Raw genomic sequence first — 112,982 nt, 5'->3', positions numbered from 1 at the left:
TCCAGCATCGTTTCCCTCCCCGATGCCCCGGCGATTCTTCCCGATCGCCTGGAGCATCCCGCCTTCGCGCCCTTGTGTCGCAAGCGCTGAAAGCCGTATGTCCCTTGCCGGGATTGAGCCAAAAGGCCCGGTTCCTGTCAACAAACCGCTGGCCGTATTGGCATCATTACATTTGCGGAGAAATGCCGCAGTACGGACTATTACGGGTATCGCACGCGATTTGCCTGCCACGATTCACCGCGCCGAAACGGTTTTTCTCCAAGGTGCGCAACCGATGAGCGAAGTCCGGGATCGCCGCCAATCATGACATCAGAACTGTCCGCACTCGCCGTGCGAGGGTTAACGAAGCGTTTTGACCGCCCTGCGGTCGATGCGCTCGATCTCACCGTGCGTGTCGGCGAGTTTTACGCGCTGCTCGGGCCGAACGGCGCCGGCAAAACCACGACGCTGCGCATGGTGGCGGGGCTGTTGCGGCCCGATGCCGGCACGGTGTCGATCCTCGGCATCGATGCGCTGTCCGATCCGGTCGCCGCCAAGCAGATCATGGCCTGGGTGTCGGACGAGCCGATGATCTATGACAAGCTGACGCCGCTGGAATATCTCGAATTCGTCGCCGGCCTGTGGGGCATCGATCCCAGGCAATCGGAAACCTCGGCGCGCGACCTCTTGGTTTCGCTCGGGCTCGAGGCGCACCTCAACGAACGCTGCGAAGGCTTTTCCAAGGGCATGCGCCAGAAGGTGGCGTTGGCCGGCGCGCTGGTGCACGATCCCCGCCTGATCATTCTCGACGAGCCGCTGACCGGCCTCGACGCGCTGTCGGCCCGCCACGTCAAGGGACTGCTGCAGCAACGCGTGCGCGCCGGCTGCACCGTGATCATGACCACCCATATTCTCGAGGTCGCCGAGCGCATGGCCGACCGGATCGGCGTGATCGCGGCCGGACGTCTCATCGCAGAGGGCACGCTGGCCGAATTGCGCCAGCAGAACGGCCGCAACGACACCAGCCTGGAAGACATGTTCATCGCGCTGGTTGATACCGAAGCGGCGGCTGCGTGAGCTCGGCCGCCCACATCGGCTGGTTCGCCCGCCACGAATTCCGCCTCGCCTGGCGCGAATGTCTGGCGATGATGACCGGCGGCCGGCGCCGCCGCAACCGCGCGGTCATCGGCTTGATCGTCTTCGCCGCGATCCTGCACTTGCCGGCCTATGCCGTGGTCGGCCGCTTCGCCGAGCTGCAATTTCCGCTCGATCCGTCGGCGCTGATCGTGCTGAGCGGAACCATCTTCCTGTCGTGGGCCCTGATGCTGTCGCAGGCGATCGAATCGGTGACGCGCGTGTTCTATGCCCGCGCCGATCTCGACCTGATCATGTCGTCGCCCGCCAAGCTCACCAACATTTTCTCGGTGCGCATCGCCGCGATCGCGCTGACGGTGAGCAGCATGGCGCTGCTGCTGTCGGTGCCCTTCATCGACGTGCTGGCATATCTCGGCGGCGCGCACTGGCTCGCCGGCTTCGGCGTCGTCATCGCGATCGGGCTGTCGGCGACCGCCACCGCGATCGCCGTCACCGTGTGGCTGTTCCGCCTGATCGGGCCGAGCCGGACGCGGCTGGTGGCGCAGATCGTCTCCGCCATCATCGGCGCCGGCTTCGTCATCGGGCTGCAGGTCGTCGCCGTGTTGTCCTACGGCACGCTATCGCGCTTTGCGTTCCTCAGCTCCGACACCGCGGCGCGCATTGCTCCCGGCCCCGACAATATCGTGTGGTGGCCGGCCCGCGCCGCACTGGGCGATGTCGGCATGACGATGCTGCTGATCGCCGGCGGGCTCGTGATGCTCGGCGTCGTCATGGCGGTGTTCGCGCCGCGCTTCGCCGACACGGTCGCAAGCGTGGCGGCCAATCCGGCCGTCACCACGCGCGGGCGCTCCCGCAGCTTCCGCGTCGGGTCACGCCAGCACGCGCTGCGCCGGAAGGAATTTCTGCTGCTGCGCCGCGATCCCTGGCTGCTGTCGCAGAGCCTGATGCAGATGCTCTATCTGGTGCCGCCGGCCTTGATGCTGTGGCGCAGCTTCTCCGACTCTTCGACTGCGATCATCCTGATCACGCCGGTCGTGGTGATGGCCGCAGGCCAGCTCGCCGGCGGGCTCGCCTGGCTGACGATTTCGGGCGAGGACGCCCACGATCTGGTGGCGACTGCGCCGCTGCCGCCGTCGCGGGTGATCCGTGCCAAGATCGAGGTGGTCTTGATTGCGATCACCGCCGTGTTCGCGCCGATGATCATCGCGCTAGCGTTTGCCTCGCTCGCGCAGGCCGCGGTCACCACAACGGCAGTCATCATCGCGACCGCGTCAGCCGCCGCGATTCAGCTCTGGTTTCGCGCACAGGCAAAACGCAGCCAATTCCGCCGGCGCCAGACCTCGTCGCGGGTCGCCACCTTCGCCGAGGCGTTCTGCTCGATCGGCTGGGCCGCCACCGCGGCGCTGGTCCTGACGATCCCCCTTGCCGCGATCGTCAGCGGCATTCTGACGCTGGTGACGCTCGGCGCCGCCTGGAAGCTCAGCCCGCGGCGGGGATGAGCCGGCTCAACGTCAGAGATATTCTCTATCCCGTTGAACCAGAAACGGATTTCCCGCGACTTGGATAACAGGGACAGCCCCTGCGCTGTCATCGAATCGTTCGAGTGCGATCGTTATCTTGCTGGGGTCTTGACCCGATACCATGTCTTGCCCGAGGGCAAAAAGCACAGGAGAGGAAGCGGATGAGCGAAACCATCAATGTCCCGGCGGTGGTGGTCGATGCGTCCGCAGTCGCGCGTATCAGGTCGGAGATCGACATCGCCGACCGCTCGCGCATCGTCACCTTCGGCGATCGCGCCCAGCGCTCCGTGGTCGAGTTCGCCGACCGCATCCTCGCCCAGACCCAGAACCGCGAGCTCGGCACCACCGGCAAGCTGCTGTCGGACATCCTCGCCAAGGCGCGCAACCTCGATCCGGCCGCGCTCAAGGATGGCAACTTCCTCACCCGCCTGTTCTCCTCGATGGAGGCGCGGCTGCGCCGCTTCACCGAGCAGTTCGGCACCGTCTCCTCGCAGATCGACCGGGTCTGCGTCGAGCTCGACCGCAACAAGGAAACCCTGCGCCGCGACATCGCGGTGCTGGACGAGCTGCATGAGCAGACCAAGGACTCGCTGGTCGACCTCGATTCCCATATCGCGGCCGGCAAGGCCTTCGTCGAGGATTTCCGCCGCGGCAAGCTGGTCGAGCTGGAGCAGGCCGCGAAGGCGGCCGGCCAAGGCAGCGACGCGTTGCTGGCGGCCCAGACCTTCCAGGACGCCGCGCAGGCGCTCGACCGGCTCGAGAAGCGCATCTTCTATTTGCAGCAGGCGCGCCAGATCGGCATCCAGCAATTGCCGCAGATCCGCATCGTGCAGTCCGGCGACGAGACCTTGATCGAGAACCTGCAGGCTACGACCGAGCTCACCATCCCGGTGTGGAAGCAGAAGATGATCCTGCTGCTCGGCCTGTCCAGGCAGAAATCGGCGCTCGACCTGCAGAAGACGGTCACCGACGCGACCAACGAGATGATGCGGCAGGCGTCGGAAATGATGAAGACGCAGGCGATCGACATCGAGAAGCAGTCGCAACGCGGCATTGTCGATATCGAAACCTTGGAAAAGACCAATCGCGATCTGCTCGACACGATCTCGGGCGTGCTCAACGTCCAGGAAGAGGGCCGCAAGAAGCGCGCCGAGATCGAGCAGCGGATGGCGCAACTGACCGACCAGCTCAAAACCGCGCTGTCCAAGTCGCCCACATGAGCTTCGCCGCCCCAAGGTCCGCTGCGAAGTTCGTGGCCGGCCTGTTGCTCGCGCTCGGTCTCGCCGCCTGTTCGGCGCCGGGTCCGCAATTCACCATCCTGTCCGGCTCCGAGAACGACGTGCTGGCGCCGATGGTGCAGGAGTTCTGCGCGTCGCGCCAAGCGACCTGCACGGTGCGCTACCAGGGCTCGCTGGATATCGCACTGGCGCTCAAGCCCGGCGGCGATCCCGACGCCGACGCGGTCTGGCCGGCGGCGTCGATCTGGATCGACATGTACGACACCGCACGGCGGGTCAAGTCGGTGAAGTCGATCGCGCAGATGCCGGTGATCCTCGGCGTGCGGCGCTCGGAAGCGCAGGCGCTGGGCTGGATCGGCGCCAAGGTGAAGACCAAGGACATCCTCGGCGCGGTGGAAAGCGGCAAGCTGCGCTTCCTGATGACGTCGGCGACGCAGTCGAACTCCGGCGCCGCCGCCTATCTTGCGATGCTCGCGGCGGGCATCGGCAAGCCCGATCTGATCGAATCCGGCGACCTCGACAAGCCCGAGGTGCTCGCGACGGTGCGCGGACTCTTGCGCGGCGTGCAGCGTTCGTCGGGCTCCAGCGGCTGGCTCGCCGATCTCTATCGCGAAGGCGAGCGGACCGGCGCCAAGTACGACGCGATGTGGAACTACGAGGCGGTGATCAAGGAGACCAACGACAAGCTGATCGCCAATCACCAGGAGCCGCTTTACGCGATCTATCCCGAGGACGGCGTCTCGGTCGGCGATTCTCCGCTCGGCTTTGTCGATCGCGGCCGCGGCAAGGAGGTCGAGGCCTTCTTCAACGACCTGCAGGCCTTCCTGCTCAAGAACGAAACCCAGGCGCGGATCGCAGCGACCGGGCGTCGCGTCGAGCTCGGACGCGCGGCCCCGCTCAAGGCCGACCCGGCCACCAATCTCGATCCCGGCCGTCCGCTCACGGTGGTGCGGCCGCCGGAACCCGCCGTGATCCAGAAAGCGCTGGCGCTTTATCAGGAAGCCTTGCGGCGGCCGTCGCTGACCGCGCTGTGCCTCGACGTCTCCGGCAGCATGCAGGGCAACGGCGAATCCCAATTGCTCGATGCAATGCGGTTCCTGTTCACGCCGGCGCGGACCCGCGAGGTGCTGGTGCAGTGGTCGCGGGAGGATCAGATCATCGTGCTGCCGTTCAGCGACCACGTGCTGTGGACGGCGACCGCCGGCGGCGACGATGCCGCGCAGGCCGATCTGCTGGGCAAGACGCTGAAGCTGCGCGCCGATGGCGGAACCGACTTCTACACTTGCGCCGCGCGGGCGCTGGCCGCCATGAAACCGTTTCTTGACCGTGAGCAACACCTGCCTGCTATTGTCATCATGACCGACGGCAAGAGCCAGGGCGCCATGTCGACCTTCGAGATGCCATGGCGGTCGGACGGGCACCGGGTGCCGGTGTTCGGCGTGACCTTCGGCGACAGCGCCGACCGCAGCCAGCTCGACAATCTGGCGACCCTTACCGGCGGCCGGGTGTTTGACGGCACCAAGAGCCTGACCCAGGCGTTTCGTGCCGTGCGGGGATACAACTGAATGCCATCGGCGTGGTCAGGCATGAACTGGATCGCGGGCGGCGCCGGCGCCGCCGTGCTGTTGCCGCTGCTCGCGGTCGGCGTCGGTATGCCGTTCTGGGCCGCCGGTCTGATCAGCGTCGTCGCCGGCGGCGGCGTGGTGGCACTGCTCGCGCCGCGCAAAATGTTCGAGGGGCTCGACAACAGCGGCGCGGCGCGCGGCAAGATCGAGTTCGCGCGCGAGCTCCTGACTGGCGCCGAGCCGCTGGCGATCCGGCTCGAGGTCGCGGTCAGCACGATCCAGACCAAGAAGGTCGCCGAGCGCGTCCGCCATCTGGCGCGGACCTCGCGCGAGATCTTCGCCGGCATCGAGGAAGACCCGCTGCGCGTCGACCGGGTGCGCCGCTTCCTGACCTATTACTTGCCGCGCGCGGCCGATCTCGCCGAGGCCTATGCCGTGCTCGAGAAGAGCGGCAACCGCGACACCACGCGGCTGGTCTCGACCAGCGATCTGATCGACCGCCTCGACACCGCCTTCACGCATTATGCAACCAACCTGCAGGAGGCCGACCTCGACAATCTCGACATCGAGCTGAAACTGTTGAAGAGCTCGCTCGATGAGGATCTCGGGACCTCGGCCCTTCCTGCACCGTCGGATCCGAGCAAGAGGAGAGCCTGATGGCCATTTCCCGTCGGGCTTTTGGCATTGGACTTTTGGCCGCGAGCGCCGCCGGCACCGGCGGCTATGTCTATCTGCGGCAGCATCCGGAGATCGCGGGCCGGTTCGGCGAGCCGAAGCGGCTGTTTGGATTTGCCGGCGGCGAGAAGGAAGGCTTTCTCGCCAATGCGCGCGTGCGCAGCGTGCTGGAGCGCCGGTTCGGACTGATCCTCGACGCGCGCCGCGCCGGCTCGGTGGAAATGGTGCGCGAGCGCACGCTGCTCGACCAGAAGCCGCAATTTCTGTGGCCGTCCTCCTCCGTGCTGGTCGATGTCGCGCGCAGCTCCGGCGTGAAGATCTCGCGCGACCAGGTGATCTTCAATTCGCCGATCGTGCTGTATTCCTGGGACCGCATCGCCGACGGCCTGGTCAAGGCCGGCTTCGCCGAGCCCGCCGGCGGCCCGCGCTACACGGTCGACCTGCTCAAGGTGCTGAAGGCGATCATCGCCGGCGAGAGCTGGGAAGCGATCGGCGTGAGCGGCCTGTTCGGCCGCGCCCGCGTGGTCTCGACCGATCCCAACAAGTCGAATTCCGGCTTCATGTTCGCGGGCCTGACCGCAAGCCTGTTGAGCGGCGACGTGATCGCGCTCGACTCGCTCGGCAAGATCGACGGCGACGTTGCGACCGTGTTCCGCCGCATGGGCTACAAGCCGCCGTCGTCGGGAAAACTGTTCGACGATTACATCGCCGGCGGCGCCGGCGCCCAGCCGCTGATCGTCGGCTACGAGAACCAGTTGATCGAGTGGGTGCTGCAGGATGCCGATCGCTGGAAGCGGGTCGAGGCCAATGCACCCTCAAAACCGGTGATCCTCTACCCCAAGCCGACCGCCTTCTCCGCCCACCCCTTAATCAGCGTCGATCGCAGCGCCGACGAGTTGATCGATGCGCTGATCAGCGAAAGCCTGCTGGAGCTCGCCTGGGAGGAGCACGGTTTTCGCGGTCCGCTCGGCACCATCGGCAAGGCGCGCAACAGCCTGTTGCAGTCGCGCCTGATCGAACGGATCGATGCCGTGCTGCCGATCCCCGACGCGCCCGTCATGCTTGCGCTGCTCGACCGGCTCTCGACCGCCTGAGCGGCGGCGCGGGATCAGTCGGCTCCCGGAAGCGTGAGCCCGCCGAGCAAGGCAACCAGATCGGCCTGGCGATTGAGCCCGGTCTTGGCAAAGACAGCCTTGAGCTGGTTGCGCACGGTATCGCGCGCGACACCGACGTCCTTGCCGATGACATCCAGCGTCAGCCCGGCGGCGATGCCGCGCGCGACGCGGGCCTCGGCCGGGGTCAGATCGAACAGGCCGGTGAGCAGCTCTGCGTTCGGCACCACCGTGCGATCGACCGGCGTGATCACCACCAATGCGGACGCCAGCGAGAAGAAGTCCTGCGCGGTCCGCCGCACCGGCAGCAGGTGAACGATCATCGGCACCTTGTCGTTCTGGGCCGGGATCGGAATCGAACAGACGCTGCGCGCATCGGGCTGGAGCCGCGCCTGCGCAAGCATCTCCAGCCCGTCGGCGAACAGGCGATCGACCGCCGGGTCGGTAAACGCCAGCCGTTCGAGCCGGTCGCGGCAGACCTCCGGCACCAGCGCCTCGAACAGCGGATTGGCGGCGTACAACCGGCCCGGTCCGCGCAGAACCGCCGCGGGCAAGCCGACTTCGGCGAGCACGTGAGCCATCGCGCGCGCCTTCTCCAGCCCACGGCGTGCGCCGAGCAGCGCGGCGCGCGCAAGATGCGGCCGAAGCGAATCGAATAACCCGATCATGCTGCGGTCGACCGGGCCGATCTCATGACGTCGCTCGAACGAGAAGATGATGGTATCGCCGCTCGGCACGTCGAACATGGTTCCGACCGCCCAGCCGAGGCCGCGCCTGCGATAGAACTCGTAGACCGGATCGCTGGCGAGCTCTTCCGGCGAGAAGTGATCATGGTCACACGCGAAGCCGAGCAGTGCGCTCTCCCGCATCCGCGTCGGGCGCGGGTTCTTCTCGGCCCAGCCGTCGCGGAGAAATTCCACCATCGTGTCGTGAATGTCGGGCGAGGCTTCCCAACGCATCCGGTCGAGATTGGTGGTGAACAGCACGCCGCCGGCACCGTCGATGAGGCCCGACAGCCGGCCCAACACGGTCGGCCACAACTCGGGCACGACCGCAGCCTCGTAAATCGAATCTGTCAGATGCTGAAATTCGTCGCTTGAAATCATATGAGCATCATCAATAGGGCCGAAGCGGTCGTGCGGCAAGGCACGGCGCAAGCGGCCAAGCGACGCTGACGCCGATCCGTTCGGACCTGCCTAGTCCTTGATCAGTTCGATCACGGCCGCAGCGAATGCCTCGGGCGCTTCCTGCGGCAGGTTGTGGCCGGCGCGCGGGATCACGCGATGCTGCCGGCGGCCGGTGAACCTGGCCGCGCTGGCGCTGCCGTCGGTCGCGGGCGCGACGCCGTCACCGGCGCCATCAAGCGTGATGGTGGGCACGGTGATGTCAGGCAGTGCGGCGAGGCGGCGCTGCAGTTCGGCATAGCGTGGATCGCCCTCGGCGAGCCCGTAGCGATGGCGATAGCTGTGGACCACCACGTCGACATAATCAGGGTTGTCGAACGCCGCAGCGGTGCGCTCGAAGCAGGCGTCGTCGAATTGCCAGTTCGGCGACCACTGCGACCACAACAGCTTCGCAATCCCGCGGCGGTTGGCGGCCAGCCCGGCGCGGCCGCGCTCGATCTGGAAATAGTACTGATACCAGTAAGCCGCCTCGCGCTCCGGCCGCATCGGCGCCATCGCGTTGGCGATGTCCTGGATCAGGTAGCTGTTGACGCTGACGAGCCCGATGCAGCGGTCCGGCCACAGCGCGGCGCCGACGCACGCGGCGCGGCCGCCCCAGTCATAGCCGGCGAACACCGCGCGGCTGATGCGAAGCGCATCCATCAGCGCCATCATATCGGCACCGACCGCCGCCTGCTCGCCGGAGCGCGGCGTCGCCTTGTCGCGGAATGTCGTCGGTCCGTAGCCGCGCAGATAGGGGACGATCACGCGACAACCCTGTGCCGCCAGCAGCGGCGCGACGTCGACATAGGAATGGATGTCGTAGGGAAAACCGTGCATCAGCATCACGGCCGGGCCATCGGCGGGGCCGGCCTCGTAATAACCGATGTTGAGCACGCCGGCATCGACATGACGCAGCGGCTCCAGCCGTTTTGTCGAAGGCGCGCGCGGTATCGAAACATCGTCGGTCACGGCGAACTCCCTGATCGTGGTCGTTGGCTGGGATGATAGCTCGTCCGGCGCGCCCAATCACTAAAGTCGCCTTGCAGCGCGCGCCATGGAGCGATGCGCCTGTCTCATCATGACGGCTGGCCAATTGCGCGATAGGCTAGCGGCCGCCGATGTCTCCGAAGACGGACCGTGTCATGCCGCGATTGCTTGCCGTGCTCGCCTTGTTGGGATCGCTCGTCACCCAGGCCTGGGCGCAGGACGCCCAGCGCAGCGAATGCCTGGCGATGGCGAATGCGCCGCCGCGGGCGGTCCTGGTGGGCTACCGGCGCGTCGCGGCAAAGGCCGACGAGGTCGCGATCACCTATGGCGGCCACTCGACCTATTACATCGAAACGCCGGGCGGCATCCGCATCGCGACCGACTACAACGGCGCCTATCGCACCGGACGGCTGCCCGACGTCGTCACCATGAACCGCGCGCACGAGACCCACTACACGCTGTTTCCGGATCCGAAGATTCCGCACGTGATGCACGGCTGGGGCGAGAAGGGGCAGGCCGCGCACTACGCGGAGCGGATCGGCGATGTCTACATACGCAACGTCACCACCGACATCCGCCGCTACTGGGGCGAAGGCTCCGGCGGCGAGATGATCAAGGACGGCAATTCGATCTTCATCTTCGAGGTCGCCGGGCTCTGCATCGGCCATCTTGGCCATCTGCATCACAAGCTTGACGACAGCCATTTCGCGGCGATCGGCCGGCTCGACATCGTGATGGTGCCGATCGACGGCACCTATACGATGTCGCTCGACGGCGTCTCGGAAATCACTAAACGGCTGCGCGCTTCGGTGGTGCTGCCGATGCACCGCTTCTCGACGCCGCTCGACGAATTCATGCGCCTGATCGGCCAGCAATTCGAGATCGACCGGCGCGGCGGCGAGCGCACCTTGAGGATATCGCGCGACTCGCTGCCGGCGACGCCGACGGTGATCATCCTCGACGGTGTCTGACGCTTAATCTTCCGCCTGCGCACGCAGATAATGCCGGCGCGATTTGGCCAGATTGCCGCAATCGCCCATCGAGCACCAACGCCGGTTCTGCGCGCGGCTCTCGTCGACGAACAGGGATCCGCAGCCGCGCTCGTCCTGGCACTGCTTGATCTTCTGCGCGCGCGGACCGGTCAGAAGGCTGACCGCCGACCATGCGATCGGCTTCAGCAGCATCTCGGGCGCGACCTTCTCCGTGGTCGGCTGCCATCGCAGCGCGCTCCCGACGGGACCGAGCGCAAGCCCGCCGAACGAGGTTCCGAGCCACCGGTTGAGCGCAGCCAGCGCCGCCGCATCGACCTTGCCGCCGCCGATCTGGGCCGCGAAAATCTGGTAGATCGCCTCGCGGAGCGCATGCATCGTCGCCAGAAAGGCTTCCGCCTCCCGCGGCGCGGACTTCCATCGCGCCTTGAGTTGCGTGACCAACTGGCGATCCGCCAGTTCCACATCGACAAGCCATTTCAGCGCCGCGTCCGGCGTGGCGATCCGCTCCTCGACCAGGTCGCGCCGCCGCCACGCGACGGTATTGACGAATCGGATGCTGAGCTCTTCCCGGGCCGATGCTTCGGCCGAGGTCATATGCGACATGATCCGCCGGCTCTCTTCGGAACTTGCAACCCCTTAAGGGGTTAGGCTAGATATAACCTCATAAGGGGTTGCGTGCAATCTAGCGCGGGAGCTTGCCATGTCCAAGCGCGTTCTGATCCTCGGCGCATTCGCGGCGATCTATCTGCTCTGGGGTTCCACCTATTTCGCGATCGCACTCGGCCTGAAGTCGATCCCGCCGTTCCTTTTGATGGCGCTGCGCTCGCTCGGCGGCGGCCTGATCCTGGTGGCGCTGAACGGCCGCGGCGTGATGCACACGTCGCTGTCGAGCTGGGTCAATGCGGCGACCTGTGGCGTGTTATTCTTCGTCGGCTGTCACGGCGTTCTCGCCTATGCCCAGCAATCGGTTCCCTCGGGCATCGCGGCCATCCTGCTGGCCACGATCCCGTTCTGGATCCTGCTGATCGATTTCCTGTTTCCGCAAACCCGCCGCCCCAGGGCGATGACGCTGGCCGCCTTGCTGCCCGGCCTGGCCGGGGTCGCGATCGTGGCCTGGCAATCTGCCGGACACAGCCACGCCAGCGTCCTGCCGATCATCCTGCTGCTCGGCGCGTCGCTGTCCTGGGCAGCCGGCACCGTGCTGTCGCGCCGAACGTCGAGCCATGAATCCTCGACGCTATCTTCGGGGATGCAATTATCGATCGGCGGCGCCGTGCTGTTTGCGGTCAGCCTTGTATCCGGCGAGTGGGACGAATTCTCGTTGCACAATGTTTCGCCGACATCGCTCGCAGCCGTCGTTTACCTCGCCATCGCCGGCAGCGTGATCGGCTTCGCGGCATTTCGCTGGCTGCTCGGCAACGTCTCGACATCGATGGTTTCGACCTACATCTTCGTCAATCCGATCATCGCGGTGCTGCTCGGAACGCTGGTGCTGGGTGAACCGTTCTCGGTCGCGATGCTGTTCGGCGGGCTGCTGGTGATCGCCTCGGTCATCGCCACCTGGCGGGCCGAGCAGGCGACGCCTTCGTCGACCGAGCCCGATCGATCATTGCCGGTACCGCGACCGCTCCTGCGGCCGGCTGACGGTCGGCGCGGGCGCGTTGCCGACACGCACGATTGCGTTAGCCGCCGATTTTCACGCTTGACCTAGAGCATGCTCTAGCATGTTGACTTGGAACGGTCCGCAGACCACCGCAACAAGGATCCGTCCCATGGCAGCAACCAGCACTCTCCCGCACCGCAAGCTCGGCAATGACGGCCCCCAGGTTTCTGCGATCGGGCTCGGCTGCATGTCGCTATCGGGCGTCTATGGCGCCAATGACGATGCCGCGACGCCCGACTTCATCCGCGCGGCGATCGACAAGGGGATCGACTTCCTCGATAGCGCCGACCTCTATGGCTTCGGTCACAATGAGGAGCTGCTGGGCCGCTCGCTAAAGGGCCTGCGCGACAAGGTCGTGATCGCGACCAAGTTCGGCCAGGTGAAGACCGCGACCGGAATGGGCGTCGACGGCCGGCCGGCCTATGTCCAGCAGGCCTGCGAGGCGAGCCTGAAGCGGCTCGGCATCGAGACCATCGACCTGTATTACCAGCACCGCGTCGATCCGAATGTGCCGATCGAGGAGACCGTCGGCGCGATGGCGCGTCTGGTCGAGCAGGGCAAGGTCCGTCACCTCGGCCTGTGCGAGGCGCGTCCCGAAACCATCCGCCGCGCCCACAAGGTCCACGGACTGGCCGCGGTGCAGACCGAATATTCCCTGCTCTACCGCAGCGAGGCCGAGGAGACGCTGGACGCGACGCGCGCGCTCGGCATTGCCTTCGTCGCCTATTCGCCGCTCGGCCGCGGCTTCCTGACCGGACAGATTCAGTCGCAGGCCGACATTGCCGGCGATCGCCGCGGCGACCATCCGCGTTTTGCCGGCGACAATTTTGCCCGCAACCGCGATCTGGTCGGCCAGATCGTCGCGATCGCGCGCACCAAGACCTGCACGCCGGCGCAGCTGGTGCTGGCCTGGCTGCTGGCGCAGGGACAGGACATCGTGCCGATCCCCGGCACCAAGCAGCTGACGCGGCTGGACGAGAACATCGGCGCGCTCGCCGTGACGCTGTCGCCGACCGAGCTGGCGCAGATTTCCGCGGCGATCCCGCCCGGCGCTGCGGCCGGCGAGCGCTATCCGGCCGGCGCGATGAAGGCGGTCTATCTCTGATGGACGCCCGGACGCCGCATCCGCAAGCCGTGCCGGGCGCGCTCTATATCGGCGACATCGCGCGCCGCACCGGCCGCAGCGTGCACACCATCCGCTGGTACGAGGCGCAGGGCCTGATGCCCGGCGTGATCCGCGACCGCGGCCGCCGCCGCGTCTACAGCGACTATCACATCGGCCGGCTCGAGCTGATGGAGCGGCTGCGCCTGACCGGCATGTCGATCCGGCAGCTGCGCGAATACACCGCGCTGGTGAAGCAGGGCAGCACGACCTTGCGCAAGCGCCGCGCCCTGCTCGCCGAGCACCAGCGCCGCGTCAAGGCCATGATCGCCAAATGGACCGAGGCGCTGGCGCTGGTCGACGCCAAGATCGAGTTCTACGACGAATGGGTCGCGGGCGGCACGCGGCCCACGGTCTCGCCGCAGCAGCGCGCCCGCGCCAAGCGCGCCGCTGCCAAAGGCTGAGCAGACAAGGCCTCAGCGCCCTCGCCTAGCACACAACAGGATCTGTCATGGACGATATGCTTCGGCGTAATCGGATGGTCATGCGCGCATCGCATCGGCTGACGCTGCTGACCTTGTGCCTCATGGTCATGATCGCACAGATCGATACTTTCATCGTCAATCTCGGCGCACGTGCAATCGGCGAGCATTTCGACGCCAGCGTCGGCGAGCTGCAATGGATCGTCGACAGCTACAACCTCGTCTATGCGGTGTCGCTGCTGTCCGGCGGCATGCTCGCCGACATTCACGGCCGGCGCCGGATCCTGTTGATCGGCACGCTGATCTTCACCGCCGCTTCGCTTGTATGCGCGGCCGCGCCGACCGCGCCGGTGCTGATCCTCGGACGCGCGCTTACCGGCGCCGGCGGCGCGCTGATGATTCCGGCCTCGCTCGCCATCATCCGGGTGGTCTGGGATCAGCCGGGCGAACGCGCCCGCGCGCTCGGTGTCTGGGCTGCCTGGAACGGTGTCGCGATGGCGCTGGGGCCGAGCCTCGGCGGATTGCTGCTGCCGTGGTTCGGCTGGCGCAGCATCTTCCTGGTGGTGGTGCCGTTCGCGGTGCTGGCGCTGATCCTGGCCGGGTACGCGATCCCTGAATCGTCGGATCCGGCCAACGCGGCGGCGCAATTGTTCGGCGCGCTGGCGCTCGGCAGCCTGACCTATGCCGCCATCAGTGCACACTCCTCGCCGCATGCGACGATCGCGGCCCTGGCGATCGCGATGCTGTCGGCGGCGCTGTTCGTCGCGATCGAACGGAACAAGGGCGCCGAGGCGCTGGTCTCGCCTGACATCCTTGCGGTGCCCGAGTTCCGCGGCGCGATGGCCGCCACTTTGGGCATGACCTTTGGCGGATACGGCATGGTGTTCGTGCTGGCGCTGGCTTGGCAGGCCAGCGGACGGCTGGATGCCGCCGCGAGCGCCGCGGCGCTGCTGCCGATGTCGCTGGTGTTCATTCTGGTCGCGCCGTTCTCCGGCACGCTGTCGGAGCGGCTCGGCATTCGGGTGGCGACGTCAGGCGGCGTGACGCTGATGGGCATCGGCCTGCTGCTGATCGGCGCCGGCGGCCTGCAGCCGAACATCGCGCCCGCCGAGTTCGGACTGGCGGTCACCGGCCTCGGGCTCGGCCTTGGGTCGGGGCCGCTCTCGGCGATGGCCGTCGGCCACGTCGCCGCGGCGCGCGCCGGCATGGCGGCCGCGCTGATCAACGTCGCGCGGATCAGCGGCGCGACGATCGGGGTCGCGGTCCTCGGCGCGTGCTACGCCGCCGCCGGCGGTGGGACGCAGGGATTGTTGTTGTCGATGATGATTGGCAGCCTCGTGCAGTTCAGCGGCGCCGCCATCGCATGGATGATGACACGGCCCAAGGCGCGGCCGGCCCATTTGACGCGTTGACGCGCGCCTCGTTATCCTCCCGCAGCCGACATGGTTCGGCGGCCGACAAGAGCAAGAACAGGGAGCATCATCCATGGCCAGCACTCTGCCCGCCTCTGCGAGCGGGCTCTATGCCAATCCGCGCGAAGACTGGCTCGCCCAATACACCGAAGACATCATCGATCCCGCCAGGCCGATCGTCGATCCGCACCACCATCTCTGGGATCGCGGCGGGCTGCGCTACCTGATCGAGGACATGCGCGACGACATCGCCTCCGGTCACAACATCGTGGCCACCGTCTATGTCGATTGCCGCTCGATGTACCGCGCCGATGGCCCGGAAGCCTTCAAGCCGGTCGGCGAGGTCGAGTTCGCCAACGGCGTTGCCGCGATGTCGGCGAGCGGCGGCTACGGCAAGGCCAGGATCTGCGCCGGCATCGTCAGCCACGTTAACCTTTTGATCGGCGACCAGGCCAAGGCGGTGCTGGAGGCGGAGATATCAGCCGGTAACGGCCGGTTCCGCGGCATCCGCCACTCCTCGGCCTGGGACGAGGACCCCAACGTGGCTCACATGTATGCGAGCCGGCCGAAGGGCATTTTGCTCGATTCGACCTTCCGCAAGGGTTTTGCCTGCCTTGGGCCGCTCGGCCTCAGCTTCGACGCCTGGCTGTTCCATCCGCAAATCGGCGAGCTTACCGACCTCGCCCGCGCCTTTCCCGGCACCAGGATCGTGCTCGACCATTGCGGCGGCCCGGTCGGCACCGGCCGCTTCGCCGGCAAGCGCGCCGAGGCGTTTCCGGTCTGGAAGGCGTCGATCCAGGAGATCGCCAAATGCCAGAACGTCGTCGTCAAGCTCGGCGGGCTGGCAATGTGCCTGCTCGGCTATGACTTCCACCTTCGCCCCAAGCCGCCGTCGTCGGAGGAACTCGCCGCCGCATGGCGACCTTATGTCGAGACCTGCATCGAGGCGTTCGGCCCCAGCCGTTGCATGTTCGAGAGCAACTTCCCACCTGATAAGGGTCAGTGCAGCTATCAGGTGATCTTCAACGCCTTCAAGCGGCTTGCTTCACAATATAGCGAAGTCGAGAAGACGGCCCTGTTCTTGCAGACGGCTAAGGATGTTTATCGGCTCGATATCGGGTAAGCTCGCGCACCATGGATGACGGCATCACCATCCGGCCGCTCCGGGAGACTGATGCGGAAGCGGTTGTCGCGCTCTATGCTAGGGCTGCGGCGGTGGAACCGCGGCTCGGCCCGGTCTCGCTGCCGCAATGGGACCAGTTTCTGAAGCTGCCGCAGAACCGCGGCGGGCGCGACTTTCGGGTTGCCGAACGAGGCGATCGCCTGGTCGGGCTCGCCGAATCCTCGCTGCGCGATCACGGCGCGCCGCAGTCCCGGTTTCTCAAGATCGTGGTCGCGCCGCAGGCGCGGCGCCGCCACATCGGTCTCGCGCTGTTCGACGACGTGCTGGCGATCGACACCGACGCCGATCTCACCGTGCAGACCCAGGTCAGCCCCGACTGGCCGGCCGGCATGGCCTTCGTCGCCGCGTTCGGCTTCGTTCATGTCGGCTCCGAGATCGGGATGAAGTGCGTGGAACCGCTGCAGCCGGCCCGCACGCTTGCCGCCGCGCGCGCCTCGATCGAGCGGATCGGCGACGTCTCGACCTACGCAGCCGAGGTCGCGCGCATCCACAATGCCGCCTACGCCTCGGACGCCGCCTTCCGCCTGTATTCGCCGGAGGAGATGGCGCAGCTTTTGACCGAGAGCGAAATCTGGATCGCCTCCGAGGACGGACAGATGTCGGGCTTCTGCCTGACCGAGCCGGAACAGAACTCGATGTGGATCGAATCGATGGCGGTCGAGCCGGCGCGCCAGGGGCGGGGGCTCGGCCAGCTCCTGCTCTATCGCGTGCTGACCGCGCACGACGTCTCGATCGAGCATCCCTGCTGGCTCAACGTCTCGAGCCGCAATGCCGCCGCGCTGAAGATCTATCGCCGCCTCGGCTTCCGGCCGCAGCACGAAACCTGCCGCTTCAGCGCCACGCGCGGCGAGTTGCTCGCCTCACGTGCGCGGCGTTTTCAATAGAGTGCAACGAGGTTACGTCGAAGCAACGGCGTGCACGCTGTGCTCCCTCGCCCCGTTCTTACGGGGAGAGGGTTGGGGTGAGGGGCCGTCTCCGCATATTCGGTGAGAGCTGCGTTCGCGGAGACTCCCCCTCACCCGGAACGCATCTAACGATGCGTTCCGACCTCTCCCCGCACGCGGGGCGAGGTGAAGCGAGGCCCGAACTAAGGCCATCTCATATTAACCAGCCGCGAGCAGGCTCTACGCCCACTCGCCTTTGCGGAACACCGGCACGCTGCGGCCGTCGGCGTGGATGCCGTCGATGTCGGTGTGCGCGGAGCCGATCATCCAGTCGATATGGATCAGGCTCTTGTTGCCGCCCTGCTCGGCGATCTGCTGCGGCGTCAGCTTGTCGCCACCAACGAAACACTTCGAGTAGCACTGGCCGAGCGCGATGTGCGAGGCCGCGTTCTCGTCGAACAGCGTGTTGAAGAACAGCAGCCCGCTCTTGGAGATCGGCGAGGAGTGCGGCACCAGCGCGACCTCGCCGAGCCGGCGCGCACCCTCGTCGGTGTCGAGCACCTTCTTCAGGACCTCCTCGCCGCGCGAAGCCTTGGCCTCCACAATGCGGCCTTCTTCGAACTTGACCGAAATGTTGTCGATCAGCGTGCCCTGGTAGGACAGCGGTTTCGAACTCACGACATGGCCGCTGACGCGCCGGCAGTGCGGCGTGGTGAAGACCTCCTCGGTCGGAATGTTGGCGTTGCAGACGATGCCGTTCTTGGCGGTCGAGGCACCGCCTTCCCATTCATGGCCGTCGGCCAGCCCGATCGTGAGGTCCATGCCCGGGCCGGAATATTTCAGCGCGTGGAAACGCTGGCCGTTGAGCCACTCGGTGCGCTCGCGCAGCTTGGCATTGTGCTTCTCCCAGGCCGCGACCGCGCCATCCTGGTCGACGCGCGAGGCGGAGAAGATCGCGTCTGCAAGTTTTGCCACGGCAACATCCTCGGCATCATCAGGGAAAACCTGTCTGGCCCAGGATGCGCTCGGATAGGCGATGATGTTCCAGTTGGTGTCGAAATTGACGATCTTCTCCAGCGCCGGCTGGTAGGCGATTGAATTCGCCTTGCTGGCGCGCGCGACCTTGGCCGGGTCTTCGCCCGACAGCAGCATCGGGTTGTCGCCGACGATCGCAAGCCGCGCTGTGTTATCGCCGAACGCCTTCGCCATGCCCTCATAGAGCCAGCTGGCGGCACGGTCGAAGCTCGCGTCATGGCCGTAGCGGTAACGCGCCAGCGTCAGTTCCTCGTCCGAGAAGAACGGCGTCACCAGGCCCGCGCCGGCCTTGTAGGCATGCTCGGCAATCCGCCGCACCAGCGGCATCGCCACCGCGGGCGCGGTCAGCAGCAGGTCCTGGCCCGGCCGCAGCTGCAGCCCGACCTTGACCGCGACTTCGGCAAGGCGATCGAGCTTGACGGGATCGATCGAGGCGGAAAGGGCGCGTTGATGTGCGGTCATGAAACGTCCAGCGATGTCGGTTGAGGATTGGTGGATTCGTAGTCCAATTCGAGCTGCATCCGCAAGGTTCCTGCCGCCTTCTCCGATCACGCGACGGCGAGCGGCCGCGGCAAGATTACCGTCTCACCGACCCCAGCACCCGATCCACCATCTCGGGCGCAAGCCCGAGATAGTTCCTCGGCGCAGTGAGACGGTCGATCGTCGCGCGATCGATCCGGCTCGCCACCCGCTGATCCGCCGCCAGCGCGTCGGCCAAGGTCAGGCCCTTCTCGTTGGCGACGCGGCAGGCGTCATAGACGACATCATGCGCCTCCTGCCGGCCGACCGCCGGCGCCAGCCCCATCATCACGGCCTCGGCGACGATGAGCCCGCGGCTGATGTCGAGATTGTCGGCCATCCGCTTCTCGTCGACGATCAGCCCGCCGAGCGCGAACTTCGCCTGATGCAGCGCGCCGGCGGTCAGCACAAAGCTTTCCGGGATCGCCATCCACTCGGCGTGCCACGGGCCGGTGGCGCGCTCGAAATCCTGCACCATCGCGTCCAGCATCAAGCCGGCATGCTGGCGCACCGCCTTCGAGGCCGCCAGCATCAGCTCCGACGAAATCGGGTTACGCTTCTGCGGCATGGTCGAGGACGCGCCGCGTCCCTTGACGAAGGGTTCATAGACCTCGGCGAATTCGGTCGACGCCATGATCATGATGTCGAGCGCGATCTTGCCGAGCGTCCCCGTGATCAGCGCGAGAAAATTCACCGCCTCTGCCAGCCCATCGCGCGCGACGTGCCAGGTCGAGACGGGAACGCCGAGGCCGAGCTCCTCGCACAGCGCCTGCTGCACCGCGAATCCCTTGTCGCCGAGCGAGGCCAGGGTGCCGGCGGCGCCGGCGAACTGGCCGACCAGCACGCGCGGCTTGAGCTGCGCCAGCCGTTCGGCGTGACGGTCGAACGCCGCCAGCCAGATCGCGGTCTTGTAGCCGAAGGTGATTGGCAGCGCCTGCTGCAGATGGGTGCGGCCGGCCATCGGCGTATCGCGATAGCGCTTGGCGAGATCGGCGAGGATGCCGCGGAGCGCTATGATGTCGTTCTCGATGATCGCAAAGCCGTCGCGCACCTGCAGCACCACAGCGGTATCCATGACGTCCTGCGTGGTGGCGCCCCAATGGACGTAGCGGCCGGCCTCGCCGCATTGCTTCACCATCTGATGCACCAGCGGCAGGATCGGATAGCCGACGACGTCGGTCTCCTGTCGCAGCAGGTCGAAATCGAGCGCGGCCACGTCGGTGCGTCTTGCAATCTCCTCGGCGGCTTCCGCCGGGATCACGCCGCAGCGCGCCTCGGCTTTGGCCAGCGCGATCTCGACCTCGGCATAGCGCGCGATCAGACGCAGGTCGGAAAACACCTCGCGCATCGCCTGGGTGCCGAAGGCATCGCGGAACAGCACGGAATCGAGAACGGTGGTCGAGGTCGGGAACGCGGGCATGGGCATATCCTGTGGCCGATCGCAGCTCGGCATTTTGCCTATCATGCCGCGCGCGGACGCCCTACCCCTCGGCCGGCACCTCGCCGAACACCTCGGCTGCGATTTTGCTGGTCTCGATCGCGGCGGGAATGCCGCAATACATCGCGACCAGCAGCAGCACGTCCTGCACCTGCGCGGCGGTGCAGCCATTGGCCCGCGCGCCCTTGGCGTGGACGCGGAATTCGGTCGCCTTGCCGCTTGCCGCGGTGATGCCGAGCATGACCAGGCTGCGGATCTGGTCGGACAGGCCGCTGCGCTCCCAGACGTCGCCATACACATAGGCGTTGATGATGTTCTGCAACGGCGCGCCGAACTCGCCCGCCGCGGCCATCCGTGTGGCGACATCGGCATCGCCGAACATCTTCTGGCGCCGGCGCAGCCCGCGCTCGTGGAGGTCGCTGACATCAACCATTGTCGTCTGGCTCCTTGTTTGAACAAATTATACGGACAAATGTCACGGAGCTCAATGTCCGCTCGCGCGAACTACTTGCGTTGGCCGCACATTTGTCCGTATAAATTGGTCAAAACAGACAGGGTCGAAACAGACCTCGTCAGGCCGGATCTGCGGAGGAATCGGGATGAAGTTGCGCCTGGGCTTGCTGGTCGTCCTGCTCCTCTCCGGCTTCGCGGCGCAGCCTGCCCCGGCCGCCGATGACTTCCCGCAGCGGCAGATCAAGATCATCGTGCCGTTTCCGGCCGGCGCCGGCCCCGACAATGTGGCGCGGCTGATCGGCCAATATCTGCAGGATGCGTTCGGCCAGACCGTGCTGATCGAGAACCGCGCCGGCGCGCTCGGCAGCATCGGCGCCCAGGAGGTCGCACGCAGTGCGCCCGACGGCTACACGCTGTTGATGGGCACGAACACGACGCATGCCAGCAACGTCGCGACGTTCAAGAGCCTGTCCTACGACCCGGTGAAGGATTTTGCCCCCGTCATCCGCACCACGACGACGGCGATGGTGCTGCTGATTAACCCGAGATCTGCGCCCAAGGACCTCGCGCAATTCCTCGATTTCGCCAAGGCGCATCCGAACCTGACCGCGGGCTACGGTTCGGGCGCCTCGCAGATCTCGGTCGCGCAGCTGCAGTCGCGCGGCGGCCTGTCGCTGGTCGCGGCCTCCTATCGCGGCGTGCCGCAGGCCATGACCGACGTGATGGCCGGGGTGATCGATCTCACCTTCGGCGATTTCTCGGTCGCGATCCCGCAGATGCAGGGCGGTACGCTGCGCGGCATCGGCGTGACGTCGGCGGCCCGCAACGAGCTCACCCCGGGCCTGCCGGCGCTCGCCGAAGTGATGCCGGGCTTCGAGGCCACGATCTGGTACGGGCTGTTCGCTCCGGCCGGGACGCCCGCGCCGTTCGTCAACCGGATCTACGCCGAATGCGCAAAGTTTCTGGCGATGCCGGAGACCCGGAAGAAGCTCGCCGATGTCGGCGTGATCGTGGCGCCGCTGACGCCGGCCGAGTTCGGCGGTTTCGTGAAAAGCGAGGTGGTGCGCTGGTCGGCGGAGGTGAAGGCCGCCGGCATCCAGCCGCAATGAAGCGAGGTGGCGAGGCCGCGCCATGGACAACACAACACAAGTCGGGGTGATCGGGCTAGGCCTGATGGGATCGGCGCTGGCGGCCCGTCTCAGCGATGCCGGCGTCGGGGTGATTGGGTACGATATCGATGCAGCGAGGAAGGAAGGGTTGAGCGCCCGCGGCGCTGAATTCGCAACCTTCGCCGCCGAGGTGGCGGCGCGCTGCCAGACCATTGTCCTTGCGGTATATGACGCCGCCCAGATCATGGCATTGCTGCCCGACCTCGCCAACACGACCGCGCCGCCGCTGCTGATCTGCACCACCACCTGCGCGCCCGACGAAATCGCGGCGATCGCCGAATTCGCCGCGCGATCGCATCTCGCCTTCATCGAGGCGCCGATTTCGGGCACCAGCGCCGAGGTGCGCTCCGGCACCGCCACCGCGCTGGTCGCCGGCGAGCCCGACACCATCGAGGCCGCGGCGGAGACGCTCGACATCCTCTGCCCGTGGCGAGTCAATGTCGGTGCGATCGGCAATGCCAGCCGCACCAAGCTTGCCATCAATCTGATCCTGCAGAGCAACCGCGCGGCGCTGGCCGAGGGTATCGTGTTTGCCGAGAGCCTCGGCCTCGACGGCCTGAGCTTCCTTGCGAGCGCGCGGCACTCGGCGGCATATTCCGCCGTCATGGACAGCAAGGGACCAAAAATGCTGGCGCAGGACTTTTCGCCGCAATCGCACATCGCGCAGACGTTGAAGGACGCTGAACTGATCCTGCGTGAAGCCGGCCGGCACGGCCTGTCGCTGCCGATGACGTCAGCGCAGGCCGATCTGCTGCGCAGGACGATCGCGCTGCACGGCCCGACCTGCGACAGTGCCGCGGTGATCGAGGCGATCCGGGCCGGGCGCCGCCTGAACAAGGAAGGTCCATGATCAATTGCGCAATCGCGGGCCTCGGCCGATGGGGCCGCGCGCTGGTCGAGGCTATCAGCAACGAGCCACGGCTCAGGATCGTCGCGGCGGTGGAACCCGACATCGCCAGTGCGGAGCGTTTTCGCGCGACGCATGGTCTTGCACCCACCGCCCGCCTCGACGCCGTGCTCGCCGATCCCGCCGTCGACGCCGTGCTGCTGGCGACGCCGCATTCGCTGCACAAAAGCCAGGTGATCGCGGCCGCTGCTGCTGGCAAGCAAGTGTTCTGCGAAAAGCCGCTCGCGCTTCGGCGCGACGATGCAGCGGCGATGTTTGCCGCCTGCCGCAACGCCGGCGTGGTGCTCGCAGTCGGGCATAACCGACGGTTCTGGCCGTCAATGCAGGCGCTGCGCGCGGTCATTGCCGGCGGCGAGCTCGGCACTATCCTTCATGTCGAGGGTCACAACAGCAACGAGAACTCGCAAGCCGTCACGCAGGGCTGGCGGCTGTCATCAGAGGAATCGCCGGGCGGCGGGCTGACCGGCGCCGGCCTGCACGTGCTCGACGGCTTTGTCAGCCTGCTCGGGGAGGCGCGGCAGGTCTATGCCCGGTTGAATGCACGCGAGACCGGGCCACCGCCGCTCGATACTGCAACCTTGGCGATTGAATTTGTGAATGGCGTCAGCGGCACACTTGCGACGATCCGCGCAACACCGTTCTATTGGCGGGTTCATGTGTTCGGAACGAGGGGATCGGCCGAGGTGCTCGACGAGGTGACGATGGTGCTGCGGAAATCCGGCGAGGCCCCCGCGACGATGCGGTATCCGGCGGTCGATACGCTGGCCGCGGAACTCGCCGCCTTTGCCGACGCGGTCGACGGCCGGCGGCCCTTCCCGATACCGGAAGCCGACGTGCTGGCGACGCTGGCCGCGTTCGAGGCCGCGCTGCAGTCGATGCAGACAGGGCATCCGGCCAACTGCCATTTGGCATGCCAGTAGCCCCCGCATGTCTGACAACCCGGGCAAGGCGAGATCGTCCCGCTACCGCGACATCGCTACCGGTTTGCAGAAAGACATCCGGCTCGGCAGCTACGCCGTCGGCGGCCTGCTGCCGACCGAAACCGAGCTGATGGCGAGCTACAAGGCGAGCCGCCAGACCGTGCGCGAGGCGCTGCGCATCCTGATCGACCAGGGCCTGATCGTGCGCCGCGCCGGCCTCGGCTCGGTGGTGATCGCCTCCGAGCCGCCGGTGCTGTTCACCCACAGCGTCAAATCGCTCGGAGAATGGCTGCGCTATTCCAACGAAACCTACCGCGATGTGGTCAGCAGCGGCGACATCGTCGCCGACCGCAAGCTCGCCGCGCTGCTGAAATGCGAGCCCGGCAAGAGCTGGTTCCTGATCGAGGCGGTACGCCGCTCCGACCAGTTCGCCGCGCCGCTCGGCTGGGCCGAGATCTATGTGCTGCGCAAGTTCGCCGACGTCGTGAAGCGCAGCGATCACGGCCGCTCGCCCGTGCACGAGCAGATCGCCAAGACCTACGGCCAGGTCACCGAGCACGCCCAGATGGAAATCTTCGTCCGCGGCATGCCGGCGCCGATCGCAAAGGCGCTCGGCGTCAAGACCGGCTCGCCGGCGCTGACTGTGGTACGCCGCTACTACGGTCAGCGCGAGGAACTGTTCGAGGTCACCATCACCACGCACCCCGAGGGGCGCTACACCTATACGATGGACATGCAGCGCTCGCTGCGGCCGCCGCTGTAGCGTGTGTGATCGCGGGTATTTGGCTCTGCCTGGGGCCTAGAGCATGATCCGGAAAAGTGTGAAGCGGTTTTCCCTCGCGACAAACGCGAAGCGTTTGCGCGGAGATCATGCTCAAACAAAGCGCTAAAGCGCGATGATGATTCAACCTAATCTCATCGCGCTTTAGCGGGTGCCGGCGTAGTGCTGCTTGACCGAGGTATGTGCCATTTGCGGCGACCCGACCGCGCCCCAGACCGCAACCGCGATCAAGACGGCCGCCCACATATACGGCATCGCATTCAGCTGCTTCATTTCCAACGTCACCCCACACGACATTCAGGCCTCCCGAACGGACGGCCCCTGACCGGAACTTTCGTAAGCCTAGAGCGTGTCCGTTTCAGGACGTCTTCATCGCAATCCAGAAATGATTTCGCGGCAATTCGAAAAAGGTCTGATAAGAGAGGAACGCCTGTATTTTCACCAATTGCAGTGCATTTGAGCCAGGCCATCTGCACATGAGAGAATCTTCTGCTCAGTTCGGACTCAGTGGCGTAAGAGACCTTCCAAAACTTTTATGTCTGAATTCTTTTTGATTGTCCGGCTGAATCGACTCGTGCCAAGACTCCCTGTGACAGTACGATGACAAGGGTTCCCCTGTGACCTCCCAGCCTGCAAACCCCGAAACCGCGAAGCGCTCCCGTCTCAAAGAATCGCAGGAGGAAGTTGCGCGCTCGCTGGAGCGGGAGTTGAGGCTGATGGCCGAAGATCGCCAGGACCGCGCAAGCCGGCTCGGCTTCGACATCGGCGCGAAGCGACTGACAGACGGCGACGCTTAAGCCTTTGGTCGCATAGGCGACCCTCCTCCGTAGTTCTGCTGATTCGCGCGGCCGTTTGCCACGGCCGGCGTGGGTTTTGCTGTGCGCAGGCCGGCCATAACCGCTGCCGCGTTAGGTCGAACTTTATCAATTGCCGTTAGGCCTTTCTGAACCATCGGCGCCCGAAGCGGCGGCCGCCTTCCCGGAAAAAGATCCTCATGTTCGGCAATCTGCGAATCTCCTCCAAGCTCATGATCATGGTTGGCGTCGCGGTGCTCGGCATCGTCATCGTCGCGGGCGTCGGGTTGACCACGCTGCGCGCCAGCCTGCTCGAGGACCGCAAGGCCAAGCTGCAGGACCTCGTGACCCTGGCGCGGCAAGCCGTCGACCTCAACTACCAGGCCTCCAAGGCGGCCGGCCTGTCCGACACTGATGCCTTCGAGCGCGGCCGCGCGCTGCTGCGCACGCTGCGTTTCGGCCAGGGCGACTATTTCTATGCCTTCAATGCGCAAGGCCTGGTGCAGTCGCACCCCAATCCCAAGGTCGAGGGCCAGACCCTCTACAATTCACCCGACCCGGACGGCGTGCTGTTCACCAAGCTGCAGATCGAACGCGCGGCGCAGGGCGGCGGTTTCGTGAGCTACCGGTTCCAGAAGCCCGGCGGCACCGAGCCGCTGCCGAAAATCTCCTACGCGGTCGAGTTCAAGCCCTATGGCTGGACCATCGGCGGCGGCATCTATCTCGACGACGTCGACGCCATCTTCTGGAGCCAGGCGCGCTGGATCGGCGGGCTGGTCGCCGCCGCGCTGCTGCTCGTGATCGCGATGTGCCTGTTGCTCGGACGCAGCATCGTCAGACCGATCACCGGCATGACCGCGGCGATGCGCAAGATCGCCGCCGGCGATACCGCAACCTCGATCCCGGCGCAGGACCGCCGCGACGAAGTCGGCGCGATGGCGCAATCGGTCCAGGTGTTCAAGGACAGCATGATCGAGGCGGTGCGGCTGCGCGGCGAGCAGGACGAATTGAAGAAGCGTTCCGAGGCCGAGAAGCGCGGCTTCCTCGGCCGCATGGCCGACGAGTTCGAGAACGGCGTGCGCGCCTCGCTCGACGCGCTGGCCGGTGCTGCGGTCGAGCTGCGCGCGACCTCCAACAGCATGTCGACCGCCGCCGATGATGCCAGCCGGCAGGCGACCACGGTCGCCGCGGTGGCGCAGCAGGCCTCCGCCAATGTGCAGACGGTGGCGGCGGCGACCGAGGAACTGTCGTCGTCGGTCTCCGAGATCGGCCGCCAGGTCGCGCAGTCGACCGAGATCGCGCACAAGGCGGTCGAGGAAGCCAACCGCACCAACACCACGGTGCAGGGCCTCTCCGCCGCGGCGCAGAAGATCGGCGACGTGATCAATCTGATCAGCGACATCGCCAGCCAGACCAACCTCCTGGCGCTCAACGCCACGATCGAGGCGGCGCGCGCCGGCGAAGCCGGCCGCGGCTTTGCCGTGGTAGCGAGCGAGGTGAAGTCGCTGGCGAGCCAGACCGCCAAAGCCACCGAGGAAATCTCGGCCCAGGTCGCCGCGATGCAGGAAGCCACCACCGAAGCCGTGCATGCGATCGAGCATATCGGCGGCACCATCGGCGGTATCAACGAGATCACGGTCGCGATCGCCTCTGCGGTCGAGGAGCAGGGCTCGGCGACCCGCGAGATCGCCCGCAACGTGCAGGAGGCCGCGCGCGGCACCAGCGAAGTCTCGGGCAACATCGGCGTCGTCACCCGCGCCGCCGGCGAAACCGGCACCGCCGCCGGCCGCGTGCTGACCTCGGCGGAACAGCTCAACACCCAGGCGACCGCGCTGCGCCAGAAGGTCGACAGCTTCCTCGCCAACATCCGCGCGGCGTGAGACGACGGTCGCCCCCGAGTTGCCCGTCGGGTTGTTTTGCGCCTACGCAAGTGAAGCGGGCACAATGCCAGGGCTCCCTCTCCCCTTGCGGGAGAGGGTGGGGAGAGGGGTGGCCGCGGGCGAGATGGTGACATGAACATCGGTCTCGAAAAATCGCTTCTGTGGCTCGCGCGCAAATGGAGAGAGCACGTCGTGGGGTACCCCTCTCCCCAACCCTCCCCCGCAAGGGGGGAGGGAGCCTGAAGGGCGTGCTCACCTCACTCGTCGCAATCGTTCTGGGCGCGCTCGCCACGCGATGGCCGGGGAGCGTCATACAAATCAAGCTCCATTGCCGCTAACATCCCCGTGCAACATTTTCCGCGCGGCGGCGTTTGTTGCAGGTCGATTTTCTGGCTGGGGGACACAATGTCCGATTTCGTCATTGAGGAAGGGCTGCCCTATCCGCTGGGCGCCTCCTGGAGCGGCAACGGCACCAATTTTGCGGTGTTTTCCGCCAACGCCACCAAGGTCGAGCTCTGCCTGTTCGACGGCGCGCGCGAGACGCATCGCTTCGAGCTGCCGGAATACACCGACCAGGTGTTTCACGGCTTTGTCCATGGCGTGCAGCCGGGCACATTCTACGGCTATCGCGTCCATGGGCCCTATCAGCCCGACGGCGGCCACCGCTTCAACCCGAACAAGCTGCTGCTCGACCCCTATGCCCGTGCCCATGTCGGATCGTTGATCTGGAATCCGGCGGTGTTCGGCTACAGGATGGAGAGCGGCGACGACCTCACGTTCGACGAGCGCGACAGCGCGCCGTTCATGCCGAAATGCGTGGTGGTCGATCCCAATTTCGACTGGACCCAGGAACCGCAACGGCAGGAAGCGCACTGGGACGAGACCATCGTCTACGAGACGCACGTCAAGGGTTTTACCAAACGGCATCCCGGCATCGCCGAGAATCAGCGCGGCACCTATGCCGGCCTCGGCTCGAATGTGGCGATCGATTATCTGAAGGCGCTCGGCATCACCTCTGTCGAGCTGCTGCCGGTGCATTCCTTCGTCAACGACAGCAATCTGCTGGAGAAACACCTCACCAATTACTGGGGCTACAACACGATTGGCTTCTTCGCGGCCGATCCGCGCTATGCCGCCGACGTCGCGAACTGCCTGCGCGAGTTCAAGGAGATGGTGTCGCGGCTGCACGGCGCCGGCCTCGAGGTGATCCTCGACGTCGTCTACAACCACACCGCCGAAGGCAATGAGCGCGGGCCGACGCTGTCGTTCAAGGGCATCGACAACGCGAGCTATTACCGCCTGCTGCCCGACAAGCGCCGCTACTACATCAACGACACCGGCACCGGCAACACGGTGAACCTGTCGCATCCGCGGGTGATCCAGCTGGTGATGGACAGCCTGCGCTACTGGGCTGGCCACATGCATGTCGACGGCTTTCGCTTCGACCTCGGCACCATTCTGGCGCGCGAGGTCTATGGTTTCGACGAGCAGTCGGGCTTCCTGAAGGCGATGAACCAGGATCCGCTGCTCGCCACCGTCAAGCTGATCGCCGAGCCCTGGGATTGCGGCCCCGGCGGTTACCAGGTCGGCGGCTTCCCGCCGGGCTGGGCGGAGTGGAACGACAAGTACCGCAACACCGTGCGCGACTTCTGGCGCGGCGAGGCGCAGCCGGGCGCGCTGGCGCCACGGCTGCTCGGCTCGCACGACGTGTTCAACCGCGAGGGACGCCGCACCTGGGCGAGCGTCAACTTCATGACCGCCCATGACGGCTTCACGCTGAACGACTGGGCGAGCTACAACTTTAAGCACAACGAGGCCAATGGCGAGAACAACAACGACGGCTCGTCGGACAACCATTCCTGGAACTGCGGCGCCGAGGGCCCGACCGACGATCACGCGATTCTGAAACTGCGCGAACGCCAGAAGCGCAACATGCTGGCGACGCTGCTGGCCTCGCAGGGCACGCCGATGCTGCTCGGCGGCGACGAGTTCGGCCGCACCCAGCGCGGCAACAACAACGCCTATTGCCAGGACAACGAGATCTCGTGGTTCGACTGGAATTTGTCGGAGGCTGCCGAGAAGCAGCTCGCGTTCACCAAGCGTATGATCAAGCTGCGGCGCGACTATCCCATCCTGCGCCGCAGCCGCTTCCTCTCCGGCGACCGCGATGCGCAGCTCGATATTCGCGACATCGTCTGGATCAACACCTCGGGTGCCGAGATGACGCAGTCCGACTGGACCACCGGCTGGATCAAATGCTTCGGCGTGCTGCTCGACGGCCGCGCGCGCAAAACCGCGATCGCGCGCCAGGGCGAGGACGACACCGTTCTGATGATCCTCAACAGCTATGAGGGCGAGGTCGATTTCAAGCTGCCGCCGACATCGGCGGGTCCGCACTGGTCGCTGCTGCTGGATACCAGCGCGCCGGAGGAAACGGCGGGCGGCTCGCTCGAATTCGGCAGCACGTGCAAGGTGACGGGGCGTTCGTTCCTGCTGTTCACGGCCGGCGAAGCGAAGTGATCGTAGGGCGGATTAGCCGAAGGCGTAATCCGCCGCAGACCCGCGCCCGCACGCTGATGGCGGATTACGCTACGCTAATCCGCCCTACGGAGCCGTCTCGTCGCGTGCAACTCGCCGGTGCCGCTCCGCTGAATCAAGGCGCGAGCTCTGCGTTGACCTCGCCGAGCAGCGCCATGCCGCCCAAGCGGCCCAGCTCGTCCGAACACTTCGCGCTCTTGCCGTAGCAGCCGAACGCGACGGTGACGCGCGCCGACAGCGGTCCGATGCACGGCAAGCCGGTGTTGCCGAAAGTGGTCATGCACGGCACGACACGGCGTTCCTCGAATCTGAGGTCGCGAATGCGCGCGAGGATCTGCTCCTGCAGCCTGTCGGCCACGGCAACCGTGCCGCCCGATCTGAACCAGTCCTTGATGTCAGCCTCGCTCTCGAGCGGAATATCGACGGGATCGCCGCCGAGCTTGAGCCAGGTCTGGCCATCCGGATAGGCGATCGGCGGCAGAATATAGGGATTGTCGCCCTTCGGTCCGATGCAGCGCATCGACGGCATGCCGGCCAGGCGCTGCACCTCCGCCGCATCAAGCCGAAACAGGGCCACGGTCCGCGCATAGACGGTGAAGCCGAGGGATCGGCCGAGCAGCGATTGGGTGTGGCCGCCCGCGGCAACGAGGACGCGCTCGGCCTCAACGTCGCCGGATCGCGTCCGGATCGTCACACCGGAGCCGCTTTCGGAAATCCCCAGCGCAGGCTCGGCGATGACCCGCGCCCCGGCGCGCTGCGCCGCGATGGTCTGCGCCCGCACCAGGCGGCGCGGTGAGATGTAGCCGGCATCGCGCGGCTCGAAATAGCCCAGCATGGCCGCCGTCGATCGGAGATAGGGAAATCGCTCCGCCAGCCGCGCATCCTGATAGGCCTCGCAAGGAATGCCGTCCGCGGCACAGATGTCGCCGACCGAGGTGACGTCGCGGCTGTCGCTGCGGCCGACGTGAAGCGCGCCGGCTTCGCGGTAGAACTCCACGCCGCTTTCCGCAAGAATCTCGTCGTAGCGCGAGAGCGCCGCGCGATTCATTTGCCGCCAGAACGGGTGGGGATCGAACCAGCGCGTGATCCGGCCCTCGTCGTAATGGCTGCCGAAGACGCCGTCGTGATGCGCGAAGTCTGCCGGCTCATCGGGCCCGATCAGCGCAACCTCGTGGCCCATCTTGCTCAAATGGCGTGCCGCCGCCGCCCCGATCAGACCACGTCCGATCACCGCAAGTTTCATCGCTTCGTCCACGTCCACGGCCAGTCTTCTTGCTTGCACCTGTGGAGGCCATCGTCGTTCGGCGCGTCGGAGGTGTCAAATGCCTCCCCCCGCGACCCCGGCGGCCAATTGACATTCGCTCGCCGGCTGCCAGACTTCGGCAAAAATACAGGGTGGAGACCTCTGGATGGCCAACCTTTCGGCCTCGAATCATGTCGCCCGTGTTTTGTCGACGGCGAGCCAGGTGGCCGGCGTCGAGGCCGAGTCGCGGATCGCGGCCTCGTGGCGGCGCTGCGTGGTCAATCACAAGCTGGATCCGGCGCGGCGCGGGCCGCCGCAGACGCTGACCGAGGCCGAAATCCGCCACGTCGCCGAGCCGATGGAGGAGCTGATCCGGGTCGCGGTTCCCGAGCTCGAGGACCTGGCGCGCCTGCTGCGAGACTCCGGCTACTGCGTCAATCTCGCCGATCCCAACGCCACCATGCTGGTGAGCCGCCTGCCGGAAGGCGACTACGCGCGGATGTTCCTGGAGTGGAAGATCTACACCGGCTCGAACTTCGCCGAGACTTTTGAGGGCACCAATGGGCTCGGCACCGCGCTCGCCGAGCAGCGGCCGATCATCGTGCATGGCGACGAGCATTTTCGCGAGCAGTGGCACATGTTCACCTGCGCGGTGTCGCCGCTGTTCGACCATGCCGGCCGGCTCGCCGGCGCCGTCAACATCTCGTCCTGCCGCAGCGATCTCGGCCGCGGCGCGCATGAATTGGCGCTGGCGGTCACCACCGACGCGACGCGGCGGATCGAGCGCGCCTTCTTCCGCCGGCGTTATCGCGCGTCCTGGATCGCCACCCTGCCCGGCAGCGACGGACAGGGTATGCTGGCCTATGACGACGACCGCCGCGTCGTCGGCGCCTGCCGCAGCGCGCGGGCGGCGTTCGGCCTGACCGATGCGATGATATCCGACGGCATCGACCTGTCGCGCCTGATCCAGCTCGACGAGCGCGCGGCGCCGAGCTCGGAGGAGCGCGTCGCGCTGCGCCGCGCCGACGGCTCGCCGTGGGGCCATGGCCGCATCGCGCCGCCGCTGCGCGCACGATCCTCCCGTCCAGCGCCGGCGCCGTCGCGCGACAAGCCGGCGGGACGGTTCGATGGCCTGCACCGGCTTGCGGGCCGCGATCCCGTGCTGATCAAGGGCGTGAAGCGGCTGCTGACGGTCGGCAATCTCGATCTGCCGATCCTGCTGCATGGCGAGACCGGCGCCGGCAAGGACGTGTTCGCGCGCGCCATCCACGCCGCCAGCAACCGCGCCGCCAACAACTATGTCGCGCTGAACTGCGCGGCGATGCCGGAAAGCCTGATCGATGCCGAGTTGTTCGGCTACGAGGCCGGCGCCTTCACCGGCGCGCGGCGCGAGGGCTCGAAGGGACTGATCGTGCAGGCGAGCGGCGGCACGCTGTTCCTCGACGAGATCGGCGACATGCCGCTGGCGCTGCAGACGCGGCTGTTGCGCGTGCTTGAGAACCGCGAAGTGTGGCCGCTCGGTGCGCTCAAACCCGTGCCGGTCGACATCCGCCTGATCAGCGCCACCCACCGCGACCTCGCGCAGATGGCCGAGGACGGCAGCTTCCGCGCCGACCTGTATTACCGGCTGCGCGGCATGGAGGTGCGGCTGCCGGCGCTGCGCGAGCGCGCCGACAAGCGCGAGGTGATCGCGCAGATCGCCGACGAGGAAGCCCCGCACTGCCGCATCGCGCCCGACGCCTGGGCGCAGCTGATGGCCTATCCGTTCCCCGGCAACATGCGCCAGCTCCGCCACGTGCTGCGGCTCGCCGGATGCACCGCGGAAGGCGGCGTCATCAGCGACGCTGATCTCGATCTGCCCGTTGGCGGACGGTCGGCCGTGGCCGATCACGACGCGGCCGAGCGCGCGATGATCGAGAACGCGCTGCGTGCGAGCGGCGGGCGCGTCGCGGAGGCGGCGAAGGCGCTGAAGCTCAGCCGCGCGACGCTGTACCGCAAGATCAAGGCGCTGAAGATCGCGCTGGACGGCTAAGGCGTGATGAAATCGGGTTGAATTGCGGCCGCGAGGGCCCCGGGCTCTCGCTCCCGGGACCGTCGGAGCGGCGCGCGACCAAAATGCTGAAAAACAACCCCATGCAAAGTAGCCGGCAGCCGGCGTTCGACGTGGGCCACTTGACACGTCGGGCAACTCAGGGGTACTATTCCAATATTCCGAAATCGCGCCAACGTCGCCCCCTCACCCCCGCAAGCGGGAGAGACGAAGCGTCTCCGTGCGGTACCAGCTTGGGGTGACGGTGAGGGATTGTACGCAATTCTATCCTCCGTCATTGCGAGCGAAGCGAAGCAATCCATCGCGCCGCATATGTGGTGGCATGGATTGCTTCGCTTCGCTCGCAATGACGGCTGCATTTCCTCGCCGGCACAGGGTGACGGGTTGGTTTACTCAACTTGCTCGGTGTCATCACCCGCGCATGCGGGTGATCCAGTATTCCAGAGACAGCAGTGCTTGAACCGAGAGGCCGCGGCGTACTGGATCGCCCGGTCCATGTGCGCAATTGCGCACAGGCCGGGCGATGACAGCGGTGGATGAGGACAAAGCTTCACCCCCTCTCAGCCGCGGCGCTTTTTCTTCTTCTTTCCGGACGCAGCTTTTGTCGGCCACGACGTGACGCCGACCGCTGCGCCGGTGTGATCGGACTTGTTGCGATGCTTGTTCTTTTTCCCGGGAGGCCGCTCGTCGGCAAATTTCGGGCCGCTCTCGCGCGATGGCTTGCCGTGGTGCTTCGGCCGTGCCGCCTCGCGCGGCCGCTCGTCTCGACGCGTGTCGCGATCCATATCGCCGGCCTCGCGCCGCGGCGCGTGCGAGCGCTTGTCCGGCGGCGCTTCGGCTTGCGGCGCGCCGGCCAGCGGCTCGATGCGGATGCTGTCTTCCTTGTCGGGTCGCTGGATCTTGACCGCGAAGGAGTCGGCGACGCGCGCCGAAATCTCGAACTCGGTGACCGTGTCCATGATCTTGATCGCGCCGATGTCGCGCTTGTCGATGCCGCCGCGGCGGCAGATCATCGGCAGCAGCCAGCGCGCTTCGGCGTTCTTGCGCCGCCCGATCGCAGCGCGGAACCAGACGCTGGCCTCTTCCATGCCGTGGCGCGGCGAGGATTTGCCCGGCTTCGATCGCGGCCGCTCCGGCCGGTCATCGCCGCGCGCACGCGCCTTGTCGCGGCCGCGATCGTCGCGCGACCGGATCTCGCCGGGATCGATGATATCCTCGGGCGCCGGCAACCGCGCGCGATAGAGCCGCGCCAGCGCCGCGGCGATCTGCTCCGCGGACCGCTCGGCCAGCAGCGCCTGCGCCAGCACCAGATCGTCGGCGGTCGCCTCCTCGGAAAACACCGCGTCCTTCAGCATGCGGTCATGATCGAGCTTGCGGATATCGTCGGCCTGCGGCGCGGTGCCCCAGAGCGCATCGATGCCGGACAGATCGAGCAGCGTTTCGGCGCGCCGCCGCCGTGCCGGCGGCACCAGCAGCACGCTGACGCCCTTGCGGCCGGCGCGGCCGGTGCGGCCGGAGCGATGCTGCATCACCTCCGGGTCGTTCGGCAGGTCGGCATGGATGACGAGGTCGAGGCTCGGCAGATCGATGCCGCGCGCCGCCACGTCGGTCGCGACGCAGACCCGCGAGCGTCCATCACGCAACGACTGCAGCGCCTGAGTACGCTCGTTCTGGGTCAACTCGCCCGACAGTGCGACCACGGCAAAGCCGCGCTCCAGCAATGCGGCCTGCAGATGCCGGACCGCGTCGCGCGTGTTGCAAAACACCAGCGCGCTCGGCGCCTCGAAGAAGCGCAGCACGTTGACGACGGCGTGCTCGACGTCGCCGGGCGCGATCCGGATCGCGCGGTAGTCGATGTCGGCATGACCGCCCTCGTCGCCCGCGACCTCGATCCGAAACGCGTCCTGCTGATACTGTTTTGCCAATGCGACGATGCCGCGCGGAAACGTCGCCGAGAACAGCAGGGTACGGCGCGCCTCCGGCGTCGATTCCAGGATGAATTCCATGTCCTCGCGAAAGCCGAGATTGAGCATCTCGTCGGCCTCGTCGAGCACCACGGCTTTCAACTCCGAGGTGTCGAGATGGCCGCGGCGCAGATGATCGCACAGGCGCCCGGGCGTCCCGACCACGATGTGCGCGCCGGCGGCCAGCTCGCGCTGCTCGCGCCGCGGGTCCATGCCGCCGACGCAGGACACGACGCGCGCATCGGCATGCCCATAGAGCCAGGCGAGTTCGCGGTGGACCTGCAAAGCAAGCTCGCGGGTCGGCGCGACGATCAGCGCAAGCGGCGCAGCCGCGCGCGCGAAGCGCTCGGCCTCGGCCAGCAGATCGCTGGCCATCGCGAGCCCGTAGGCGACGGTCTTGCCGGAGCCGGTCTGCGCCGACACCAGCAGGTCGCGGCCGACGGCCTCATTGGCAAGGACGGCGGTCTGAACCGGGGTCGGCCGATCGTAGCTGCGCTCGGCAAGCGCCCGCGCGAGCGGCGGACTGGTGGTCGGGAATGACACGGGAAAAACCTTGGTTGGCGCGGCGCACGGCGCCGCGTGACATGAAGCGGCGGGTCCGGCAAATGGCACGGCCGCGCGCGTAGCGATTTGTGATTTCGGCTGCTTTACGCCAAACCCGGCCAAATCACCATGCCCCGGGGGCAAAAAAGCCCGCGCCGGAGCCAGATTTGATCGAGCGTGCCGGCCCCGGAGGCGGCCAAGGGGTGTACTCAGCCAATTCGGCTTTCCCCCTAAAACCGGACATTGTCGGGTGACGACGGCATGTCGGCTTTCTTCGGCAGATCCCGGGCAGCGTGCGGACCAATGCTCCGCAGCAGGCAGGCGCTGCCATTGGACTCAATCCGGGCGCTGTTTGAGGACGAAGGTGTTGGTCCCCAGACGCGATCGCCCCGTCCGCTCAAATAGACAGCTATGGTGTGCAACACGGGTCGGTTGAGAGCGCCGATCGAGCGACGTAGTCTTTCTCGCCCCGGCTATTTCGACCAGGCGAGGTGGCCAGCACACATCCCTTGGCGCGCGCTTGACAGCTCGCTTACATTTTCTTCGCTGGCAGCTTATCTTTGGATTTCAGAGGTAGCCGCGAGAGGGAATGCAGCTTGCGTTTTCTTTTTGAGGATTACGCATTGGATACCGACAGGCGCGAACTGCAGCGCGCGACGGACGTGGTTGTTGTCACACCCCTGGTGTTCGATCTGCTTGAATACCTGATCCGAAACCGAGAGCGCGTCGTCAGCAAGGACGATCTCATCAACGCGATCTGGAAGGGCCGCATCGTCTCGGATGCTGCGCTGACGACTCGACTCAACGCCGCCCGGCGCGCAATCGGCGACTCCGGCGAGAAACAGCACTTGATCAAAACATTGCCGCGCAAGGGTTTCCGCTTCGTTTGCGCAGTGAAGGAAGACCGGAGGCCCGCAAATGAGACGATTGGCCCAATTGAGCGAACCGGCGAAGCGCCGCCGCGCCTGTCCATCGTCGTGCTACCCTTCGCGAACCTGAGCGGTGATCGTGAGCAGGACTATTTCGCGGACGGTATAACCGAGAGTCTGACCACGGACCTGTCGCGCATCGGTGGTTCATTTGTAATGGCACAGAACAGCGCCGTCTCATACAAGGGCAGAGCTGTCGATGTGCGCCAAGTCGGCCGCGAATTGAATGTTCGCTACGTGCTCGAAGGCTCAGTGCAACGCAGCGGCAAGCGACTTCGGATGAATGTTCAGCTGATCGATGCCAGGAGCGGCCAGCATCTTTGGGCCGAGCGCTTCGAGAAGCCTGTCGTCGACCTGTTCGATATGCAGGACGAAATCGTGTCGAGGCTCGCCGGTACATTAGGTGCCCAGCTCATCGAGGCTGAGGCGCGACGAGCCGAGCATACGCTGCATCCCGACGCGATGGACTTGTGCTTCCAGGGCCGGGCCTGGTTGATGAAGGGGATTAGCCTTGAATGCGTGACGCAAGCGCGGGGCTTCTTCGAACGCTCGCTAGAGTTCGATCCCGGCAACGTCGAAGCAATGATTGGTCTGGCAAATGTTGATACGGTAGTTGGAGGTAGCTTTACGACGGATGATGGGCCCGCGCGGCTTGCGGCGGCCGAGGCGATGGTGAACAAAGTATTGTCGATTAGGCCGAACAGTGCCTCAGCCCACATGGCTCGGGGTTGGGTCCAGACCTTTACGAACCGGGCCGCCCAAGGCATCCGTGAGTTCGAACATGCGTTGGCGCTGGCTCCGAATTTGGTCCTCGCTCATGCTGCCCTTGGTTTCGCCAAATCCTACATAGGTCGCGCTACCGAGACCGAAGGCCATATACTCGAAGCTTTACGGCTCTCTCCTCGCGACGTTTTCGCCTACCAGTGGGCGTGTTTTGCGGGCGTGGCCAAGCTGCTGCTTGGTTCAGACGTCGAAGCCGTCAGTTGGCTGCGACGAAGCACCGAGGCGAACCGTAACTTTCATCTCGCTCATTTATCGCTCGCCGCTGCCTTGGCCTTGACCGGCGCGCGCGATGAGGCGCGAACTGCTGCGAGAACGGGACTTGCGCTCAACTCAGGTTTCACCATTCGTCGCTTGCTCGCAGCTCAACAAAGCGACAATCCAGTTTACCTTGCCGGGCTGCAGCGCTTGTGTGAAGGCTGGCGCCTCGCTGGCGTGCCGGAAGGGTGATCGGCGCTTCGGGGCAGCAGCCGACTCCAGCGCGTTCCTGCCTGCGTCGGTTTTGGGCGCGATGGACGCTGCTTTGATAGAGTTGCGCGCAGGTCCGCCTTTCGATCGGGCCAGTAGAGAGGCCGTCAACCGGGTTCAGAACGGATAATCAGCCCTTCGCCCGCGCGCGGCGCAGCCATTCGTTCAGGTCGATGCGGCCGAGGCGGGCGTCGCCGAGCGGCACCAGCGAAAGCTGCTCGACGCGGCCGCCCCAGTAGAGGGCATCGGGGTCGCGCACGACCTGGCGCGGGTCGCCGACAGCCTTCAGGTAGCGGGTGACGATTTCGTCCAACGGCGCCCGGTCGGGGCCGGCAATGTCGACGATGCCGTTGCGTGGCGGCTCCAGCGCGATATCCGCGACCATGGCGGACACCTCTTCCGCCGCGATCGGCTGGAACAGGCCGGGCGAGAGTTTCACGGTGTTGCCGACCGCGCCTGCGTCGGCGATGGCGCCGATGAATTCCATGAACTGGGTGGCGCGGATGATCGTATACGGAATCCCTGACGCCTCGATCAGCTTCTCCTGCGCGACCTTGGCGCGGAAGTAGCCGTTCTCGGGCGTGCGGTCGGTGTTGACGATGGAGAGCGCGACGTGATGCCGGACACCTGCGGCGGACTCGGCCGCGAGCAGGTTGCGGCCTGCGGTCTCGAAGAATTCCAGCACCGCGTTGTTCTCGAACGAGGGCGAGTTGGCGAGGTCGATCACGACCGCAGCGCCGGCCATGGCCTCCTTGAGGCCCTCGCCGGTGATGACGTTGATCCCGCTCTTGGACGACGCGGCGACCACCTCGTGGCCGCGCTCGCGCAGGATTGCGACTGTCTTGGAGCCGATCAGGCCGGTCCCGCCGATCACGACGATCTTCATGGTTGATGCTCCCGTATCCTGAGAGGTTGTGCACCTTTAGGCCCCGTCATTGCGAGGAGCTCGCGACAAAATTGCAGAGCAATTTTGCGCTGAAGCGACGAAGCAATCCATTCCTCCGCATATGCTGCGCGATGGATTGCTTCGCTTCGCTCGCAATGACGAGGATAGACCCGTCATCCTGAGACCCGCCTGCGCCTCGGTCTGTCGGCGCCACCCGCGGGAGCACCATACCATGACGCCCGGATTTTCGACCGGTCAGCATTGCTGATCGTTTATGGACGACATCAAACGTCACAAAGCCGGTCCGCCGACGTACAATGATGGAACGACCGTCATATTTCCCGTCATGCGCAAATGGTGATATCGTGTTCACTTTCATCGACGACACGGAGCGGGTCCCATGACGCGGTTTCCTCTCACTGTGGTCCTTGGCCTGGTTGCCGCGACCATTTCGCAACCTGCCGCCGCACATTCGGCCGAACAACAGCTCGGCACCGTGCATTTCGCAACGACCTGCACGCCGCCGGCGCAGGAGCTGTTCGATCAGGCGATGCGGTATCAGCACTCGTTCTGGTACAGCGCATCGCGACGCACCTTCGAGGAGGCGCTCAAGGAAGACCCGCAATGCGGCATCGCCTATTGGGGGATCGCGCTCAGCTATCTCTACAATCCGCACGCGCCGCCGCCGCCGGAGAACCTTCCGCTCGGGCTAGAGGCGGTGAAGAAGGGCCAGGCGGTGGGTGCGAAGACGGACCGCGAGCGGGATTACATCGATGCAATCGCCGCGATGTATGTCGACTACGACAAGGTCGATCACCGCACGCGCGTGCAGCGATTCCTCGCCGCCGAAGAGCAGGTGGCGGCCCGCTATGCCGACGATGACGAGGCGCAGATCGCCTATGCGATCACGCTCAACGTCGCGGCCCTGCCGACCGACAAGACCTATGCCAACCAGCTGAAGGGCGCGGCGCTGCTGGAGCCGATCTTCAAACGCCAGCCCGACCATCCGGGCGTCGCCCACTACCTGATCCATCTCTACGACTATCCGGCGCTGGCGGAGAAAGGCCTCGACGCGGCGACGCGTTATTCGAAGATCGCGGCCCATGCGCCGCATGCCCAGCACATGCCGTCGCATATCTTCACCCGGGTCGGCTACTGGAAGGAGTCGATCGCCTCTAACAAGGAATCGGCGCGGATCGCCAGGGAGGACGGCGAGCAGCAGGATCAGGCCCACGCCATGGACTACCTCGTCTATGCCTACCTCCAGCTCGGCCAGGACGAGGAGGCGCGCGCCGTCGTCGACGAACTCGGCCAGATGCAATTCAGGCTCGAGCGGTTCGCCGGGCCGTACGCGGTGGCGGCGAGCCAGGCGCGCTATGTGTTCGAACGCGGCGACTGGAAGGCCGCCGCCGCGCTGCAGCCGAAGCAGACTAAATACGCCTACGCGGATGCGATCACCTATTTTGCGCGGGCGGTCGGCGCCGCGCGCTCCGGTGATCCGGCTGCCGCCCAGGGCGATGTCGCCAAGCTCGCCGAGCTGCGCGACAAGCTGAAGGACGCGAAGGACGCCTACTGGTCCAACATCGTCGACATCCAGCGCCAGGTCGCGAGCGCATGGATCCTCTACGCTGAGGGCAAGCACGACGCGGCGCTCGAGGCGATGAATGCCGCCGCGGAGGCGGAAGACAAGACCGACAAGCATCCGGTGACGCCGGGGCCGCTGGCGCCGGCGCGCGAGCTTTACGGGGCCATGCTGCTCGACGATGGCAAGCCCAAGGAAGCGCTTGCCGCCTATGAGGCCGTGCTGAAGAAGGAGCCCAACCGGCTGGCGGCCTATGTCGGGATGAGCAAGAGCGCCAAGGCGGCCGGCGACCAGGCCAAGACCGGGGAATGCGCGGCGCAGATCGCCCGGCTCACCGCGGATGCCAACGTCTCGCGGCCGGAGCTGATCGAGCTCCGGCAGACCACCGGAAGCAAGCTGTGATGCGACCGACCATCAGGCGCGACGGTTGGGCGGTGCTAGTCGGCACCGTCGCGCTCTGTCTTTGTCACGCCCCTCGGCTCAACGCGATGGAGTTTCTCGCGCAGGCAGGCGTGCTGGGCGAATGGGAATTGACCGGCAACCTGACCGAAAGCCAGCCGGGACCGGGCAAGCATTTTTCCGGTCCGCTGAAGATGAAGCACGTCGGGATCTGCACCCAGGACGGTCCGGACGAACGCGCCGGGGAAATCAGGCTGCAATTCGCCGGCTCCGACTCACAGGTGACGGCGGAGCTGGTGCTGGACGACGCCCCCTGCAAGTACAGCGCCCGCAAGACGCACGCCTATGAGGGCACGCTGTCGTGCGCGGGGCGCGCGCCGGTCCCGATGCTGGTGTGGCTGAGATAGGCCGAGCGTGAAGAGATTAGGCCGATCTGGAGCAGCAGCGGAGGTTCACCTCTCCCTTGGGAGAGGTCGGATCGCATCAAAGATGCGATCCGGGTGAGGGGTTACGGTCCCTCGTTAGAGCTGCGGCCCCTCACCCGATTTGCTGCGCAAATCGACCTCTCCCCGTCGGGGAGAGGTGGACCGAACCCGCGGTCGAAACGATTCAATCTTACTTCATTCCGCGCTGGGCGAAGGCTCAGGAGAACTCGTTCCAGCTGATGCGACGGGCGTCGAGGTCGCCGAGCACCACCGGATCGTGGATGTTGCGCACGCTCTGAAAACCGCTGCGCAGGTAGATCAGCGGATCGACCGCCGTGGCGGCGCGCACGTGCTTGACCTCGCCGATGAAGACCGAGTGCGTCTTGGTTTCCAGCTCCTGGGTCAGCACGCAGTCGAACGCCGCGACCGCGTCCTCCAGCACCGGAGCGCCGGTCGCGCCGACCGTCCAGTTGCCGAAGGCGAAGCGGTCGTCGCCGTTGACGCCCTTCTGGCCGGAGAAGGTCAGCGCCAGCAGCGCATGATCCTCGTTCAGGAAGTTGATGACGAAATGGCGCTCCTCGCGGATGCGCGCGTGGGCGCTGGCATTCCGGTTAACGCAAACCAGGACCGAGGGCGGATTGTCCGACAGCGAGCAGGCCGAAGTCACGGTCAGCCCGGTGCGCTGCCCAGCCTCCCGGCCGACCGTCACCAGCGCAACCGCGCCGGCGCAATGGCGCATCGCCTGCTTGAAACTCTGTGCGTCGACCGTCATTCCGCCAACCCCGGTAGCAAAAACTCCGCTTAAGATATGGAACACGGGGTGCGAGGCAAGCCCCGCACCCCGCGCAGCTGTCATGCAGCCTTCTCGAACTCGGCGCCGAGATGCTTGAGCTTCGGCATCACCTCGTTCTTGAGCAGGTCCAGCGAGTGCCGCCAGGCTTCCGGCTTGTGCTTGTAGTCGAAGCCGAACACCAGGAGCACGCCGAAACCGCCGACCTCCTGGTAGATTTGCTCGATCTTCTCGGTGACGGTCTTGGGCGAGCCGACGATCCAATTCCGGCGCGCGCAATATTCGACGGTGACATCGCTGTCAGGCACGTCGGGCGCGTGCTTCAGATAGTCCTTGAAGCCGAAATGGCCGAGCAGCGGCAGGAAATATTCGCTCATCATCCGGCCCATCATGTCGCCGGTGGAGAGCCGCCACGCCTCCTCGTCGGTGTCGGCGACGAACACCTCGCGCACCAGCCGCCAGTCCTTGCGGCTCGGCTTGCGGCCGGTCTTGGCCGCGCCGGCTTCCACCGAGTCCCAATGGCTGCCGACATAGGCCGGGTTGAGGTTGAGGCTCATCGGGATGAAGCCGCGTTCGCCGGCAAGTTTGAGGGTGTCAGAATTCTTCGACAGGCCCGCGACGCCGATCGGCGGATGCGGCGCTTGCAGCGGCTTGATGTGCGGCTTGAGGAAATCGAACATCGTGTCCGGTTTCGTCACCGTCCAGAACTTGCCCTTGTGGGTCCAGGGCCCCGGCTCGGTCCACATCTTCAAGATGATCTCCAGCGCCTCGCGGGTCATGTCGCGGTTCTGGCCGGACATGCCGTCGACGTTGAACATCGCCCAGTCGCTCGGCAGTCCGCTGGCCGCGACGCCGAAATTCATCCGCCCGTTGGAGAGGTGATCGAGCATCGCGACGCGATTGGCGAGTTCGGCCGGGTGATGATAGGGCAGCAGGAAGCCGCCGGGGCCGATGCGCAGATTCTTGGTCTGCATCAGCGCCTGCGCCATCAACAGATCCGGCGACGGATGCGGCTCCCACGGCGCGGTGTGGTGCTCGCCGATCCAGGCTTCCTGGTAGCCGAGCTCATCGAGCCAGCGCAGGGTCTGCAGGTCCCAGTCGTGGCCCTCCTTCAATCCGCACTCCGGCGGATGCGAGGGCATGGTGAAATAGCCAAGCTCCATGTGCGTTTCCTTCTGGCTTTACGGTTGAGATGCAATGCGTCTTGCCGCGCATTCGAAGAGCTGCGTGAGCAAGCGCTGTGCCAGCGAGGAAATCGGAAGAATGGCGGAGATCGCCGGGCTTTTCGGCCGGTTGCGGCCGATCCGCGGACTGAAGCGGACGCCTTCCGTCTCAGCGTCGCGAGACGTGTCGCAGCGCTGAGACGACCGCGCTGCGCCGCTCAGCTGGCGGCGCGGCGCGGCCGCGCGTCGGCGTCCGGCTCCGCAGGTGGAGGGATCTGCATCAGGATGGTCTGGCCCATCGAGGCGATCTCGATGCCTTCCTCCTGGAAGCGGCGCTTCATGCGGCGGTTGAACTCGCGCTGCACCGACCAGCGGCCGCCATCGGTGCACCGGATCTGGCCGACGATCGTCACCATCGAGCCGTCGACCTTGTCGACGCCCCACAATTCGAGATCGCCGCGGATCAGCGCGCGATACGCGGTTTCCTGGCGCATCTCGGCGACGATGTCCTTCAATATCTCGCCGGCGCGATCGGTGTCCTCCTTGTAGGAGACGTTGACGCTGACCGACGCATTGCCGGCGCCGCGGCTGGCATTGGTGATCGTGGTCACCGCGCTGAACGGCACGACATGCACCGAGCCATCGCCGGCGCGCAGCCGCATGGTGCGGATCGAGACGTTCTCGACCACGCCCGACAGCCCCGACACCGTGACGTTGTCGCCGACCTGCACCGTGTTCTCGATCAGGAGGAACAGCCCGGTGATCAGGTCCTGCACCAGTTTTTGCGAGCCGAAGCCGATCGCGATGCCGACGATGCCGGCGCCGGCGAGCAGCGGCGCCACATTGACGCCGATCTCGCTCAGCGCGGTGAGGCCGACCACCGCGACGATGACGCAGAACAGCGCGGTGCGCAGCATCGGCTGGAAGGTGCGGAGCCGCGCGGCACGGGCAAAATGCCCCTCGCGCGACAGCGTGTTGATCTGGCGGTCCATCAGCGCATTGGCGACCTCCCAGATCACGGCGGCGGCGAGCGCGGCGATCCCGATCGTCACCAGCGCCGAGATCAGGCGGGAGCCGATCTGGCCGCCATAGAACCAGACGATGGCGTCGACGCCCCAGACCTCCAGCAGCGCGACGAAGCCGATAAAGGCGATCACCGCCGACACCACCCGGCGCAGCAGCGGCAGATAGCGATTGGCGCGCGACTCCAGCCCCGGGAAGCGTTGCAGCAGATCCGGCGAGATGCGGAAGCCGCGGTCGATCAGGCTCAGCACCACCATGGTGACGAGACGGGTGATCAGGAGCACCGCGATGGTGCCGACGAAATATTGCAGCAGCAGCGAATAGCCGTTGCGGATGTTGAGCGCCCACACCGCCCACAGCGCGAGATCGAGCGCGATCGCCAGCACGTGCCAGAGGCCGGCGACGCGGTTGCGGATCCGCGCCGCGACGCCGACGCGATCGGCCGGCGCGCGGATGGCGTCGGCGACCTGGCGGCGGCACTGCAGGATGATGACGACGATGAACAGATGCACGACCAGCATCACCAGCCGCAGGATCGCGGCATAGCCGGCGCGCGACAGCCCGAGCAGCAGCGCGACATTGGCAAAGGCGATGCCGGACACGCCGACGGCGACGATGCGGCGGGCCCAGATCTCGATATAGGCCGCGGTCTCGGCGCGAACCCGAAACAGCCCGAACGGGCCGGCCAGCGCCCGCACTGCGCAGATCAGCGCGCGCGAGAACGCGTAGGCGTTGACCACGGCAAGGATCACGAGGCGCGTGGTCGACTGGTCGCCGATCTCGGTGCCGAGCAGCATGGTGGCAAGGCCGACAAAGGCGACCACCGGCAGCAATTCGAGCACCAGCCGTCCGAGCACGAAGGGCAGCCGGATCAGCGACTGCCAGGCCCGCGCCAGGCTGAGCCGGCGGCGCTGCAGCTCGCCCTGCGGCGTGACATCGGCCACCGAGGACGGCGGATCGACGCTCGCCAGCGTCTGCACCGGCACGCGCGCGGTCTGCGGCAGCCGCTGCTCCAGAAACGCCACCGGCCGCTTGATCAGGCGAAACACCACCCATTCGGCGGCGAGCGCGCAGCCGAACACCAGCGCCAGCTTCCAGGCGATATCGATCAACTGGCCGTAGGCGGCCGGATCATTGGCGGTGCGCAGGAACCAGTAATAAAAAGCGGGGAAATGCGTCAGCGTGCGCGCGACGTCGGCGACCTGGCTCGAGACCTCGGTGACCTGCTCCGACACCATCAACAGCAGTTGCGCGCCGAGACTGTCGGCGGACAGCGGGATCGGGGACGGCTCCGGCGCAGGCTGCGCGCTCTGCGCGGCCTGCGGCGAGGCGGTGGCGATCGCGCGCAGCGTGTTGATGATCTCGCCGCGTTTCTTGTCGTCCTGCAGCGTGTCGAGCGCGCGCTTCGCCTGTTCGGGCGTCAGCGCATCGCTGGTATTTTGTTGCGGCGGCGCCGGCTTGGCGGGCGGCTGCGCGACGGCAGGAGAAAGCAACAGCGTGAAGACGAGAAGGATCGCAAAACCAAGTTTGTGCGACACGAGAGCCTCATAAAATAATTGCGCGACGGAAGATTCGCTTGAAGTCGAATCCCCCCTCGCGCGCTGGCCATGTCGATCGCCCCTTTTCGCCCCGATGATGTGTCGGAAGTTTGCCGCTGGGGCGGCGATGTCTTGGCAATTCCGTCGGCAGGTCGTCCTGGCATTCGCCGCTGCACAAATTCGTCACAGGCATTGCGCGGCGTTTACCTTTGCACGGCGCATGGGCCTGCCGATCGATCGGCTTTTGCCGGCGCCCACACGTTCAAGCTGCGGCGGAAAATCTTTCGCTTGACGGGTTCCGTCCGATATGGTGTTCTTGTTATGTTCTATTCATAGCGTTTGCGTTTTGAGGGGCTCATGCACGACGTCTTCACCGAGAACGGCCCGGTCAAACTCTTCATCCGAGACGACGGCGATACGCCACTGGACTTCGTCCGGCACCTGCTGCGCGCGGTGTTCGGCAAGTCCGAGCGGGAAGCGATCACGGTCGCGGCGCAAATCGAGGACCAGTACGGTATCATTTGCGGCCCATTTCCCGCTCAAGTGGCCAGGGCGCTGCTGGAGGCCGCGCAGCAGCTGATCCGCGACGACGAGCAGCCGCTGCTGATCACGGCCGAGGCCGTCGATGCGGTGCGCCCATGCGATCTCTGTGACGCGCCGAGATCGGTCAGCAATATCTTTCTCAACGACAGGAAGGTATGCCTCTGCAGCGGCTGCGTGCTGGCCGTCAGGAGGAGTTCGGAAGAGCTCCCGGGCGACGAGTTCAAGTTTGCCGTGACCGCGCTCGATTGGCATTTCGCGGGCGTCCCGCGCAACCAGCTACTGACGCGGTCGCGGCTGTTTCCCGGCCATATGCGCGCCGACGTTCAGATCGCGATCGACCGGTTGCTCGCCGACCCCATCCATTTCTTCGGCATCCATGAGGAACATCGCTACGAGACGCTCGATGTCGCAACGCTGATGCGATACGGGCGCGGCGCGCCGGCGATCGCGCCGCCGCAATACCACGATGTCGATATCGGCGAGGCGCAGCCGGTGAAATGCCTGGTCAATGGACTCTGGCTGTGCCGCAGCGGCGAGTTGCGCTATGCGGTGCTGCTCGCCTTCCATCGTGACTATAACCGCGAGTCGGGAATGCGGATCGAGCTTGTGGTGCCGGCCGGTATGGCCGGCAACGCCTTCGTGCAGCGCATCTTTGCCGAGCTGGAAATGGCGGTGGACGCCGCGCGATCCTATCGCGGCAAAATCCTCTCGCTCGACGGCGACGCCGACTATAGCGGCCGCTCACGCGGCGTGACCGTGCACCGGCTGCCGACGGTCGACCGCGACGCGGTGATCCTGCCGGAAAAGACGCTGCGGCTGCTCGAGCGCAACGTGCTCGACTTCGTCGGCAGCCGCGAGTTGCTGCGCAAGCTCGGCCAGTCGACCCGCAAGGGCATCCTGCTCTACGGCCCGCCCGGCACCGGCAAGACCCACACCATTCGCTATCTCGCCACCAATTTGCCGGGCCACACCACGCTGATCATCACCGCCGAGCAGGTCGGCTTGCTCGGCGCCTATATGAGCCTGGCGCGGCTGCTGCAGCCGACCATGGTTGTGATCGAGGACGTCGACCTGATCGCGCGCGACCGCGACGAGATGGATTCCCCTTGCGAGGAATCGCTGCTCAACAAGCTGCTCAACGAGATGGACGGCCTGAAGGAGGATTGCGACATCCTGTTCGTGCTGACCACCAACCGCCCCGAGGAACTGGAAGGCGCGCTGGCCGGCCGGCCCGGCCGCATCGACCAGGCGATCGAGGTGCCGCTGCCCGACGAGGCCGGGCGCGGCAAGCTGGTCCGGCTCTACGGCAAGGGTCTGCCGCTTGCGCAGCCCATCGTCGACGAGGCGGTGCGGCGCACAGCCGGTGTCAGCGCCGCCTTCATCAAGGAGCTGATGCGCCGCCTCGCCCAGGCCAGCATCGTCAGGGACGGCGGCCAGGACGTCACCGCTGACGACATCGACGGCGCGGTCAACGAGATGCTGTTCGACGGCGGCCGGCTCAACGCAAAGCTGCTCGGCGGCGCCCAGGGCATGAGCGCGGGGTGATGGCACGCGTCCCGGCATATCTGCCTTCACACCATCTCAAAAATGAGATATCATCGAGATGTCTTGGCGCGTCGAGATTCTCAACGAGACCGTCGCAGCCGAGATCGCCGCGTTGCCGGTCGACATGCAGGCGCGTTTCCTCCGCCTTTCTGAACGGATTCTTGCAGTCGGGCTGGAAAACCTGGGAGAACCACACGTCAAGCACTTGACGGGCAAGCTTTGGGAGTTGCGGCTGACCGGGCGCGACGGAATCGCAAGGGCGCTCTACGTGACGGCCAGTGGCCGCCGCGTCGTAGTGGTCCGAGCGTTCGTCAAGAAAACGCAGAAGACGCCGGCCGCTGAGATCGAGTTGGCGCTACAGCGGGCAAAAGGGTTCGCATGACCATTCCGTTCGAAAAGCTCAAGGCTCGCCTGTTGGCCAATCCCAAGGTCAAGGCCGAGTACGACGCGCTTGCGCCCGAGTTCGAGATCGCCACTGAGCTGCTGAGAGCGCGGCGGCGGGCGAAACTGTCGCAGTCCGAACTGGCGGAGCGAATGGGGACCAGCCAGTCCACCATCGCCCGCCTCGAAAGCGGCCAGACGCTTCCCAGCACCAAGACGCTGCTGCGCTTCGCCAAGGCAACCGACAGCAAATTCCGCATCCGCCTCTCGGCGGCGTAGGATCAATCGCGCCCCTGGCGGCACATCAAGTCGCGCGCGCCGGCCGTGACCCGCACGAGCTCGGCAGTGATGCGTTCCAGCACGCGTTCCCAGGCTTGCGGCCGCTCCGAGGCGGACGGCGCGACCAATCCGCACGTGATGATCACGGCAATGCCGACCCCTCTTGACGGCGGCGCCATCATGTAACATATGAAGTTACATGACACGCGACAGCCGTTTGTCCGGCGTGCTGCACGGCCTGCTCCACATGATCGGCGCGGGCGAGCCCGTCACGTCGGAGCACCTCGCAACCGCCATGGCGACCAACCCGGTCGTGGTCCGCCGCGTCATGGCCGGGCTGCGCGAGCAGGGGCTGGTCCGCTCCGAGAAGGGCCATGGCGGCGGCTGGACGCTGGCGCGCGATCCCGCCGCCATCACGCTGGCCGAGATCTACCGCGCGGTCGGCGCGCCCACCATCGTCGCGATGAGCCATCGCTCGGAGAACCCCGGCTGCCTGGTCGAGCAGGCCGTCAACGATGCGCTCGGCGACACGTTTCGCGAGGTCGAGACGCTGTTCTTGAAGCGGCTCGGCGCCGTGACGCTGGCGGCGCTCGCCAAGGACTTCAAGCGCCGGCTGGCAAAGCACCGGCAGACCCTCGAGGACCAGATCCATGCCGCAAAGTGAACCCGCGCATCATCAGCCGTTCAACGATCCCGCGCATTGGGACAGGATGGTCGCCACCTACGAAGCGCAGTCGCAGCCGTTCACGATGCACTACGCCGAAGCCGCCCTGAAAACGCTCGACATCGGCCCGTCGTCAAAGGTGCTCGACGTCGCGACCGGTACCGGCGCCGCGGCGCTGGCCGCCGCCCGCACCGGCGCACAGGTCACCGCGATCGATTTCTCCGCCGGCATGGTGCAGCGGGTGCGCGCGCATGGAATTTCCAACATCGATGCACAACAGATGGACGGCCAGGCGCTCGACCTGCCCGACGCCGCGTTCGACGCCGTGCTGTCGGTGTTCGGCGTGATGCTGTTTCCGGACTGGCGCGCCGGCCTGCGCGAGATGGCGCGGGTGACGCGGCCGGGCGGAGCCGCGGCGATCGCGGTGTGGAACAGCGCCGACGGCGGCGGGGTGCACATGCTGGTGTCGCGGATCGTCCGCGCGCTCTATCCCGATCGTATCGGTCCGCCGCCCGCGGCGGGGCTCGCTGAGTTGGCCGATCCCGCGCGTTTCGCCGCGGCCGTCGTCGACGCCGGCTTCGCACCACCCGTCATCACTGAAGTCACGCGCGACTTCGGCCTCGATGTCGCCGACTTCAATGGTGTCGAGCGGCTGTTCCCCTTCATCTCGCATTGGAATGCGCTGGACGATGAACAGCGCGCCGCCGTCGCCCGCGCATTCTGGAGCGAGATCGAGCGCGGGCGGGTCGGCGATATCTTCCCAATACCCTCGACTGCGATGATCGCAACGGCACGACGGCCCTGATCGTGGCTCTGCGGCCGCAGCCAATCGTCGTTCGCCAAATTCGGATTGGATACGGCGCCGCACCGCGCCGCCGCGCTTCGTCACTCCCGCGAGCGCGCCTTGCCGTCATCGTTCTCGGCATCATCGGCCGTCGGCGGCTGGAGGCCGGGGCTGTTGGCCCAGCGGTCCAAATCCTCGATGACCCGCTTGTGGCTCGGCCGCAGCGGCGCCGGTGCACCGGGCTCCTGGGACAGTTTTCGGGGCAGCTTGACCTTGTCCGTCATGGCTATCTCCGGAATAGGACAGTGCTGGCGGAACGGCGCGCGCCGTGCCGGCCGAAGCGCGATGAGATCAGGTTGCATCGTCATCACGCTTGACAGGTTTTCTTCACGCGAACCGGTATCCGATTCGCTCGAGAATGCGTTAGACGCGCGACTTCAGGAGGTCGCGGATTTCCGTCAGCAGCGCCACCTCGGCGGTCGGCTTCGGCGGCTCGGCGGGCGCAACCGCTTCCTTGCGCTTGAACTGGTTCATGGCGCGAATGACCATGAACAGCACGAAGGCGACGATCAGGAAGTTGAGCGTCAGGGTCAGGAAGTTGCCCCAGGCCAGCACCGCGCCCTGCTTCTTGGCGTCGGCCAGATTGGTCGCGGTCACGGCCTTGGAAAGTCCGGTGAAATAGTTGGAGAAGTCGAGGCCGCCGGTGATCGCGCCGATGATCGGCATGATGATGTCGCCGACCAGCGAGGTGACGATGGCGCCGAAGGCTGCGCCGATGATGACGCCGACGGCGAGGTCGACGACATTGCCCTTCATGGCGAATTCGCGGAATTCCTTCAGCATGCGATCTCCTGTTCTCGAAGGGGGCGCGCCGGCCCGGCATGTCGATGCAGGGCTGCGCGCAGTGCAAGTGGCGCGGACTATCTACGATTGGTCGGCTCGGCCGGCGCCGTGACGGGGCGTGCGGGAGCGGCCTGCTCCCATGGGGCCGGCAAGATCACCCGTGCCGGCGGCGGGCTCTGCGCGGCACGCTGGAGGTTCGCATCCGCCTGCGGCGGTGGCTCGCCGTTCGCATGATCCGCATATGCGACGGCCACCCAGATGCCGAGCGTCATCGCGACGACTACCGGAGCCGCGCCGATCAGGGTGGCGGAACGCACAACGGCGGGCCGCAACCCGCGCATGATGGCGAGATGATGCGAAGCCATGGCAACTGCTCCTCACGCGATACACGTCGGTCCGAGGCGTGCGAGGGCGCTCGGCTGCCGCGAGCGCCTCGCAGCGCTTCGGCGCAGGTCGTCAGGACTTGATGTCGTCCGGCAGCTTGCCGCCGTTGGCGGCGAGCTTGGCCATCACCTGCTGGTGCAGCCAGACGTTCATCGCGGCGGTGTTGTTGGTGTCGCCGGTGTAGTGCAATTCCTTGGCGAGCTCCTTGCGCGCCGCAAGGCTGCTGTCGAGGCCGAGCGCCTTCATCAGGTCGACGATCGAGGTGCGCCAATCGAGCTTCTCGCCCTTGGCGGCGGCCGCCTTGTCGACGATCGCTGCGACGTCGACCGTCGGCGTCGCGGAGGCTCCGGGCGCAGCTGACGCGGTCGATGTTGCCGGCGATGCGCCAGGGGCACCCGCGGTTTCGGTTGCGGGAGACGTAGTCTTGGCCTGGGCGCCATGGCCAAAAATCGCACCCATGATGCTTCCAAAAATGCTCATGATCTCTCGCTCCGTGGGCCCGAGACGTTGTCGATCTCGCGGCGGTTTCCAGTGACGGGGCGAACGATAGGCAGGCCGCCAAACCGGCGGAAGATGACCATCGTCACTTTCGGGGAGCCGCGCAGCGTGATGCAAATTCACCTTGGTGCGCGTGAATCGACCGCACGTCGATCGCCGTTCATCGTGCGCCCCACGTGCGATGAAAGTCAGCCGTCCCGGCCCGATTCGCCAGCCCCGAGTAGCCGGGGCGGCTGACACCAAGCCTGTCAGGCGATGCTCCATCCATTCGTCATTGCGAGCCACCCGGTCGGCGCGAAGCGCCGCCGGATGACAGGCTCCGCGAAGCCTCGTCATTGCGAGCGGAGCGAAGCAATCCATCTATCCCCGAGTTGAGGCGTGGATTGCTTCGCTTCGCTCGCAATGACGGGGCAAATCCGGATTCAAAACTGGCGGCGCTGAATGATCTGCGCCAGCTCGGCAAAACTTTCGACGATGCCGGCGCCGGTCTTGGCACTGACCGATTTGACGCTCGACCGCGCAAGTTCGCCGATCGCGCCGGCGCTGCCGGCAGCCTCCGGAAGATCGATCTTGTTCAGCAGCGCCTTGTAGGGCCGGCCCGGAAACCGCTCCTCGAAGCCGCGGACCAGCTCGACCATGCGCGTCACCGTCTGCGGACGCGTCACGTCGGACACGATGATCGCGGCGGAGGCGCCGGTGACGTAGACGGTGTCGAAGATCTGGGTGCCGAAGTCGCCGTCGGTGTCCCACAGCACGAGGCGCGTCGGCTCGCCGCCGTCGGCCGGCGCGACGTCATGGCTCAAGATCTCGACGCCGAGCGTCGACTTGTACTGGCCCTCGAACCGGTCGTAGACGAGACGGTGCAAAATCGAGGTCTTGCCGACCCCCATATCGCCGAGCAGCATGACTTTCGCGGTCAGCATCAGCGCGGCACTTCGGTGCGGTAAACGGTTTCGAACGCGACGCGGCGGTTGCCGCCGACCGTCGGGTCGAGCCGGTCGGTGATCGGCATGGTCGCCGCGCGCGACACCGGGGTCAGCCGCGACGGATCGATTCCGAGCGCCGTCAGCTTGTGCATCACCTGCTCGGCCCGCTTGCGTGCGAGCGTCCGGTTGGTCCCTTCGGTTCCGCTCGGATCCGCATAGCCGACGATGCGCAGGCGCAGATCGTTGTTCGCCAGCAGACCGGCGAGTTCGCGGAGCTGCTGCTCGGCCGCATCATTGTTCAGGAAATCATCCGAATTGTAGACGAAGAACACCGCCGTCGTGGCGATGAAGCGGTCGAGCCGCGCCGCCGGACTGTCGACGATCGACTGCAGCGCGGCCGACTGCTCGCCCAGTTTGCCATACTGCTCGCCGAGCTTCGCGACCTGCTCGTTCAGCCTGGCGTATTGCTGGTCGCCCGACTTCGCTTGCGCCGCTATCGCATCGCGAATCTGGTCGAGGCTCGCTTGGGCGCGCGCCAGCGACTGCTGCAGGCCCGCGATGTCGGCCCGCGCCGCCGCCACCTGCTGCGGTCCGGTCACGACGCCGATGCGGTCGACGATCTTGTACGGTGCTGCGGCGGCGGTGAGCGTATCGATCAGCGGCGCCGTCGTGAACTCGCTCGGTTCGATGCCCGATACCGCGACGCTACGGTTGCCATGATCGAAATCGAGCCGCAGCGGAAACGACGCCAGCAGCGGCTGCTGCGTGGCGAATTGCGCCAGCGCCGCCTCGGTCCGCCGTTCCAGCAGGCTTCGTGTCAGCGACGTCGCGGCGAGCCAGACCAGCAGCGCGGCCGCCGCCGTGAGCAGCCCGATCAGGATCACCTTGCCGCGCCGGCCGCCGGTCTTGCGCGGCGCGTCATCCGCCTCGATCGACGCCGCCAGCGATGCGAGCATCCTGGCGTCGCAGGTGGCGCCGCGGTCGATGCGCTCGATCGCGTCGAAGAACAGCGCATTGATCCGAGCATTGTCGGCGGGGCGCAGCGGCCCGAGGCACTCCGCCGCCAGGATGAAGCGCGGCGAGGCGCGCAGCGCGATCTCCCGTCCGCCGAAATCCAGCGTCTGCAGATCGCCCTCGCCGGCGAGCGCCTGAACCGAGAACTCCAGGATCGCCGCGACCATCGCGCTGAGCAGGTCCGCCCGCTCATCGGCGGTCGCGTCGTGCTTGTAGTCCGCGACCAGCCGGCCATTGCCGCGCTCGATGATCAGGAGCCGGTTCACCCGCGGCGGATTGTCCGCCAGCACGAACTCGCTGATCGGACGTCCGGTCACCAGCGACTTGATGCGCCCCACCCACAATTGCGCTGATGTCAGGTTGTTGATGCGCTGCTCGAGCGAGGCAACCATCTCCCTGAAGGAGTTCGCGACCGCGGCGCTGACCAGACGACCGACGATCGGATAGAGCGCCTCGATCAACTGCTCGCGCGAATTCCTGATCTCGCTCCTGATCGCGGAGACCACGGTGGGCGCAATCGCGTTGGCGAGCTCGCGCGGACGAGTGACCTCGGCGCGCTCCAGCGCCTCGACCAGGATGCCGGCGGTCGCCGTCTCCAGCCGGTCGGCGGTGCCGACATAGTGCTGCAACGATTCAAGATCCGCCTCCAGCGACTGCAGGCGCGTCGCTTCGGGCTGAAACAGCAATGTCTTGAGCTGCTCGATCTCGCGGTTCTGCCCGGCAGCAGCTGCCATGCTATCTGTCCGTGCGGCCGGATCCCAATCCGCTGACGGCCGCGCCGAGCTGCGAAATCGCCGCGCCGATATCCTTCAGCGAGTCGAGCCGCTTCTGCTCGGTGTGCTGCTCGAGATCGGCGACCTTGGCCTGGAGGGCGGCAAGCTCATTGGCGAAGTGGGCCTGGAGCTGCTTGAGCGAGGCCTGCATCTCCTCGCGGAGGCCGGCAAGGTTGCTCTCGATCGACCGCTGCGCGCCGCCGAACAGGAGGTCACGGACCTGATCGATCGTGGCCGCGCCATGCGCAGCCGAATCCGCACCGTTGCCCGCGGCCGCTGCGTTTGCGAGCCCATCCGTAGCCTTGGTCTCGCGCTCGATACCCTTCATGGTCGTTCCCTGCTTACCCTAAATCGCGCCACCCGGCCCGCCGTCAAAAAGCAATCCGGACCAATCGTATAGCCAATTTTGCGGGTGCGGGCGAGCAATCGCGAGACAATGCAGCAACGACGTGCGCGCGAAGCCAATTGATTCTAGTAAGTTATTGCCTTTATTGCGAGTTCCGTGCGGTTCTTGACCTGGCATTTTTCCAGGATGGTGCTGACGTAGTTTTTCACCGTGCCCTCGGCCAAATGCAACCGCTCGCCGATCTCGGTGTTGCTCTTGCCCTCGACGATCAGCGTGAGAATTTCATTCTCCCGCGCCGTCAGCCCGTCGCGGACCGGCAGCTTGGCCGAGACGCGCGGGCCGCGCAGCCGCTTGAACTCGTCGAGGATGCGCGCGGCGACGCTCGGTGAGAGGCCGGACTGGCCGTTGATCACCGCCCGTATCGTCGCGGCGATCTCGTCGATCCTGGCGTCCTTGAGCAGATAGGCCTTGGCGCCGGCGCTGACCGCCTCGAAGATCAAATCGTTGGTCTCGAACGTCGTCAGCACCACGACGTGAGTCTGCGGCAGCTCGCGGAGAATACGCTGAGTCGCCGCGATGCCGTCGACGCGCGGCATCTGCAGGTCCATCAGAATGACGTCGGGCCGGTAGCGCCGCGCGAACTCGATCGCCTGCTCGCCGTCGGCCGCACCTGGAAGCATCTCGAAATCGTCGTTCTGCTGCGACAGCAGCGTGGCGATGCCTTCCCTGATCAGCGCCTGATCCTCGGCGATCAGCACCCGCACCTTCTCTGTTTTGCTCACGGGCTTACCGTCATCCTCTCGTTCCGAGTCCGCGCTCGGCAACTTAATCGGCCAGCACGCCGGACGACGCTGCCGGCGGCACCGCCACGGGCAGCGAGATCCGGACCAGCGTGCCCTGCCCCGGCGCACTTTCGACCGCGCAGGTTCCGCCGACAAGTTCAGCAAATTCAGCCATTCCGATCAATCCGAAATGTCCGGGCTTGGGAACAGCGGGATCGAAGCCGCGGCCGTCATCACGAACTTCCACCACCAGTCTGCGGCCGACCGCGGCCGGCATCTCGAACGCGCGAAACGCAACGTGGCGGGCCTGCGCATGAGCCTGAACATTGCGCAGCGCCTCGCCGAGGATGCGCTGGATCGTCAGGCCGCAGTCGCGCAACCCGGCACGCGCCCGATCGTCGATCTCGGTCGACACCTTGACGCCGCTGCGCTTTGCGAAGTCGGTCAGCAGTTCCTCGATGTCGGTATCGAGCTTCAGATCGTCGGGCATGCGCAGGCGGGCAATCGCCTCGCGGGCGCGCTGCAGGCCGCTGGCCGCCGCATCCTCCGCCGTCGCAAGGCCGTCGGCGACGCGCGCCGGATCGGTCGACAGGTAATGCCGGATCAGCCGGATCTGGGTCAGCAGCGCCACGATCGAGTGCACCAGCGTGTCGTGGAGATCGCGCGCCAGCCGCAGCCGCGTCCGCGCCAGCGAGGCGAAGCGCACCTCCGCGCTTGCCGCCTCGAGCTGCTGCTCCATCAGGCGGCGGGCCCGGCGCTCGCTGCCGAGCAGCGTCTCGACCTGGCGCGCGGCGAAATCCGGCATCGCAATGATGAAATAATGCGACTGCGCCTCGTTCCACAGCACCACGGCGGTCACCGGCTGGGCGATCCCCGGCGCGGCGCCGCGCACGCCGGCCAGCGCGATCATGTCCCGTCGTCCTTCGGCGAGCGCCACGAGCTCGGCCTCCATGCCGACCAGCAGCATGCACTCGCAGCAGTCGGCGCCGACCGCGGGAAGCCATTCGACCAGCCGCCCGATCTTCCGCACCATGCGCCGGTCGGCGCCGATCACGGCGAGGCCGATGACGTCGGCTTCTGCGGCCGGAAGCAAGTCCGCGCTCAGGTCGATCATGCGTTGCCCAGTCAGCTCAGCGAGCATCCCACTCTGGCGTAAGCCGATAGCGCCCGCAAACGAATATGACTTTCGTCATAACCGATCCTGACTTCCGTCAGATGTCGCAGCCGCCCGAAATGCGGTTTCTGGTTAACAAGCGAAAGTGCAAGCCATCGTGTGCCAGATGCCGGCGCCGACGGCGATGCCAGCTCGGCGGCGCCTCTCGAAAGCCGCGCCAATCGACCGGAGTGTGAGTTGACGGAGATGAGCGCCGCGCCACGGAAGTCGTCGCGCACGGAGCAGCGCATGTTGGCGGAGGCGGTAAAGCCTGCGCGGCGCCGCCGCCTGAGCGCGACCCAGAAGGCGGCGCTGCAGGCCGCGCTTGCCGGCCGCCTGCAACTCTTTCCGCGCGGCTATGCCGCGAGCAAGACCGGCCCGTTTCACTCGCGCCGCGCGATTCTCGGGCTGGTGCGTGCCGGCCTGATGAGCCTCAGCGCGACGGCGCGCTACGCGGCCCTGACCAAGCGCGCCAAGGAAATGCATTCAAGTCCAACGACTGACGCAGCGGACCTTCAGGCCAAGGGGCCGGGCGCCGGCGGCCGCACGGGTGGCGGCCACAAGGCGCCCGAATAGGTCTCGCCCGCTCTTTCTCAAGTCAAAATTGGCGCGAGCATGCCCCGCGGTCCGCAATGGGCGGCGGCGGACGCGGCGTGCGCGGGGCAGCCATGCAGCTAAACTGCGAAGATCATCTTTACAGTTTACCTTCATAACTGCTACGCAACCGGCATGAACACTGCATCGGGCCGTGCCGGGTCTGCGCGAGCGTCCGCGCTCGCCGAAGAGCTGCGCTTGCTGATCGGAAAGCTGAAGCGCCGGCTGCGTGAGCAGGGCGAACGCGACGACCTCTCGCCGTCGCAGGTCGCGGTGCTGCTGCGTCTCGAGAGGCACGGTCCGGCAACCGTATCCAGTCTGGCGCGTTCGGAAGGGATGCGTCCGCAGTCGATGAGCTCGGCGATCGCGGTGCTCGAGGCCGCGGGCCTGGTCCGCGGCGCGCCGGATCCGCAGGACGGCCGGCAAACCATCATGTCGCTGACCGACGCCTGCCGCGAGCGGCTCCGCGCCAGCCGCGCCGCGCGGCAGGATTGGCTGTCGCGCACCATCACCGCGCGGCTGTCGCCGAAGGAACAGGACGAGCTGGCAGCCGCCGTCGGGCTGCTGAAGCGCCTGATCGACGATTGAGGCTGCTCGAAAGGAGGTACGCCCATGAACTGGCCTGACCTTGTCGCCTATTTCTTCGGCGGCGCCTTTCTCACCAACGCCATTCCTCACGTTGTCGCCGGCATGATGGGCGAACCGTTCCAGACCCCGTTTGCAAAGCCGCGCGGCGAAGGACTGTCGACATCGACGGTCAACATCCTCTGGGGCTTCTTCAACCTCCTCGTCGGATATCTGCTGGTCTGCCGCGTCGGCGAGTTCGGCTTGCGCAACACCGGCGACATCACTGCACTCTTCCTCGGCGGCCTCGCGATCGGCCTGGTGCTGGCGCGGCGGTTCGGACGGTTTCACGGCGGCAACGAACCGGGACGCTCATGAGGCGGGTGTTTCGATCGCTGCGCAGCTTCAACTACCGGGTCTGGGCCGCGGGCGCGCTGGTGTCCAATGTCGGGACCTGGATGCAGCGCGCCGCCCAGGACTGGCTGGTCCTGACGCAATTGACCGATCACAGCGCATCCGCGGTCGGCCTCGTGATGGCACTGCAGTTCGGCCCGCAACTCCTGCTGATGCCCTGGTCCGGCCTTGCCGCCGATCGCTTCAATCAGCGCCGGTTGTTGATGATGACGCAGGCGGCGATGGGCACGCTGTCACTGATCCTCGGCATACTCACCGTCACCGGGCTGGTCGAGCTCTGGCACGTTGATGTGTTCGCGTTCCTGTTCGGCTGCAGCGCCGCGCTCGACGCTCCGGTGCGCCAGACCTTTGTCGCCGAGCTGGTGGGCGATGCGGACCTGTCGAATGCGATCGCGCTGAACTCGACCTCGTTCAACGCCGCGCGGATGATCGGACCTGCGGCCGCCGGGCTGATCATCGCCTCGGTCGGCACCGGCTGGGCGTTCCTGTTCAACGGCATGTCGTTCATGGCGGTGCTGACGTCGCTGTCGCTGCTGCGCAAATCCGAGCTGCGGCCGAACGCGCGGGCGCACCGCGCCAAGGGCGGCATCACCGAAGGGTTTCGCTACGTCTGGTCGCGCTCCGACCTCCGCGCCACGCTGGTGATGCTGTTCCTGATCGGCACCTTCGGGCTGAACTTCCCGATCTTCATCTCGACCATGGCGGTCGGCGTGTTCCATACCGACGCCCGCGGCTTCGGCCTGCTGTCGTCGATGATGGCGATGGGAACGATGTCGGGCGCGCTGCTGGCCGCCACCCGCGAACGGCCGCGCTTCGAGGCGCTGATGGCGGGCGCAGCGATCTTCGGGGTCGGCTGCACGCTCGCTGCGCTGGCGCCGAACTACTGGCTGTTCGCCGCCGCGCTGGTCATGATCGGCGTCGCCTCGCTGACCGTCCTCAACACCTCGAATGCGCTGATGCAGCTCTCGACCGAGCCCGCGATGCGCGGCCGGGTGATGGCGCTGCGGCTCGGGGTGGCGCTCGGCGGCACGCCGATCGGGGCGCCGATCGTCGGCTGGGTCGCCGATCACCTCGGCCCGCGCTGGGCGCTCGGCGTCGGCGCCGCCGCGGGCTTTGCCGCGGCAGCGGTGGCAGTTGCCGTGATGTCGCGTCGGAACGCCGCGGCGGCCAGGCACGGCAGCCTCCCGCACGCGGCGGAGTGACGGAGGCTTCCTGCCCCGCTCAGACGAAGGCGCTCAGCCCGGTGATCGACTTGCCGACGATCAGGGTGTTCATCTCCCTGGTGCCCTCGTAGGAATAGATCGCCTCGGCGTCGGCCACGAAGCGGCCGATGTGGTTCTCCAACAGGATGCCGTTGCCGCCGAGCAGCTCGCGCGCATAGCCGACGGTCTCGCGGCATTTCACGGTGCAGAACGCTTTCGCCAGCGAGGCGTGCTCGTCCAGCATCACGCGCTCATCCTGCAATTGGCCGAGCCGCAGCATCATCGCCTGGGTCGCGGTGACGTTGCCGAGCATCCGCACCAAGAGGTCCTGCACCAGCTGGAAGCCGCCGATCGGCCGGCCGAACTGCTGGCGCTCGGTCGCATAGCGCAGCGCGTGCTCGTAAGCGCCCATCTGGCAGCCAACCGCGAACCAGGCAACGCCGGTGCGGGTCATGCGCAGCACTTTTGCGGTGTCCTTGAACGTGTTGGCGTTCTGCAGACGGTCCGCTTCAGGCACGCGGCAGTCCTTCAGTGTGATCAATCCGTTCTGCACCACGCGCAGCGCCATCTTGGTCTTGATCTTCTCGACCGAAAAGCCGGGATTGTCCTTAGCCACCACAAAGCCCTTGACCTGGTTGGAGCCCTCCTCGCGCGCCCAGATCACGTTGATGTCGGCGAAGGTGGCGTTGCCGATCCACTTCTTCTGGCCGTTGAGGATCCAGACATCGCCGTCGCGCCGGCAGCTGGTCAGCATGCCGCCTGAGGTGGCGGAGCCGACCAAGGGCTCGGTCAGGCCGAACGAGCCGATCTTCTCGAAGCGCATCATCGCAGGCAGCCAGCGCTGCTTCTGCGCCTCGTCGCCGCACAGATAGATCGAGCCGGCCGAGAGCCCGGTGTGCACGCCCCAGAAGGTCGCCACCGAGGCATCGACCCGCGCCAGCTCCATCGCGACAAAGCCGTTCAGCAGCCAGCTGCCGCCGGCCGCGCCATAGCCCTGATAGCCGACGCCGCCGATCCCGATCTCGGCCATCTTTGGAATGATCGCGAACGGAAATTCGTCGCGGCCCCAAAACTCCTCGATCACCGGCGCGACCACGCCTTCCGTAAATTCGCGCACGCGCTTCACCAGTGCGCGCTCGCTCTCGTTCAGGACGGTTGCAATCCGGTAGAAATCGCCGTCGATCGGCGGCGGCGCATAGGCCGGCTTTGCAGCCCGTGTCACCTGCGGGTTCGCCATGGTTTCCCTCCCTGCTGCGTGCCGAGATTTTTCGCCTTGATATGCCGCCGTCCCGGCAGGGCTGACGTCCCGCCGGGGCCGGTCGTCGTTGATGGCTCAGGACGCGACGTCAGGTCGGCTTGTTCGGACGGACGCTGGCGCGGAACTCCTCAAAGCTCTCCTTCATGCGGTCCTGGATGATCTTCACGGCCTCGGTGGTCGATTGCCGTGCGGTGGAGGCGCTCTCCTGGGCGCCCTTCACCGCGATCTCGAACATCTTGCGGGCGAACTCGGATTGCAGCGTGATGTTCTCCCGGACCTTGAGCGGCTTGTATTCGCGCGCCAGCGTCGCGGCCTCGCGCAATCCGGCTTCCATCACCTCGCGCTGCTTCTGCGCCACCGCTTGCGCGCCCTGCGCCGCCACCTTGGCGCTCTGGGTCAGCGCCTCGAGGTTCTTCTTTTGGGCCTGCATCAGGTCGTCCACGTTCAGCTTCGGCAGACCGAGATCAGTGCCGAACTTTCGCAGCATATCGTTGTATGAGCTGTTATCCGTCATGAGATCCTCCCTGGTTGCTGGTGTTTAAGACTTCTCCCGTCCGCCTCCCGACGTTGGAATGAGATCCCTGAGGCGACCGCTGGTGCGCGACAGCAGCGACGCCGGCGCGGCCTCGCGGCTCTCGCCGGCGAGAAACGCCTCGATCAGTGCAGCGGTTTCCTTTGGCCGCGTCACCATGAACATATGTCCGTCGTCGATCATGCGCAGCTCGGCCTTCGGGATCAAACTCGCCATGATCTGACCGTTGATCGGCGGCACCAGCGGATCGTCGCTGCCCATCAAAATCAGCGTCGGCTGCGGCAGCGACCACAGCCACGGCAGGCTGGTCCAGCCGGCCATCGCCAGCAGCTGATAGAAGTAGCCCATGCTGCGCGCGCCATGCATCGCCCCGGCATGGCGGCCGATCAGTGACGGGTCGTGGCGAAACGCGCCGCCATAGATGTCGGCCGCGATCTGCTTCATGTAGCCCTTGTCGGTGTAGCGGCGCGGCGTCGCCATCTTCCACAGCACTGAGGGACTTGCCGGCACCATGGTGAAGCCGGGCGCGGTCGCGGCGAGCACCAGCCGCCGGCAGCGCTTGGGAAACTGATGCGCGAATTGCTGCGCGATGCCGCCGCCCCAGGACACGCCGGCGACGTCGACCTCGGCGTAGCCGAGCTCCGCCACGAGATCGGCAGCAAGCCGCGCCAGCGTCGACGGGCGGTACGGCCACGCCGGCCGCGGCGATCCGCCGACGCCGGGCACGTCGAAGATGATGGCGGTGGTGCTGGTGAGCGCCTCGAGAAACGGTTTTGCCAATTCCCAGTTGGCGCCGATGCCGTTGAACAGCAGAAGCGGCGGCCCGCTGCCGTCGCCATGCCGGATCGCGACCTGCAGCAGCTGGCCGTCGATCGTGATCTCGCGCGTCTCGATCGTGCCGCGGGTTGCCGCGACGGCCGGACTCGCGAGGTCTCTCGTAGGATCGTCACTCAAAGACGTAAGTCCCCGGCGCCGGACCAAGGGCCGGATAGCGCGTGCTGCCGAGCGATGCCGGCGCAGCCACCTCGTCGCCCGAACGCGGCTGCAGCCAGTCGCGCCAGTCGAGCCACCAGCTGCCCTTGCGCTTCTCGGCGGAAGCCAGGAAGGCGTCGGGCGTGGCGGCGCCGACCGGCCCGATCATGAACGAGGCCTTCGGATTGCTCGGCGGATTGAGCAGGCTCTGCAGATGCCCGCTGTTCGACAGCACGAAGGTGGTGCCCTCGCCCATGATCTGCGCGGTCTTGTAGACGCCCTTCCACGGCGTGATGTGGTCGGTGACCCCGGCGACGACATAGCTGTCGGCCTTCACCTTGCTCATGTCGATGGTCTTGTCGTTGAGCGTCACCTTGCCGGCATTGACGAACGGATTGGTGAAATAGAGATCGAGATAATCGCCATGTAGCGCCGCCGGCAGGCGGGTGGTGTCGGCGTTCCAGTACAGGATGTCGAACGCCGGCGGCTGGTTGCCGAGCAAATAGTTGTTGACCCAGTAGTTCCAGATCAAATCGTTCGGCCGCATCCAGGCGAACATCCGCGCCAGGTCATGGCCGTCGACGATGCCGCGCAACTGAGACGACGCCTTGGCCGCGCGCATGGTCTCTGGCGTCATCAGGCAGCCGAACGCGCTCTCGTCGGCCGAGTTGGGATCGAGCAGGCAGACCGCCAGCACCAGGTTCCTGATCTTCTGCTCCGCCGCGCTGCCGAGCGTTGCGAAATAGGCCGTTGAGGTGATGCCGCCCGAGCACGACCCCATCATCGAGATGTCGTCGCTGCCGGAGATTTCGCGCGCCGCGTCGACGGCCTCGTCGAGCGCGGCGACATAGGTGTCCAGCCCCCAGTCGCGGTGCGCCGCCGTCGGGTTGCGCCAGCTGACGGCAAACACCTGGATGCCGCTTTCGAGCAGGAAGCGCACCATGCTCTTGTCCGGCGAAAGGTCGAGCGCGTAGTACTTGTTGATCTGCGGCGGCGTGATCACCAGCGGCCGCTTCCTCACCGTTGCCGTGGTCGGCGTGTACTGGATCAGCTCGAGCAGCTCATTGCGGAAGATCACCGCGCCCGGCGTGGTCGCCAGGTTCTCGCCGACCTTGAACGCGCTCATGTCGACCATCGACGGCATGCCGCGGTTGCGCGTCAAATCGTCCATGTAGTTCTTCAGGCCGCTCCACATGCTCTTCCCGCCGGTGTCGATGAACTTGCGGACCGCGGCCGGGTTGGTGAGCATGGTGTTGGTCGGCGCCACTGCGTCGATCAGGATTTCGGTGATCAGATGCGCGCGCTGCTTGTCGATGTCGCTGAGGCTGGTCTTGTCGACCAGGCCGTTGACCGCTTCGCCCCAGGCCAGATAGGCCTTGAGCAGGCCAGAGTGCAGCGAGCTTTCCTTCCAGGTCGGATCGGCGAAGCGCTTGTCGCCCGCCTTCGGGGCGCGTTCGGATTTGCCGGAGACGATCGAGCCGAGCTCGCCGACAAACGACAGCCACTGTTCGGTGGCGACCTTCGGCTCGTTCATCACGGCCTTGAACAGGACATTGGCGCCCTCGACCAGGTCCTGGCTCTGGATGCCGACCAGCGGGTTGAGCGCCAGCGTGTTCCTGGACGCGGCTTCCGCCATCTCCGCCGGAGACGAATCCGCACTGCGATCTTGCGTGGTCATGGCCGTGCTCCCGCCGCTGGAATCAGAAGCGCCAGGGTCTCGGCGATCAGGGCGGGCTTCTCCGATCCTTCGACCTCCAGCGTGTTCTGGGTCTTCATGATCACTTGTCCGCCCTCCCGCGGCTCGATCCCGGCGAGCACGACGCGCAGCCGCACCCGTGCGCCTGATGGCACCGGCGCCAGGAAGCGGACCTTGTCGATCCCGTAATTCAGCCCGGCGGCGGCATCGCGCGGGATGACGCCGACCTGCATCGACAGCGGCGCCACCATCGCCAGCGTCAGATAGCCATGCGCGATCGGACCACGGAACGGGCTCTCGCGCTTGGCCCGTTCAACGTCGACATGGATCCATTGTCTGTCGCCGGTGCAGGACGCGAAGCTGTCGATGCGCGCCTGATCGACGACGGTCCAATCGGAAACGCCAAGTTCCTGTCCAATGCGGTCGCCCAGGCCGGCAAGTGTGAGGTTGCTCATGTCGCTGTCCTCCTCGATGCTCCCATCGGCTGCGCGCGCACCGTCACATGTTGCCGTACTGCTCGCGCAGCTCCTTCTTGTTGATCTTGCCGACGCTGGTCTTTGGGATGCTGTCGATGAACAGGATCTGCTCGGGGATGCCGTATTTCGAGATCACGCCCTGGTCGGCGAAAGTCTTGAGGTGGGTCTTGATGGCGGCGTCGCTGAGGCCGTCGGCCTCCGACGCCTTCTTGACCACGAGCGCCAGCGGCCGCTCGCCCCATTTGTCGTCCTTGATGCCGATCACCGCCGCCTCGGCGACGCCGGCGCATTGCGTGATCAGGTCCTCGATCTGCAGCGAGGAGACCCACTCGCCGCCGGTCTTGATCACGTCCTTGATCCGGTCGGTGATGTGGACGTAGCCGCCCGGGCTCACCACCGCGATGTCGCTGGTGTGCAGATAGCCGCCGGCCCAGAGCTGCTCCGAGCCCTCGGGGTTGTTGTAATAGCCCTGGGTGAGCCACGGCGCGCGCAGCACGATCTCGCCGGCGGACTTGCCGTCATGCGGGATGTCGTTCATGTCGGGATCGACGATGCGCAGGTCGACCAGCGGCCCGGCGATGCCGGCTCTGGCGCGGAATTCCACCTCGCCGTCGGGATCGCCGGTGAGATCCTTGGACATGACATGCGACACCGCGGCGAGCGGCCCGGTCTCCGACATGCCGTAGCCCGCGAAGATATCGATGCCGGCCGCGAGCGCCTGCTTGGCCAGCGCCTTCGGCAGCGCCGAGCCGCCGATCACCATCTTCAGCCCGTTGAAATCGACCTTCGCCGCAGCCGCCGCGTTGAGCAGCATCTGCAGGATGGTCGGCACGCCATGGGTGAAGGTGACGCCCTCGCTCTTGATCAGCTTGACCAGCATCGCCGGGTCGTAGCGGCCGGGATAGACCTGCTTGACGCCGGCGAGCGTCGCCGACCACGGAAAGCCCCAGGCGTGAACGTGGAACATCGGCGTGATCGGCATATAGACGTCATCGCGCGAGAAGCGGCCCTGCGAGCCCGCCATGCCGAACAGCGCCAGCCCGGCGAGCGAATGCAGCACGAGCTGGCGATGGCTGTAATAGACGCCCTTCGGCAGTCCGGTCGTGCCTGTCGTGTAGAAGGTGGTCGCCTGGGTGTTCTCGTCGAAATCGGGGAAGTCGTAATCCGGCGAGGCCGCGGCCAAGAGGTTCTCGTACTCGCCGATGAAGGACAGGCTGCCGGTCTGCGGCGCCGGCCGGTCCGACATCACGATCATCCGCTTCACCTTCGGCAGCTGTGCCTTGATGCCCTCCAGCAGACCGACGAACTCGTCGTTGACGAGCAGCGTCGTGGCGCCGGCGTGATCGATCGTGTAGGCGATCTGCTCCGGCGAGAGCCGGACATTCACCGTCTGCAGCACCGCGGCCATCATCGGGATCGCGAAGAAGGCTTCGAGGAAGCGGTGGCTGTCCCATTCGAGCACCCCGACGGTGTCGCCCGGCTCGACGCCGGCCTTGCTCAGCGCCGAGGCGAGGCGGCCGATGCGCTCCTTGGTCTGGCGATAGGTCTGGCGTTTCTGATCGCGGTAAACGATCTCCTGATCCGGCGATTGCACGCGCGGCGTGTGCCAGAGCTGCTTGAAGATGAGCGGATATTGGTATGCGGATTTGGCAGTCTGAATCAGCCTTCCAACCATGAAAGCCTCCCTCGACTTGGCGTGTCCTCCGACCATTGCAGCGTCCGCAATTCTGAAGCGAGCGGATCGTGTGGTCTGCCGTCTGGTGACGGCGGTCCCACCGCATGACCTTAGGCCGAAGCGTCGCGTGACGCCCGAGATTTGTGAAGGTCCGGAACGGACATCGGCCGGGTCCGAACCGGACAGGCCGCATACGCCGGCGGCATCGCCTTCATCCGCAACGGCTTTTTTGCCGTTTTCCGTGGCGCACTTCCTTTGCTGCTTTGCAGCACGGGCGAAGATGGCATTATGGTCTGGCAAGCGGTGAGCAGACTCCGTCCCACTCCATCTCTTGGGATCGTGCGACCCCGGCACCGAAGGAAAGGCAGGGTTGATCTTGCAACCGACGACGCGACTGAAGCGGCCCTTGAGCGCCCGCAGCGACATCCTGACCGTCGGCGTCAGCGACAAGATCTATGAGACCACCAAGCTCGGCGCCATCTTCGACATGCTGCACGGTCAGGGCGTGGCCACTGACGCGATCCTGCGCGGCGTGAACATCACGCTCGAGGACGTGCATTCGCCGCAGGCGCGGATCTCTCTGACGCAGCTGATGACCGTGTGCCAAAACGCGTTGCGGCTGTCGAACGACCGCCATTTGCCCTATCGGATCGGCGCGTCGATCCACATCTCGACCTACGGCATGTACGGCTACGCGCTGCTGTGCTGTCCCGACTTCCGCAAGGCGATGGAATTCGCCATGCGCTACCACGCGCTGGCGGCACCGCTGGCGGCGATCAACTTCAGCGAGGACAAGTCATCCGGCCGATGGAGCATCGAGCCCAATCTGCCCGCGATGGCTGATCCCGCGCTCTACCGGCTCGTCACCGAGATGCAGATCGGCATCCATATCTCGCTGATGCGCGACGTCATGGGCCCGGGCTTTGCGCCGTCCGAAATCAAGCTCGCCTATCCGCAGGCCGCGGACTTCGAGCTTCCGCCTGACCATGTCGGATGCCCGGTGCGCTTCGAGCAGCCGGCCAACCAGATCGTGTTCAAGTCGCAATGGCTGGACCGCAGCGCCGATCTCGGCAACAAGACGACGTATCCGACCATCGTTGCGCTGTGCGATGATCTGCTCGGCGACCTGGAATTGCGGATTGGCGTGGCCGGGAAAATTCGCGCCTACCTGCTGCGCGACATCGCAAACCCGCCGACCTTCGAGGCGATCGCCAAGCTGCTCGGCGTCAACGAGCGCTCGCTGCGGCGCCAGCTGCGTCAGCAGGGCTTTTCATTCCGCGGCCTGCACGACGAGCTGCGCACCCAGATTGCGCTGAAATATCTCCGTCACACCACGCTCGCCAACGAAGACATCGCATTGGCGCTCGGCTTCAGCGATGCCGCAAATTTCAGGCGCGCGTTCCACCGCTGGACCAACAAGGCCCCGAGCGATATCCGCGGCGAATAGCCGCGAGGCAAGCCACTCATCCTAAAGCGCGATGAGTTTGAATTGAATCGTCATCGCGCTTTAGCTCTTTGTTTGAGCATGATCTTTTCGGAAAAACCGCTTCACACTTTTCCGGATCATGCTCTAAAAAACGTAGGAGGTCTTGTTCGGCTGCACGGTCAGGCGGAAAGCGATCTCGGTCGAGCCGTCCATCAGCTCAAGGAGATCGTCACAAACCAGGCAGCGAAACTCGCCGGCGACGCCGCCCTTCGACGTCAACTCGATCCGGCGATAGCCGGCCTGGCAATTGGGGCAGGTCACATCCGATTTGCGCATGGGGTTTGGCAAGTTCTGTTGCTCGCTCTACTTTCCCACACGCCCATAGGCGAAAATGTGACGACATCACGCGTTTGCCGTGGTGATCGTCGGCGATACGTATGGCGTCGATGACGCTTCCATGAATGTGGGACATCGCAGCGGAGGCCGCCCTCGCCGGATCGGCCCAGTCGATTGGCGCCGCGAATAGTGGCGCTTATTGCTTCGGGCCGACGGTGCCGGTTGTCTTCAGCCTTGCCGATCTCACCCAACCCGAGACGTCGTTGCCTGTCTTGGGATTGAGATACATCACCGACGACCATCCATCGCGGGTTTGCGCATAGGCAATCAGCCTGTCATTCGGAACGACGAAGACGCCGCTGATCGGGCAGTGAAGATTCGGCGCCGAATAGAATTTCACGCGTCGCGTGCCCGTGACCACGCTGGCGAGCGGCGGTGACAGCATCGGGACGCGGCTGGTGCCGGCGTGCGGCTCCTTGCAGCTTGACGGCGTCTGCGCGTGCACGGAGGCGCCCAGCGCACCCAGGATCACGGTGCTGCAGATGATGATGGCGAGGACTGTCCTGTCCAACATGGCATTTCTCCTTCACGGCGCCGAGGCAACCATCCGCACCGCTGACGCGTTTGTCGCCGGATCTGGCGAGCAGGTTCTATGGCTGCGACGAAAGTCGCGCCAAACCGAACCGGCCGTCAAGGTCGCAGGATCGATCGGGGTGCGCTGCCGGCCGCCAGATCGCCCTCAGGCCCTCAGCGCGGCGCTCGATCGCTCGGACGGTTGCCGGCCACAACGCCGACAAGCGCGCGAAATCTCGATGAAAACAAAGCGGAATGGCGCGCCGCGGCCGATGAACTCTCGTTTCGCCGTGGCGCTACGACGCTGCAGCGTGTGCTGCTCTTGGATCGCCAAGATGGCGACAGCCCGCGATTTTACGCTACGCGTTGCCGCCGTCTCATGGGGCAAACGGCTCCAGTCCTTTGCTCCGGATCGCAGCAGCGGCCACTGGCGAGCGCAGGAATGCGATCAATTCCTGGGCGGCCCCGGGCTCCCTGGCGTTGGCGCTGAGGCCGCCACTGAAAGTCGTGTAGTTCTGCAACTCGTCCGGAAGCAACCCTGCGAGGGTGACGCCCTCTACCCCGATGATGTTCGGCACGGTGATCACGGTTAGTTCCGCCTCCCCGCGCGCGACGGCCTCTACCGGGCTCCGGCCCGTTACGGCGAGGAGCTTCGGCTTCACTTCGCTCTCGATTGCGAGGCGATCGAGCAGATGAAGGAGATAGCTCCCGCTCGCGCTGTCACGCGAATAGGAGATCGTTCTCGCCGCGAGCAAGGTGCGCCTCAAGTCCTCGATCGAGGAGACCTGAGCTTTTGGCGCACCCGCGTGGATCGCCACGCCGGCAGCGGTGCGGGCAATGTCCGCCCGCGTGCCCTCGGCGATCCTGCCCAGCTTCATGAGATCATCGATCGCCGCCGGCAACAGGATGGCGACATCGAACATCCCGCCCGCTTCGATCTGCCGCTTGAGCACCGGCACGCCCTCAAAGGTGAGCTTGAGCGTATGGCCGGTTGCACGCGCAAACGCTGGCGCGAGGTCATCCAGTGCGCTCTTCATGGTCGGAGTGCTGAGGACGTTGACCTCGGCGGCACTGCCGGCGGCGGTGCTCGTCACGACGACCAGAGCTGCAACCGCGATACAAAGGCCCCTCATCGCCATCTCCCCCATTTCACGCGGCTCCGGGCCAAGAATCGAAGCCGGAACTGGAGTCAGCGCCAGACTAGGAGTATCCACAAGATCGATTATTGGACAGGCTGGTAGCATTTTGGATACGTCAACGCATGCGCTGGGCAGATCGGGTCGGACGACTTCTCAAGCCTCGGGACCTCCACGTATTCATGACGGTGGTCGAGGAGGGCAGCATGGCGAAAGCCGCCGAGCGCCTGGCGATCTCGCGGCCGGTGATCTCGCGCACCATCGCCAATCTCGAACACGTGCTCGGGGTGACGCTCCTTGACCGGACCGCGCGCGGCATCGAGCCGACGCTATTCGGCACGGCGCTGCTCAGGCGTGGCACCGCGGTGTTCGACGAGCTTCGGCAAGGCGTCGAGGAAATCGCATTTCTCACCGATCCCCAGGCTGGCGAGCTGCGCATTGCCTGCACGGAGGTGTGGGCCGCCGGGCTCGTGCCGGCAGCGATCGAGCGACTGTCACGACGACTTCCGCGCTTGCGGGTCACACTGGAGCAAGGCACGGCTCAGCATCAGTTCAACCTTCTCCGGGAGCGTCGTTGCGAAATCGTGATCTCGCGGCTGCTCACGGAGACACCCGACTCCGACATCGAGATGCAGCCGCTGTTCTACGAGCCGCTTGTCGTCGTCGCCGGCCCGCAAAGTTCCTGGTCGCGCCGCCGCAAGCTGACGCTTTCGGAGCTCGTCGCTGCGCCGTGGATCCTTTCGACGTTGGAAGTCGAACCCGGCTCCCCGTTTGTCGAGGCCTTCCATGCCGCGAGACTGCCGATCCCTTCTGCAACGATCTTCAGCAACTCGCTGCACCTTCGCATCAGCCTGCTTGCCGCCGGCCACTACCTCACCCTCGTGCCGGGCTCGGCGCTGCGGTTCGGTCCCGGGGCCGATCTGCTCAAGCCGCTCCCCGTCGCGTTGCCCCGCTGGCATCTGCCGACGGGGATTTTCACCCTGAAGGGCCGGATGCTGAGCCCGGTGGCGCAGGTGTTTGCCGATTGCGTTCGCGACGTTGCCAAGCCGCTTGCCCGCGGCGCGGCGCCCGATCGCTCCCGCAAGCAATAGCCCCGCGCCGTCCTGCCGTCGCAGCCCCAGGGCGCGTGGCTCATGTTCTTGAAGAGCACAGTCTGGGACGGGAGCGAGTCGCTGCGGCAACGCATGCTCGACGATCCGGACCGCGATATCGCCATTGCCGCCTGGATTTTCTGGGCTCGGCCGGCTTCACTGGGTCACGCGAAGCTGGCGGGGCAATCGGCAGTACTACGAAGGGGTCTAGCTGAGAGCCTGGCAGCTCACGGGCTGCGGAGGCGAGACCAGTCAAGCCCTGCGCTATTTGGCTTGTACGGAATGGCGCGCCCGGAACGATTCGAACGTCCGACCCCCAGATTCGTAGTCTGGTGCTCTATCCAGCTGAGCTACGGGCGCATTTTCGCGGCAGGGCGTTAAGCCCGCATGGATCCGGAAGGCCGGAACGTCGCGAAAGAGCGCTCTAGCTACAGGGTCCCGATCCCGTTGGCAAGGTCTGACAGGCATGTCCGGACCGGTGATTTTGGCCCATTGTTCGTCATTCCGGAGCATCGCGGCCGGCGATGAACCCGGAATGACAGCAGAAGAGGCTTCCAGACTTTACGCCCGCGCCCGTTCGCTGCGGATCGACAGCAGTTCCACCGGACGATCCGGGATCGAGAGGCGGAAGGTGGCGCCGATGGTGCCCTCGACCAGGTGGATCTGGCCGCCATGGGCGCGGATCAGCTCGGCGGCGATGGCAAGGCCGAGCCCGCTGCCGCCGGGGCGGCCGGAGGTCTGGAACGCCTCGAACAGGTGCTCGCGGGCCTTCGCCGGCACGCCGGGGCCGGTATCGGAGACCTCGATGATCGTCACCGTGCCCTCGCGGCGGCCGGTGATGCGCACCTGCCGGGCGCCGCCGTCGCTTGCCGGCCGGCTCTCCAGCGCCTGGGCCGCGTTGCGCACCAGATTGAGCAGCACGCGGAACAGCTGGTCCGGATCGGCGTCGATGGTGAGGCCGCGCTCGATCGCGCTGATCCAGGTGACCGAGGCGTCGGTCGCAAGCCCGGCGGACTCGCGCACCTCGGCGACCGCCGGCTCGACCAGGATCATGCGGCGGTCGGGCGCCGCCTCCTGGGCGCGGCCATAGGACAAGGTCGACTGGCAGAAGGCGATGGCGCGCTCGAGCGAGCGCAGCAGCTTTGGCGCAAACCGCTGCACCCGTGGATCGGGCACGCTGGCCAGCTGATCCGACAGCAGCTGCGAGGATGCCAGCAGGTTGCGCAAATCGTGGTTGATCTTGGAGACGGCAAGGCCCAGCGCGGCGAGCCGGCTCTTCTGATGCAGCATCGAGACTAGGTCGCGCTGCATGTCCGACAGCTCGCGCTCGGCCACGCCGATCTCGTCGCCGCGCTGGCTCGGCACGATGATTCGCGCCGAACTCTCCGGGTTTTCGTGGAAGCCGACCAGGCTCGCGGTCAGCCGCCGCATCGGCCGGACGAACAAATAATGCAGCGCCAGATAAACCAGCCCCGCGGTCAAGGCGGCGATCAGCAAGGCCACGACCAGACTGTTGCGCGAGAAGCGATACATCGCCGCCCGCAGCGGCTTCTCGTCGATCACCACCTCGATGAATTGCGCCTGGCCCGGCGCCGGGCCGACCACGCGGATGGTCTGGTCGCCGCGCTCCAGCATCAACTCGAAGGCATCGACGATCGCCGACCACACCGTGATCTTCCGCATGTCGACGTCATGGTCGATCGCGGCCGGCAGATCGGCGCTGGCCAGCAGACGGCGCTGCTGCCCCATTTTGATGGCGACGGCGCGGGCCCCGATGCTGGTCAGGATCTGGCGCGCCAGCGTTTCAGGCACGAAGCCGGAGGGCGCGGCGTCCAGCACCAGCGCGGCCGTGTTGGCGGCGGCCAGACGATCGTTCAGGCGGTTGATGCGGAAGTTGGCAATGGCGGCGACATAGATCAGCAGGCCGGCGATCATCACCAGCGGAATCGTCAGCAGCAAAAGCTTTCCCGACAGCCCGAGCCGTAGGGATGGCTTGGGCCGCAGCTCCAGCGCGGTCGCCTGATCGTCAGTTTCAGCCACAAGCAAAGGCCTTGTTTGGCTCAGGGGATGGAAGATGCGGCCCGGGCCCCAAGCCGGTCAAATTACGGATCGCTAATGTCGGCGGTTCCCGAGCGCCGCATAGCGCTCCCCTCTCGGGCAAAAACCCCGCGAAAACAGATATATTCGCCCCAATTGCGACGTTTCAAAGAAGCCCGTTTGCGGCAGCCTGTGACATTGACGAAAAGGAGGCGCTGCCCTATAAGCCGCGCCAACTGTCCGCGATGGCCCGGTTCTTGACCCCCGGGGGCGGCTCATTTGGGCCGCGAGCGGCCCGTTTTGGGCGGCCGGCATCACCGGACTTCATCTCAACGGACTTATCTTAATCCTGGCAAATTGCCCGGTCAGCGGAGACTTACCCGTGAAGCGGACTTATCAACCCAGCAAACTGGTGCGCAAGCGCCGTCACGGCTTCCGCGCCCGTCTCGCCACGGCCGGCGGCCGCAAGGTCCTCGCCGCGCGTCGCGCGCGTGGCCGCAAGCGCCTGAGCGCCTGAGCCCGGACGTCTCCCCCCGGAGATTTCTCTTATGGATCGGCTAAGGCAGCGGGCGGACTTCCTCGCCGTTGCCAGTGGCGCGCGGGCGAATACCGCAGGTTTTGTGCTGCAGGGCCGCCGCCGCGACGATGATGGCCCGGTCCGCATCGGCTTCACCGTCACCAAGAAGAACGGCACCGCGACCGAGCGCAACCGCATCCGCCGCCGGCTTCGCGAACTGGTGAAGCGCGTCGACCCCGTATCGATGCGTCCCCAGCATGATTATGTGCTAGTCGGCCGCCGCGACGCGCTGACCCGTGACTTTGCGACCATGCTTGACGATCTGCGGTCGGCGCTGCGCCGCCTCGACCGGCCTGCGCCGAACAAGAGCCGGGCGTAACACCAGCGTGCCCAATCCGAATGGAATGACGAGACCATAAGAGATGTCCGACAACCGCAACACAATCCTCGCCGTCATTCTGTCGGGCTTCGTCCTGATCGCCTGGCAATATTTCTACAATATGCCGCAGATGGAGAAGCAGCGCGTCGAGCAGCAGCGGCAGGCCGAGTTGCAGAAGTCGGCGCCGCCGGCAGCGCCGGGTGCCGCTCCTGGAGCCGTTCCTGGCGCCGCTCCCGGAACTGCCGCCACGCCGGCGCCGGGTGCGCCTGCGGCCGAGGCCCCGGTACAGAGCCGCGAGGCGGTGCTGGCGTCCGGCCCGCGCATCAAGATCGAGACTCCGCGGGCGATCGGCAGCATCGCGCTGAAGGGCGCGCGGATCGACGACTTGTCGCTGGTCCAGTTCCGCGAAACCGTCGATCCCCATTCGCCGGCCATCGTGCTGCTGTCGCCGTCGGGCACGGCGGAGCCCTACTACGCCGAGTTCCTGTGGCTTTCGTCGAGCGGTGTCGCCGTGAAGACCCCGAATGCCGAGACGGTCTGGCAGCAGGAGGGGTCCAACAGCCTGTCGCCGAACAATCCGGTGACGCTGAAATACGACAATGGCGAGGGGCTGATCTTCCGCCGCACCATCTCGATCGACGATCGCTACCTGTTCAACGTCAAGGATGAGGTCAACAATCTCGGCAGCGCGCCGGTGACGCTGTATCCGTTCGCGCTGATCTCGCGCGGCGGCAAGCCGCCGGTCTCCGGCTACGCGATCCTGCATGAGGGCCTGATCGGCTATCTCGGCGACCAGGGCCTGCAGGAATACACCTACAAGAACATCGACGACAGCAAGACCTCGACCGGCGGCAATTCGCGCGGCGTCGTGTTCCAGAAGGTGCTCAACGGCTGGCTCGGCATCACCGACAAATACTGGGCCACCGCGCTGCTGCCGGACACCAATGCGACGCTGGACAGCGCCCGCTTCACCACCGGCGACAAGCGTTATCAGGCCGACTACATGCAGGGGCCGCAGACCGTGCCGATCGGCGGCACCGCCGTCGCAAATTCGCGGCTGTTTGCGGGAGCGAAAGAGGCGGCCGTGGTCGGCCTCAACTTCCCGCTGGTCGGTTTCGGCGGCTACAACAAGCAGCTCGGCCTCAACCATTTCGATCTGTTGATCGACTGGGGCCACTTCTACTTCATCACCAAGCCGATGTTCCTGGCGCTCGATTGGTTCTACCGTCTGGTCGGCAATTTCGGCATCGCCATCCTGCTCGTGACCGTGATCGTGAAGCTGTTGTTCTTCCCGCTGGCCAACAAGTCCTACGCCTCGATGGCGAAGATGAAGTCGGTGCAGCCGCAGCTGCAGGCGCTCAAGGAGCGCTATCCCGACGACCGCGTGAAGCAGCAGCAGGAGATGATGGAGATCTACAAGAAGGAGAAGATCAATCCGATCGCGGGCTGTCTTCCCGTCGCGCTGCAGATCCCGGTGTTCTTCTCGCTCTACAAGGTGCTGTTCATCACCATCGAGATGCGCCACGCGCCGTTCTTCGGCTGGATCAAGGATCTCTCCGCGCCCGATCCGACCAATCTGTTCAACCTGTTCGGACTGATTCCGTTCGATCCGGTCGCGCTGCTCGGACCGCATATCGGGTCCTATCTGGTGATGGGCATCTGGCCGATCATCATGGGCATCACGATGTGGGTGCAGATGAAGCTCAATCCGGCGCCGCCGGATCCGACCCAGAAGATGATCTTCGACTGGATGCCGCTGATCTTCACCTTCATGCTGGCAGGCTTCCCGGCCGGTCTCGTGATCTACTGGGCCTGGAACAACCTTCTGTCGGTGGCGCAGCAGAGCTACATCATGCGTCTCAACGGCGTGAAGGTGGAGCTGTTCGACAATCTGAAGGCAACCTTCGCCAAGAAGCCGACGTAGCAACCGTCGGCTTAGCCGTCATTGCGAGGAGCCAACGGGTCCGACCTCCGGTCGGCCCGATGATAAACTCCGCGACGAAGCAATCCATGTCTCGACACGTGGCGCTTGGATTGCTTCGCTCCGCTCGCAATCACGGAGGAGTACCCTTCTCCGCCAGGAACACCGTCGCATGACCGCCGAACCCGACCCGAAGCTGATCGAGCAGGGGCGAAAGCTGTTCGCCGGCGACTGGCGCTTCATCTGGGCGTCGCCCTCGATTGCAACGCTGCCGCCGATGACCGGCCTCGAGGTCGCCTTTGCCGGCCGCTCCAATGTCGGCAAGTCGAGCCTGATCAACGCGCTGACCGGCCGCAACAACCTGGCGCGCACCTCGCACACGCCGGGCCGCACCCAGGAGCTGATCTTCTTCGAGGGACCGGAGCACGCCGGCTTTCGCCTCGTCGACATGCCCGGCTACGGCTACGCCGCGGCGGCGAAGTCCAAGGTCGCGTCATGGACCGAGCTGATCCATAAATTCCTGCTCGGCCGCGCCACGCTGGCGCGGGTCTATGTGCTGATCGATGCCCGCCACGGCATCAAGGACGTCGATCTCGACGTGCTGAAGACGCTGGACAAGTCCGCGGTCAGCTATCAGGTCGTGCTGACCAAGGCCGACCAGGTCAAAGCCGGCGAGCTGAAAACCATGATCGCCGACACCACGGCGGCGCTGGCAAAGCATCCGGCGGCGTTTCCCGAGGTGCTGGTGACGTCGTCGCGCACTGGCGGCGGCATGCCGGAGCTGCGCGCCGCGATGGTGCGCCTGATCGAGGAGCGGCGCCGATGAACGGCGTATCCCGCCTGCTGATCGGCCTTGCCGCGATCATGGGCGCCTGCGGCGTGGTGCTGGCGGCGGCCGCCGCCCATCTGCCCGACGCGTCGCGGCTGGCGGCGGCCTCCTCGATGCTGCTGTTTCATGCCCCCGCCGTGCTGGCGACCGTTGCGATCGCGGAGCGCGCGATCGTTCCGGCAAGGATCGCCCTCGTGGCCGCCACGGGTTTCGTCATCGCAGCGTCATTGTTCGCCGGCGACCTCGCGCTGCGCCAATATGCCGGCCACGGATTGTTTCCGATGGCGGCTCCATCAGGCGGAACGCTGCTGATCGCAAGCTGGCTGGTGCTGGCGATCGCGGCGATGTGGCCGCGGCGCGGATAGGGCCTCTTTCCCTCTCCCCTTGTGGGAGAGGGTGCCTTCGCGGAGCGAAGGCGGGTGAGGGGTCTCTATCCGCGGAGACAAACCCCTCATCCGGCGCGGATTGCATCCGCGCCACCTTCTCCCACAAGGGGAGAAGGAAGAAGGACGCGGCGTGCCAGCCCTGCATCAACCCCGCTTTGCGCCCTGCCCGGCAATCAGATAGAACCGCGCCCACCCCTCCGCTGACGACGAGACCCGCCCCATGACCGACCAGCACATCAGCCCGCTCGATCAGGCCCGCATCCTGTCGGAAGCGCTGCCGCACATGCAGGAATATGACGAGGAAACCATCGTCATCAAATATGGCGGCCATGCCATGGGCGCGGAGGAGACCGCAAAGGCATTCGCGCGCGACATCGTGCTGCTGGAGCAGACCGCGATCAATCCGGTGGTCGTGCATGGCGGCGGACCGCAGATCGCGACCATGCTGAAGCGCCTCGGCATCCAGTCGGAATTCGCCGCGGGCCTCCGCATCACTGACGCCGCGACCATCGAGATCGTCGAGATGGTGCTGGCGGGCTCGGTCAACAAGCAGCTGGTCGGCTACATCAACGAGGCCGGCGGCAAGGCGGTGGGCCTCTCCGGCAAGGACGGCAACATGGTGAAGGCGTCGAAGACGACGCGCACCATGGTCGATCCCGACTCCAACATCGAGAAGGCGGTCGATCTGGGCTTCGTTGGCGACCCCGAGAAGGTCGATCTCACGCTGCTGAACCAGCTGATCGGCTATGAGCTGATCCCGGTGCTGGCGCCGCTCGCGACCTCGCAGGACGGCCAGACGCTGAACGTCAACGCCGACACCTTTGCCGGCGCGGTCGCGGGCGCGCTGAAGGCCAAGCGCCTGCTGCTGCTGACCGACGTGCCGGGTGTGCTCGACAAGTCGAAGAAGCTGATCCCGGATCTTTCGATCAAGGACGCCCGCAAGCTGATCGCCGACGGCACCATTTCCGGCGGCATGATCCCGAAGGTCGAGACCTGCATCTACGCGCTGGAACAGGGCGTGCAGGGCGTCGTGATCATCGACGGCAAGACGCAGCACGCCGTGCTGCTGGAGCTGTTCACCAACCAGGGCACCGGCACGCTGATCCACAAATAATGCGGGGCGGGGTCAAGCGATCGAGGGCGGTCACGGCCGGGTACGTCCCTGCCGTGCGCGCCCTGCGCATTGGCCGCCGGACCACCTTGCACGCGCGGATCGCGGCCGCGCTGAAGTCGCCGCGTCGCTCTCCGCTCGCACGACTGATGATGTCGCTGCCCGCCGCGGCCGTGTCGCTGCTGTTCTCCTCGGCGCCGGCGAATGCGGACTTAAAGCTCTGCAACCGGATGAGCTATGTGGTCGAGGCCGCGATCGGCATCGACGACAAGGCCGCCTCCGCAACGCGCGGCTGGTTCCGGATCGATCCCGCGACCTGCCGGGTGGTGGTGCAGGGAGCGCTGACCGCCGACCGCGTGCTGCTGAACGCCCGCGCGCTCGGCGTCTACGGCGCCTCGCCGATCCCGCAGAGCGGCACCGATACGCTGTGCGTCGCGCAGGACAATTTCGTGATCGCCGCCGCGCGGCAATGCCGCTCCGGCCAGATACCGGCGCAGTTCACCCAGATCACGCCGACCCGGACCGACGACGGCAATTTCGTTGCCTATCTTGCCGAAGACTCAGAGTATGACGACGAGCAGGCGCGGCTCGCCGGCATCCAGCGCCTGCTGGTGATCGCAGGCTACGACGCGGCGCCGATCGACGGCGTCGACGGGCCGAAGACGCAGGCCGCGCTCTCCGCATTCCTGAAAAGCCGCGGGCTCAACAGCGACATCGTGCAGTCGCAAAACTTCTTCACCACCATGGTCGATGCCGTGCAGAAGCCGTCGGCATCCGGGCTGACCTGGTGCAACGACACGCCGCACAAGGTGATGGCGGCGGTCGCGACCGACGACGGCAAGGCCGTCACCAGCCGCGGCTGGTATCGCATCGATCCCGGCAAGTGCCTGCATCCCGACGTGTCGGGCACGCCGAAGCAGATCTATTCATTTGCCGAAGCCGTCGACAACGACAACCGCACCATCCGCATCAAGGACAAGCCGCTGAACTGGGGCGGCGCGGTCCCGCTCTGCACCCGCGAGAGCAAGTTCGAGATCAACGAGCAAGGCGACTGCGGCAACCGTGGCCTCGCCGTCACAGGCTTCACCACCGTCGACATGACCAGCGGCGGCAAGACGCTGCGCTTTGCGATGCCGTGAATGAGGCGCTCATGAAAACTCCCCGCAGCTTCGGCCATGTCGAGACCTGGGTGTTCGACCTCGACAACACCCTGTATCCGCACCACGTCAATCTGTGGCAGCAGGTCGATGCGCGGATCGGCGAGTTCGTCAGCAACTGGCTGAAGATCTCGCCCGAGGAGGCACGGGTGCTGCAGAAGGACTATTATTTGCGCTACGGCACCACGATGCGCGGCATGATGACCGAGCACGGCGTAAGTGCCGACGATTACCTCGCCTATGTGCACCAGATCGACCATTCGCCGCTGCAGCCGAATCCGGCGATGGGCGCTGCGATCGCAAAGCTGCCGGGGCGCAAGCTGATCCTGACCAACGGCTCGGTGGACCATGTCGATGCGGTGCTCGGCCGGCTCGGCATCGGCGATCATTTCGACGGCGTGTTCGACATCATCGCCGCCGAGCTCGAACCGAAGCCGGCGCCGCAGACCTACCGGAAATTCCTGAAGCTGCATGACGTCGACCCGGCGAAAGCAGTGATGTTCGAGGACCTCGCGCGCAACCTTGTGGTGCCGCATCAGCTCGGCATGGTCACCGTGCTGGTCGTCCCCGACGGCAGCCAGGAGGTGGTGCGCGAGACCTGGGAGCTCGAGGGCCGCGACGCCGCCCATGTCGACCACGTCACCGATGATCTGACCGGATTCTTGCAGCGGTTGAGCGGGACGCCACTGAAACCGTAGCCCGGATGCAGCGAAGCGAAATCCGGGACGGGCGCCCCCGCCTGCCGCAAGGATCCCGGATTGCGCTTCGCTGCATCCGGGCTACACGGTCGAGTCAGCCTTGACTCCGCGGGCCCAAATCCCGAAAAAGCCCCCCAAATTCCCTTCATAATTCCTGCACGTCCAAGGATCGTCCCGATGTCGCTGTCCGCCCTCGAAACCACCGTCAACGCCGCGTTCGACGCCCGCGAGGGCATCTCGACCTCGACCAAGGGCGAGGTCCGCGAGGCGGTCGATCATGCGCTGGAGCTGCTCGACAAGGGCGAGACCCGCGTCGCCGAGCGCGAGGCCGGCGGCAAGTGGAAGGTCAATCAGTGGCTGAAGAAGGCGGTGCTGCTCTCGTTCCGCCTCAACGACATGGGCCAGATCGCGGGCGGCCCGGGCAAGGCGTCGTGGTGGGACAAGGTGCCCTCGAAGTTCGACGGCTGGGGCGAGAACCGCTTTCGCGACGCCGGCTTTCGCGCGGTGCCGGGCGCGATCGTCCGCCGCTCGGCCTTCATCGCCCGCAACGTCGTGCTGATGCCCTCCTTCGTCAACCTCGGCGCCTATGTCGATGAAGCCACCATGATCGACACCTGGTCGACGGTCGGCTCCTGCGCCCAGATCGGCAAGCGCGTCCACATCTCCGGCGGCGTCGGCATTGGCGGCGTGCTCGAGCCGCTGCAGGCCGAGCCCGTGATCGTCGAGGACGATTGCTTCATCGGCGCGCGCTCGGAGGTCGCCGAGGGCGTGATCGTGCGCAAGGGCGCGGTGCTGGCGATGGGCGTGTTCCTCGGCGCCTCCACCAAGATCGTCGACCGCGAGACCGGCGAGATCTTCGTCGGCGAGGTCCCGGAATACGCCGTCGTGGTGCCCGGCACGCTGCCCGCCAAGCCGCTGAAGAACGGCCAGCCGGGACCGGCCGTGGCCTGCGCCGTGATCGTCAAGCGCGTCGACGAGCGCACCCGCGCCAAGACCAGCATCAACGAGCTGCTGCGCGACTGATCGGAAGGAGCGCCTGCTGTTCGACCCGTCATCCTGAGGTGCGAGCCTTGCAGCGCAATTGCGCTGCTGGGCGAGCCTCGAAGGATGCACGGCCACCAGCCGGGCCGTCGACCCTTCGAGGGCCGCTGAAGAAGCGGCCACCTCAGGGTGACGGGTTGGTTAGCTCAACTTGCTCAGTGTCATCACCCGCGCATGCGGGTGATCCAGTATTCCAGAGGCGGTGGTGAATGAACCGAGAGGCCGCGGCGTACTGGATCGCCCGGTCCATGTGCGCAATTGCGCACAGGCCGGGCGATGACAGCGGTGGGTGAGGACAAAGCTTCACGCCTTCTCAGGGTGACGGGTCGGGCTTCTCGAACCAAATTATCGTCACCAACGACAAAGACTCCGGGCCGCGAAGATTGCCGCCCGGAGTTTGCCATGGACTGGCTCTGGTACCTGTTCAGCTTCAAGGGCCGCATCAACCGCGCCAAATTCTGGCTCGGGGCGTTGATCATCGTGTGCTGGATGGTGTTCCTGGCGGCGCTGCTGATCGTGATCGGGCTTGTCGGCGGCAAGGGCGCCTCGTTCGGCTTCAATGTCGAGGATGTCTTCCGCGTCCTCGATCCCGACACCTACCGGTCGCTGACCGCCGGCCAGTTGCCTGCGCTGCTGGTCAAGGCGAGCGGAACGGCGCTGTTCACCTGGGTCTATGTCGCGGTGTCGATCAAGCGCCTGCACGACCGCGACAAGAGCGCGTGGTGGATGATCCCGTTCTTCGCAGTCCCGGGACTGATCAATCAGTTCGCGGGCCGGCTGCCGGAGAATGTCTACGCGCTCTCGATCGTCGGCGCGATCGCCTTCCTGCTGTACATCTGGGCCTTCATCGAGCTCGCATGTTTGCCCGGCACCCGATACCCCAACCGCTACGGCGCCAATCCGCTGCGGAAAGTTCAGGCGCGGCCGCGCCACGACCGCGACATCAGGCCGCGTACCACGCAGGGCTGGGATCAGCAGAGCGAGCTCGAAATCGAGCCGCACAAAGCTGGCCCACCTCCGGTGTGGCGTGTTAAGCGGGAGGCATGAGCGATGCCGTTTCGATCACCCGCGATCTCGTCCGCTGCCCGTCCGTCACCCCTGCGGATGCCGGCGCGCTCGGCGTGCTGGAAAACCTGCTGAAGGCCGCCGGCTTCGAGGTCCATCGCGTGACCTTCTCCGAGCCCGGCACCGCCGACGTCGACAATCTCTATGCCCGCATCGGCACCACCGCGCCGCATCTGTCCTTCGCCGGCCACACTGACGTGGTGCCGCCGGGCGACGAAGCCGCATGGACGGTCGGCGCGTTCTCCGGCGAGGTGAAGGACGGCTATCTCTACGGCCGCGGCGCGGTCGACATGAAGGGCGGCATCGCCTGCAGCGTCGCCGCGGTGCTGCAATATCTCAGGGAGCATGACGGCAAGCCGCGAGGAGACGGCAACGGCTCGATCTCGTTCCTGATCACCGGCGACGAGGAAGACGTCTCGATCAACGGCACCGTCAAGCTGCTGAAATGGTGCGCCGACCGCGGCGAGAGATTCGACCATTGCGTGCTCGGCGAGCCGTCGAATGTCGAGGTGCTCGGCGACATGATCAAGGTCGGCCGGCGCGGCTCTCAATCTGGCACGCTGATCGTCGACGGCGTGCAGGGCCACGTCGCTTATCAGCACCGCGCCTCCAACCCGGTGCCTGATATCTCGCGGCTGATCGTGGCGCTGAGCGACGAGCCGCTCGACCATGGCAGCGCGCAATTCCAGGCCAGCAATCTCGAATTCACCACCGTCGATGTCGGCAACACCGCGGGCAATGTGATCCCCGGCCAGGCGCGGGCGAAGTTCAACATCCGCTACAACGACAACCACACCCAGGAGAGCCTGCGCCAGCTGGTCGACGCGCGGCTCGCAAAAGCCTGCGGCAACCGCATCCGCGCCCGCATCGACTGGGCGCCGTCGAACTCCAACGTGTTCGTCACCAAGCCCGGGCCGTTCACCGATCTTGCGGTGGCGGCGATCGAGGAGGTCACCGGCCGCAGGCCGGAGCTCTCGACCTCAGGCGGCACCTCCGATGCGCGCTTCATCTCCAGCTACTGCCCGGTGATCGAGTTCGGCCTGGTCGGCCAGACCATGCACCAGGTCGACGAGCGCACCCCGGTGTCCGACCTGGAGAAGCTGACCCGGGTCTATCGCGGCATCCTCGATCGGTATTTCGCGCTCGGCTAGACCAAAACCCCGAAAAACAACCCCATGCACAGTAGGGATTGGGGTTATCAGTAATCCACCCGCACCAGATATAGCCCCTCCGGCGGGGCGACCGGGCCGCAGGCGGCGCGGTTGCGGGCTTTGAGCGCGGCGGCGAGATCGTCGGCGCTCCAGCGGCCCTCGCCGACCCAGACCAGCGACCCCACCATCGAGCGGACCTGGCTGTGCAGGAACGAGCGCGCCGAGGTCACGATGCTCACCGCATCGCCTTCGCGCGTGACGTCGAGCTGGTCGAGCGTCTTCTCCGGCGATCTGGCCTGGCACTCGGTGTCGCGGAAGGTCGTGAAGTCGTGCTTGCCGAGCAGCCGCTGCGCGGCCGCGTGCATCGCCGCCGCATCGAGCGCGCGCGGCACCCGCCAGACCCGGCCGATGTCGAGCGCGAGGTTGGCGCGGGTGTTGACGATGCGGTAGAGATAATGCCGCTTGATCGCCGAGAAGCGCGCCTCGAAATCGTCGGCCACGATCTCGGCCGCGAGTACGGCAATCGGATGCGGACGCAGATGCGCGTTCAGCCCGTCGCGCAGACGCCCGCGCGGAAACGACTTTGCGATGTCGCAATGCGCGACCTGGCCGCGCGCATGGACGCCGGCGTCGGTGCGGCCGGCGCCGTGGACGCGGACGTCCTCGCCGCAGATCGCCTTGACCGCGGCTTCCAGCGCGCCCTGCACGGTCGGCGCAGTGTCCTGGATCTGCCAGCCGGAGAACGGCGTGCCGTCGTATTCGATGGTGAGCTTGTAGCGCGGCATCAGACGAGCCGCGCAGGCGGCTTCAGCGGCGTGCCGCGCAGGAAGTCGGCCGCCTTCATCGGCGCCTTGCCGGCGCGCTGCAGCTCGAGAATCCGGATCGCGCCGTCGCCGCAGGCGATCGCAAAATTATCGTCGAGCACATCGCCGGGCGCACCCGAACCCTTGGCGAGCTCACAGCGCAAAATCTTCAGCCGCACCGGTTCGCCCTCGCCCGCCAGTTCGCACCAGGCGCCCGGGAACGGCGAGAGCCCGTGAATGTGCCGCAGCACCGCATGCGCGGGCTGGTGCCAGTCGATCCGCGCCTCGGCCTTCTCGATCTTGGCGGCGTAGGTGACGCCGTCCGCGCTCTGCCTGGTGAGCTGCAGGCCGCCGCGCTCCAGCCCGCCCATCGCGCGCACCATCAGGTCGGCGCCGAGCGGCGCCAGCGCATCGTGCAGATCGGCCGCCGTCATGCTGTCCGAGATCGGCAGCCGCTCGGCCATCGCGACGTCGCCGGTATCGAGCCCGACATCCATCTTCATCACCATGACGCCGGTCTCGGCATCGCCCGCCATGATGGCGCGGTTGATCGGGGCGGCGCCGCGCCAGCGCGGCAGCAGCGAGGCATGCAGGTTGAAGCAGCCGAGCTTTGGCGCATCGAGAATGGCCTGCGGCAGGATCATGCCATAGGCGACGACGACGGCCGCATCCGCCTCATGCGCGCGGAACTCCTCGAGCGCCTCGGCCGTCTTCAGCGTCTTCGGCGTCAGCACGGGAATGTTGAGCCGCCGCGCCTCCTGCTCGACCGGGGTCGGCTGCAATTGCAGGCCGCGGCGCCCGCCCGGCTTCGGCGCGCGGGTGTAGACCGCCGCCACCTCGTGACCATGGGCCACGAGCTCCAGCAGCGTCGGCACCGCGAAGTCGGGCGTGCCCATGAAAATAAGGCGAAGCGGCATGGCGCTACTCTGCCGCGCGCTTGGCGGCCTTCTCGAATTTCTTGAAGACGCGGTCGCGTTTCAGCTTCGACAGATAGTCGACGAACAGCACGCCGTTGAGGTGATCGATCTCGTGCTGGATGCAGGTGGCGAACAGCCCGTCGGCGTCCTCTTCGTGCAGCTTGCCGTCGAGGTCCAGGTAGCGGACGCGCACCCGCGCCGGCCGTTCGACCTCCTCGTAATATTCGGGGATCGACAGGCAGCCCTCTTCGTAGACCGACAGTTCCTCGGAGCGCGCGATGATCTCGGGGTTGATGAACACCCGCGGCTTCGGCTGGGTTGTGCCGTCCTCGTCGCGCTTGGCGAGATCCATGGTGATCAGCCGCAGCGGCTCGGCGATCTGGATCGCCGCCAGCCCGATGCCGGGCGCGTCATACATGGTCTCGAACATGTCGTCGGCCAGCTTGCGGATCTCCGGCGTCACCTTCTCGACAGGTTTCGACACCAGGCGCAATTGCTTGTCCGGCAGGATGATGATTTCTCTAAGTGCCATGCGCGCGATTTAAGCCGACGCTATCCGGGGGTCAATGCGCTCCGGAACCGGTTAAGGCAGCCTTAACCACGTTTCTTCACACCGCGTTAACCACGAAAATTGACGTTCCATTAACCATAAATGTTCCCTCTTCGTTCGCCATCGCCGGCGAATCGGCTACAACGGCCGGCATGAACGAGATTCTCCTGATGATCGGCGACCTGCCGGTCCGCGTCTCCGACGCGCTGATCGGCCTCGGCGCGCTGGCGCTGGTGCTGCTGCTCGCCATCGCCGTGGTGATCGCCCGCGCCAGCCGGCGCGGCGCCGAGCTGGCGATGGCCCAGACCATCCGCGCCGACGAGCTGGAGGAACGGCTCGCCGACATGCTGCGGGCCCAGAGCGAGGCCTCGGGCCGGGTCGATGCCATGGCGCAGGCGCTGGCCGGACGCCAGGCCGAGATGGCGCGCGCCGTCAACGAGCGACTGGATTCGGTCACCCACCGGGTCGGCCAATCGATGGAACAATCGACCCGCAACACGATGGACTCTTTGCGCGTGCTGCATGAGCGGCTCGGCATCATCGACCACGCCCACAAGAACCTGGGCGAGCTCACCACCCAGGTCACGACCTTGCGCGACGTGCTCGCCAACAAGCAGTCGCGCGGCGCGTTCGGCCAGGCGCGGATGGAGGCGATCGTCCAGGACGGCATGCCGAAGGGCTCCTACGAGTTCCAGTACACGCTGACGTCAGGCAAGCGGCCGGACTGCGTGGTGTTTCTGCCCGATCAGCGCCCGCTCTGCATCGACGCCAAATTTCCGCTCGAGGCGATGACCGCGCTGCACGATGCGCGCAGCGACGAGGAGCGCCGGTTCGCCAGCCAGCGGCTGCGCGCCGACGTGCTGAAGCATGTCAGCGACATCGCGGAAAAATACCTGATCCCGGGCGAGACCCAGGACACCGCGTTGATGTTCGTGCCCTCGGAATCGGTCTATGCCGAGATCCATGACGGGTTCGACGACGTAGTGCAGAAGGCCTATCGCGCCCGCGTCGTGCTGGTGTCGCCGTCGCTGCTGATGCTGGCGATCCAGGTGATGCAGCAGATTTTGAAAGACGCCCGCATCCGCGACGCCGCCGACCAGATCCGCAACGAGGTGATGCATCTCGGCGACGACCTCGGCCGCCTGCGCGAGCGCGTGCTCAAGCTGCAGACCCATTTCGGCCAGGTGAACGAGGATATCAGGCAGATCCTGATCTCCGCCGACAAGATCGAAAAGCGAGCCGGCCGCATCGAAGAGCTCGACTTCAGCAAGTCCGAAGCCCCGATCGAAGTCCCCCGCTTCGTAAAGAGCCCGACCCCCGAGCTGTTCCCCGCCCCGCGCAAGCTGCAGGCGGGGGAGTAGTTCCGAGTCACCTCGCCCCGCGTGCGGGGAGAGGTCGAAATTCGCGCGATGCGCGAATTTCGGGTGAGGGGGAGCCTCCGCATATTGCTCAGTTCGGAATTCGCCGGGATGGCCCCTCACCCCAACCCTCTCCCCGCGAAAGAGCGGGGAGAGGGAGCAGAGGCAGGTGTGCTCGAATCTGCTAACAGGGGGACATGAACGCGTTCCCGCCGAAAAAGGTTGCCCCTGCTTCCACCTCCTGGCGCGACAGCCTTGCGGTTTACCTGCAACCGCGGGTGCTGATCGTGCTGCTGCTCGGCTTCTCGTCGGGGCTGCCGCTGGCGCTGTCGGGATCGACGCTGCAGGTGTGGATGAAGGAGGCCGGCGTCGATCTCGGCACCATCGGTCTGCTCGCGCTGATCGGTACGCCCTACACGCTCAAGTTCCTGTGGGCGCCGCTGGTCGATGCGCTGCATGTGCCGCTGTTCACGCAGGTGTTCGGGCGCCGCCGCGGCTGGCTGCTGTTCTCGCAATTGCTGCTGATCGCCGCGATCCTGGTGCTGGCGATGGCCGATCCGGCGCACTCACCGTGGTTCGCCGCCTTCGCCGCGCTGCTGGTGGCAACGACGTCGTCGACGCAGGACATCGTGGTCGATGCCTTCCGCGTCGAGAGCCTGCCTGAAAGCGAGCAGGCCGCCGGCATGGCGTCCTATGTCGCGGCCTATCGCATCGGGATGCTGGTTTCGACCGCCGGCGCGCTGTTCATCGTCAGCGGCTTCGAAGCATCGGGCCTTGCCCGTCCCTCCGCATGGATGTGGGGCTATGTGGTGATGGCGGCGCTGATCCTGATCGGCGCCGTCACTGCGCTCGCCGCGACCGAGCCTGCCCAATCGAAAGGCGCGGAGGCCGCCACGCATGCGCAGAACGCCGCCGAGCGTGTCGCTCATGCCGCGCTCGGCGCGTTCTCCGAGTTCCTGACCCGCAAGGACGCGCTCGCGGCGCTGGCCTTCGTGGTGCTGTTCAAGTTCACCGACGCCTTCTCCGGCACCATGACGGCGCCATTCGTGATCGACATCGGCTTTTCCAAGGTCGACTACGCGGCGATCGTGAAGGGCGTCGGCCTTGCCGCGACCTTGATCGGCGGCTTTGCCGGCGGCTTCGTGGCGCGGCGCTATTCGCTGGCGACCAGCCTCTGGATCGGCGGCGTGGTGCAGGCGATCGCCAACCTCTCCTTCTCCTGGCTCGCCCATGTCGGCGTCAATCAATGGGCGCTGGCATTCGCGATCACCGCGGAGAATTTTACCAGCGCGATCGGCACCGTGATCTTCGTCGCCTACCTCTCGGCACTGTGCCGCAATCCCCTGCACACCGCGACCCAGTACGCGCTGCTCACCGCGCTCGCCGCGGTCGGCCGCACCTATCTGTCATCCGGCGCCGGCTATGTGGCGCAATATGTCGGCTGGTCGGCGTTCTTCGTGATCTGCGTGCTGGTCGCGATCCCGAGCCTGCTGCTGCTCGCCTGGCTGCAGCGGCGCGGACATTTTGACGAGCTGGGACCGGTGCGGATCTAGCCGAACTCCATCCAGGCTACGGGCTTCCCCTTCCCCCTGAAAGGGGGAAGGTCGGGATGGGGGTCAGCCGCACGCGCCGACGTTCGCGGAGAGACACGATCCCCACCCGCTTTGCTCTGGCGAGCAAAGCGACCTCCCCTTTTCAAGGGGAGGTTAAGACAGACCTAGCCTCTACTTCGTCACCACGCTCCACTTGGTGACGATGGCTTCGCTGACCTGGCCGGCGTCCTGGGCGCAGGCGACCTCGTCGATCTTCACCGAGATCTCCTTGCCGACGAGCCGCTTGAGCTGCGTGGTCTGCGCGTCGCTGGTGGTGACGAGCTGGAAGGTTTCCGGACCGGTCTCGAGGTTGCAGAGGCCGTTCGGCGCCGGCAGGCGGCGCGGCTCGCTGGTGATCTGGTAGGTCGCGACCCGCTTGCCCTGCTTGCCGGCGCGCACCCGCAGGGCACTGAGTTCCCCCGACAGCACCTCGCCGGCATGGATCGGCTTGCCGGGCTTCTGCGGCGCCTCGGCCTGCTGCGCCATCGCGCAAGGTGCAGCGAGTGTGCCCGCCAGAAGCGCAAAGCCCAACGCAAGGCCTGAGCGCAGGCCGAATCGATGTGTCGTCATTTTCAGTGAATCCGTGTCTGATTCGCGAGAAGCGTGGATGACCGTCCCCGAATCGTCATCCAACCCTATCACATTGTTTCAGCGCGACCTTTCGCGATCGCGCTGGCTCGCCTGGCGGAGGCCGCAACGTCCCTCGTCGGGATTGATTCGCTAGAACAGCGTTCGCTGCCGCATCGCAGCCGATAGCGTACCTTCGTCGAGGTAATCAAGCTCGCCGCCGACCGGCACGCCATGCGCCAGCCGCGTCACCCGCACATTGGCCTCCGACAGCAGGTCGGTGATGTAATGCGCCGTGGTCTGGCCGTCGACGGTGGCGTTGAGCGCCAGGATGATCTCGCTGACCTCCGCCGCGTGTGCGCGCGCCACCAGCTGATCGATGGTGAGATCCTGCGGGCCGACACCGTCGAGCGGCGACAGCGTCGCGCCCAGCACGTGATAGCGGCCATTGGTCGCGTTGGCGCGCTCCAGCGCCCAGAGATCGGCGACGTCGGCGACCACCACGATGATCGAGGGATCGCGGCGCGGATCGGTGCACACCGTGCAGGGATTTTGCGTGTCGATGTTGCCGCAGGTCTTGCAGACCTGGATTTTCTCGATGGCGACCTGCAGCGCCGAGGTCAGCGGCGTCATCAGCGCCTCGCGCTTCTTGATCAGGTGCAGCGCCGCGCGCCGCGCCGAACGCGGCCCGAGCCCGGGCAGCCGCGCCAGTAGCTGGATCAGCCGTTCTATCTCGGGGCCGGCAACGCTTGCGGGCATTTAAGTCGGGCCAAATCCAGGCGGCAGGCCGAGGCCGCCGGTCAGCGCCGCCATCTTCTCCTGCATCGCGGTCTCGGCCTTGCGGCGGGCGTCGTTGTGCGCGGTCACGAGCAGGTCCTCGAGCACCTCGCGCTCTTCCGGCTTCATCAGCGAGGGATCGATCCTGACGCCCTTCACTTCCATTTTCGCGGTCATCCGAACCGCGACCAGGCCGCCGCCGGAAATGCCCTCGACCTCGACGTTGCCGAGTTCCTCCTGCATCGCCTGCATCTTGGATTGCAGCTGCGCTGCTTGCTTCATCATGCCGAGAAAATCAGCCATGCGTTGGTTCCTGTGACCAGATCAATCGTCGTCGCTGTCGGAAGTTTCAATCGGGTCTTCGCCGGTCGCATCCTCGACCGGCATTTCGGCGGCAAGCCGGCGGACCTCGATCACCTTGGTGCCGGGAAACCGCGCCAGCACCTCCTGCACCCGCGGATCGGCCTCCGCGGCGCGCTGGTGCTCGCTGCGCGCCAATTCGTTCTGCGAGCGCACCGTCGGCTGGCCGGCCTCGTTGGAGATGATCACGGTCCAGCGCCGCCCGGTCCATAGTTCGAGCTTGCGGGAGAGATCGGTGACCAGCGCGCGCTGGGCCTTCGGCTCCAGCGCGATCTCGAGCTGGCCGTCCTCGATGCGCACCAGCCGCACATCGGCCTCCAGCGCGCTCTTCATCATGATGTCGCGCTTCTCGCCGGCGAGCGCGATCAGTTGCGGAAAGCTCGTGATTCGCAGCGTCGGCGCCGCGTCCGCGACCGGCGCCGCCATTTGCGGCCGTGCCGCGAGATCGGCCCGCGGCCCGCCCTGCGGCGCCCGCAGCGGCGCTGACGGCATCGCCGACATCGACGCGGTCGGCGCGCCACGCGACGCGGCCGCAGCGCCCGACGTTGCGGGCGCGGCACCGCCGCCGTTCTGCTCCATCATCATCCTGATGGCTTCATCCGGCGTCGGCAGGTCGGCGACATAGGCGATCCGCACCAGCACCATTTCGGCGGCGGCCGCCGGCCGCGTTGCGGTCTGCACCTCGGCGATGCCCTTGAGCAGCATCTGCCACATCCGCGACAGCACGCGCGTCGAAAGCTTGGCCGCATACTCGCGCGCGCGGACGCGCTCGGTCTCACCGAAGGCGACATTGTCGGCGGTGGCAGGCACGAACTTCACGCGGGTGACGAAATTGACGAACTCGGCAAGGTCGGACAGCACCACGACCGGATCGGCGCCGACATCGTACTGCGCGCGGAACTCGGCGAAGGCCGCGGCGAGATCGCCGCGCGCCAGCGAATCGAAGAGATCGATGACGCGGGTGCGGTCGGCAAGCCCGAGCATCTGCCTGACCGCATCGGCCTTCACCTGACCGGCGGCATGGGCGATGGCCTGGTCGAACAGCGACAGCGAATCGCGCACCGAGCCTTCCGCGGCGCGCGCGATGATGCCGAGCGCCTCCGGCTCGACCTCGACGCCTTCCTTGGCCGCGATGTTGCCGAGGTGCTTCATCAGCACGTCGGCCTCGACCCGGCGCAGGTCGAAGCGCTGACAGCGCGACAGCACGGTGATGGGCACCTTGCGGATCTCGGTGGTGGCGAACACGAACTTGGCGTGCTCCGGCGGCTCCTCCAGCGTCTTCAGGAAGGCGTTGAACGCCGCCGTCGACAGCATGTGGACTTCGTCGATGATGTAGACCTTGTAGCGCGCGCTGGCCGGCGCATAGCGTACGCTGTCGTTGATCTGGCGGACATCGTCGACGCCAGTGTGGGAGGCGGCGTCCATCTCCAGCACGTCCATGTGCCGGCTTTCCATGATCGCCTGGCAGTGCACGCCGAGGTCGGGCATGTGGATGGTCGGGCCCTTCACCGAGCCGTCCGGCTTCTCGTAGTTCAGCGCGCGGGCGAGGATGCGGGCGGTGGTGGTCTTGCCGACCCCGCGTACCCCGGTCAGGATCCAGGCTTGCGGAATCCGCCCGGTCTCGAACGCGTTCGAGACGGTGCGCACCATGGCCTCCTGGCCGATCAGGTCCTCGAAGCTGGAGGGGCGGTATTTGCGGGCGAGAACCCGGTAGGGCTTGGCGGTATCAGCCGCGCCCAGATCGAAGCCGCCCTGGCCTGCACCGGACGGATGGGGAGGGTCGCCAGCGTCGTTCATGCGTCGATCCGCAACTTGATCAATCTCTCGGCAGCCGGCGTGCGGATAGGAGCCAAAATCGAGCGCCGGGCGCGGAGACCGCCATTCCAGCGCGATTCGCTCGGAAAAACAGGTAGGAGACTGACGAGCGACCCGATCCGGACCTCGTTAGGGCTGCTTCCTTCCGGACCTGACCCGGTTGGCGAGTGGCTCGTCCACCGCCAATCTCCCGGTCCCTATTTGGGGCCAAAAGCGCCGGAAAGCAAGCGGCGAGACCAGGGTTTGTGACCAGGGTTCGTGGGACTTGTCTGGGAACAGAGAAAGGCATTATTTGCCCTTCATGCCCGCCGCCAACTGGTCACTGCATTCGCAGCTCAAGAAAGACACCATCGACATCGGCGACCTGCCGCTGTGCAAGGTGCTGGTCATCAAGGATGCACATTATCCCTGGCTGCTGCTGGTGCCGAGGCGCGACGGCGCGGTCGAGATCATCGACCTCGACGAGGTCGAGCAGGCGCAGCTGATGACCGAGATCTCCCGGGTCTCGCGCGCCCTCAAGGAGATCACCAAATGCGACAAGCTCAATGTCGCGGCGCTCGGCAATCTGGTGCCGCAGCTTCACGTCCATGTCATTGCCCGGCGCACCAGCGACGCTGCATGGCCGCGTCCCGTCTGGGGCGTGATGCCACCACTGGCGCATGACGCCGAGGAAGTGCAGAATTTCATCAACGCGCTTCGCCGCAAGATCTGGTTGGGTTGAGATTCATGTCTGCATCGAAATCATTTCCGCTCGGGCAACCGGCCTTCGTCACCAATGTGCTCGACCGCGCCGCGCATCTGCGCAGCAACGACGAAAAGCTGTTCGCGCTGGAAGGCCATCGCGAGGCTAGAGCCTATGTGATCTATCGCGACTCGCTGGTGGTGAAGCAGGAGGATGGCGGCGCCCGCGCCCTGCTCTCGCTCGACGAAGCGCGCAGCTACGGCGCCAATCCGGGCACGATCTTCCTGGGGCTGCGCGACGGCGCGCCGGTGTTCGGCATGGGCATCGCGCCGCAGGCCGCCGAGAAGCTGGTCGGCCGCAGCGACGTCGCTGTCACCGAACTCCGCGGCATGGCGATGCAGGGCGTGGTGCCATCAGAGCAGCTATCGGCGATCGCGATGGCGAAATCGATGGTGAGCTGGCACCAGCGCCACGGCTTCTGCGCCAATTGCGGCGTGCGCACCGCGATGAAGGACGGCGGCTGGAAGCGCGAATGCCCGAGCTGCAAGGCCGAGCATTTTCCCCGCACCGATCCGGTCGTGATCATGCTGGTCACCCATGGCGACCGGGTGCTGCTCGGCCGCCAGAAGCAGTTCATGCCCGGGATGTATTCCTGCCTCGCCGGCTTCGTCGAGGCGGCCGAGACCATCGAGGACGCGGTGCGGCGCGAGATTTTCGAGGAAGCGGGCATCCGCTGCACCGATGTCAGCTACTACATGACGCAGCCCTGGCCCTACCCGTCATCGCTGATGATCGGCTGCACCGCGCGCGCCACCAACGAGGACATCGTGGTCGACCGCGCCGAGCTGGAGGATGCCCGCTGGTTCGACCGCGCCGAGGCGACGCTGATGCTGAAGCGCCAGCATCCGGACGGCCTCGCCGGGCCGCATCCGTTCGCGATCGCCCACCATCTGCTCGGGCGCTGGGTCCACGACGGCAGCGCATCAGACAAATAGCGGGAACCGGACATGGTTCTGCCGATTAAATCCCGACATTGTTCTGACAGTTGACGGAACCAGCGCGACGGATCCCCCGCATGAATTTCCAAGACGGCGCCCCGAAAGTCCCGCCCCGCATTCTCTGCATCGGCCTGCCGGTGCGCGACCTGACCTTCCGCGTCAATGTTCCGGCGCGCGGCTCCAAGGAGCACGCCACCCACTTCGCCGAGATCTGCGGCGGCAACGCCCTCAATGCGGCGATCGGCATCGCCCGGCTGGGCGGCCGCGCCTCGATCTGCGGGCCGATGGGCGATTCGCGGGAAACGTCGAGCCGCTACATCTTCGACAAGATGGCGGAAGAGGGCATCGACACCAACCATCTGATCCACATGCCGGACCTGGTGACACCGATCTCGGCCATCATGATCGACGAAACCGGCGAGCGGTCGATCGTCACCTTCCGCGATCCCGACCTGTGGAAGGTCAAGCTGCCGCCGACCGAGCTGCTGCTGGAGGATTGCGCGGCGATCCTGACCGAGAGCCGCTGCGCGCCGTTCTGCACCGAGCTTTGCGCCGAGGCGGTGCGGCGCGGCATTCCCGTGGTGGTCGACGTCGACCGCGCGATGTCGATGCGGGAGGGGCTGCTGACGGCCTCCTCGCACCTGGTGTTTTCCAGCGAGCCGCTGCAGGAGACCGCCGACGTCACCGATGACGGCCAGGCGCTGCACAAGCTTGCAAAACTCACCCCTTCGTTCCTGGCCGGCACGCGCGGGCCCAGGGGCACAATCTGGCTCAACGAGCAGGGCGAGCTGGAGGAGACGGCAGCGTTCCCGGTCCACACCGTCGACACGCTGGGGGCCGGCGACGTCTTCCACGGCGCGTTTGCGCTGGCGGTCACCGAGGGTCAGGAGCTGCGGCAGGCGTTGCGCTTCGCCTCGGCCGCCGCAGCGCTGAAATGCACCCGTCACGGGGGCGCCTATGCCGCACCGCAACGTGCTGAAGTTGAAGCGTTTTTGAGCCAGCACGCCGAGGCCGGGCCGGCCTGACCAGCCACGAACCGCTTGCGTTAGAAGATTTTTCTATATATGAGGGATATCAATCCTTCATATGGAACTTTCTTCTATGACTGACCTTGCCACCGTTCATGTTTCCGACAGCCGCCGCCTCGACGCCATCGATCGCAAGATCCTGACCGTGCTGCAGGAGGACGCCTCGCTCTCCGTCGCCGAGATCGGCGACCGGGTCGGGCTGTCCTCGACGCCGTGCTGGAAGCGCATCCAGCGGCTGGAGGCCGACGGCGTGATCCTGCGCCGCGTCGCCCTGGTCGACCAGAACAAGATCGGGCTCGGCATATCCGTGTTCGTCTCGGTCGAGAGCGCCGACCACTCGGAGGCCTGGCTGCGCAAATTCGCCGATGCCGTCAGCGCCATGCCCGAGGTGATGGAGTTTTACCGGATGGCCGGCGACGTCGACTACATGCTGCGCGTCGTGGTCGCCGACATGCAGGCCTATGACGTCTTCTACAAGAAGCTGATCTCGGCGGTGCCGCTCAAGAACGTCACCTCGCGCTTCGCGATGGAGAAGATCAAGTCGGTGACCGCGCTGCCGGTGCCGCCGGCGTAAAGCGCGCAGGCAACTCCGCACATACACTGCCGGCATGCGCCCTGAGGTCGTGCCCCGGCGCAGCATTTACCTGAAGTTAGCGACGTTAGCGGTATCTTCCCGCCATGGAGCGAGGGGGAATCGTCCTGACGACGCGACGGCCTGCGTGGCTCGGCGCGGCGGCGCTGCTGATCGCGAGCTGGATCGTGGTCGCCGCGCTGTCGCTGCAGGTGCGTGCCGGCACTGAAGTGGTCGCGGTGGCGTTTCCGCCGTGGTGGGGAGCGCAGCGTGCACTGCTCGCCGTGGCATCCGCCAATGCCGCGATCGTGCGGATGACGGGCATGCCAACCCTGCTGGTGGTGCGGCCCGACAGCGATGACGGGCTGCAGCGGCTGCATGCGGCCGGCGCCTGGCTAACCCTCGATCCGCGGGCGATCGCCGCCTGTTTTGCAAGCGATGACGATCTGGGGGTTGGGGATGACCGGCGAAGGCAATGAGATGGCCGCCTTGCGCGAGACCGCAAGCAAGATCCTGCTCGCAGTGCTCTGGCTGCACGTTCCGATCGCGCTCATCGTCGGCGTGGTGCTGCACACCGACTGGCTGATGCCGACCGCCTTCATGGTGGCCATGGCCCTTGCAGCGACGGCCTCGTGGCGCATGTCGGGGAACGGCCCCGCAACCCGCATGATCGTGGCCGTCGCCCTGATGGCCGGCGTCTCGATGCTGGTCTACCAGTTTGCCGGCCATGCCTGGCAGGTCGACATGCACATGTACTTCTTCGCGGCGCTGGCCTGCCTCGTTGCTTATTGCGATTATCGGCCGATCGTCGCCGGCACCGTGGCGGTCGCACTGCATCATCTGACGCTGAACTTCGTGCTGCCGGCCGCGATCTATCCCGGCGGCGCCGACTTCGGACGTGTCGTTCTGCACGCCGTCATCCTGCTGATCGAGGCCGGCATCCTGATCTGGCTCGCCCACACGCTGAGCCAACTGTTCGAGACGGCCGCCAGCAAAACGGCGGAAGCCGAGGCCGCCAGCGCCGCCGAGGCGCGCGCCAATGCCGATCGCCTCGCGGCCGAACAGGCCAAGCATAAGCGGGACGCCGCGCGGCGCGAGCTCGCGGCCGGCTTCGAACGCAAGATCGGCGATGTCGTCGAGGCGGTCGCGACCGCGGCGAACGCTATGCAGGCGCTGTCGACCTTGATGGACGGCAGCAACGCGGAAACCATCCGCCAGGCCACGGCGGTCGCCTCCGCATCGACGCTGGCATCGGCCAATGTGGAAACCGTCGCGTCCGCAACCGAAGAGCTCACCGCCTCGATCAACAGCATTACCGAGCAGGTGACGCGCTCGACCCGGATCGCCGGCAAGGCCGCCGAGGAGGCGCGCCGCACCAACAGCGTGGTCGAGGGCCTCGCGGCCGGCACCCAGAAGATCGGCGAAGTGGTGACGCTGATCCAGAGCATCGCGAGCCAGACCAACCTCCTGGCGCTGAACGCGACCATCGAGGCGGCCCGCGCCGGCGAGCATGGCCGGGGATTTGCGGTGGTCGCGAGCGAGGTCAAGGCGCTCGCCAATCAGACCGCCAAGGCGACCGAGGAAATCTCGGCGCAGATCCAGGACATCCAGTCCGCAACCGGCGAGGCCGTCAGCGCCATCGAGACGATCGGCGGCACCATCGCCGAAATCGACCAGATCTCCGGCGAGATCGCCGCCGCCGTCAATCAGCAGGGCGCAGCGACACGGGAAATCTCCGGGAACCTGCAGCAGGCGGCGGATCGCACCAGGGAAGTCAGCAAGGGCATTGTCAGCGTCAACCAGGCCTCGGAGCAGGCCGGCAAGGCGACCGCGCAGTTGCTCGATGCCGCGAACGGCCTGACGTCGCAATCGGAATGGCTGAAGACCGAGCTCGACGGCTTCCTGAGTTCACTGCGGGCGGCGTGATCCCGCTGGCATCTCATCCGATCGCATCGGACGACGAAGGTACGGGCGGGCCTTCCGTGGCCCGGCATTGTCAATCCAGCTGCATCAAAATATTCTAGTCAGCGGATATTTCGAATTTTGCACAAGGCAGCGTTCATGAGCCCTCGTTTGGGACAATACCCGCTCGATCATTTGCCGGTCGTGGATTACCGCGCGCACAAGGCCTACGGCCAGGCGCTCGCGAAGCCTGGACTCGGCACCCGCCTCGCGGCGCTGAAGCGGTTCGCCTTCGGCATGATGCTGATCGCCGGCCGGCGCCTCGCGGATTACGAGCATCTGCCGCGGCCGAAGGACAAGCAACGCAAGCTGCAGTGGATGCTGCGGCATTCGCCGACCTATCTCCGCCTGATCCTGTCGCAACGCCTGCGCCGCATGGCCGCGGGCAGCGCCTATGCGCCGAAAACCACGACGGCCAAGGCGATCCTGAACACCATCGAGCAGGATGGAATCTTTGCGGTCCAGTTGTCAGCAGATCAACTCGCTGATATGGCCGAGAAGCTGAAACCCTATTTCGGCGAGCTCGAGCAACGGCTCGCCGGCAAATCGCCCGACCAGCGCAAGTTCGACGAAACCAGGCTATGGATCGACCCCGACAAGGATCCGGAGATCTATGCGTGGTTCAACGAGACCATGCGCGCCACCGGTATCGTCGAGGCCGCCAGCGCCTATCTGAAACGGCAGGTGGTGGTCTCGCACATCGTGCCCCAGATCAACGACCCCAGCGACAATTTCTGGGCCAACCATTTTGTCGACGTCGGCGTCGAGGATTCGATCTGCGACTATTTCCACGTCGACGCCACCTACAACCTCCTCAAGATGATCATCTACGTCAACGAGGTCGGCGAGGAGAACGGGCCGTTCTCCTATGTCAAAGGCAGCCACCGCGCCGGGCGGGGTTTCTGGGACGGTATGATCCGGCGCGCCAACGACTATGCCGAGCTGTCATGGACCAAGCCCGGCTATCGCAAGCTGTTCTTCGCGTTGCCGCGCGCGCTGCAGCGCAAGGGCGCGTTCGGCGCCGACATCCCCAACGACAGCCGCTATGTCCGGCCGCTGCTCGACAATGCGTTCCGCGTGACCTCGGCGAACGGCGCCGGCGTGCTGTTCGATCCCGGCGGCATCCATCGCGGCGGAATGGTCCAGGCCGGCCGCCGGCTCGCGGTTGGCATGATGCTGACCGAGCAGCCGGACTGAGGCGCCTCGATGGGGCGTTGGCCTCGCGGGTGATGGGATCAGGTGGAGTTGCGGCGATGTCGCTCCCCCCTCTCCCCGCTCTTCGCGGGGAGAGGGTTGGGGTGAGGGGCTGCCTCCGCGAACACGGTGACAATTGGACTCGCGGAGACTCCCCCTCACCCGGAACGCATCTGACGATGCGTTCCGACCTCTCCCCGCAAGCGGGGCGAGGTGAAGCGGAGCCCGCGGCTAGATTCGAAATAACCTCGTCACGCTCCAGCGCGCGGGGCCGGCCTCAGCCGGCCACCATCTCGGCGCTCGATGTGTTCTCCCGCGGGATGGTTGCGAACAGGCGGCTATAGGCATCGGCAACCAGCCCGACATTCTCGGGCCCGAGCGAGCTCGGATCGGTCAGCGGCTCGATCACCGTGCCCGGATGCGAGTTCGAATAGAGGAAGGCCAGATAGCGCAGATCGCGCTCTTCCGAATAGTCGCGTTCCGGCTTGCGGAGCAAGAGATCGCCGATCTCCCAGGGCGCGGACGCCCGCTCGCAGGTGGAGAAATTCTTGATGAAGATGTCCGACAGCAGGATGGTCCGCTTGCCGTAGATCGCAGCTTCGAGCGAGGCGGTTCCCGACAGCGTCACGACCGCCTCCGCCCGCTTGATCAGATCGTGACTGTCGACGAAGGGGTCGATCAGGCGGACACCGGGAAGCCGCTTGATGCGAAACAGCTCGGCGGGACCGCGAATGCCGAGCGCGTTGGGATGCTCCTTGACGTACAGCACGATGTCGCTCGGCATCGAACGCACCATGTTCCTGACGGTCTCCAGCGGCGAGACGAAGTGCGGCGCCTCAACGTCGATCGTATGCTCGGGCGCATAGTTCAGCGTGAACAGTACGAACCGCTCGCCGTCCTTGCCGCGCTCGAAGATCCAGCGCCACAGCAGCCGCGTCAGGCGGTAGTTGATCGCGATCATGTGGTATTTCAGATCGAAGAAGATGCTCCGCAGATTGTACATGTAGACGTCGTGGCGGGAGACCACGAGCGCCCGATAGAAGAAGCCGCGCGCCAGCCGCTGCAGATAGGACGCGCCGATCCTGGGCTGCTGGTCCTGTGAGAGCACCCGCTGCTTGCCGCCTTCGCGGACGCGCTTTCGCAATCGCCGCGCCGCCTCGAGTTCGTCCGGCGTCACCTCGTCGGGAGTGCGCGCGCCGGTGATGTGCGGGGTCTGCTCGATCGCCGAGTCCCACAGCACGAACCGCTTCTCCGGCAGGCGGAATTCGAACGGCGCGGCATATTTGCCGCGGCCGCGGAACCGCAGGATCATCAGCGCGATGAGGTCCGGAATGTTGTCGGGCTGTCCGGAAACGACGTCGATCTTGTTGTCTTCGAGGAACTGCAGCAGCTCGCGGAAGACGTAGCGGCTGTATTGCATCGCCCAGTCCTGCCGCTCCGAGCGCATGAAGCGATCCATCAGGATGAAGTTCCTGACACGCTCGCCGGTGGCGTATTCGTAGTGCTCGAGCAGTTCGATGTCCTGCCGGGAGAACTGCGCCTGCTCGGCGGCGCTGCGGTTGAGCCAGAGAATGCGGCTGCGGTCGACCCCTGCCGCCATCGCCTTGGCGACGTATTCATCGCGGGTCACAACGAAAAAGACGTTGGTCCCGCGTCTCGCCAGCTCGGCACCGACCGCGATCCAGGTGTCGGTGCGCTCCCAGTTGGATAGAAAAGCAATATTCATTGCCTGGACGAGTTGAATGCCGCCTCGATTGCACTGATCACGCGCGCCTGGTCCTGCTCGGTCAAGCCGACCGAGCTCGGCAGCGACAGCACGTTGGCCCTGACCGTCTCCGCGACCTGGCAGCCGACGGCCTGGGCGCCCTTGTGCGCGAGGCTGAGATGCAGCGGCTCGTACAGCGGCAGCGATTCGACGGCGTGCCGGCGCAGGAAGATCAGCAACTCGCGCGACGTCATGCCAAACTTGGCGGCGTCGACCACGACGCTCGACAGCCAATAGGTGTAGAAGGTATCGGGCTTCTCCTGAACCAGCGTCAGGCCGGGAATCTTCGAGAGCTCCCGCGCATAGGTCGCGGCGATGCGGCGCTTTGCCTCGATGTGCCGATCGATCTTACTCAGCTGTGCCAATCCGACGGCGCCGTGAAGATTGGTCATGCGATAGTTGTAGCCGACCTCCTTGTGCGAGGTTTCGACCGCGTCGTCCTTGGCCTGGTTAGCAAGGTAGCGCGCACGGCGGGCGAGATCGGCATCGTTCGTGACGATCATGCCGCCGCCGCCGGCGGTGATCAGCTTGTTGCCGTGGAAGCTGAAGCAGCCGATCGTGCCGAAGCTGCCGACCCGCCGGCCGCGATACCGCGTGCCCAGCGCCTGCGCCGCATCCTCGACGATCGGAACGCCGTGCGCCCGCGCTACTTCCAGCAGCGGATCGAGATCGACCGGGATCCCGAGAAAATGCACCGCGACGATCGCACCGATCCTGCGCCCCGACGACTTGTTGTACAGACGCCCGTCGCGGGACGTGCACTGCTGCTTCAGGAAATCCACCGCGAGCGCGGCATCCATTTGCCAGGTGTCGCGCTCGACGTCGATGAAGACCGGATAGGCGCCGACATAGCGAATAGCATTGGCCGGGGCGATGAACGTCAGCGGCGTGATCAACACTTCGTCGTCGGCCTCAACCCCGGCCAGCAGCAGCGCAAGATGCAGCGCCGAAGTGCCGCTATGGGTGCCGACCGCATGTGCCGTGCCGACGAACTCTGCGATCCCGCGCTCGAATTCCGCAACGAACGGGCCATGAATCAGGAGATTCTGCCGGATGCACTCGGCCAGATTTGTCGCTTCGAGCTCCCCGACCGACGGTGCGTAAAGGGGAATGACCGGCATGCCGGTTCCGGCTGGTCGCGTATCCATTTCCCTGTCAGTATCCTGCAATCGAAGGCAATTATCACATTGACCCGCACGTTATAGTCGTCCTCAAGCCGGTCTGCCTAGTATCGACATGCGAAATAACATTAATCAAAGGTAGGGGGCAGCGTGACGGGGGCTGTTGCAGGACGGGAAATTTACGCCCTGACGGGAAAGCGGGTTTGGGTCGCGGGCCACACGGGGATGGTCGGCAGCGCAGTTGTCCGCGCGCTGGCACAGGAGAATTGCGAGGTCCTGAAGGTTGCGCGTGCCGATCTCGATCTGCGCAAGCAGGCCGACGTCACGCATTGGGTGGGCCGCGAAAAGCCCGATGCCGTGATCGTTGCCGGGGCCACCGTCGGCGGTATTTTGGCGAACGACACCCGACCTGCCGAATTCATCTACGACAACATGATGATCGCGACGAACATTGTCGACGCAGCGCATCGCGCCGGCGTCGGCAAGCTGCTGTATCTCGGCTCGTCGTGCATCTATCCGAGGTCGCCGCCGCAGCCGATCGTCGAAGATGCATTGCTGACCGCACCGTTCGAACCGACCAACCAGTGGTACGCGACCGCGAAGGTCGCCGGCATCATGCTGTGCCGTGCCTACCGGCGGCAGTATGGCTGCGATTTCATTTCGGCGATGCCGACCAATTCCTACGGTCCGAACGACACCTACGATCTCCGCTCGAGCCACGTCATCCCGGCCCTGATCTCGAAGATGCACACGGCAAAAGCCGAGGGACGGGACGAGGTCGAGGTTTGGGGAACCGGCAAGCCGCGGCGCGAATTCATCTTTGTCGAGGATCTGGCCGACGCCCTGGTGTTTCTGCTGAAGCACTACTCAGGCGAACGGCACGTCAATATCGGCGTCGGCAGCGACGTCTCGATCCGCGAGCTGGCGGAGACCATCGCAGAGGTGGTCGGAGCACAGTGCCGGATGCGGTTCGACACGTCGAAGGCGGACGGGCCGCCGCAGAAGCTGCTCGACTCCAGCTATCTGTTCCAGCTCGGCTGGAAGCCGAGCGTCACGCTGGCCGACGGCCTGCAGCGAACCTACCGCTCGTTTCTCCAGGGCCGGATCCATTCGTCGAGTGCTGCGTGAGCACAGCTTAAGCACGATGAGTTTGGGCTAGAGCAGCAGCGGAGGTCCACCTCTCCCTTGGGAGAGGTCGCGCCGAAGGCGCGGGTGAGGGGTTACGGTCTCTCGTTGGAGCTGCGGCCCCTCACCCGATTTGCTCCGCAAATCGACCTCTCCCCGTCGGGGAGAGGTGGATCGAACTCGCGGTCAGACCGATTCAACCTAACTGCATTCTGCTTCAGTTAGGGCGCTACGCTCAGATCTTCTGATTGTACTCGCCGACCTCGGGATGCGTGCGCAGCACGGAATCGACGGCCTCGAACATGTCGCGCATGCGCTGCTCGCTGACCGGGCTTTCCACCACGACGACGAGCTCAGGCTTGTTCGAGGACGCCCGCGCCAGGCCCCAGCTGCCGTCCTCGACCGTGACGCGCACGCCATTGACGGTGACGAGATCGCGGATCTTTTGCCCCGCGACCTGCTCGCCCTTTTGCTGCAGCGTCTCGAAGTGCTTCACCACCGCGTCGATCACGCCATACTTGGCCTCGTCGGCGCAATGCGGCGACATCGTCGGCGACGACCAGGTCTTCGGCAGCGCGTCCTTCAGATCGGCCATCGACTTGCCGGGCGCGCGGTCGAGCATCTCGCAGATCGCGATCGCCGACACCAGGCCGTCGTCATAGCCGCGGCCGAACGGCTTGTTGAAGAAGAAGTGGCCGGACTTCTCGAAGCCGGCGAGCGCGCCCATCTCATTGGTGCGGCGCTTCATATAGGAATGGCCGGTCTTCCAGTAAGCGGTCCTGGCGCCCTGCTTTTGCAACACGGGGTCGGTGACGAACAGGCCGGTCGATTTCACGTCGACGACGAACTGCGCGTCCTTGTGGATCGCCGACATGTCGCGCGCCAGCATCACGCCGACCTTGTCGGCAAAAATCTCCTCGCCGGTGTTGTCGACGACGCCGCAGCGGTCGCCGTCGCCGTCGAAGCCGAGGCCGACATCGGCCTTGTGCGCCAGCACCGCATCGCGGATCGCGTGCAGCATCTCCATGTCTTCCGGATTTGGATTGTATTTCGGGAAGGTGTGATCGAGTTCGGTGTCGAGCGGGATCACCTCGCAGCCGATCGCCTCCAGCACCTGCGGCGCGAACGCGCCCGCGGTGCCGTTGCCGCAGGCGGCGACGACCTTGAGCTTGCGCTTCAGCTTCGGCCGGTTGGTGAGATCGGCGATGTAGCGCGCCGGGTAGTTTTCATGGAATTGATAGGAGCCGCCGGCCTTGTTGTTGAACTCGGCGTTGAGCACGATCTCTTTCAGCCGCGTCATCTCGTCGGGGCCGAAGGTCAGCGGGCGGTTGGCGCCCATCTTCACGCCGGTCCAGCCATTGTCGTTGTGCGAGGCGGTGACCATCGCAACGCAGGGCACGTCGAGATCGAACTGGGCGAAGTAGGCCATCGGGGTGACCGCGAGCCCGATGTCGTGCACCTTACAGCCGGCCGCCATCAGACCGGAGATCAGCGCGTATTTGATCGAGGCCGAGTAGCCGCGGAAATCGTGGCCGGTGACGATTTCCTGCTTGACGCCGAGCTCCGCGATCAGCGCGCCGAGCCCCATGCCCAGCGCCTGCACGCCCATCAGGTTGATTTCCTTGTTGAACAGCCAGCGCGCGTCGTATTCGCGAAACCCGGTCGGCTTCACCAGCGGCTCGGATTCGAAGGCATAGGTGTTCGGAACCAGCGCGGATTTCGGCTTCGGAAACATCAGGAATGGCCTCGTGGGAATGCGGAGGAACAGTGCCGCTGGCTTTAGCGAATGCATCGCCGCAGCGGAAGGCAGGATTGACGGCTTGTGGCTGATAATTACGGCAGATTTGGCGTCGGCAAAATACTGTCGTATTTGAGCCGCTCCCGGCGCTCTGCAATCTGCGCGTCGAATAGTGCTCGACCAAGCCAGTGCTCAACCAAGCCACTTGACACGTCGGGCAACTCACCGTTACCCTTCCAATATTCCGAAATTGGGCAAGTCCGTAGCGAACTCGTAGCCCGGATGGAGCCAACGGGTCGCGCGAACGCGCGCCCGATGACAGGCTCCGCCAATCCGGGAATCTTGCCGCGGATGCTGCCCCGGATTTCGCTGCGCTGCATCCGGGCTACGGGAGCTTATTCCCTCACCGTCACCCTGAGAGAATGTGAAGCTTTGCCCTCATCTACCGTTGTCATCGCCCGGCCTGTGCGCAATTGCGCACATGGACCGGGCGATCCAGTACGCCGCGGCCTCTCGCTTCTATCACCGGCGTCTCTGGAATACTGGATCACCCGGTCCCGTCTACGCCAAGGCTTCGACGAGGCTTGCGACCTCGGGCACGCCGAAGCTTTAGCGGAGGCGGCAAGCCGGGTGATGACACCGAGCAAGCTGAGCAAACCATCCTCGTCACCCCCGCGCAACGGCTTCGCCGTTGTCGCTGGAGGTGGCCGCTTCTTCAGCGGCTCTCGAACGGTCGACGGCCCGGCGAAGACGATGGGTAAGCCGAACCGGAAGCGACACTTCCGCGCCATCGCGCAAGCCATCCTTCAAGCACTTGCCTTCAAACACTTAAAGCCAACCAGTCCTCTCCGCGAGGTGCGGCACGCACGGGCTCACCCGAAGCTGTCCGCAATATCTGTAGGTGATGATCAATGCCCGATTACTCTCTGGTGCCGGTGGACTATCAGCCGGATTTCGATGACTACTCGCTCGTTCCCGTTGACTACGATCCGTTCGCCGCGGATGGCGTAACTCAACAGGCGCAGCTTCAACAGCCGCCGACACCGACTCAACCGGCGCAAACCCAGCCGCAACAACCTGCGACAGGGGCCGGTCAACCCGGCGTCAACGGGCCGGCGACTACCAACGACCCCGGCAGTTCTGGCGGCATCGTTGGCATCATCGGATAGCGCGCTGGTACCAAGACGGAGCACTGGGCGGTGGTGTGGGGTTTGACGATAGCGGTGCGGTCGCGCGAGGGCACATGCATTGGGACAATCAGCTCGAGAGTGATGGAGACAGAGACAATGCTCGGGCTTAGCAAGTTCCAGATTACAGCGCATGGGTTGGGCCTTGGTATGGGTACAGAAAGTATTGGCATAACGGCAAGCCAACAGGGTCGCCGATGCCGGATTGGAATCGATACAAATATTGAGGATGTCGATGAAAACGATCGCGCTCGCTGCAGCTCTATGTCTTCTATTTGCCAGTTCAACGTTATGTAAGGCGAACTCTAGTCCCTGGTGTGCGGCGGATGTTGCGATTCTGAATTTCAAAAATTACAAAGGTCAAGATCTTGCGAGGATCGAACTTCGCTCCCTCAAGGCAGTCTGCGACCGGAACCCGGAAAAGGAAGGGTTTGGAGCAAACTTGGAACGCTCGATGCGCATCGAACACAATGGGCAATGGACTGACCTGCCGAAAGCGTGTCTATCCGGTTTTTCTTTTGCGGTGGAGGGGCTGGCGCTATCGGGCGACGATGCCGGTCTGGGCATATCTCTTATTGGAAAATCGCCGGACAACGACGAGCGTGTAAAACGCACGATATTCAAGTTGCGTGATGGGGTTTTCTGCTATCAGGTAGAGCGCTATCCGAATGTCGGCGATCAGGATCACGAAATTAGGGAGTACGAAAGGGACTTACAGTGAGCACGCCAGGAGACCGGGTCGACACTCTGCGCCTCAGGTCTGATGTTGCCCGCGAACATCTGGCGCAAATGCCGCGCCGTCGCAAAGATCCCTACTGCTCCAGCACCAGCCTGCCCTTGGCGTATTCAAAGCGCTTCAGCTTCGACAGGAACGACAGGCCGAGCAGGTTCTCGGACAGCGCCTCGTCCGGCAGCACCAGCGCGTCGACGTCGCGCACGGTGAGGTCGCCGAGCTGGATCATGGCGATGCGGGCCGGCGCGGCCTTGACGGTGCCGTTGGCGGTGGTGACGCGCGCGGTGTAGTTGTTCGGCGTCGGGCGCAGGCCGAAGCGCGCGGCGGAGCTCTCGTTCAGGGCAACCACCGACGCGCCGGTGTCGACCATGAAGTTGAGGCGCTGGCCGTCGATGCGGCCGTCGGTCGCGAAGTGGCCGCGCGGGTCCGGCGGAATGCTGAGCGTGCGGCCGCTGGACTGCGCCACGGTGACGGCGGGCGCCAGGGTTTTTGCGGCGGGCGCGGTGGTCGCGGCGGCGGGAGCCATCTTGCTGGCCATCTGGCCCATGAAGGTGCCGAGCCCGATCAGGAGGGCCGCGAAGATCATCAGGTTACGCATGACACCACTCGGATAACCGAACGCACGATTTGACCACGCCCCCCGCCCCGCCGCGAGCGACGCCGGGGGCACGAGCCCGCCATTTTGGCGAAAAGGATGAGCGAAGGGTTAATCTGGGCCGCGAAACGCCGGCTGCGGGGCCGGACACGCCCCGCTCGATCGTTTCAGGCGGTCTCCGCGACCGGCCACGCGCAAATCTAACCACTGTTGACGGACGCTCGCCAGCGCGACGCCTCGGACTGCGAAATGATTCCCGTCATTGCGAGCCAACGGGTCGCGCGAACGCGCGCCCGATGACAGGCTCCGCGAAGCAATCCATGGCTCCGCGGGTGTGGAGGGATGGATTGCTTCGCTTCGCTCGCAATGACGGTGGTGCGCGAAATTCGTCACGTGTTAGGTGCCGCGCGGTTTCACCCGCCTTGTCGGCAGCGCGCTGGCGGGATCTTCCGGCCAGGGATGGCGCGGATAGCGGCCGCGCAGGTCGGAACGGACGGCGGCATAGCTGCCGCGCCAAAACCCCGGCAGGTCGCGCGTCACCTGCACCGGGCGCTGCGCCGGCGACAGCAGTTCCAGCACCAGCGGCACCGCGCCCTTGGCGATCGAGGGATGGGTGTTGAGCCCGAACAGCTCCTGCAGCCGCACCGCGATGGTCGGCCCCTGCTCCGCCTCGTAGTCGATCGCAAGCTGGGTGCCGGTCGGCGCCTCGAAATGCGTCGGCGCCTCGCGGTCGAGCCGCGCCCGCAGCTCCCAGGGCAACAGCGCCATCAGCGCGTCCGACAGGTCGCCAGCGGAAAAATCCTTCAGCGCGGTCCTGTCGTACAGCGCGGGCACCAGCCAGTCGTCGGCGCGCTCCGCTAGCGCTGCGTCCGACAGATCGGGCCAGCCCTCGCCCTCGGCCTTGCGCAGGAACATGACGCGGTCGCGCCATTGCTTGGAATGCTTAGACCACGGCAGCCGGTCGAGCCCCACCGCGATCAGGCCGTCGGCGAAGATCCGCGCGGTCTCGGCCGACGGCGACAGCGGCTGTGGTGCTTCCGCCAGCGTGATCGCATGCAGCGAACGTTTGCGGCGCGCGCGCAATGCCATCGCGCCGCGGTCGAACGTCACCTCCTCCACGCTCTCGATCTGCTCGGCAAAACGCTGCTCGATCTCGTCCTGGGTGATCGGCGCCGCCAGCAGAATGCGGCCGCTCGCCGCCGTACCGGTCAGCTCGGCGACCGCGATGTAGGGCGCACGCGCCAGCGCAGAGGTCTGCTCGACGGCGGCGCCGCGGCCGTTGGCGAGCACGAAGCTGCCATTGCCGCGGTTCTTCGCGACACGATCCGGAAACGCGAAGGCCAGCATCACGCCGGTGGAGAGCTCTGCCTGCTCGCCTCGGGCCGCCTCCACCTGTCTCGCCCAGCGCTCGGCCATGCTGCGCGCGCTCGACGCGCGCTGCGAGCGGTCGCGGCGGAACTGATCGAGCCGGTGGTCGAGATCGACGCTGTCGCCGCCGAGCCCGCGCTCGGTGAGAACAGCCGCGATGTCAGCCGCTGCGTCGGCCGCGCCGAAGCGGGCTGAATCGACGATCATCCGCGCCAGCCGCGGCGGCAACGCCAGCGCGCGCAGGCTGTGGCCTTCGGCGGTGATGCGGCCGTCGCCATCGAGCGCGCCGAGCTCTGATAGCAGCGACCGCGCCTCCTTCAGTGCCGGCGCCGGCGGCGGATCGAGGAAGGCAAGGCTTGCCGGATCGCTGACGCCCCATTGCGCGAGGTCGAGCAGCAGCGACGACAGATCGGCGGAAAGAATTTCGGGCGCGGTGTAGGCGGCGAGCGAGGCGGTCTGCGGCTCGTCCCACAGCCGGTAGCAGACGCCGGGCTCGATGCGGCCGGCGCGGCCGCGGCGCTGGTCGACCGCCGCGCGCGAGGCCCGCACGGTCTCGAGCCGGGTCAGCGCGATATCGGGCTCGTAGCGCGGCACGCGCGCGAGGCCGCTATCCACCACGATGCGGACGCCCTCGATGGTCAGCGAGGTCTCGGCGATCGAGGTCGCCAGCACCACCTTGCGGGTGCCCTTCGGGGCCGGCGCGATGGCGCGGTCCTGCACGCTGGCATCGAGCGCGCCGAACAGCGGCACGATCTCGACCGAGGGGTCCTGCACCCGTTCGCTGAGGAAGGTTTGCGTGCGGCGGATCTCGGCGGCGCCCGGCAGGAAGGCGAGCACCGAGCCGGCATCGGCGCGTAACGCGGTCGCGATGGTGTCGGCCATCTGCCGCTCCACCTGCGTGTCCATCTTGCGGCCGACATAGCGGGTCTCGACCGGGAAGGCGCGGCCCTCGCTCTCGACCACCGGCGCATCGCCGAGCAGTCTTGCGACGCGGGCACCGTCGAGCGTTGCCGACATCACCAGGATGCGCAAATCCTCGCGCAGGCCGGTTTGCGCGTCGCGCGCCAGCGCCAGCCCGAGATCGGCGTCGAGCGAGCGCTCGTGGAATTCGTCGAACAGCACCGCGGCGACGCCGTTCAGTTCGGGATCATCGAGGATCTGGCGCGAGAAGATGCCCTCGGTGACTACCTCGATCCGGGTCGCGCGCGACACCTTTGAGCCGAACCGCACCCGGTAGCCGACGGTCTCCCCGGCGCGCTCGCCGAGCGTCTTGGCCATCCGCTCGGCGCTGGCGCGCGCGGCGATGCGGCGCGGCTCCAACACAATGATCTTCTTATCCCTGGCCCATGGCGCATCGAGCAGCGCCAGCGGCACGCGCGTGGTCTTGCCGGCGCCGGGCGGCGCCACCAGCACGGCGGCGTTGTGGCGGTCGAGCGTGCGATCGAGGTCATCGAGCACGGCATCGATCGGGAGCGGACTATCGAACTGGCGAGGCAATATGGATCCGGTGTGCTCTGCAGTCTCCCTCGCCCGGCGCGCGAGCGAGGGAGAAACAGATATCACGCCCGCGGCAGCGGCGCGCGGCCGACGCTGTCATAGGCAAAGCCGTGGGCGGCCATGTCCTCGGGACGGTAGATGTTGCGCAGGTCGATCACGACCGGCTGCTTCAGTTCGGCCTTCAGCCGCTCGAGGTCGAGGGTGCGGTACTGCACCCATTCGGTGACGACGACCATGGCGTCGGCGCCGCGCACGCAATCATAGGGATCGTCGCAATACTCGATCTCGGGCAGTTCCTTGCGGGCCTGCTCCATGCCGACCGGATCATGCGCGCGGACCCTGGCGCCCATGTCGAGCAGGCCGGTGACGATCGGGATCGACGGCGCCTCGCGCATGTCGTCGGTATCCGGCTTGAAGGTGAGGCCGAGCACCGCGACGGTCTTGCCGCGCAGGTTGCCGCCGGAGAGGCTCGCGACCTTGCGCGCCATCGCGCGCTTGCGGTTGTCGTTGACGCCGAGCACCGCCTCGACGATGCGCAGCTGCACGTCGTGGTCCTGCGCGATCTTGACCAGCGCGCGGGTGTCCTTCGGGAAGCACGAGCCGCCGAAGCCCGGGCCGGCATGCAAAAATTTCGAGCCGATGCGGTTGTCGAGGCCGATGCCGCGCGCGACCTCCTGCACGTCGGCGCCGACCTTTTCCGACAGATCGGCGATCTCGTTGATGAAGGTGATCTTGGTGGCGAGGAAGGCGTTGGCGGCGTATTTGATCAGTTCCGCGGTGCGCCGCGCCGTGTACATCAACGGTGCCTGGTTGAGCGACAGCGGCCGGTAGATGTCGCCGAGCACCTTGCGGCCGCGCTCGTCCGAAGTGCCGACCACGATGCGGTCGGGGAATTTGAAGTCGCGGATCGCAGCGCCCTCGCGCAAAAATTCCGGATTGGAGGCGACGACGACGTCGGCTTGCGGATTGGCCTCGTGGATCAGCCGCTCGACCTCGTCGCCGGTGCCGACCGGCACGGTCGACTTGGTGACCACCACGGTGAAGCCCTTGAGCGCGGCCGCGATCTCGCGCGCGGCGCCGTAGACATAGGTGAGGTCGGCATGGCCGTCGCCGCGCCGCGACGGCGTGCCGACCGCGATGAACACCGCGTCGGCGTCGGCCACGGCCGGCGCCAGCTCGGTGGTGAATTCCAGCCGCTTCGCCTTCACATTGTTGGCGACCAGCGCGTCGAGGCCGGGCTCGAAGATCGGGATCTCGCCCCGATGCAACGCGGCAATCTTGCCGGCATCCTTGTCGACGCAGGTCACATGGTGACCGAAATCCGCAAAACAGGCGCCCGACACCAGCCCCACATAACCCGTGCCAATCATGGCAATGCGCATAAGACGACCCGCTTCCTATGGTTAATGATTCCGTGGATTGCGTCGCCTCTTAGAACATTTGCCGGCCCAAGGGAAACGCCGAAAGCAGCGGAAAAGCCCGGATTGGGCGGCATGTCATTTGTATGAATAAAGGAGAAAGAAACCGGTCGGGCCGATGATGCGGCCGATCCCGCCGAAACGAGACGAACATGACCATGAACGGCACATCCGCTGCGACATCTGGTTCCCTGGGGGACGGGCGCGTCGACTGGGTCGACTACGCCAAGGGCATCTGCATCATCATGGTGGTGATGATGCATTCGGTGCTGGGGGTCGAGAAGGCCGCCGAGCAGACCGGCTTCATGCATTATGTCGTGATGTTCGCAAAGCCGTTCCGGATGCCGGATTTCTTCCTGATTTCAGGGCTTTTCCTCTCGGTCGTGATCGGCCGCGACTGGCGCACCTATCTCGACCGCAAGGTGATGCACTTCGCCTATTTCTACGTGCTGTGGGTGACGATCCAGTTCGGCTTCAAGGCGCCGTCGCTCGCCGCTGACGCGGGCTGGGACAAGGTCGGGCTGATGTATCTCGAATCCTTCATCGAGCCGTTCGGCACGCTGTGGTTCATCTATCTGCTGCCGATCTTCTTCGTCGTCACGAAACTGACACGCAACGTTCATCCGCTCATCATCTGGCTGATCGGCGCGGCGCTCGAAATGTCGCATGTTGTGACCGGCTGGACCGTGATCGACGAATTCTGCTCCCGCTTCGTTTATTTCTTCACCGGCTACATCCTCGCCGCTTACGTGTTCGCGCTGTCGGACCGCGCCCGCGCGCACCCCGGTCTCGCACTCGCCGGGCTGGCGGTCTGGGCGCTGGTCAATGGCGGCCTGGTCGCGCTCGACGTCAGCGAATGGCCGATCGTCTCGCTGGCGCTCGGGCTTGCCGGCGCCTGCGCGATCATCGTGACCGGCACGCTATTGGCGCGGGCGCAGTGGCTGACCTTCCTGAGGTTCTGCGGCGAGCATTCGATCGTGATCTACCTGGCCTTTTTCCTGCCGATGGCCGCGTCCCGGACGCTGCTGCTGCGATTCGGCGTGATCCACGATATCGGCCTGGTCGCATTGATCGTGACCGCGGTCGGGGTCGCCGGCTCGCTCGTGATCTGGTGGCTGGCGCTGGCGGCACGGGCCAATTTCCTGTTCGAGCGGCCCGCTGCGTTCTGGATTGCCCCGAAGAAAGCGGCGCCCTCACTGCAGGCGGCGGAGTAAGGTCAAACCCTCCAAGACGTTCGAGGCGGATTCGTTCCGACCGGGCCGATTCCGGTCGATCGGATTTTCCACGTATTGAAATAATTGGCCTTTTGCCCCCGAATGTTTCGTCGCAAGGCGACCGACGAAACAAATATCCCGCTCACGAAACCATTTTCCGCTTTTCGCGCAGACATCCAGAAACCAGCCGTAACTAACAATTCTCCCAACGAACCGCCGCCCAACGGCGAACTGGGAGCCTGTCATGCCGAACGTCATCGCCATCACCGACGCAGCCAAGAAGCACATTGTCGCTGCCCGCGCGACCTCGGATGAAATGCTGCTCGAGAGTATCGGCAAGAGTGACCGCACGGCGATGCACACGCTCTATGCCCGACATAACGTCCGGGTCTACCGTTTCGTGCTGCGCATGGTGCGCGACACCACGATGGCCGAGGACCTGGTGAGCCAGGTGTTCCTGGACGTGTGGCGGACCGCGACCCAGTTCGAGGGCCGCTCGCAGGTCTCGACCTGGCTGCTGTCGATCGCCCGCTTCAAGGCGCTGACCGCCCTGCGCCAGCGCAAGCACGAGGATATCGACCAGGAGGACGTGCTGGAGATCGCCGACGGCGCCGACACGCCGGAGGCTTCGCTGGACCGCGCCACCACCAGCGAGATCCTGCGCGCCTGCGTCGCCAAGCTGTCGCCGGCCCACCGCGAGATCATCAACCTGGTCTACTACCATGAGAAGTCGGTCGAGGAGGCCGGGCTGATCATCGGTATCCCGCAGAGCACGGTGAAGACCCGCATGTTCTATGCCCGCAAGCAGCTCGCCGACCTCCTGAAGGGCGCCGGCGTGGATAGCGTCGCAGCATAAATACAAACAAATTCAATAGATTAGACGAATAAAGCGCAATCCAGGCATTTGTCCGCGAAGCCAAATAGGTCCGGCGACGAAACAATTGAAACAATCGACGACATCACCCGGAAAAACGCGACCTCTAGAACTTACACCAACGACGCAACGCCAACCGCCGAACAGGAGAGAGAAATGCTGAAGCCTTCCCTTCGCTTCCTCATCGTCCCGATCGGCGCGGTTGCAACCCTGGCCACGCTGTCGAGCCAGCACATCGCCCCCCGCGCCCAGCGAGACGGCATCGTGCCGGTCCGTGAGCAGGTGGTGGATTGCAGCGTCAAGCCTTCAACCGAGGTCTGCGTGATCTCGTCAGGATCAAGCGGCCACTAACCAGTTTCCACCTGCCTAGTTCCAACCTCCCAAGTGATCCTCCAACGACCCGGCCGGGATGCCCCCCAGCCGGGTCGTTCTCTGTTTGGAGCTCGAAAGCCGAAGCGATCCCGGCCTAGCCTTAGAAGCTCCAGCCCTTGGTGGCGGCCCAATCCAGCATGAACTGCTCGGTCTCGCGCCCGGCGTCGGCCAGCCACGCCGTGAAATCGGCGATCGCCAGCGCGCTCTCATTGTCTGCGAGATAGAACGAGCGGTATTCGCGCTTGCGCAGGCCGAGGTCGCCGAACGGCAGGCAAAGCTGGCCCGCCATCAGTTCGTCGATCACCAGGAACAGTGGAAACAGCCCGATGCCGATCCGCTCCAGCGTCGCCTGCAGCGCGAAGAACATCTGCTCGAAC

At 65.8% G+C, this 112,982-nt stretch carries 109 protein-coding genes, 1 tRNA gene and 1 other RNA gene (2 of these 111 only partly in view); 61 read left to right on the top strand and 50 right to left on the bottom strand.

The annotated features are described in order from the left end of the window. On the bottom strand, positions 1-8 hold the 5' portion of the coding sequence (locus tag XH93_RS03925) for a branched-chain amino acid ABC transporter permease (protein ID WP_194472500.1). Its footprint begins 868 nt before the window's first position; 8 of the gene's 876 nt are visible here — the first part of the coding sequence; it begins with the start codon at positions 6-8; its stop codon lies beyond the left edge, outside the window. Positions 9-303: 295 nt separating this feature from the next. On the opposite strand from XH93_RS03925, the gene XH93_RS03920 reads away from it, so the two are divergent. The 6 genes from XH93_RS03920 (at position 304) to XH93_RS03895 (ending at position 7,166) form a co-directional block, all read left to right on the top strand. Then, entirely contained in the window at positions 304-1,056 is a 753-nt protein-coding gene (locus XH93_RS03920; protein WP_194472498.1) for an ABC transporter ATP-binding protein, read from the top strand. Then, the gene (locus XH93_RS03915; RefSeq protein ID WP_194472496.1) at positions 1,053-2,573 is read left to right on the top strand and encodes a permease; all 1,521 of its coding nucleotides are present in this window, start codon (positions 1,053-1,055) and stop codon (positions 2,571-2,573) included. Before XH93_RS03920 ends, XH93_RS03915 begins: the two co-directional genes overlap by 4 nt. Before the next feature lie 182 nt (positions 2,574-2,755). Beyond that, positions 2,756-3,814, top strand: a complete 1,059-nt coding sequence (locus XH93_RS03910) for a toxic anion resistance protein (protein ID WP_194472494.1) — start codon at positions 2,756-2,758, stop codon at positions 3,812-3,814. Next, a complete protein-coding gene (locus XH93_RS03905) occupies positions 3,811-5,397 on the top strand; it encodes a substrate-binding domain-containing protein (protein ID WP_194472492.1) in 1,587 nt (528 codons plus the stop codon). Before XH93_RS03910 ends, XH93_RS03905 begins: the two co-directional genes overlap by 4 nt. Continuing rightward, entirely contained in the window at positions 5,398-6,054 is a 657-nt protein-coding gene (locus tag XH93_RS03900) for a 5-bromo-4-chloroindolyl phosphate hydrolysis family protein (RefSeq protein WP_194472490.1), read from the top strand. Next, a complete protein-coding gene (locus XH93_RS03895; RefSeq protein WP_194472489.1) occupies positions 6,054-7,166 on the top strand; it encodes a hypothetical protein in 1,113 nt (370 codons plus the stop codon). The genes XH93_RS03900 and XH93_RS03895 overlap by 1 nt, the downstream gene beginning before the upstream one ends. A 14-nt stretch (positions 7,167-7,180) precedes the next feature. Here XH93_RS03895 and XH93_RS03890 read toward each other — a convergent pair whose 3' ends face one another. Beyond that, the gene (locus XH93_RS03890) at positions 7,181-8,290 is read right to left on the bottom strand and encodes a helix-turn-helix transcriptional regulator (protein WP_194472487.1); all 1,110 of its coding nucleotides are present in this window, start codon (positions 8,288-8,290) and stop codon (positions 7,181-7,183) included. 90 nt (positions 8,291-8,380) lie between these two features. After that, positions 8,381-9,319 (bottom strand): alpha/beta fold hydrolase, encoded by a 939-nt coding sequence (locus tag XH93_RS03885; RefSeq protein WP_246799479.1) that lies wholly within the window; start codon positions 9,317-9,319, stop codon positions 8,381-8,383. A 173-nt stretch (positions 9,320-9,492) separates the two neighbouring features. On the opposite strand from XH93_RS03885, the gene XH93_RS03880 reads away from it, so the two are divergent. Beyond that, a complete protein-coding gene (locus XH93_RS03880; protein ID WP_194472486.1) occupies positions 9,493-10,308 on the top strand; it encodes an MBL fold metallo-hydrolase in 816 nt (271 codons plus the stop codon). A 3-nt stretch (positions 10,309-10,311) separates the two neighbouring features. On the opposite strand, the gene XH93_RS03875 is transcribed toward XH93_RS03880, so the two are convergent. Further along, positions 10,312-10,932, bottom strand: coding sequence for an ABATE domain-containing protein (locus XH93_RS03875; RefSeq protein WP_194472484.1), 621 nt, complete (start codon positions 10,930-10,932; stop codon positions 10,312-10,314). Between the two features lie 97 nt (positions 10,933-11,029). Between XH93_RS03875 and XH93_RS03870 the strand changes: the two genes are divergently transcribed. From XH93_RS03870 to XH93_RS03845, 6 genes are all read left to right on the top strand, one after another. Next, positions 11,030-12,040, top strand: a complete 1,011-nt coding sequence (locus tag XH93_RS03870; RefSeq protein ID WP_194472473.1) for an EamA family transporter — start codon at positions 11,030-11,032, stop codon at positions 12,038-12,040. 61 nt (positions 12,041-12,101) lie between these two features. Further along, positions 12,102-13,097: an aldo/keto reductase gene (locus tag XH93_RS03865; RefSeq protein WP_194472472.1), complete on the top strand. Its 996-nt coding sequence runs from the start codon at positions 12,102-12,104 to the stop codon at positions 13,095-13,097. Next, on the top strand, positions 13,097-13,558 hold the full coding sequence (locus tag XH93_RS03860; RefSeq protein ID WP_194472470.1) for a MerR family transcriptional regulator: 462 nt from the start codon (positions 13,097-13,099) through the stop codon (positions 13,556-13,558). Before XH93_RS03865 ends, XH93_RS03860 begins: the two co-directional genes overlap by 1 nt. A gap of 80 nt (positions 13,559-13,638) precedes the next feature. Beyond that, positions 13,639-14,988 (top strand): MFS transporter, encoded by a 1,350-nt coding sequence (locus XH93_RS03855; RefSeq protein ID WP_210340438.1) that lies wholly within the window; start codon positions 13,639-13,641, stop codon positions 14,986-14,988. 73 nt (positions 14,989-15,061) lie between these two features. Next, complete coding sequence (locus tag XH93_RS03850) at positions 15,062-16,111, top strand: amidohydrolase (RefSeq protein ID WP_194472466.1); 1,050 nt, start codon at positions 15,062-15,064, stop codon at positions 16,109-16,111. Between the two features lie 11 nt (positions 16,112-16,122). Then, complete coding sequence (locus XH93_RS03845; protein ID WP_194472464.1) at positions 16,123-17,055, top strand: GNAT family N-acetyltransferase; 933 nt, start codon at positions 16,123-16,125, stop codon at positions 17,053-17,055. Positions 17,056-17,295: 240 nt separating this feature from the next. On the opposite strand, the gene XH93_RS03840 is transcribed toward XH93_RS03845, so the two are convergent. The 3 genes from XH93_RS03840 to XH93_RS03830 form a co-directional block, all read right to left on the bottom strand. After that, positions 17,296-18,552: an aminopeptidase gene (locus XH93_RS03840; RefSeq protein WP_194472462.1), complete on the bottom strand. Its 1,257-nt coding sequence runs from the start codon at positions 18,550-18,552 to the stop codon at positions 17,296-17,298. 115 nt (positions 18,553-18,667) lie between these two features. Beyond that, positions 18,668-20,029, bottom strand: a complete 1,362-nt coding sequence (locus tag XH93_RS03835; protein ID WP_194472459.1) for an adenylosuccinate lyase family protein — start codon at positions 20,027-20,029, stop codon at positions 18,668-18,670. Between the two features lie 61 nt (positions 20,030-20,090). Further along, positions 20,091-20,480, bottom strand: coding sequence for a carboxymuconolactone decarboxylase family protein (locus tag XH93_RS03830; RefSeq protein WP_194472457.1), 390 nt, complete (start codon positions 20,478-20,480; stop codon positions 20,091-20,093). Positions 20,481-20,646: 166 nt separating this feature from the next. Between XH93_RS03830 and XH93_RS03825 the strand changes: the two genes are divergently transcribed. The 4 genes from XH93_RS03825 to XH93_RS03810 are packed head-to-tail and all read left to right on the top strand — an operon-like array spanning position 20,647 to position 24,259. Beyond that, positions 20,647-21,609 carry a tripartite tricarboxylate transporter substrate binding protein gene (locus XH93_RS03825; RefSeq protein ID WP_194472455.1) on the top strand — a complete coding sequence of 321 codons (963 nt, stop codon included), beginning with the start codon at positions 20,647-20,649 and terminating at the stop codon, positions 21,607-21,609. A gap of 22 nt (positions 21,610-21,631) precedes the next feature. Then, positions 21,632-22,519: an NAD(P)-dependent oxidoreductase gene (locus XH93_RS03820; RefSeq protein WP_194472453.1), complete on the top strand. Its 888-nt coding sequence runs from the start codon at positions 21,632-21,634 to the stop codon at positions 22,517-22,519. Beyond that, complete coding sequence (locus tag XH93_RS03815; protein ID WP_194472451.1) at positions 22,516-23,496, top strand: Gfo/Idh/MocA family protein; 981 nt, start codon at positions 22,516-22,518, stop codon at positions 23,494-23,496. The genes XH93_RS03820 and XH93_RS03815 overlap by 4 nt, the downstream gene beginning before the upstream one ends. A 7-nt stretch (positions 23,497-23,503) precedes the next feature. After that, positions 23,504-24,259 carry a GntR family transcriptional regulator gene (locus XH93_RS03810; RefSeq protein ID WP_194472449.1) on the top strand — a complete coding sequence of 252 codons (756 nt, stop codon included), beginning with the start codon at positions 23,504-23,506 and terminating at the stop codon, positions 24,257-24,259. 162 nt (positions 24,260-24,421) lie between these two features. On the opposite strand, the gene XH93_RS42660 is transcribed toward XH93_RS03810, so the two are convergent. Next, positions 24,422-24,550, bottom strand: a complete 129-nt coding sequence (locus XH93_RS42660) for a hypothetical protein (protein ID WP_256436593.1) — start codon at positions 24,548-24,550, stop codon at positions 24,422-24,424. Positions 24,551-24,894: 344 nt separating this feature from the next. Between XH93_RS42660 and XH93_RS03805 the strand changes: the two genes are divergently transcribed. From XH93_RS03805 to glgX, 3 genes are all read left to right on the top strand, one after another. Next, entirely contained in the window at positions 24,895-25,074 is a 180-nt protein-coding gene (locus XH93_RS03805; RefSeq protein WP_139487183.1) for a hypothetical protein, read from the top strand. A 197-nt stretch (positions 25,075-25,271) separates the two neighbouring features. Further along, positions 25,272-26,951, top strand: coding sequence for a methyl-accepting chemotaxis protein (locus XH93_RS03800; protein ID WP_194472447.1), 1,680 nt, complete (start codon positions 25,272-25,274; stop codon positions 26,949-26,951). A 405-nt stretch (positions 26,952-27,356) separates the two neighbouring features. Further along, the gene (gene glgX, locus XH93_RS03795; protein ID WP_194472441.1) at positions 27,357-29,471 is read left to right on the top strand and encodes a glycogen debranching protein GlgX; all 2,115 of its coding nucleotides are present in this window, start codon (positions 27,357-27,359) and stop codon (positions 29,469-29,471) included. A gap of 133 nt (positions 29,472-29,604) precedes the next feature. Here glgX and XH93_RS03790 read toward each other — a convergent pair whose 3' ends face one another. Next, positions 29,605-30,750, bottom strand: a complete 1,146-nt coding sequence (locus tag XH93_RS03790; RefSeq protein ID WP_210340437.1) for an FAD-binding oxidoreductase — start codon at positions 30,748-30,750, stop codon at positions 29,605-29,607. A gap of 148 nt (positions 30,751-30,898) precedes the next feature. On the opposite strand from XH93_RS03790, the gene XH93_RS03785 reads away from it, so the two are divergent. After that, the gene (locus XH93_RS03785) at positions 30,899-32,764 is read left to right on the top strand and encodes a sigma-54-dependent Fis family transcriptional regulator (RefSeq protein WP_194472440.1); all 1,866 of its coding nucleotides are present in this window, start codon (positions 30,899-30,901) and stop codon (positions 32,762-32,764) included. Positions 32,765-33,342: 578 nt separating this feature from the next. On the opposite strand, the gene XH93_RS03780 is transcribed toward XH93_RS03785, so the two are convergent. Further along, a complete protein-coding gene (locus XH93_RS03780; protein WP_194472439.1) occupies positions 33,343-35,289 on the bottom strand; it encodes a DEAD/DEAH box helicase in 1,947 nt (648 codons plus the stop codon). A gap of 596 nt (positions 35,290-35,885) precedes the next feature. Between XH93_RS03780 and XH93_RS03775 the strand changes: the two genes are divergently transcribed. Next, the gene (locus XH93_RS03775) at positions 35,886-37,448 is read left to right on the top strand and encodes a winged helix-turn-helix domain-containing protein (protein WP_194472438.1); all 1,563 of its coding nucleotides are present in this window, start codon (positions 35,886-35,888) and stop codon (positions 37,446-37,448) included. A 148-nt stretch (positions 37,449-37,596) separates the two neighbouring features. Here XH93_RS03775 and XH93_RS03770 read toward each other — a convergent pair whose 3' ends face one another. Next, the gene (locus XH93_RS03770) at positions 37,597-38,352 is read right to left on the bottom strand and encodes an SDR family oxidoreductase (RefSeq protein WP_194472437.1); all 756 of its coding nucleotides are present in this window, start codon (positions 38,350-38,352) and stop codon (positions 37,597-37,599) included. A gap of 400 nt (positions 38,353-38,752) precedes the next feature. Between XH93_RS03770 and XH93_RS03765 the strand changes: the two genes are divergently transcribed. Both XH93_RS03765 and XH93_RS03760 read left to right on the top strand, forming a co-directional pair. After that, positions 38,753-40,336 (top strand): lipopolysaccharide assembly protein LapB, encoded by a 1,584-nt coding sequence (locus tag XH93_RS03765; protein ID WP_246799478.1) that lies wholly within the window; start codon positions 38,753-38,755, stop codon positions 40,334-40,336. Then, positions 40,336-40,740 (top strand): hypothetical protein, encoded by a 405-nt coding sequence (locus XH93_RS03760; RefSeq protein ID WP_194474981.1) that lies wholly within the window; start codon positions 40,336-40,338, stop codon positions 40,738-40,740. Before XH93_RS03765 ends, XH93_RS03760 begins: the two co-directional genes overlap by 1 nt. 235 nt (positions 40,741-40,975) lie before the next feature. On the opposite strand, the gene XH93_RS03755 is transcribed toward XH93_RS03760, so the two are convergent. The 3 genes from XH93_RS03755 to XH93_RS03745 all read right to left on the bottom strand — a co-directional run bounded on the left by XH93_RS03755 (position 40,976) and on the right by XH93_RS03745 (position 45,272). Next, positions 40,976-41,530, bottom strand: a complete 555-nt coding sequence (locus XH93_RS03755; RefSeq protein WP_194472436.1) for a flavin reductase family protein — start codon at positions 41,528-41,530, stop codon at positions 40,976-40,978. 80 nt (positions 41,531-41,610) lie between these two features. Then, positions 41,611-42,711: an LLM class flavin-dependent oxidoreductase gene (locus XH93_RS03750; RefSeq protein ID WP_139858695.1), complete on the bottom strand. Its 1,101-nt coding sequence runs from the start codon at positions 42,709-42,711 to the stop codon at positions 41,611-41,613. Between the two features lie 218 nt (positions 42,712-42,929). Beyond that, complete coding sequence (locus XH93_RS03745; protein WP_194472435.1) at positions 42,930-45,272, bottom strand: mechanosensitive ion channel domain-containing protein; 2,343 nt, start codon at positions 45,270-45,272, stop codon at positions 42,930-42,932. A gap of 357 nt (positions 45,273-45,629) precedes the next feature. Here XH93_RS03745 and XH93_RS03740 point away from each other — a divergent pair, with 357 nt between their 5' ends. Genes XH93_RS03740 through XH93_RS03730 form a run of 3 tightly spaced genes read left to right on the top strand, consistent with a single transcriptional unit; the run spans position 45,630 to position 48,020 of the window. After that, positions 45,630-47,360 carry an ATP-dependent Clp protease adaptor ClpS gene (locus tag XH93_RS03740; protein ID WP_194472434.1) on the top strand — a complete coding sequence of 577 codons (1,731 nt, stop codon included), beginning with the start codon at positions 45,630-45,632 and terminating at the stop codon, positions 47,358-47,360. Between the two features lie 58 nt (positions 47,361-47,418). Continuing rightward, positions 47,419-47,742 carry a type II toxin-antitoxin system RelE/ParE family toxin gene (locus tag XH93_RS03735; protein WP_139487171.1) on the top strand — a complete coding sequence of 108 codons (324 nt, stop codon included), beginning with the start codon at positions 47,419-47,421 and terminating at the stop codon, positions 47,740-47,742. Next, entirely contained in the window at positions 47,739-48,020 is a 282-nt protein-coding gene (locus XH93_RS03730; protein ID WP_139487170.1) for a helix-turn-helix domain-containing protein, read from the top strand. The genes XH93_RS03735 and XH93_RS03730 overlap by 4 nt, the downstream gene beginning before the upstream one ends. A gap of 2 nt (positions 48,021-48,022) precedes the next feature. On the opposite strand, the gene XH93_RS03725 is transcribed toward XH93_RS03730, so the two are convergent. After that, positions 48,023-48,202 carry a hypothetical protein gene (locus XH93_RS03725; protein ID WP_194472433.1) on the bottom strand — a complete coding sequence of 60 codons (180 nt, stop codon included), beginning with the start codon at positions 48,200-48,202 and terminating at the stop codon, positions 48,023-48,025. Between the two features lie 17 nt (positions 48,203-48,219). Here XH93_RS03725 and XH93_RS03720 point away from each other — a divergent pair, with 17 nt between their 5' ends. Continuing rightward, positions 48,220-48,684 (top strand): Rrf2 family transcriptional regulator, encoded by a 465-nt coding sequence (locus XH93_RS03720; RefSeq protein ID WP_194472432.1) that lies wholly within the window; start codon positions 48,220-48,222, stop codon positions 48,682-48,684. Next, a complete protein-coding gene (locus XH93_RS03715; protein WP_246799477.1) occupies positions 48,671-49,489 on the top strand; it encodes a class I SAM-dependent methyltransferase in 819 nt (272 codons plus the stop codon). Before XH93_RS03720 ends, XH93_RS03715 begins: the two co-directional genes overlap by 14 nt. A gap of 80 nt (positions 49,490-49,569) precedes the next feature. Here XH93_RS03715 and XH93_RS03710 read toward each other — a convergent pair whose 3' ends face one another. The 9 genes from XH93_RS03710 to XH93_RS03670 form a co-directional block, all read right to left on the bottom strand. After that, positions 49,570-49,752, bottom strand: coding sequence for a hypothetical protein (locus tag XH93_RS03710; protein ID WP_139487167.1), 183 nt, complete (start codon positions 49,750-49,752; stop codon positions 49,570-49,572). Positions 49,753-49,891: 139 nt separating this feature from the next. Further along, positions 49,892-50,311, bottom strand: a complete 420-nt coding sequence (gene mscL / locus XH93_RS03705; RefSeq protein ID WP_139487166.1) for a large conductance mechanosensitive channel protein MscL — start codon at positions 50,309-50,311, stop codon at positions 49,892-49,894. Between the two features lie 77 nt (positions 50,312-50,388). After that, positions 50,389-50,676 carry a hypothetical protein gene (locus XH93_RS03700; RefSeq protein WP_139487165.1) on the bottom strand — a complete coding sequence of 96 codons (288 nt, stop codon included), beginning with the start codon at positions 50,674-50,676 and terminating at the stop codon, positions 50,389-50,391. A 91-nt stretch (positions 50,677-50,767) separates the two neighbouring features. Next, a complete protein-coding gene (locus XH93_RS03695) occupies positions 50,768-51,175 on the bottom strand; it encodes a DUF3597 domain-containing protein (protein WP_194472431.1) in 408 nt (135 codons plus the stop codon). Positions 51,176-51,615: 440 nt separating this feature from the next. Continuing rightward, on the bottom strand, positions 51,616-52,116 hold the full coding sequence (locus XH93_RS03690; RefSeq protein WP_139487164.1) for a Rab family GTPase: 501 nt from the start codon (positions 52,114-52,116) through the stop codon (positions 51,616-51,618). Next, entirely contained in the window at positions 52,116-53,867 is a 1,752-nt protein-coding gene (locus XH93_RS03685) for an OmpA family protein (protein ID WP_194472430.1), read from the bottom strand. The genes XH93_RS03690 and XH93_RS03685 overlap by 1 nt, the downstream gene beginning before the upstream one ends. A gap of 1 nt (position 53,868) precedes the next feature. Then, positions 53,869-54,234 (bottom strand): hypothetical protein, encoded by a 366-nt coding sequence (locus XH93_RS03680; protein WP_139487162.1) that lies wholly within the window; start codon positions 54,232-54,234, stop codon positions 53,869-53,871. A 143-nt stretch (positions 54,235-54,377) separates the two neighbouring features. Next, complete coding sequence (locus tag XH93_RS03675; RefSeq protein ID WP_194472429.1) at positions 54,378-55,034, bottom strand: response regulator transcription factor; 657 nt, start codon at positions 55,032-55,034, stop codon at positions 54,378-54,380. Between the two features lie 43 nt (positions 55,035-55,077). After that, positions 55,078-56,148 (bottom strand): sensor histidine kinase, encoded by a 1,071-nt coding sequence (locus tag XH93_RS03670; RefSeq protein WP_194472428.1) that lies wholly within the window; start codon positions 56,146-56,148, stop codon positions 55,078-55,080. Between the two features lie 288 nt (positions 56,149-56,436). Between XH93_RS03670 and XH93_RS41985 the strand changes: the two genes are divergently transcribed. From XH93_RS41985 to XH93_RS03650, 4 genes are all read left to right on the top strand, one after another. Beyond that, positions 56,437-56,763: a hypothetical protein gene (locus tag XH93_RS41985; RefSeq protein ID WP_244622542.1), complete on the top strand. Its 327-nt coding sequence runs from the start codon at positions 56,437-56,439 to the stop codon at positions 56,761-56,763. 153 nt (positions 56,764-56,916) lie between these two features. Then, complete coding sequence (locus tag XH93_RS03660) at positions 56,917-57,369, top strand: MarR family winged helix-turn-helix transcriptional regulator (protein ID WP_194472427.1); 453 nt, start codon at positions 56,917-56,919, stop codon at positions 57,367-57,369. 24 nt (positions 57,370-57,393) lie between these two features. After that, positions 57,394-57,723: a hypothetical protein gene (locus XH93_RS03655; RefSeq protein WP_194472426.1), complete on the top strand. Its 330-nt coding sequence runs from the start codon at positions 57,394-57,396 to the stop codon at positions 57,721-57,723. Then, the gene (locus XH93_RS03650; protein ID WP_194472425.1) at positions 57,720-58,961 is read left to right on the top strand and encodes an MFS transporter; all 1,242 of its coding nucleotides are present in this window, start codon (positions 57,720-57,722) and stop codon (positions 58,959-58,961) included. Before XH93_RS03655 ends, XH93_RS03650 begins: the two co-directional genes overlap by 4 nt. Positions 58,962-58,980: 19 nt before the next feature. Here XH93_RS03650 and XH93_RS03645 read toward each other — a convergent pair whose 3' ends face one another. The 6 genes from XH93_RS03645 to XH93_RS03620 all read right to left on the bottom strand — a co-directional run bounded on the left by XH93_RS03645 (position 58,981) and on the right by XH93_RS03620 (position 65,570). After that, positions 58,981-60,198, bottom strand: coding sequence for an acyl-CoA dehydrogenase family protein (locus XH93_RS03645; RefSeq protein ID WP_194472424.1), 1,218 nt, complete (start codon positions 60,196-60,198; stop codon positions 58,981-58,983). A gap of 109 nt (positions 60,199-60,307) precedes the next feature. After that, on the bottom strand, positions 60,308-60,733 hold the full coding sequence (locus XH93_RS03640; RefSeq protein ID WP_139487155.1) for a phasin family protein: 426 nt from the start codon (positions 60,731-60,733) through the stop codon (positions 60,308-60,310). A gap of 24 nt (positions 60,734-60,757) precedes the next feature. Beyond that, complete coding sequence (gene phaZ, locus XH93_RS03635; protein WP_194472423.1) at positions 60,758-61,705, bottom strand: poly(3-hydroxyalkanoate) depolymerase; 948 nt, start codon at positions 61,703-61,705, stop codon at positions 60,758-60,760. Next, positions 61,698-63,401, bottom strand: coding sequence for an alpha/beta fold hydrolase (locus XH93_RS03630; RefSeq protein ID WP_194472422.1), 1,704 nt, complete (start codon positions 63,399-63,401; stop codon positions 61,698-61,700). The genes phaZ and XH93_RS03630 overlap by 8 nt, the downstream gene beginning before the upstream one ends. Further along, a complete protein-coding gene (locus XH93_RS03625) occupies positions 63,398-63,874 on the bottom strand; it encodes a MaoC family dehydratase (RefSeq protein ID WP_194472421.1) in 477 nt (158 codons plus the stop codon). Before XH93_RS03625 ends, XH93_RS03630 begins: the two co-directional genes overlap by 4 nt. A 43-nt stretch (positions 63,875-63,917) precedes the next feature. Continuing rightward, positions 63,918-65,570 (bottom strand): fatty acid--CoA ligase, encoded by a 1,653-nt coding sequence (locus tag XH93_RS03620; RefSeq protein WP_194472420.1) that lies wholly within the window; start codon positions 65,568-65,570, stop codon positions 63,918-63,920. A gap of 370 nt (positions 65,571-65,940) precedes the next feature. Here XH93_RS03620 and XH93_RS03615 point away from each other — a divergent pair, with 370 nt between their 5' ends. Then, entirely contained in the window at positions 65,941-67,017 is a 1,077-nt protein-coding gene (locus XH93_RS03615; protein ID WP_210340436.1) for an AraC family transcriptional regulator, read from the top strand. A gap of 123 nt (positions 67,018-67,140) precedes the next feature. Here the strand turns inward: XH93_RS03615 and XH93_RS03610 are convergent, their stop codons facing one another. The 3 genes from XH93_RS03610 to XH93_RS03600 all read right to left on the bottom strand — a co-directional run bounded on the left by XH93_RS03610 (position 67,141) and on the right by XH93_RS03600 (position 69,053). Continuing rightward, positions 67,141-67,332, bottom strand: coding sequence for a hypothetical protein (locus XH93_RS03610; protein ID WP_139487149.1), 192 nt, complete (start codon positions 67,330-67,332; stop codon positions 67,141-67,143). Positions 67,333-67,528: 196 nt separating this feature from the next. Continuing rightward, positions 67,529-67,906: a hypothetical protein gene (locus XH93_RS03605; protein WP_194472418.1), complete on the bottom strand. Its 378-nt coding sequence runs from the start codon at positions 67,904-67,906 to the stop codon at positions 67,529-67,531. A 376-nt stretch (positions 67,907-68,282) separates the two neighbouring features. Continuing rightward, positions 68,283-69,053, bottom strand: a complete 771-nt coding sequence (locus XH93_RS03600; RefSeq protein WP_172627204.1) for a substrate-binding domain-containing protein — start codon at positions 69,051-69,053, stop codon at positions 68,283-68,285. Between the two features lie 194 nt (positions 69,054-69,247). Between XH93_RS03600 and XH93_RS03595 the strand changes: the two genes are divergently transcribed. Continuing rightward, the gene (locus tag XH93_RS03595; RefSeq protein ID WP_246799476.1) at positions 69,248-70,132 is read left to right on the top strand and encodes a LysR family transcriptional regulator; all 885 of its coding nucleotides are present in this window, start codon (positions 69,248-69,250) and stop codon (positions 70,130-70,132) included. Between the two features lie 283 nt (positions 70,133-70,415). Here the strand turns inward: XH93_RS03595 and XH93_RS03590 are convergent. Further along, positions 70,416-70,492 (bottom strand) — tRNA-Arg (locus XH93_RS03590). Positions 70,493-70,693: 201 nt separating this feature from the next. Beyond that, positions 70,694-72,172 carry a HAMP domain-containing sensor histidine kinase gene (locus XH93_RS03585; RefSeq protein ID WP_194472416.1) on the bottom strand — a complete coding sequence of 493 codons (1,479 nt, stop codon included), beginning with the start codon at positions 72,170-72,172 and terminating at the stop codon, positions 70,694-70,696. A 379-nt stretch (positions 72,173-72,551) separates the two neighbouring features. On the opposite strand from XH93_RS03585, the gene rpmH reads away from it, so the two are divergent. From rpmH to dapE, 11 genes are all read left to right on the top strand, one after another. Then, positions 72,552-72,686 (top strand): 50S ribosomal protein L34, encoded by a 135-nt coding sequence (gene rpmH / locus XH93_RS03580; protein ID WP_008542748.1) that lies wholly within the window; start codon positions 72,552-72,554, stop codon positions 72,684-72,686. 31 nt (positions 72,687-72,717) lie between these two features. Continuing rightward, the gene (gene rnpA / locus XH93_RS03575; RefSeq protein ID WP_139487144.1) at positions 72,718-73,065 is read left to right on the top strand and encodes a ribonuclease P protein component; all 348 of its coding nucleotides are present in this window, start codon (positions 72,718-72,720) and stop codon (positions 73,063-73,065) included. 43 nt (positions 73,066-73,108) lie between these two features. Then, positions 73,109-74,989, top strand: coding sequence for a membrane protein insertase YidC (gene yidC / locus XH93_RS03570; protein ID WP_194472415.1), 1,881 nt, complete (start codon positions 73,109-73,111; stop codon positions 74,987-74,989). Between the two features lie 169 nt (positions 74,990-75,158). Beyond that, on the top strand, positions 75,159-75,812 hold the full coding sequence (gene yihA, locus XH93_RS03565; protein ID WP_139487142.1) for a ribosome biogenesis GTP-binding protein YihA/YsxC: 654 nt from the start codon (positions 75,159-75,161) through the stop codon (positions 75,810-75,812). Next, positions 75,809-76,180: a DUF423 domain-containing protein gene (locus XH93_RS03560; protein ID WP_194472414.1), complete on the top strand. Its 372-nt coding sequence runs from the start codon at positions 75,809-75,811 to the stop codon at positions 76,178-76,180. The genes yihA and XH93_RS03560 overlap by 4 nt, the downstream gene beginning before the upstream one ends. Before the next feature lie 241 nt (positions 76,181-76,421). Beyond that, a complete protein-coding gene (gene argB / locus XH93_RS03555; RefSeq protein ID WP_139487140.1) occupies positions 76,422-77,315 on the top strand; it encodes an acetylglutamate kinase in 894 nt (297 codons plus the stop codon). Positions 77,316-77,464: 149 nt separating this feature from the next. After that, entirely contained in the window at positions 77,465-78,451 is a 987-nt protein-coding gene (locus XH93_RS03550; protein ID WP_194472413.1) for a DUF1036 domain-containing protein, read from the top strand. Between the two features lie 11 nt (positions 78,452-78,462). After that, positions 78,463-79,167 (top strand): pyrimidine 5'-nucleotidase, encoded by a 705-nt coding sequence (locus XH93_RS03545; protein ID WP_194472412.1) that lies wholly within the window; start codon positions 78,463-78,465, stop codon positions 79,165-79,167. Between the two features lie 177 nt (positions 79,168-79,344). After that, entirely contained in the window at positions 79,345-80,190 is an 846-nt protein-coding gene (gene dapD, locus XH93_RS03540) for a 2,3,4,5-tetrahydropyridine-2,6-dicarboxylate N-succinyltransferase (protein WP_194472411.1), read from the top strand. A gap of 420 nt (positions 80,191-80,610) precedes the next feature. Continuing rightward, complete coding sequence (locus XH93_RS03535; RefSeq protein ID WP_194472410.1) at positions 80,611-81,255, top strand: DUF805 domain-containing protein; 645 nt, start codon at positions 80,611-80,613, stop codon at positions 81,253-81,255. Further along, complete coding sequence (dapE, locus tag XH93_RS03530; RefSeq protein WP_194472409.1) at positions 81,252-82,424, top strand: succinyl-diaminopimelate desuccinylase; 1,173 nt, start codon at positions 81,252-81,254, stop codon at positions 82,422-82,424. The genes XH93_RS03535 and dapE overlap by 4 nt, the downstream gene beginning before the upstream one ends. 47 nt (positions 82,425-82,471) lie before the next feature. On the opposite strand, the gene truA is transcribed toward dapE, so the two are convergent. The 3 genes from truA to def are packed head-to-tail and all read right to left on the bottom strand — an operon-like array spanning position 82,472 to position 84,676. Continuing rightward, the gene (truA, locus tag XH93_RS03525; protein ID WP_194472408.1) at positions 82,472-83,209 is read right to left on the bottom strand and encodes a tRNA pseudouridine(38-40) synthase TruA; all 738 of its coding nucleotides are present in this window, start codon (positions 83,207-83,209) and stop codon (positions 82,472-82,474) included. Next, positions 83,209-84,144 (bottom strand): methionyl-tRNA formyltransferase, encoded by a 936-nt coding sequence (gene fmt / locus XH93_RS03520; protein ID WP_194472407.1) that lies wholly within the window; start codon positions 84,142-84,144, stop codon positions 83,209-83,211. The genes truA and fmt overlap by 1 nt, the downstream gene beginning before the upstream one ends. Before the next feature lie 4 nt (positions 84,145-84,148). Further along, positions 84,149-84,676 carry a peptide deformylase gene (gene def / locus XH93_RS03515; RefSeq protein ID WP_194472406.1) on the bottom strand — a complete coding sequence of 176 codons (528 nt, stop codon included), beginning with the start codon at positions 84,674-84,676 and terminating at the stop codon, positions 84,149-84,151. Positions 84,677-84,846: 170 nt separating this feature from the next. On the opposite strand from def, the gene XH93_RS03510 reads away from it, so the two are divergent. Together XH93_RS03510 and XH93_RS03505 are read left to right on the top strand one after the other, a co-directional pair. Beyond that, positions 84,847-86,055 carry a DNA recombination protein RmuC gene (locus XH93_RS03510; protein WP_194472405.1) on the top strand — a complete coding sequence of 403 codons (1,209 nt, stop codon included), beginning with the start codon at positions 84,847-84,849 and terminating at the stop codon, positions 86,053-86,055. 194 nt (positions 86,056-86,249) lie between these two features. Further along, positions 86,250-87,605 carry an MFS transporter gene (locus XH93_RS03505; protein ID WP_194472404.1) on the top strand — a complete coding sequence of 452 codons (1,356 nt, stop codon included), beginning with the start codon at positions 86,250-86,252 and terminating at the stop codon, positions 87,603-87,605. Positions 87,606-87,776: 171 nt separating this feature from the next. Here the strand turns inward: XH93_RS03505 and XH93_RS03500 are convergent, their stop codons facing one another. The 5 genes from XH93_RS03500 to ffs all read right to left on the bottom strand — a co-directional run bounded on the left by XH93_RS03500 (position 87,777) and on the right by ffs (position 91,354). Further along, entirely contained in the window at positions 87,777-88,214 is a 438-nt protein-coding gene (locus XH93_RS03500) for a hypothetical protein (RefSeq protein WP_172627201.1), read from the bottom strand. A 150-nt stretch (positions 88,215-88,364) separates the two neighbouring features. Continuing rightward, the gene (recR, locus tag XH93_RS03495; protein WP_194472403.1) at positions 88,365-88,970 is read right to left on the bottom strand and encodes a recombination mediator RecR; all 606 of its coding nucleotides are present in this window, start codon (positions 88,968-88,970) and stop codon (positions 88,365-88,367) included. Continuing rightward, positions 88,971-89,291, bottom strand: a complete 321-nt coding sequence (locus XH93_RS03490; RefSeq protein WP_194472402.1) for a YbaB/EbfC family nucleoid-associated protein — start codon at positions 89,289-89,291, stop codon at positions 88,971-88,973. A gap of 21 nt (positions 89,292-89,312) precedes the next feature. Next, complete coding sequence (locus XH93_RS03485) at positions 89,313-91,145, bottom strand: DNA polymerase III subunit gamma/tau (protein WP_194472401.1); 1,833 nt, start codon at positions 91,143-91,145, stop codon at positions 89,313-89,315. Between the two features lie 112 nt (positions 91,146-91,257). Next, positions 91,258-91,354, bottom strand: an RNA gene (gene ffs, locus XH93_RS03480) — signal recognition particle sRNA small type. A gap of 110 nt (positions 91,355-91,464) precedes the next feature. Between ffs and XH93_RS03475 the strand changes: the two genes are divergently transcribed. The 7 genes from XH93_RS03475 (at position 91,465) to XH93_RS03445 (ending at position 97,601) form a co-directional block, all read left to right on the top strand. Beyond that, positions 91,465-91,884 (top strand): HIT domain-containing protein, encoded by a 420-nt coding sequence (locus tag XH93_RS03475; protein ID WP_139487218.1) that lies wholly within the window; start codon positions 91,465-91,467, stop codon positions 91,882-91,884. A 5-nt stretch (positions 91,885-91,889) separates the two neighbouring features. Beyond that, on the top strand, positions 91,890-92,840 hold the full coding sequence (gene nudC, locus XH93_RS03470) for an NAD(+) diphosphatase (RefSeq protein ID WP_139858732.1): 951 nt from the start codon (positions 91,890-91,892) through the stop codon (positions 92,838-92,840). Between the two features lie 80 nt (positions 92,841-92,920). Beyond that, positions 92,921-93,868, top strand: a complete 948-nt coding sequence (locus XH93_RS03465) for a sugar kinase (RefSeq protein WP_139487127.1) — start codon at positions 92,921-92,923, stop codon at positions 93,866-93,868. A gap of 76 nt (positions 93,869-93,944) precedes the next feature. Further along, the gene (locus XH93_RS03460) at positions 93,945-94,445 is read left to right on the top strand and encodes an Lrp/AsnC family transcriptional regulator (RefSeq protein ID WP_139858733.1); all 501 of its coding nucleotides are present in this window, start codon (positions 93,945-93,947) and stop codon (positions 94,443-94,445) included. 104 nt (positions 94,446-94,549) lie between these two features. After that, a complete protein-coding gene (locus XH93_RS03455; RefSeq protein ID WP_194472400.1) occupies positions 94,550-94,921 on the top strand; it encodes a hypothetical protein in 372 nt (123 codons plus the stop codon). Continuing rightward, positions 94,902-96,368: a methyl-accepting chemotaxis protein gene (locus tag XH93_RS03450; RefSeq protein WP_194472399.1), complete on the top strand. Its 1,467-nt coding sequence runs from the start codon at positions 94,902-94,904 to the stop codon at positions 96,366-96,368. The genes XH93_RS03455 and XH93_RS03450 overlap by 20 nt, the downstream gene beginning before the upstream one ends. Positions 96,369-96,503: 135 nt before the next feature. After that, a complete protein-coding gene (locus XH93_RS03445) occupies positions 96,504-97,601 on the top strand; it encodes a hypothetical protein (RefSeq protein ID WP_194472398.1) in 1,098 nt (365 codons plus the stop codon). Between the two features lie 274 nt (positions 97,602-97,875). Here XH93_RS03445 and XH93_RS03440 read toward each other — a convergent pair whose 3' ends face one another. Both XH93_RS03440 and XH93_RS03435 read right to left on the bottom strand, forming a co-directional pair. Further along, positions 97,876-99,324, bottom strand: coding sequence for a hypothetical protein (locus tag XH93_RS03440; RefSeq protein WP_194472397.1), 1,449 nt, complete (start codon positions 99,322-99,324; stop codon positions 97,876-97,878). Continuing rightward, positions 99,321-100,511 carry an aminotransferase class I/II-fold pyridoxal phosphate-dependent enzyme gene (locus XH93_RS03435; protein ID WP_194472396.1) on the bottom strand — a complete coding sequence of 397 codons (1,191 nt, stop codon included), beginning with the start codon at positions 100,509-100,511 and terminating at the stop codon, positions 99,321-99,323. Before XH93_RS03435 ends, XH93_RS03440 begins: the two co-directional genes overlap by 4 nt. 198 nt (positions 100,512-100,709) lie before the next feature. On the opposite strand from XH93_RS03435, the gene XH93_RS03430 reads away from it, so the two are divergent. Continuing rightward, complete coding sequence (locus XH93_RS03430; RefSeq protein WP_305825959.1) at positions 100,710-101,612, top strand: GDP-L-fucose synthase; 903 nt, start codon at positions 100,710-100,712, stop codon at positions 101,610-101,612. A 232-nt stretch (positions 101,613-101,844) separates the two neighbouring features. Here XH93_RS03430 and XH93_RS03425 read toward each other — a convergent pair whose 3' ends face one another. Further along, positions 101,845-103,344 carry a phosphomannomutase/phosphoglucomutase gene (locus tag XH93_RS03425; protein WP_194472395.1) on the bottom strand — a complete coding sequence of 500 codons (1,500 nt, stop codon included), beginning with the start codon at positions 103,342-103,344 and terminating at the stop codon, positions 101,845-101,847. 914 nt (positions 103,345-104,258) lie between these two features. Between XH93_RS03425 and XH93_RS03420 the strand changes: the two genes are divergently transcribed. Together XH93_RS03420 and XH93_RS03415 are read left to right on the top strand one after the other, a co-directional pair. Next, on the top strand, positions 104,259-104,516 hold the full coding sequence (locus XH93_RS03420) for a hypothetical protein (protein ID WP_194472394.1): 258 nt from the start codon (positions 104,259-104,261) through the stop codon (positions 104,514-104,516). A gap of 253 nt (positions 104,517-104,769) precedes the next feature. Continuing rightward, positions 104,770-105,255 carry a hypothetical protein gene (locus tag XH93_RS03415; protein WP_194472393.1) on the top strand — a complete coding sequence of 162 codons (486 nt, stop codon included), beginning with the start codon at positions 104,770-104,772 and terminating at the stop codon, positions 105,253-105,255. Between the two features lie 91 nt (positions 105,256-105,346). Here the strand turns inward: XH93_RS03415 and XH93_RS03410 are convergent, their stop codons facing one another. The 3 genes from XH93_RS03410 to XH93_RS03400 form a co-directional block, all read right to left on the bottom strand. Then, entirely contained in the window at positions 105,347-105,865 is a 519-nt protein-coding gene (locus XH93_RS03410; RefSeq protein WP_194472392.1) for a TIGR02281 family clan AA aspartic protease, read from the bottom strand. A 393-nt stretch (positions 105,866-106,258) separates the two neighbouring features. Beyond that, entirely contained in the window at positions 106,259-108,727 is a 2,469-nt protein-coding gene (hrpB, locus tag XH93_RS03405; RefSeq protein ID WP_194472391.1) for an ATP-dependent helicase HrpB, read from the bottom strand. A gap of 62 nt (positions 108,728-108,789) precedes the next feature. Then, complete coding sequence (locus tag XH93_RS03400; RefSeq protein ID WP_139858745.1) at positions 108,790-110,109, bottom strand: UDP-glucose/GDP-mannose dehydrogenase family protein; 1,320 nt, start codon at positions 110,107-110,109, stop codon at positions 108,790-108,792. 188 nt (positions 110,110-110,297) lie between these two features. On the opposite strand from XH93_RS03400, the gene XH93_RS03395 reads away from it, so the two are divergent. From XH93_RS03395 to XH93_RS03385, 3 genes are all read left to right on the top strand, one after another. Further along, positions 110,298-111,359, top strand: a complete 1,062-nt coding sequence (locus tag XH93_RS03395) for an acyltransferase family protein (RefSeq protein WP_194472390.1) — start codon at positions 110,298-110,300, stop codon at positions 111,357-111,359. Between the two features lie 244 nt (positions 111,360-111,603). Next, positions 111,604-112,215, top strand: a complete 612-nt coding sequence (locus XH93_RS03390; protein ID WP_139487113.1) for a sigma-70 family RNA polymerase sigma factor — start codon at positions 111,604-111,606, stop codon at positions 112,213-112,215. A 174-nt stretch (positions 112,216-112,389) separates the two neighbouring features. Further along, positions 112,390-112,584 (top strand): hypothetical protein, encoded by a 195-nt coding sequence (locus XH93_RS03385; RefSeq protein WP_139487112.1) that lies wholly within the window; start codon positions 112,390-112,392, stop codon positions 112,582-112,584. A 121-nt stretch (positions 112,585-112,705) separates the two neighbouring features. On the opposite strand, the gene XH93_RS03380 is transcribed toward XH93_RS03385, so the two are convergent. Beyond that, positions 112,706-112,982, bottom strand: partial view of a LysR substrate-binding domain-containing protein gene (locus XH93_RS03380; protein ID WP_194472389.1) — the end only. It continues 653 nt past the right edge of the window; the window shows 277 of its 930 coding nt (coding positions 654-930); its start codon lies beyond the right edge, outside the window — the gene reads right to left on this strand; it ends in the stop codon at positions 112,706-112,708.

Origin of the sequence: Bradyrhizobium sp. CCBAU 51753 (assembly GCF_015291565.1) — a bacterium.
GTDB lineage: Bacteria > Pseudomonadota > Alphaproteobacteria > Rhizobiales > Xanthobacteraceae > Bradyrhizobium > Bradyrhizobium ivorense.
This window is presented reverse-complemented; position numbering and strand designations above follow the sequence as displayed.

Coding starts and splice junctions, on each gene's coding strand:
- XH93_RS03920 (WP_194472498.1), top strand. CDS start 304: ATGACATCAGAACTGTCCGCACTCGCCGTGCGAGGGTTAACGAAGCGT.
- XH93_RS03910 (WP_194472494.1), top strand. CDS start 2,756: ATGAGCGAAACCATCAATGTCCCGGCGGTGGTGGTCGATGCGTCCGCA.
- XH93_RS03905 (WP_194472492.1), top strand. CDS start 3,811: ATGAGCTTCGCCGCCCCAAGGTCCGCTGCGAAGTTCGTGGCCGGCCTG.
- XH93_RS03900 (WP_194472490.1), top strand. CDS start 5,398: ATGCCATCGGCGTGGTCAGGCATGAACTGGATCGCGGGCGGCGCCGGC.
- XH93_RS03895 (WP_194472489.1), top strand. CDS start 6,054: ATGGCCATTTCCCGTCGGGCTTTTGGCATTGGACTTTTGGCCGCGAGC.
- XH93_RS03890 (WP_194472487.1), bottom strand. CDS start 8,290: ATGATTTCAAGCGACGAATTTCAGCATCTGACAGATTCGATTTACGAG.
- XH93_RS03880 (WP_194472486.1), top strand. CDS start 9,493: ATGCCGCGATTGCTTGCCGTGCTCGCCTTGTTGGGATCGCTCGTCACC.
- XH93_RS03875 (WP_194472484.1), bottom strand. CDS start 10,932: ATGTCGCATATGACCTCGGCCGAAGCATCGGCCCGGGAAGAGCTCAGC.
- XH93_RS03870 (WP_194472473.1), top strand. CDS start 11,030: ATGTCCAAGCGCGTTCTGATCCTCGGCGCATTCGCGGCGATCTATCTG.
- XH93_RS03865 (WP_194472472.1), top strand. CDS start 12,102: ATGGCAGCAACCAGCACTCTCCCGCACCGCAAGCTCGGCAATGACGGC.
- XH93_RS03860 (WP_194472470.1), top strand. CDS start 13,097: ATGGACGCCCGGACGCCGCATCCGCAAGCCGTGCCGGGCGCGCTCTAT.
- XH93_RS03855 (WP_210340438.1), top strand. CDS start 13,639: ATGCGCGCATCGCATCGGCTGACGCTGCTGACCTTGTGCCTCATGGTC.
- XH93_RS03850 (WP_194472466.1), top strand. CDS start 15,062: ATGGCCAGCACTCTGCCCGCCTCTGCGAGCGGGCTCTATGCCAATCCG.
- XH93_RS03845 (WP_194472464.1), top strand. CDS start 16,123: ATGGATGACGGCATCACCATCCGGCCGCTCCGGGAGACTGATGCGGAA.
- XH93_RS03840 (WP_194472462.1), bottom strand. CDS start 18,552: ATGACCGCACATCAACGCGCCCTTTCCGCCTCGATCGATCCCGTCAAG.
- XH93_RS03835 (WP_194472459.1), bottom strand. CDS start 20,029: ATGCCCGCGTTCCCGACCTCGACCACCGTTCTCGATTCCGTGCTGTTC.
- XH93_RS03830 (WP_194472457.1), bottom strand. CDS start 20,480: ATGGTTGATGTCAGCGACCTCCACGAGCGCGGGCTGCGCCGGCGCCAG.
- XH93_RS03825 (WP_194472455.1), top strand. CDS start 20,647: ATGAAGTTGCGCCTGGGCTTGCTGGTCGTCCTGCTCCTCTCCGGCTTC.
- XH93_RS03820 (WP_194472453.1), top strand. CDS start 21,632: ATGGACAACACAACACAAGTCGGGGTGATCGGGCTAGGCCTGATGGGA.
- XH93_RS03815 (WP_194472451.1), top strand. CDS start 22,516: ATGATCAATTGCGCAATCGCGGGCCTCGGCCGATGGGGCCGCGCGCTG.
- XH93_RS03810 (WP_194472449.1), top strand. CDS start 23,504: ATGTCTGACAACCCGGGCAAGGCGAGATCGTCCCGCTACCGCGACATC.
- XH93_RS42660 (WP_256436593.1), bottom strand. CDS start 24,550: ATGAAGCAGCTGAATGCGATGCCGTATATGTGGGCGGCCGTCTTGATC.
- XH93_RS03800 (WP_194472447.1), top strand. CDS start 25,272: ATGTTCGGCAATCTGCGAATCTCCTCCAAGCTCATGATCATGGTTGGC.
- glgX (WP_194472441.1), top strand. CDS start 27,357: ATGTCCGATTTCGTCATTGAGGAAGGGCTGCCCTATCCGCTGGGCGCC.
- XH93_RS03785 (WP_194472440.1), top strand. CDS start 30,899: ATGGCCAACCTTTCGGCCTCGAATCATGTCGCCCGTGTTTTGTCGACG.
- XH93_RS03770 (WP_194472437.1), bottom strand. CDS start 38,352: ATGAAGATCGTCGTGATCGGCGGGACCGGCCTGATCGGCTCCAAGACA.
- XH93_RS03765 (WP_246799478.1), top strand. CDS start 38,753: ATGACGCGGTTTCCTCTCACTGTGGTCCTTGGCCTGGTTGCCGCGACC.
- XH93_RS03760 (WP_194474981.1), top strand. CDS start 40,336: ATGCGACCGACCATCAGGCGCGACGGTTGGGCGGTGCTAGTCGGCACC.
- XH93_RS03755 (WP_194472436.1), bottom strand. CDS start 41,530: ATGACGGTCGACGCACAGAGTTTCAAGCAGGCGATGCGCCATTGCGCC.
- XH93_RS03750 (WP_139858695.1), bottom strand. CDS start 42,711: ATGGAGCTTGGCTATTTCACCATGCCCTCGCATCCGCCGGAGTGCGGA.
- XH93_RS03740 (WP_194472434.1), top strand. CDS start 45,630: ATGCACGACGTCTTCACCGAGAACGGCCCGGTCAAACTCTTCATCCGA.
- XH93_RS03735 (WP_139487171.1), top strand. CDS start 47,419: ATGTCTTGGCGCGTCGAGATTCTCAACGAGACCGTCGCAGCCGAGATC.
- XH93_RS03730 (WP_139487170.1), top strand. CDS start 47,739: ATGACCATTCCGTTCGAAAAGCTCAAGGCTCGCCTGTTGGCCAATCCC.
- XH93_RS03725 (WP_194472433.1), bottom strand. CDS start 48,202: ATGATGGCGCCGCCGTCAAGAGGGGTCGGCATTGCCGTGATCATCACG.
- XH93_RS03720 (WP_194472432.1), top strand. CDS start 48,220: ATGACACGCGACAGCCGTTTGTCCGGCGTGCTGCACGGCCTGCTCCAC.
- XH93_RS03715 (WP_246799477.1), top strand. CDS start 48,671: ATGCCGCAAAGTGAACCCGCGCATCATCAGCCGTTCAACGATCCCGCG.
- XH93_RS03710 (WP_139487167.1), bottom strand. CDS start 49,752: ATGACGGACAAGGTCAAGCTGCCCCGAAAACTGTCCCAGGAGCCCGGT.
- mscL (WP_139487166.1), bottom strand. CDS start 50,311: ATGCTGAAGGAATTCCGCGAATTCGCCATGAAGGGCAATGTCGTCGAC.
- XH93_RS03700 (WP_139487165.1), bottom strand. CDS start 50,676: ATGGCTTCGCATCATCTCGCCATCATGCGCGGGTTGCGGCCCGCCGTT.
- XH93_RS03695 (WP_194472431.1), bottom strand. CDS start 51,175: ATGAGCATTTTTGGAAGCATCATGGGTGCGATTTTTGGCCATGGCGCC.
- XH93_RS03690 (WP_139487164.1), bottom strand. CDS start 52,116: ATGCTGACCGCGAAAGTCATGCTGCTCGGCGATATGGGGGTCGGCAAG.
- XH93_RS03685 (WP_194472430.1), bottom strand. CDS start 53,867: ATGGCAGCTGCTGCCGGGCAGAACCGCGAGATCGAGCAGCTCAAGACA.
- XH93_RS03680 (WP_139487162.1), bottom strand. CDS start 54,234: ATGAAGGGTATCGAGCGCGAGACCAAGGCTACGGATGGGCTCGCAAAC.
- XH93_RS03670 (WP_194472428.1), bottom strand. CDS start 56,148: ATGATCGACCTGAGCGCGGACTTGCTTCCGGCCGCAGAAGCCGACGTC.
- XH93_RS41985 (WP_244622542.1), top strand. CDS start 56,437: ATGTTGGCGGAGGCGGTAAAGCCTGCGCGGCGCCGCCGCCTGAGCGCG.
- XH93_RS03660 (WP_194472427.1), top strand. CDS start 56,917: ATGAACACTGCATCGGGCCGTGCCGGGTCTGCGCGAGCGTCCGCGCTC.
- XH93_RS03655 (WP_194472426.1), top strand. CDS start 57,394: ATGAACTGGCCTGACCTTGTCGCCTATTTCTTCGGCGGCGCCTTTCTC.
- XH93_RS03650 (WP_194472425.1), top strand. CDS start 57,720: ATGAGGCGGGTGTTTCGATCGCTGCGCAGCTTCAACTACCGGGTCTGG.
- XH93_RS03645 (WP_194472424.1), bottom strand. CDS start 60,198: ATGGCGAACCCGCAGGTGACACGGGCTGCAAAGCCGGCCTATGCGCCG.
- XH93_RS03640 (WP_139487155.1), bottom strand. CDS start 60,733: ATGACGGATAACAGCTCATACAACGATATGCTGCGAAAGTTCGGCACT.
- XH93_RS03630 (WP_194472422.1), bottom strand. CDS start 63,401: ATGACCACGCAAGATCGCAGTGCGGATTCGTCTCCGGCGGAGATGGCG.
- XH93_RS03625 (WP_194472421.1), bottom strand. CDS start 63,874: ATGAGCAACCTCACACTTGCCGGCCTGGGCGACCGCATTGGACAGGAA.
- XH93_RS03620 (WP_194472420.1), bottom strand. CDS start 65,570: ATGGTTGGAAGGCTGATTCAGACTGCCAAATCCGCATACCAATATCCG.
- XH93_RS03610 (WP_139487149.1), bottom strand. CDS start 67,332: ATGCGCAAATCGGATGTGACCTGCCCCAATTGCCAGGCCGGCTATCGC.
- XH93_RS03605 (WP_194472418.1), bottom strand. CDS start 67,906: ATGTTGGACAGGACAGTCCTCGCCATCATCATCTGCAGCACCGTGATC.
- XH93_RS03600 (WP_172627204.1), bottom strand. CDS start 69,053: ATGGGGGAGATGGCGATGAGGGGCCTTTGTATCGCGGTTGCAGCTCTG.
- XH93_RS03595 (WP_246799476.1), top strand. CDS start 69,248: ATGGCGAAAGCCGCCGAGCGCCTGGCGATCTCGCGGCCGGTGATCTCG.
- rnpA (WP_139487144.1), top strand. CDS start 72,718: ATGGATCGGCTAAGGCAGCGGGCGGACTTCCTCGCCGTTGCCAGTGGC.
- yidC (WP_194472415.1), top strand. CDS start 73,109: ATGTCCGACAACCGCAACACAATCCTCGCCGTCATTCTGTCGGGCTTC.
- yihA (WP_139487142.1), top strand. CDS start 75,159: ATGACCGCCGAACCCGACCCGAAGCTGATCGAGCAGGGGCGAAAGCTG.
- XH93_RS03560 (WP_194472414.1), top strand. CDS start 75,809: ATGAACGGCGTATCCCGCCTGCTGATCGGCCTTGCCGCGATCATGGGC.
- argB (WP_139487140.1), top strand. CDS start 76,422: ATGACCGACCAGCACATCAGCCCGCTCGATCAGGCCCGCATCCTGTCG.
- XH93_RS03550 (WP_194472413.1), top strand. CDS start 77,465: ATGTCGCTGCCCGCCGCGGCCGTGTCGCTGCTGTTCTCCTCGGCGCCG.
- XH93_RS03545 (WP_194472412.1), top strand. CDS start 78,463: ATGAAAACTCCCCGCAGCTTCGGCCATGTCGAGACCTGGGTGTTCGAC.
- dapD (WP_194472411.1), top strand. CDS start 79,345: ATGTCGCTGTCCGCCCTCGAAACCACCGTCAACGCCGCGTTCGACGCC.
- XH93_RS03535 (WP_194472410.1), top strand. CDS start 80,611: ATGGACTGGCTCTGGTACCTGTTCAGCTTCAAGGGCCGCATCAACCGC.
- dapE (WP_194472409.1), top strand. CDS start 81,252: ATGAGCGATGCCGTTTCGATCACCCGCGATCTCGTCCGCTGCCCGTCC.
- truA (WP_194472408.1), bottom strand. CDS start 83,209: ATGCCGCGCTACAAGCTCACCATCGAATACGACGGCACGCCGTTCTCC.
- fmt (WP_194472407.1), bottom strand. CDS start 84,144: ATGCCGCTTCGCCTTATTTTCATGGGCACGCCCGACTTCGCGGTGCCG.
- def (WP_194472406.1), bottom strand. CDS start 84,676: ATGGCACTTAGAGAAATCATCATCCTGCCGGACAAGCAATTGCGCCTG.
- XH93_RS03510 (WP_194472405.1), top strand. CDS start 84,847: ATGAACGAGATTCTCCTGATGATCGGCGACCTGCCGGTCCGCGTCTCC.
- XH93_RS03505 (WP_194472404.1), top strand. CDS start 86,250: ATGAACGCGTTCCCGCCGAAAAAGGTTGCCCCTGCTTCCACCTCCTGG.
- XH93_RS03500 (WP_172627201.1), bottom strand. CDS start 88,214: ATGACGACACATCGATTCGGCCTGCGCTCAGGCCTTGCGTTGGGCTTT.
- recR (WP_194472403.1), bottom strand. CDS start 88,970: ATGCCCGCAAGCGTTGCCGGCCCCGAGATAGAACGGCTGATCCAGCTA.
- XH93_RS03490 (WP_194472402.1), bottom strand. CDS start 89,291: ATGGCTGATTTTCTCGGCATGATGAAGCAAGCAGCGCAGCTGCAATCC.
- XH93_RS03485 (WP_194472401.1), bottom strand. CDS start 91,145: ATGAACGACGCTGGCGACCCTCCCCATCCGTCCGGTGCAGGCCAGGGC.
- XH93_RS03475 (WP_139487218.1), top strand. CDS start 91,465: ATGCCCGCCGCCAACTGGTCACTGCATTCGCAGCTCAAGAAAGACACC.
- nudC (WP_139858732.1), top strand. CDS start 91,890: ATGTCTGCATCGAAATCATTTCCGCTCGGGCAACCGGCCTTCGTCACC.
- XH93_RS03465 (WP_139487127.1), top strand. CDS start 92,921: ATGAATTTCCAAGACGGCGCCCCGAAAGTCCCGCCCCGCATTCTCTGC.
- XH93_RS03460 (WP_139858733.1), top strand. CDS start 93,945: ATGACTGACCTTGCCACCGTTCATGTTTCCGACAGCCGCCGCCTCGAC.
- XH93_RS03455 (WP_194472400.1), top strand. CDS start 94,550: ATGGAGCGAGGGGGAATCGTCCTGACGACGCGACGGCCTGCGTGGCTC.
- XH93_RS03450 (WP_194472399.1), top strand. CDS start 94,902: ATGACCGGCGAAGGCAATGAGATGGCCGCCTTGCGCGAGACCGCAAGC.
- XH93_RS03445 (WP_194472398.1), top strand. CDS start 96,504: ATGAGCCCTCGTTTGGGACAATACCCGCTCGATCATTTGCCGGTCGTG.
- XH93_RS03440 (WP_194472397.1), bottom strand. CDS start 99,324: ATGAATATTGCTTTTCTATCCAACTGGGAGCGCACCGACACCTGGATC.
- XH93_RS03435 (WP_194472396.1), bottom strand. CDS start 100,511: ATGGATACGCGACCAGCCGGAACCGGCATGCCGGTCATTCCCCTTTAC.
- XH93_RS03430 (WP_305825959.1), top strand. CDS start 100,710: ATGGTCGGCAGCGCAGTTGTCCGCGCGCTGGCACAGGAGAATTGCGAG.
- XH93_RS03425 (WP_194472395.1), bottom strand. CDS start 103,344: ATGTTTCCGAAGCCGAAATCCGCGCTGGTTCCGAACACCTATGCCTTC.
- XH93_RS03420 (WP_194472394.1), top strand. CDS start 104,259: ATGCCCGATTACTCTCTGGTGCCGGTGGACTATCAGCCGGATTTCGAT.
- XH93_RS03415 (WP_194472393.1), top strand. CDS start 104,770: ATGAAAACGATCGCGCTCGCTGCAGCTCTATGTCTTCTATTTGCCAGT.
- XH93_RS03410 (WP_194472392.1), bottom strand. CDS start 105,865: ATGCGTAACCTGATGATCTTCGCGGCCCTCCTGATCGGGCTCGGCACC.
- XH93_RS03400 (WP_139858745.1), bottom strand. CDS start 110,109: ATGCGCATTGCCATGATTGGCACGGGTTATGTGGGGCTGGTGTCGGGC.
- XH93_RS03395 (WP_194472390.1), top strand. CDS start 110,298: ATGACCATGAACGGCACATCCGCTGCGACATCTGGTTCCCTGGGGGAC.
- XH93_RS03390 (WP_139487113.1), top strand. CDS start 111,604: ATGCCGAACGTCATCGCCATCACCGACGCAGCCAAGAAGCACATTGTC.
- XH93_RS03385 (WP_139487112.1), top strand. CDS start 112,390: ATGCTGAAGCCTTCCCTTCGCTTCCTCATCGTCCCGATCGGCGCGGTT.